This window comes from Planctomycetota bacterium (assembly GCA_016207825.1).
GTDB lineage: Bacteria > Planctomycetota > MHYJ01 > JACQXL01 > JACQZI01 > JACQZI01.
Map to the genome: position 1 here is coordinate 1 of JACQZI010000008.1, position 115,343 is coordinate 115,343.

Below are 115,343 nucleotides of genomic sequence, written 5' to 3' on the forward strand. Positions count from 1 at the left end.
CCATTCTGCCGAAGGTCCCTATTATCGGGTGTCCCCGAATCCCGCCTCAGCGGGAGGAGCGGGGCGGGAATGACATTTCATGTCACTTTGTCTTGAAGCCGGAGACCGCGGAAGATTATAGTTCGCTCAAGAATTTAACGATAAGAAGCGGGATTTGGATGCGCTTTACCGGTAAACCTCTTGATTTTTCGATGTTTCAAAGGAGAGCGGATGCGCCGCCTTTGAGCCGGATTATGGAGATGGATTTGGAGTGCTCGATGAATCCACCTGACTATATTTGACTTGCCGGTCACGCCCGCCTGACCGTCCGCCCGGACGAGCGCCCATTCGGACGGGGATGTCCAGTCGGGCAGGCCTGCCTGCCACGGCAGACAGGCCTTAACAAGAAAATTCACAGTAGCCCTAAATTTTGCTTGACTATTGTATACCCATTTGGTAGCATACCTCCCTTATTGAGTGATGCTTATTTGTGTTATTATAAAAGGAAATAAATATGAAATCTAAAGAACCAAAGAAAAAACAAGCGGGCAAAGAAGCCCCTCAAACTCCGTTTAATAACATGAACGAGGGTATGCAATCGTGGATGGAGATGTGGAAAAAATACGCCCAGGAGATGACCGGTATAGATTCCCCGACCGCGGCTTCTTCGTTTTATCCCGCCTGGCTCAAGACCTATGACGAATTCGCCAGGCATTTCATGTTTACGCCGATGAGCGGCGCCATGGGAGATATTTACCAGAAATTCGTTGATACCGCCAATATTTATACCTCGCTCTTCCATTCCTGGTCTGGTATCATGGAAAACACGGATAAGCAGATTACCTCGGAGCATCTTAAATCCTTCATGAATACCTGGCTGGAAAGCCAGAAGAATATTTTCAGCCGCATGTTCGGTTTGCCTCTGCCGGAGATGCCCGCGGATGTCACCGATATGAAGGAATGGGCCGAAGGGGTCAAACAATCCCTGGAAAACTGGCAGAAGATGTATAAGGAAAATTACCAGCCGATGATGGATAACTGGCGCAAGGCTTCCGAAGACGCCCTGGAAATGATGAAGCCCGGCGTGGCGCCCGCCAAAGCCAAGGAATTTTACAATGCCTGGATAAAGGGTTATGAATCCACTTTCGGCAAGTTCCTCAAAATGCCCATGATGGGCCCTTCCCGCAACGTTTCTGATAAGATGATGAAAAGCATGGATGCTTTTATCAAGTATTGCGGCTCGACGGCTGATTTTTACATGATGATGTATAGCCCGAGCACCAGCGCGATGGAAGAGCTTTCTAAAAAGGCATCAGAACTCCTTAAAGGCGACGTAACACCTGAAAAATACAAGGAGTTTTACGAGATGCTCGTGAAAACATTTGAGGATAAATTCTACGCGCTTTTCCGCACCCCGGCTTTTGCGGATATCATGAAAAGCACCCTGGATGCTTCCCTCAATTTCCGCCGCCATCATTTCGCCGTGATGGAGGAGATATTGAAAGGCACTCCTATTATTACCAGGAGTGAAATGGATGAAGTTTACCAGCAGCTTTATTCCTTGAAAAAACGTATTAATGAATTAGAAAAACATCTTAAGAATAAGAAGAAATAATTAAGAGGGAGTTAAACATGGTAGATAAAGAGGCGCAAACTAAAGAGCACAAACATGCCGCTTGGATGGAGGAAATGAGGAATATACAACAGCGGTTTATGCAGGGCATTGATATTTTAACCAAACCGCTGGATATCGAAGTGGGGATGACGCCGAAAGAATTGGTTTACCAGATAGATAAGGTAAAGCTTTATCACTATATCCCAGTTAAAGAGCATCTTTATTCGCCTCCAATTTTGATTTCTTACGCCCTGGTCAATAAGCAATATATGCTGGATTTACAACCCGACCGGAGCGTGATTAAATATCTCCTGAACCAGGGCCATGAGCTTTTTATCATTGATTGGGGCTATCCTTCCCCGGCTGATAAATACATTACCATGGAGGATTATATTGAGGAATATCTCGGCGGTTGTGTCGACAAGGTCTGTGAATTAACCGGCGTTTCCCAGGTGACCCTGATGGGCATTTGCCAGGGCGGGACTTTTTCCATCATCTACAGCGCGCTTCATCCGGAAAAAGTAAAAAACCTGGTCACTATCGTCACTCCATTTGATTTCCATACCGATACCGGCCTTCTTAATGTCTGGTCGAAGGATATGGATATTGATAAACTGGTGGATACGCTGGGCAATATACCGGGCGATTTCATGAATATCGGCTTTTTGATGCTTAATCCGTTCCGCCTGATGTTTGATAAGTATGTGGGTTTTGCCGAACATACGGACGATAAGGAGTTTGTCAATAACTTCATCCGGATGGAAAAATGGATATTCGATTCTCCCGACCAGGCAGGGGAGACCATCCGTAAGTTCGTCAAGGATTTATACCAGAAAAACCTCTTGAAGGAAAACAAGTTTACACTCGGTGATAATAAGGTTGATATAAAAAATATCACCATGCCGGTCTTGAATATCTTTGCAGAGTATGATAACCTCGTTCCCCCGGCCTGCTCCCGTACTTTCACGGATTATATCGGGAGCAAGGATAAGGAGATTGCCAGTTACCCGACTGGCCATATCGGCATATTCGTGAGTTCGCGTTCGCAGAAGGAAATATGCCCGCGCCTTAGCGATTGGCTGGTTAAGCACAGCACAAAGAGCAAATAATAAATTATGCGATAAGTTTAATTTTGCCCTTGACAAAAAGGGCGATGTTTGTATAATAATAAAAATATGAAATACGCAGACATAAAAATAGGGGACAAGGCTTCTTTTTCCAAGACCATTTCCGAAGCGGATATTTATACGTTTGCCGGGGTTTCAGGTGATTTTAACCCGGTGCATATTAACGAGGAGTTTGCCAAAAACAGCCTTTTTAAGACGCGTATCGCGCATGGCTTCCTGGTGGGGAGTTTCATTTCCACGGTTTTAGGCACCCAGCTGCCCGGCCCCAACACTATTTACCTGGCGCAGGACCTGAAATTCAAGGCGCCGGTAAAAATCGGGGAAACGCTGACCGCGGAATGCGAGGTCCTGGAAAAGAACGACGAAAAGAAGATTCTTAAGCTTAAAACAACCGTGCGGAACCAGTCCGGAGTTCCGGTTATCGAAGGAACTGCTACGGTGATGAAACCCGCCTGACCGGACGGGCAGGTACGAGAAGTAAATATCAAACGAGTTGTTTTACATTTTACACTTTAATGTGTAATGTAAAAATCGGAAGGGGGTGAAAAGGATGTTCGACCAACAGAAAGTTGCCCAGGAGGTTTTTAACCTGACTAAAAATTATTGGGCAACCACGATGGACATGATGTCCACGTTCCAGGAACAGAATGAGAAGATGTGGAATACTCTCCTGGACCAGGGATTAGTTGCGCAAAATGAAGGCAAAAAGATGCTTCAGGACTGGCTTAATCGGGCAAAACAAGCCCGGGAACAGTTCACCAAGACCATGGAAGATAACCTGAAAAAAGCCGAAAGCGCATTCGGTTCTTCTTCAAAGGCCAAGTAAGATTTAATATTAGGGGCGTCTCGGATTTACGTCGGGACGCCCTTTTCTTACTTACGCATTTCTTATAATACCCACCTGATAAGTATTCTATATTATTTGCAATAACGGGAAGTTTTGATTATACTGCTCCTGTTCTGTCTCTGTCATTCCCGCGAAAGCGGGAATCTATACATTCTAATATGGTCTGGATTCCCGTTGGAATTTATCCCGCACTCTGATGCGGGACGGAATGACGTTAAGTGAGGTGATAATAATTATGAAAGGAGTGCATCTATGTTAGGTTACGGCGGCAATATTTTAAGAATTAATCTCTCTAATGGTCAAATCACGAAATCTCCCACTCCTGAGAAATTGATAAAGGAATATATCGGCGGCCGGGGCTTTGCGGCAAAGATTCTTTATGACGAGCTAAAACCGGGGATAGATCCTTTCGGTCCTGATAATAAAGTTGTCATTGCTTCAGGTCCGCTTTCCGGCTTGTTCGTGCCGGGGGCAGGTAAAATCACTTTTGCCTCCAAATCTCCGGCAACTAATTCTTACGGCGATAGTAATATGGGCGGCCATCTTGCCGCTGAAATAAAATACGCCGGTTATGACGTAATTATCCTGGAAGGAACCGCTCCCAATCCTTCTTATATATACATAAATAATGATAAAGTTGAAATCCGCGATGCCGGCAAATACTGGGGCAAAGGCGCCATTACCGTGGAAAAGATGCTTAAGGATGATTTAGGCGAGGAATTCCAGATTGCTACCATCGGGCCGGCCGGTGAGAACAAGGTTAAGTTTGCATGCGTCTCGCACGATTTCGGCAGGCAAGCCGGCAGAACCGGCATCGGCGCGGTAATGGGGAACAAAAATATAAAAGCCGTGGCTATCAGAGGAAGCAAATCGCTTAAAGTAGCCGATCCCAAAGGATTGCAGGCGTTGACTAAAAAAGCAATCAGGGAATGCGCCGCGCATCCCGGATTCAAGACGTGGGTGGCCCAGGGAACCGCCTCGGTGACGGTCTGGTCCAATGAACAGGGTTCTTTCCCGACCCGTAATTTCCAGAGCGGTTGGTTTAAGGATTACCAGAAAATAAGCGGCGATGTCATGCTTAAGGAAACCATCATTACCAATAAAGCCTGCTTCGGTTGCCCGACTGCCTGCGGTAAATACGCTAAAGTAACTAAAAATGGCAAGCTTTATTACGTTGAAGGGCCTGAATACGAAACAGCCGCGCTTATCGGCGGCGATTGCGCCGTTGATAATATTACGGATTTGAGTTATGCCAACTGGCTCTGCGATGAATTGGGGCTCGATACCATCTCCGGCGGGAGCGTGGTTGCCTTTGCCATGGAATGTTACGAGAAAGGCATTATTACCAAGAAAGATACCGGCGGGGTGGAACTGAAATTCGGCGATATCAGGTCTTTTGATAAAATTATCAATATGATTGCCAAACGTGAAGGAATCGGCAATATCCTGGCTGGCGGCGTCCGTGAAGCCGCCCGTAAATTCGGCAAGGGCTCGGATAAATTCGCCATGCAGGTAAAAGGGCTTGAGATATCCGGTTACGAATCACGTAAAGCCCCGGCAATGTTGCTTGCTTATATGACCTGCGATATCGGCGCTCACCATAACCGCGCCTGGGCTATCACCCACGATATCGCCGCGGGCCGTGATAAAATAGAGGGCAAAGCGCCTAAGGTTATCGAACTCCAGCACCTGAGGCCTCTTTTCGATATGGTCGGTTGCTGCCGTTTGCAATGGATAGAAACCGGCATGTCCCCGGAATATTACCCTAAAATGCTGAAAGCCGCAACCGGCTTGGATTACACTCTTGAGCAATTGCTTAAATGTTCGGAACGCGTCTGGAACCTTAACAGGTTGTTCCTGATACGGGAAAATAAGGATTACGGGCGCCATTTTGATTATCCTCCCGCCAGGTTTTATGAGGAAAAAGTTCCCGACGGCCCGACACAGGGCAGTATCGTTAAAAAGGAAGATATCGAACGGCTTCTCGATGAATACTACGCCTTACGCGGTTGGGATAAAAACGGTAAGCCGACCCAGGCAAAGCTTAAAGAATTAGGCCTGGCGTAAGAGCCTGTTTCACAACCTTTTTTTTGTCATTTCTGCGGAAGCCCGCCTGACCGGACGGGCAGGCAGGAATCCAGGATCCCCCGTCTGGACTATAGTGACAGAAGGGGCGTTTATTGGTTATGAAATACGCTCTAAGTTTTCGTTTATGAGTATGTTACCCGTTGTGTCAATCGGGTTGCTTTTGCTCCTGGCCGGATATGTTTTTTACGGTCGGTTCCTCTCCCGCTATTTTCAGCTCGACCCAAAGGCACGCACTCCTGCCGTAGAATTAAATGATGGTGTTGATTACGTCCCGGCTGATAAATCATTGCTTTTGGGGCAGCATTTCTCGGCTATTTCCGCCGCCGGACCGGTTGTCGGGCCGATTATGGCCGGTTTGTTATTCGGATGGCTGCCGGCAATGATATGGATTATCGTCGGTTCCATATTTATCGGCGGGGTCCATGATTTTTCCACGCTTATAGCTTCGGTCCGCCATAAGGCGCTTTCCATCGGTGAAATTGTCAAGCAGCATATCAGCAAGACCGGTTTTTTATTGTTCCTTATTTTCATCTGGTTTACACTCATATATGTGATAATCGCGTTTGCCGATATTACGGCTAATACTTTTATGACAAAAGAAGCCGGTACGGCATACGGTCCGGCCGTAGCTATTTCATCTGTCGTATACCTGGTTTTGGGATTGGTCATGGGCGTATGTTTATACAAATTCAAGGTGCCGTTGTGGCTGGCGACCGTGATTTTTATTCCGCTGGTATTATTTTCCACCTGGGTTGGGCCAAGGCTGCCGGAAGGAATCTTTAATATATTTGCCGCACCTGGAGTAAAAGGCTGGAGTTTTATACTTTTAGTTTATTGCTTTATCGCCGCGGTTATCCCGATGTGGCTCTTGCTCCAGCCGCGCGGTTACCTGGGCGGATGCTTTTTATACGGCACTATTTTCGCCTGTTTAGTAGGGGTGTTTTTCGGTGATTTCAATATTACTTATCCGGCGTTTAACTTGAAAGGATTATCCAGCGCTTTTAACGAGACCAAATCAGTTTTTCCGGTGTTATTCATTACCGTTGCTTGCGGGGCGATTTCCGGCTTCCATGCGATTGTCGCATCCGGCACTACTTCCAAACAAATCAAATACGAAACGGATACCAAACCTGTCGGTTACGGCAGCATGATTCTGGAGGCGGTGGTTGCCATCTTTGCGCTTTCCACCATAATGTTTCTTATCCCTGACCCCGCCAACCTGAAAAAAGACCCGAGTAATATTTATGCCAATGGCGTGGCAAGCTACGCGGGACTTCTGGGAATAGATTTCAGTATCGCTTATCCTTTTGCGCTCCTTGCTTTTTCCACTTTCGTTTATGATACGCTGGATGTCTGCACCAGGTTAGGCAGGTATGTCTTCCAGGAATTGACCGGCTGGCGGGGTAAGATTGCCCCTTACGTAGCGACCTTAGCAACGCTCGTTATCCCGTTTGTTTTCCTTTCCGTTACCGGCGAAAAAGCCTATAAGGTTGCCTGGGATGTTTTCGGGACAAGCAATCAGCTTCTGGCCAGCCTGACTTTATTGGGAATTTCCGTCTGGCTCTGGCGCAAAGGGAAAAATCCTTTGGTGACATTAATCCCCATGCTTTTTATCATGGCAATGACTTTTTGGTCTTTGGCGCTTCTCATTATACCGCGCACCGGCTCCGTTTTTAGCGGGACAGGCCTTGATACGCAGGGCATGGTGATATTGGTTTCTTCTTTGATACTCTTTATCCTGGCCCTTTGCGTTATCGTGGTGACCGTTGCCGTAATTCTCCGAGGGAAAAAGTAATCGGCCTCTTGATTACTCCCCGACCTTGGTTGGCGTGGTTTTGTCCGTATAATCGTTCACTCCCAATTGCCCCGCGTCATTGAGTCCCCATGTCCAGATGGTTCCGTCATTTTTCAATGCAATATTATGCCGGCTTCCTGCGGATATCATTGACCAACCCGTTGAATTGCCTATTTTCGTCGGGATAAGTTTTTCCGTTCCCTCGCCGCTGTCGCCCAGTCCCAATTGCCCGTGATTATTGAATCCCCATGCCCATAATGTCCCGTCGTTCTTGGTGGCAATGGAATGATATTCACCGGCTGAAACCTTTGCCCAGTCGGAATCCATTCCCACGCGCGTCGGCGTGTTTCTGTTTGTGATGTCGTTCAATCCCAATTGACCGTCGTTATTAAGGCCCCAGGCCCATAATGTGCCGTCTGATTTTACGGCCAGGGTATGGTATTTGCCGCCGGCAATCATATTCCAGTTATTAGCGCTTCCGACCTGGTTTGGTGATGTTCTCTCTGTCCCGCTGCCGCTCGTGCCCAGGCCCAATTGCCCGTATTCATTATTGCCCCATGCCCATAATGTCCCGTTGGTTTTTATGGCAAGGGTGTGATAACGCCCGGCCGCTATTTTCAGCCAGTTGGTTTCACTGCCCATTTGCGCCAGAATTGTTCGCCTGGTATAATCTCCTAATCCGAGTTGTCCGTATCCGTTATAACCGCATGCCCAGATCGAGTTGTTGTTTTTCCTGATGATGGAATGCAGTTCTCCTGCCGCGATATCGAACCAATCCGTTGAAGAAGGATTCGTTATTTGTTCCGGAGATGTTTTTTCCGCTCCGCTTCCCCAGATAATAAGCCCTAACTGGCCGTCGCTGTTATATCCCCATGACCATAACGAGCCGCCTATTTTTACGGCCATGTTATGGTAGCTCGTGGCTAATATCGTATCCCAGTTATATAAAGTGCCGATACGTGTCGGCACACTTTTATTTGTTCCGGTCCCTTTGGTTCCTAGTCCCAGCTGGCCGTCATCGTTATCTCCCCACGACCAGATGCTGTTATTGCTGGCGATTGCCACACAGTGGGAGTATCCGGCAGAGACTTTCAGCCAACTGCCGTTTGTGGTATTGCTGGAAGTGTTGGAAGCAGCGCTGTCCCCGAATCCGTTATACGCCTTGACGAGATAATAATAGGTGGTCAACGGTGAAAGCCCGGTATTTGAATATGAAGTTACATTGGCGTCAAGCGTGGCGATTTGGGTGTAATTCCCGCTTGACCCGATTTTACGCCATATTTTAAACCCAAGTTCATTGGAAGAATTATCAAGCCATCCCAGGTTAATTTGCGAAAGCGATATTACCGTATTGCTCAAACTTGTCGGCGCGGCCGGAATCCCTGTTGCCGGTTCGGGCAAATCGCGGTCATCGGTGTCATCAAGTCCCAGTTGCCCCGAGTCGTTTTTACCCCAGCTTGATATGGTCTTGTTGGTTTTTAGAGCCACTGAATGATAATCTCCGGTCGTAACATCTGCCCAGTTTGTTTCCGAGCCGACTTTTGTCGGAGCGGTTCGGCTTATGGTATCGCCCAGTCCCAATTGCCCGTAGTCGTTTGCTCCCCAGGCCCATAATGAGCCGTCGGTTTTTATCGCCATCGTATATCCGCTGCTTATTGAGACGGTTGCCCAGTTCGTATCGGTTCCCACCCTGGTGGGGATGGTTCGGCTTATGGTATCGCCCAGTCCCAATTGCCCGTAGTCGTTTGCTCCCCAGGCCCAAAGCGAGCCGTCTGTTTTAACGGCAATCGTATATCCCTTGCCTGCGACGGCGCTTGCCCAATCCGTATCGGTTACTACTTTGGTTGGTTCGGTGCGGCTTAAGGTGTCGCCCAAGCCCAGCTGTCCCGAATCGTTTTTGCCCCATGCCCACAGGGTTTTATCCGTCTTTATGGCAACAGTGTAGCTTTCCCCGGCGGAAACTTTATCCCAGTCCATATCATTTCCTATTTTGGTGGGGGAGTCTTCGTCATCCGTATTTCCCTTTCCCAATTGCCCCCAATCATTTTTACCCCATGACCAGATGCTTTTGTCGTCTTTGACGGCAAGCGAGTGGAAATCGCCGGCGCTGATTATTTTCCAATCATTGTCAGTTCCAATTTGTGTCGGCTGTGTCTTTGTTAAAGTGTCGTTGGTTCCAAGTTGTCCAAAGTCGTTCCTGCCCCATGCCCATAAGGTGCCGAGTGTTGTCAGGGCGAGCGAATGGAAATCCCCGGCGGCTGTCTTTGACCAGTTTGAAGCACTCCCTATTTTCGTGGGACTCGTCCTGTTATTGGCATCGCCCAGCCCTAATTCGCTGTAGGAATTATTTCCCCATGCCCAGATAGTCCCGTTAGTGGAAATTGCTAGGGTGTGCCCTCCGCCGGCGGCTACTTCTAACCAGGCGTCGTAAGTGGTTGCGTTTGCCTCGTTGGAATAATTACTGTAGCCGTAAGGGTTATAACTCCTGATTTTGTAATAATAATCGGTTGAAGGCATGAGCCCGGTATCCGAATAAGATGTCACGTTCGGCCCGACCGCCGCAATCTGTGCGTAAGTTCCTCCGGGCCCGGTCTTGCGTTCTATCTTGAATCCTGTTTCATCCAAAGAGGCATCTGTCCAGGAAAGGTTAATCTGCGATGTATTGACGGCGTTTGCGGCCAGTAATAACGGTGTGTTAGGGCCCGTGAGGGCTCCACTGCTTCCGGAAGCGGTGGTATCGTCATTGTCGTTGCTTTTGTTCCAGCAGCCTTTGGCACCGGTAAAAAAGGCAAGGGCAAATGAAAGAAGGAGAGTGATTCCTATTAATACGCGGTTTTTCATACAACCGAATAACTTTGATTCCAGCTTCTGCCGCGGGGTATTCGGGATATCTATTCCGCCGGTTCTTCTTCAGCTTGCTGGCTGGTTACATATTGGTCGAGGATTGCTTTATCGTCGCTGGCAATATCCAGGTAATACGCGGCTACCGTATAACGGCCTGTCGCTTTTGATTCGCTTATCCGTACCACGCGCATCATGCAATCTATTTTCGTATGGTGTTCGGGAACTTCCACATTCAGTTTGAGGATGCTTCCGATAGCCAATAATTCCTTGGTATCAAAGGAAATGCCTCCCGCGCTGATATCCGTTGCGACCGATTTGACCGGCTTGGCGGTGAGTTCCTCAGCGCTGTCCATGGATTTTTTATATACGGTATATTCAATCGGAATCCTGGAGCGGATTCTTTGGTAAGTCCGGGGTTTTATCGCGGTTGGCTTGGATTGCGGAGCCGGTGTTGCGACCTCTTCCGGTTCAGGCTTAGTTGCCTCTTTGGGCTTTTCCTCAACTACTTCTTCAGCCGGGGTGACCCTCAAGACTTCCTCCGGCGTGGTTACGCCCTGGCTTACCTTTTCCCAGCCGTCCAGGCGCAGGGTTTTCATTCCGTATCTTAAAGCCACCCGGCGTATATCATCCGATGACGATTTGACGAGTATTAATTTCTTTATCGCTTCATTCAAAATCATTATTTCATAAAGGGCAGTCCGGCCGTGATAGCCGGTAAAATTGCATGTCTCGCACCCTTTGCCCCGGTAAACCGTTACCTGCTTTTTAGCCCTAAGCTCCCGCGTGATTTGGGCAACCACTTCCGGCAATACGGATTTATCTTCCTCGCGGCAGTCCGGGCAGATTACCCTGACCAGGCGCTGGGCGACAAAGGCTTCGACCGATGAGGCGATTAAATACGGCTCCACCCCCATATCAATCAAACGGGTAACACCTCCGGCCGCGTCGTTTGTGTGCAAGGTGGAAAAAACCAGGTGTCCGGTCAAAGCCAGGCGGATGGTGATTTCCGCCGTCTCAAAGTCGCGCACTTCGCCGACCATGATGACGTCCGGGTCGTGGCGCAGGATACTCCGCAGTCCCATTGCGAAAGTTAGCCCGATTTCCGGGTTTACCTGTATTTGCGTGATGCCTTCCATTTCGTATTCAACCGGGTCTTCTATGGTAATGATTTTCACTTCGTTAGTATTTAGTTTATTAAGGGAACTGTAAAGGGTGGTGGTTTTGCCGCTTCCGGTCGGTCCGGTGACAAAAATGATGCCGTGCGGTTTTTCAAGCAGGTTTTCTATTACTTTGGTGTCAACCGGATTTAAGCCCAGGTCGCTTAAGTTATGGAGGAGCGTCATGGGTAATAACCTGATGACGATGCTTTCCCCGTAGGGCGTCGGGATAATCGAGATTCTTAAATCCAGCGTTTCCTTATCCGTCTTGACGACACAGCGCCCGTCCTGGGGGAGCCGGCGTTCCACGATATTAAGGTTGGATATAATTTTTATGCGGGAGATTATCGCGGAGAAAAAGTTACGGATGGCCGGGGGAACATTGGCGTCAAAAAGCACGCCATCCACCCGGTAACGCAGGCGAATCTTACCACGGTATGGCTCTATATGGATATCCGTTGCGCGGCTCTTGTGCGCTTCCAGGATAATCTGGTTGACCAGTTTTATGACGGAGGCGTCTTCAGATGATTTTTCTATTTCTTCCACCTTGTCGCTGGTGATTTCCTGGGAGACCGGAATCGCCGTGCTCTGGGTCATTATTTTCTCGATTGTGTCTGCGGCCAGGCCGTAATACTTCTTTATGGCGTCCATTACCTCAAGGCGGCTTGCCAGGGAAAGGGCGATTTCATAGCCCAGGTTTAGGCGCATTTCGTCCTTGGTCCGCAAATCGTAGGGGATGGGGGAGGCGATGGTCAGGATATTACGTTCCAGTTTTATCGGGATAAAACGGTAATGGGCGACGAAACGGATGGGTATCTTTTTAATCAGGCTTTTATCAATGGTAAAATCACGCAGCTTGATTAACGGGATGGAATGCTGGGATGAGATTGTTTTAAGGACATCATCTTCCTTGACCGAACGCAGGCGGCTCAAGATTAAGACCAAGGGCTCCCCTGTCTGCTCGTGCTTTTTCATTGCCTCGTTAAGGATATCCTGGGAGATTACCCCCTGCTTTAAGAGTGTTTCGCCTAATGAAAGTTCTGAAGAATTTGCCATTATAATATTCCCTTTCGTAAGTAAGCTGATTTAGCAGATTGGGCTGATTTTTGGATATTATTTGGTTCCGCTTAATCCGCTCAATCCGCGTCCTAAAAGCATTTAATATAATTATCGGCTTTTGCGTCCATTATTATACATTAATCCCCAAAGTGGTCAAGTGTTTTTTTAGGCGGGCGTAATTAAGCTTGACTTCGCCCTGAATAATGATATTCTACCGTGAAAAGAAACAGGACAAGAGTCAACTGGTTAATTAGTTAATTGGTTGATTAGTTAATCAAAATGATATCCTTGGAATTAAACGATAATAAGGCAAAACATGAGCGATATGAGTTCTGAAATCAAATTGCATCCTTCCTGGCTTAGTCTGCTCAAAGATGAATTTGAGAAAGCCTATATGAAGGAATTAAAGCAATTCCTGGTGAAGGAAAAAGAGCGGAAGAAAGTGATATTCCCGCCGGGGAAACTGATTTTTAACGCGTTTAATTCAACGCCATTCGACTCGGTTAAAGTGGTTATTCTGGGGCAGGACCCTTATCACGGACCTAAGCAGGCACACGGATTGTGTTTCTCCGTCCTGCCGGACGTGCCTTTGCCTCCGTCGCTGGTGAATATATTCGAAGAGATTCACCAGGATTTGGGCGTTCCGATACCGGACCATGGGTATCTCCAATCCTGGGCAGGGCAGGGAGTATTATTGCTCAACGCGATATTGACGGTTGAACGGAACCGTGCCGGCTCCCATCAAGGGCATGGCTGGGAGCAGTTTACCGACCGGGCGATTCAATTGTTAAATGAACGGCGCGAGGGGCTGGCCTTTTTATTATGGGGCAGTTACGCGCAGAAGAAGGGTGAGTTTATTGACCGGCAGAAACATTTGGTATTGGAAGCGCCGCATCCCTCGCCGCTCTCGGCACACCGTGGTTTCTTCGGCAACCGGCATTTTTCCCAGGCGAACGATTATCTGGCTAAACAAGGGCAAACCCCGATTGATTGGCAACTGCCCCCGTTAAGCCAATTGCAGAATGCTGGTTAATAATCCTAATTCAGCTGATTTTTCTAGTCAAAATATTAGGGGAGTGGTTAATTTAAGTTGTTAGTTATCAGTTATTAGTTAACTCGGCGTCTCCGGAATTATATTGGTGTGAGATATGAAATATCTAGTTGTTTTATTGAATCATTTAGATTGGATTATCGAATTGTTTTGTGGGGTTTATCTTTTGCTTGTGATATATAGGGTTTTACCCAGAAAGCCGAAAGACCCGAAGGCAATAGATTTATGGCTTAAGAAATACGGAACATTAATGAAAATATTTGCTTTATTTCTGATAATACTTGGAATACTTCATTTTTTAAAGCAGTGTTTCGATATAAAGATAATTCCTTAAAAAAGAAGAAACTATGAAACAAACTTATTGTTGCGCTAATTTTCGGAAATACGTAAAAAAGAATAAGATAAAGCGGATTAAAAGCAAGCGTAGCTTTTCATTATGGGCTGTTCCCAAAGCATTTGAATTATATCACTGCCCGTTTTGTGGAAAGTATAACGGGAAAGGTGATATCCATATTGATTTCGTGGCATTGCCTGTAAAGCAAAGGGAAGATGCTTTAAAGAAACTAAAACCTTTCCTCAAGACTAAAAAAGGGAAATATTGCTGTGGTAGATTTAAGGATGCGGTAAAGGAAGAAGAATTTATCTCTGCATATAGGTATGGGAAAGGTATTGAGGAAACCTCATGGGTTATCCCGGGATTTTATCATTTATATTTCTGTCCGTTTTGCGGAACTTATATCAAAGGACGCGGTTATGGCGTCCCTCCCGAACCATACAAAAAGGCTGACAGAGAAAAGCTAATAACGTTTGTTTCGTAAAGGATGGCGGAACCGTCTCTGATTCCCTAAAGCATAATAAAAAGTTGCTGTGTCACTGGATATTAAGATATGGATGCTAAAAAAGAGGTTAAAATTACTGATATAGATAAATACTTCCAGGAGTGGTTAGAACAATATATCAAGTGTTACGCAATTGGGCTTACAAAAATACAAAGCAACAAGAATATATCTGATTCGGTTTTGCTAGGCTCCGGCACTTTAATTAAAACACAGAATACTTATGGCATTCTTACTGCTCAACACGTAGCGGCCACCCTTAAAGATTCTAATGAATTAGGCCTTATTATATCAGAAATTGAGCATCGTCATATTGTTTTTATAAAGGATATTCTTGAAGTTGCTAAACCACTTGATTTATCAGATTATTCCCAAGGGCCTGATTTAGCGGTTATAATTTTACCACCAGAGGCAATCGGTACATTAAAAGCAAAAAAATCATTCTTTGATATATCCTATAAACGAGAAAAAAGGCTAAAAGAAGCCGTAAATTATGAAGAAGGAGTATGGTTTATTTGTGGTTTTCCTGAGGAGTATACAAAAAAAGTATCTTCAACGCAGGGATATAATTATGCAAAAGAGTTTTATTGTATATGTGGCGAAACCCCTATACACCCAATACAAAAAGAACATATTAATGGTGATTATGATTTTGTAGAAGGCGGGGTTAATTATAATGTTGATAAAACATTACCTGGTAGTTGGTGTGGTATAAGCGGTGGTGGATTATGGCATTTGTTACTTAAAGAACAAGAAAACGGGTCTATTAATGTTGATGACACTATTTTGTCTGGCGTGATTTTCTATCAAACAGAAAAGAAAGAAAATAAGCGTTATATTAAGTGTCATGGTCACTATAGTATTTACGAAAAGGTCTATAAAGCAATAATACAAAAGTATTCCGATGGATAATGTCTACTACATCTCACTCTCTTATCCACTCCCTGCCATGGGGTAGGATAGTGGGTGCCGGACTCATAGATACAGAGTACTATCCGGTAGGATACGGGATACTCTGGGGATATTACAGCTATACAGACGGCGTATCCCTGCATCACCGGATACCTATCCCAAGATTACAGAGTATATATCCTATGATTAGTAATGCCATATCCGTAGATGGCTAATGGCGTATCCCAAGATTACTAAGTATGTATCTGTAGATGACTAATACCGTATCCTGATATTACAGGGTACATATCTATGGATTAGTGACGGCATATCCGTAGATAACAGGATACCTATCCCTATATTACTAATAGTGTATCCGTAGATAACCCATAGCCTATCCCAATACTACTAACGGGATATCCGTAGATTACAGAGTATATAGGGGTAGATATGGAGTAGGGTAGGAGTGGGGTATCCCCACCCCCAAAAAAGCCAACTGCACCAAAAAGGCAGTTTTAACGCAATATAACGAGGATTCAGCCTGTTTTTGGATTTATTCAGATTTTTCACTGCACCAAAAACTCACTTTTGTGTGCACTTAACTGCACCAAAAACCATGTTTTTTGGGTATTTTGTAAGCTGATTAAGCAGATTTAGCTGATTAACCCTTTGTCCTCTGATAAATCTGTGTAATCTGTGGCTTATATTGAGAATGGCATCAAATATACCTGCCTCGCCGGCAAGGCGGGTGCATTTTTATACCCATAGTTCCCTTTTTCAGTTGACAAAGTTCCCTTTTTGAGTTGACAAAGTATCGTGCTACAGTTGGCGCCCATTAGGAATAATGGTTATTTCCGTCCCCTTAAATTAGGCGTGGCGGTTGGAAGATATTATCTGCGTAGAGTAGAAAAGATTAGCCACAGAGGCACAGAGAACACAGAGGGGATTATTTGGTTTCTTCTAGGCCGAATTTAAAGAATTCGTAAATATCGTCTAAGGCATGTGACCATTGGAGATTAAAATAACCTCCGGAAGTTGTGAGTTTTTTAATATTTGAGCCGTCAGCATTCATCGTGTAAATATTACAAGCGATTCTTTCATTAGTCTCTTTGTTTATTACTTCTCTTGAAGAAGTGAAAGCTATTTTAGTCCCGTCCGGGCTCCATGTCGGTGAAGAATCGGTTCCACTATCCGTTAATTTCGTTATTTTTTTAGTGGCGACGTTTAATATATAAATATTTCCTTCTAGATGATGCCAGTCCGGAAAACCAGTAATGCCCGGCATAGCGGAAATATCTTTTTCTTTTCCGCAGACAAAGGCGATTTTGGAGCCGTCCGGATTCCAGGCAGGGTAAAATAGGCTTTTAAGTTCGTCGTTGCTTTCCAATAATAATTCCTCCTTACCCCAATTTAAGCCGGCTTTGTTTAGACGGAATTTATCCAGATTGCTGAAATATGAAACATAAACAAATTCATCACGGTTTCGGTTCCATGATAAAAAGTATTTTTCTGGTGTCATATCAGCGGAGGATAATATTTGTTCACGCATTATCTCCTCTTTTTCAGCTAAATCTAATTTTTGAATCTCTCGTTCCATAATAAATATAATATGGCTTTCTTCATGCGGAGACCAGGCAAGATAACTTATCTTTTCCATAAAACCTTTTTTCCTAATGACTTCTTTATTAGAACCATTTATATCCATACAAGAGATTTCATAATCATGTAAATCTTCTTTTTTCGTAACAAAGGCGATTTTAGTGGCTTTGCCGTTCCAGACCGGCGAGAAGTGTTCGTAACCGTCATCTGTCAGCTTTTTTTCGCTGCCATCAAGGTTTACCAGATAGATATCATTTTCCATGCCTGCGGTACATAGGATGCCCGGTGTGCCGATAAGTGGGTAGAAACTTTTTAATAGAAGCTTTAATCTGTTCTTGATTTCCGGATTATCCTTTTGTAAATATTGCTTGACGGTTAGCGCTAATGATTGCAATTCTTTTTTTATATCAGGTGAGTGATTAGAGCGATATTGCTTAATTAGGTTTTTCCCATAGGCTTGCAGGGCTTCCTGCGCCTTTTCCCGCGTTTCCCAATCGTCGCTTCCGAGCTGGGAGATTAGTAGTGAGTAGTCAGTAGTGAGGGGTGAGGATTTAATTTCTTCGCTATCTACTCGATGCTCGCTACTCGGTGCTGGTTCTGTCGTGCCGCATCCAATCACCCCGACCAGCATTAATAAAGCTGATATGATTTTTATTCCTGTTCCCATGGCTTCCTTATTATAATTTGTTATATTTTAATTTAAAATCCCTGTTAAGTCAAGCGGTTTTTGGGGTTATCGTTTGTCACGGTGGGGACCGGACAACTGATTACCCACGCACCACCATGGGGTGCGGGTTTTACTGCTTGAAGGTGATGGTTATTTCCCGCTCTTCTTCCCGCGCGATGCGGTTCACGAATTCGCGGAATTCCTTGTAGTCCTTTGCCGGGATGCGCCTGGTTTTAAGCGTTATCTTTTCCGTAAATACAATCCGCTCATTATCACCTTCGTTCGCGGCTGGCGTGATTTCATACGTAATCTTAAATGTCCCGAATTTGGTCGCCAGCTCCACTTTTCCCGGAAGCGATTTTACCTGGGCATCCAAAGGCAGGATGAATTCATTGCGGATGGAATCCTCATAAGGGAATTTGTTAATCGGCAATAATAAATCAAACTTCCTTTCCGATAGGGCAGTCAGCCCGTAAAGCCCCTGCGGAGCGATGGGTAAATCCCGCCCTGTTTTAGGAGGGAAGAGAACCGCTTTAAAAGATAAATCCTTGGTGCCTTCTTTTGCCCCATTCTGCCGAAGGTCCCCATTATCGGGTGTCCCCGAAGCAAAGCGGAGCGGGGCCTGGGCTAATTTCGGGATATTCGCATCAACCGTAACCGAAGGAGGGGTTTCCAGTTCACCCAGAGCAGATGTCTTTACCGAATTCACCGTGGTCCCGCCGTAAAGGTTGCCCAGCATTCTTTCCATTATCAGGCTGCTTTTAGCCGGGTTAAAGAAATAATACCTTATCTCGCCCCCTCGCTCGCCTTTAAAGAGCATCTTCATATTAAGCCGCGCATTGCCTTTTTTGTCAAGCCGGATGGTGTTAATTTCTCTGCGGCTGTTATCTTCCGGGGCTAACGGAGGTATTTCTTTTATCGCGCCGCCGGTTTCATTCAAGACCAGTACCTTGGAATCCGTATCCGCTGCCGGGACCGTGCCCATGGCGTTAAAGACGGCTGTTCCATCCAGCCAGAGTTCCTGCCCGTTTTCAAGCTGGACGTAAGAGATGCAGTGGTTAAAATGTTCCACCATGGGGAGTGTTAGGTCATCTTTGCCTTTCGATTCTTCGGCGTAAATCAAAACCGGGTAGGCGGTTATTCCCATATCGTTCAGAAAGACGTTAATCATGGTTGCTTTGTCTTTGCAATCGCCGAAGCGCCGGGCGAATATGGTAGAGGCGCGGTAGGGCTTCCAGCCGTGGATTCCGTATTCCCAGGCGACGTATCTTATTTCGCTTATGACATAGGTATAAACCACCCAGATTTTCGCCTCAATTGGTGCGTTCGGCTTGATATAGGGTTTAAGGGTATCGCGCATTTCATCCGTTATATCATACTGCCGTTTTATCAGGTTCCAATACCATTTGCCGAATTCTTTCCAGCCTTTTTCACCGGCCGGGTAAGAAGAAACCTCCAGGCGCGGCGCGGTTTCTTCCAATGGCGGCATCAAAGGCTCGGGTGTAAATCCGGAGAGGTTAGTAAGTTCCCATAGGTAGATGGTCTTGCCTTCTTCCTTAATGATTTTCGATTGATTTTCCGGCAGGGGTGAATTTTTCAAGTTAAAGTAAATGGGTTTATCCGGCGGGGCAATCAGTATGTAGCCTGCCTTATAAGCCGGGTTGGTTTTGGTGAAATAAAAAGAATCGCCGAAGTAATCTCCGAAAAACCCCACCTGGGTATCATCGCGGCGGTATTCCAAATCTATAAGGGCATTTTCTTCCAGCGGCGGCAAATCCATGGCGTATCCGCCCTGGTAGGTCGCATCAGCGCGCCGTCCATCCGGATAAATCACCCGTGCAGTGAGCATCTTGATTCTTTGCCGTTCGGGATTGTAGGAAAGCGTGACTTTCTGGAAATCCTTGATGCCTTTTTCGTTGAGTATCCGGATAATCTGGTGGATATATTTACGGCAGGTGCCGTCTTTGTTAATCTTGTTTACGGATTGGTTAAGGAGGAAATATGCGGAGCCTTCCAGATCCGTTGGTTTTTCTTTGGATTGTTCCCGCTCTTGGAGGATGGTTTCCAGCCCAATCTTATAAGGCGTTTCGAAAGATTCTGATGAGCTTTCCACCCATTCCATATAGCGTTGTAACCACAGGTAATTCGGGTTTACCAGGAGCGCCTTTGCCCAGGAAACCCTGGCTTCGTCAATATTGCCGAGCTGCCGGAGATATTGCCCCTCCAGCCCAAGCGCGAGGTAATTATCCGGGCAAAGCTCCAAGGCCTTCCTGGTTTCCTTGAGTGCTTTTTCATTATCATTCAAGCCTTCCATTATTTTGGCGCGCGCTATATAGGATTCAACCGGGGATAAGCCCAGCCAGATGGAAACATCGTGCAGTTGTAAAGCCTGTGCCAAGTGTCCCCTTTTTACCAGGATATCAATCATGCCGTTCCGGGCTATGAAATCGGTGTAATCCACGTTCCGTAGGATATGCTGGTAGATAAGGAAAGCCTCATCCAGACGGTTGGTATTTAAAAGCCAGAGGGCGTAATCGTATTGGAGCGGAAGGTAATCCGGATTTTTCACGGATAATGATTTCAGGTTGGAGAGCTTTTCGTTTTCAAATCTTTTCGCCTCGAACCATTTTATTTCCAGGTGCCTGGCTGGTGTAAAATCAGGATTTACCTTTACCGCGCGGTCGAGGTAATCGCGTGTCTTAGTGAGGTTCTTCATGGAGTAAAAATAATATTCGGCAAGGCCGGTAAGCGCCTGGAGGTGTTCTGGTGAGAGTCCCACGGTCATTTCCATGAGTTCCCGGTAGGCGTTTTCATCCTTTTCCGAGGGCGAAAGCGTTTCATCCTTAAGCGATTTCGCCAGGTAGTAATAATAATATGCCTGGTTTAAAGAAGCGCGGGCGGTATGGAGAAACGCTTCCCTTTCCGCCGGTTTGTGCCGGTCAGAATCCGAGCGCGCCTGGTGTATGATGCCGGCATAGAAAGAATAACCGGCCTTTTCCGGGTAGCGCCGGGAGATTTTTTCCAGGTATTCCAGGGCGCTTTCCGTTAAACGCGGTTTCTTGCGGGTGGGATTTTCCGGCAGTAGAATATCCTTTATTTCTTCCTCGCGCGAGGCGTATTTTAAGCCTGTTAACGGTGCTCCATCCGCAGAGGTTATCCTTAAGCGGAAACCGCGCCCGTAACCGGTGGAAGAGGCTTTTACCAGTATTTCATTCCATCCTTTTTCGAGTGTTCCCGCGGCAATATTCTGGTCAAGTGTGGCGCGTGCACGCTGGATATCATTGTAATACAATAAAGTTTCGTTAAGCCAGAGCTTGATTCCTTCCTCGCAGGCAATCCGGAAATTTACCGGCCTGGTTTCTTCGGAAAAGACGTAGGTGAGCGCATAGGCAATGTAATTATCGTTCGGGCTCAAATAATTTGAAAGGTTCATATAACCGCCTGAAATATCGTTTAGGGATATATGGCGCCAGGAGACGCTCTTTTTCCTGCCGTCGTAGCTTGCATTTAAGTCTATGGCGTTTTCCGGCTGGTAGGGTGTGTTGAAGCCGGAGCCGTTTTCGTTATCAAAGGGGCCGATAACCTGCCAACTGTTGACAAAGCCGAGTTCAGAGAATTTTTCCCTGCCTTGGGCGGTGTCGTTGGTTTTGCAGCATAAGATAGCGAGGTAATATTTTACCCAGGAGGAAAATTCCGGCAGGGTCTGGTATTTTTCAACTTTGGAGAGGAGTTTTACGGCGTCTTTGAACCGGTAATTTTCCGAATAAAGCCCGACCAGTTTATGGAGGTATGCCTCGCTTATTGCCGTATAGAGTTTCTTGTCGTCGCCTTTTACTATTTCCTGTTCCTTTAACAATTCCATCAATGCCTGGCTAAGGTAATCGATTGATTCCTCAAAATCGCCCCGGCTTTCGGCAGCCAGGATCTTTTCATCCGTTTTATTTAGGAAGGAAAGCGTGTTGTCGGATTGCGGCCAGGACGGCGAGAGACAGATTAAGAAGAGGAAGACAATCGCTAATTTGATGTTTTTAAGGCGCATGGTTATTTCCCCAATCCTTTAAACCTTCCCATGAGCTTGCCCATTTTCCCGGCGTTGCCCATGTCTTTCATCATTTTCTGCATTTCCCTGAATTGCTTGAGGAGGCTGTTGACCTGGGCGACCGAGGTGCCGGAGCCGCGGGCAATGCGCGCTCTCCGGGAGCCGCTGATGATTTCCGGGTTATTACGCTCTTCTTTAGTCATGGATTGGACAATCGCCTCGACCCGTTTCATCTCTTTATCGTCTATTTGGTTGACCGCGCCGCCCATTCCGGGAATCATTGCCAGGAGGTCTTTTAACGGTCCCATTTTCTTTATCTGCTGGAGCTGGTCGAGGAAATCCTGCAAGGTTAATTCCTGCTTCCGGATTTTTTCCTCAAGCTCCTTGGCGCGTTCCATATCCACGTTTGCCTGGGCTTTTTCAACCAGAGTGACGATATCGCCCATCCCGAGTATCCTGGAAGCCATGCGGTCCGGGTGGAATTCCTCAAAGTTATCCATTTTCTCTCCGATGCCGACGAATTTAATCGGCTTGCCGGTAACGGCCTTGACGGAAAGCGCCGCGCCGCCACGCGCATCACCATCCAGCTTGGTTAATATGATTCCGTTAAGTGAGAGCTGTTTATCGAATTCCGCCGCGCTTTTAACCGCGTCCTGGCCGGTCATGGCATCGGATACCAGGAAGATATTATTAGGCTTTATGCGGACGGCGATTTGCTTGAGTTCATCCATCAGTTCTTTATCTATATGGAGCCGGCCGGCGGTATCTACGATGACCGTATCGCGGTTGGTTTCCCTGGCGGTATTGACGGCTTTTTCACAGAGTTTCGGAGGGAAACCGCCGGGCTCGGAATAAACCGGCAACTTTAACTGGGCGCCGAGTGTTTTAATCTGTTCGATAGCGGCCGGGCGCTGGATATCCGCCGCGACGAGGAGCGGGGTCTTTCCTTTTTTTACCAGATACTGTGCGAGTTTCGCGCAGGTGGTGGTCTTGCCGGAGCCCTGTAGCCCCGCCATCATGATTATGGTCGGTCCCGCAGGATTAAAGTTTATGGAATAATCCGGAGGGCCCATGAGGCGCGCCATTTCATCATAGACTATTTTAACTATCTGCTGGCCTGGGGAAATGCTCTGGATGACTTCCTGCCCGACGGCACGTTTGGTTACGGCATCTATAAAATCCTTGGCTACCTTGTAATTGACATCGGCTTCCAGAAGCGCCATGCGCACTTCGCGCATACCATCCTGGATATTTTTTTCGGTTAGTTTTCCCCGGCCGGTGAGTTTGCGGAATGTTGCTTGGAGTTTTTCGGTAATTGATTCAAACATATAGGCAGCCGTCCCGATGATTCGGGATTAAATCACTTTTTGTTTTCTTGTTCCTGAGGTGCCGGAGGAGGCATCATGTTGTTTACCAGGGCTTTTATTTCCGCCCGCCATTTTTCGTTGAAGTCATCGCTTCGCTTGGTCATCCATTCGTTTTCCAGGGACGGCTTCTGGGTATCAAAATCTTCACCGGCCGGCGGGCGTTTGGCATTTACCTGGACCAGGTAATAAATGCCTTTGCTTTCTATAATCGTATAATCGCCTGTTTCCATCAGCAGGGCTTTATCCAGGAAGTATGCGTCTATTTCTTCGTGCTCCGGTACGACCTGGTCTCTTTTCACCCAGGAAGACTTGTTTGTCGGCGTGCCTTTGGCTTTTAAGATATCTTCAAAGAGCCGTATTTTGATTTCTGTTTCAATCTTCTTTTTTTCCTCGTCTGTTTTGCCTGTAATAGCTGAAGATTCTTCCGTAAAAGACGAGGTGATTTTAGTCTGCAGTTCCTTGCAATCGTTTTCCGCCGCCTGTTTTGATTTCATCTTTACAATGTCGCGGGTGACTTTTTCTTTGATGGCCATGGTAAAAGGCGGGTTGTAGGTGACTTTCTTTTCCAGCACTTTAAAGATAAGCTGTCCTTTGCCGCAATCTACCGGGTCGGAGATGATGTCTTTCTCGAAAGCGAAGACCTGCTCGGCAAAAGCCGGTGAACCGCCCATGGTTTCGGTGATTTCGTTAACGCGGTCCTGGCTGAAAAAGCCGGTCTTTTCGTAGGACAGGCCGAATTCCTTGGCGATAGCCTCCAGGTCAACCGGTTTTTGCTTGATTAAGAGGATATCGATACGCTGTTTGATTTCCGATATTTTATCTATAGCCGCCCCTTTGGCTTCGAGTTCTTTCCACTTGGATTTTATTTCATCCTGGACTTCTTCGAATTTTTTATGGGTTATGGTCGGAGTGATTGGGGTTGAATCGGTTATCTTGAATTCATCAAGGTTTTTATCGTAATAGTTTTTGATTTCTTCGGGCGTCGGTTCGCGGACGGTTTCTTTAAGCTTAGTATAATCGGCGATGACGTATTCCGCCTGGATTTTATCCGGCACGACGTAAGTGGGCATATTATCCCTGAAATACTTTTCCAGTTCCTCGGGTGATTCTATCTTGACTTTGGATTTGTAATCATCCGGGTCAAATGCCGCCCATTTAATTTTCGCCTCTTCGTTATTCAGGATATACTGGCTGAAAAGGTCCTGAAGCGAGGGGAATTCGCCTTCCTGGCGGAAGCCGGAGAGCTTCAAGGCTTTTATCCATTCTTCGATCGTCTTTTCGAAGCCGGCCTGGGTTAATTGTATTTCGCGGTCGACGGAAAAGCGGTAATAATCAATGCTGAACTGGTTGGTGTTCGGGTCGCGGAAAAACGGCAGCCCGGAAGATATAAAACCCTGTATTTCTTCATCAGAGACCTGGATGCCGAGCCTGTCCGCCGTTGCAGCCAGGACGGCGATTGTTTTGGCAAGGCTTTCAGAATATTTATTCGGTTTATCATTCCACCATTCTTCATAATCTGCAAGATTAAACGGCGCGATATTAAGCATGGTAAATGCTTTTTGAAAGTATGCTTCCTGCCAGCTTTTATATTGCCGTTTTATGCTTTCTTCTCCGTCTTTTTGCTCATCCCACCATTTTTGGAACCTGGTCTCGCTGAAATGGGGCGCTCTTGCAAACATGTAAGGGTTTCTGGAAATATAGCCGGAGATATATCTGTTAAGATTATACCACCGGATTTCAATGCTTTTAAGTTCGCTTTCGGATATTTCTCTGCCGTAGATGGTGCCGGGCGGATTTTCATCCTGTCCGGCCATGTTTATAAGCTGGGGCGAGATGCCGAATGCCAGGGCGGTTACGATTGCCAGGATAATAAACGCCTTGCGTTCGTGCTTCTGGAAGAACTTTCGGAAATCTCTTAACATAAGAAGAGCATAGTATCAGTTTTTTAGGCTATGTCAAGAAAATCATTACAGGATAACTTTAATGTGATTTTCAGTAGTGAGCATTAAAACTCACCGCAAGATTATTGACGTGCTAAAATGAGAAAGGAGCGTTCCCCCGGCTTTATGTCGGGGGAACGCTCCTTAAGTTGAATGGGTTTATACGACTCCCTGGGCGAGCATGGAATCCGCTACCTTGACGAAACCGGCGATATTGGCGCCTTTCACGTAATTGGTGAAGTCGTTTTCCTTGCCGTATTTCAGGCACTGTTCGTGAATGGCAATCATAATCCCGTGCAGTTTTTCGTCGACTTCCTCACGTGTCCAGCTCAAACGCAGGCTGTTTTGGGACATTTCCAGTCCGCTGGTTGCTACGCCGCCCGCATTGGCCGCTTTGCCCGGCCCATAAAGAATCTTTGCTTTGAGGTATACGTCAATCGCTTGCGGTGAAGAAGGCATATTGGCGCCTTCTGAAACGCAGATGCAGCCGTTTTTGACGAGTGTTTTGGCATCGTTGCCGTCCACTTCGTTTTGGGTGGCGCAGGGTAATGCCACATCGCACTTGATTCCCCATGGACGTTTTCCCGGCAGGAATTTGCAGCCGTATTTGGAAGCGTATTCTTTAATCCGGCCTCTTTTTTCGTTTTTAAGCTCCAATACATAGGCGAGTTTCTTTTCGTCAATGCCTTTCGGGTCGTAAACCGTGCCTTCGGAATCCGAAAGGGTGACAACCTTGGCGCCCATCTGGTTGGCTTTTTCCACGGCGTATTGGGCAACGTTGCCTGAACCGGAAATGGTCACCACTTTGCCTTCCATCGATTCATCGCGTGTCTTGAGCATTTCCTCGGCGAAATAGAGTGTGCCGTAACCGGTGGCTTCGGGTCTGATTAAACTGCCGCCCCAGCTCCTGCCTTTACCGGTCAGGACTCCGGTGAATTCGTTGCGCAGTTTCTTGTATTGCCCGAAGAGGAATCCGATTTCGCGTCCACCCACGCCGATATCACCTGCAGGGACATCCGTATCCGCACCGATATGGCGGAACAGTTCGCTCATAAACGACTGGCAGAACTTCATTACTTCATTATCTGATTTGCCTTTGGGGTCGAAATCAGAGCCGCCCTTGCCGCCGCCCATGGGGAGCGTGGTCAGGGAGTTTTTGAAGACCTGTTCGAATGCCAGGAATTTTAAGATGCCGAGGTTGACTGATGGATGAAACCGTAAGCCGCCTTTGTAAGGGCCGATAGCACTGTTCATCTCGATTCGGAAACCGCGGTTGACCTGTATTTCGCCTTTGTCATCAAGCCACGGCACGCGGAACATGAGCGTTCTTTCCGGTTCCGCAATCCTTTCCAGGATTTTCGCTTGTTTATATTTGGGGTTCTTTTCGATGAAGGGCATCAGGGAATGAGCCACTTCATACACCGCCTGGTGGAATTCCTTTTCCCCGGGGTTTTTGGCGATGATTTTGTCCATGAACTCCGCTACGCTGTTCTTGGCCATTGCTTTTCTCCTTTCTTTTAAAGCACATGATGTAAACTATTTAACTTGCCCTTTCCCCTCGCCCGGGTAAGAGCTTGCCTTTTAACGCACTGGTTTCGTTACATCTGTAACATACTATCAAAGAGCAACAAACCTATGATATAGGAATTTTTAATATAATTCGGGAATGGGTTAAGGTCAAGTAAAACAGGGAAAAATCGGGCTATGACCGCTGTAATGTGGCTAGATTTATGTATCAAACCTCTTTTAAGACGGTTTGTAAAAATGTTTTGTCTCCGGATTGCAAATTATTTTGTAAATACCAAATTTTATGGTATACTGTCAGCCAAACTTTAAAAATAAGCTATATGAAGATACTCTTGATTTCCCCGAGCATAGCGCCCGACATAAAAACACCCGGCGGTTTGATGATACCGCAGTTATCCTTACATATATTGGAGGGGCTTACGCCCCCGGAGTATAATGTAAAAATGCTGGAAGAAGAAACCACTGATATAAACCTTGATGAGGAATGCGACCTGGTGGGGATAAGCTGCATGACGGCAAATGCCCCCAGGGCATATAATCTTGCCCGGGAATTCAGGAAGCGTGGTAAAAAGGTGGTTTTGGGAGGCGTTCATCCGACGCTTTTGCCTGATGAGGCGCTTGGCTATGCCGATTCGGTTGTTATCGGTGAGGCAGAAGGCGTTTGGGAAGAGGTGCTGAAGGATTTCAAGAACGGCCGTTTGCAAAAGACATATCATCATCCAAAACCCACTCTGGAGCGATATATCCCGCTTAAGTACAGGAAAGAAACCAAGAAGCGATTGTTTAACGTCATTCCGGTAATGACCACACGGGGGTGTCCCTATAGTTGTGAGTTTTGCTGCGTTTCCGATATATTCGGGAAGGAAATCCGGCATGCGCCCGTAAAGAATGTCGTCCGCGATATCGAAGATTCCAAAGGCAAGATTTATATATTCCTTGATGATAATATCATAGGAAAGCCCAATTATGCCAAAGAACTTTTCAGGGCGATAAAGTCTTATAAAATCAAGTGGGTTGGACAGGCGTCTATTTCCTTTGTCCATGATACGGAGCTTATGAAACTGGCGGCGGAAAGCGGATGTGCCGCCTTGTTTTTTGGGTTGGAGAGCGTTTCTGAAACACAATTAAAATCGATGCGCAAATCAATCAAGGAAATAAAGGGGATAGAAAATGCCATAAAGACCATAAAAGGATTCGGCATCCATTTCCACGCGTCCATGGTATTCGGTTTTGACAGCGATACGAAAGCGATATTCCAGGAAACGCTTAACTTCCTGGAAAGGAATAAAATCGGGACGGCTTCTTTTAACGTCTTAACGCCTTACCCCGGAACGCGGACATATGAGAAACTGAAGAGCGAAGGGCGTTTACTTACTATGGACTGGAAATATTATGATCATTCCACCGTTGTTTTTAAGCCGAAGAATATGACTCCTTATGAGCTCCAGACCGGAGCAATGTGGGTTAAAAAAGAGTTTACAAGGACGTCTTCGGTATTAAGAAGGTTTTCGGGAAACCTGTCCCATCCCATTTTATATCTTGCCATGAATCTCGGCATCAGGAAAAACGTCAGGACGGATGCGGAAAGGCTGCCAGAGTTGGCATCGAAACTGTTCGGGGCTAAAATAGGGCTGTAGCTTTTCGTTGACATTTTAAGGGCTATTTATTAAAATAAAAGCACAAGTTCAGTAAGATTGTTTCACACATTGAGAATTGTAAATAAAAAAGGAGAAAAGTATATGAGGAAATTAACACTGCTGTTAATGGTAAGCATCGGGGCAGTTCTAATGTCCTTATCGGTAAAGACCGTTTATTTGCATTCTGAAGGTGCTGACGCGGATGACAAGAAATTGGCATGCGACATGAAGCCCAACGAGATGGTTGTTTATTGCGAGAAGTGCACCAAGTTTTTAAAGTGTTACAGTTGCGCGCAGTGTAAGAAACAATTCGATAAGGAACAGAAAGAAAAGAAAAGCGAAGTAAGCGGCAAGCCCAGCTATATGTTTTTTGAGGATGAAGTGACTTTCGGAAAATGTCCGACCTGCAGCGGTAAACTGACTGCTACAGAACTATTGGACAAAAACGGAAAATGTATTCTGTGCGGAGATAAGCCCAAGAAGCAAAAAACCTGCATAAAAAGTGTTTATGCCTGTCTGGATCATTCTGAACAGGAATTCCTTTCAGCGGGTAAATGTTCCGTTGAAGTCAAGGATAAAGACGACAAGCCTAAGAAATGCGGCAAGGGCTTTGTGGTAAAATATATTAGCCGGGCTAAAATTGTGATGGCTTATATGTGCATATGCGGTGATTCACAACCGGTGGCCCCTCAAGCAAATACCAAGTGTGCAAAGTGCGGGGCGGATAATGCCAGCCGCACCGGAACACTGGTGTGCGAAAAGTCCAAAGAATTTCCCCATGTGAATCCAAAGGAATGGGAGAAAAAGAATAAATAAACCCGATAAGATTGGTAAAAAACACCCCGCTTCGGATTAGTTATCCGGGCGGGGTTTTTTATTGTGTAGCGGTCAATATTTTATTTGCCTCTACGGGATGACTCCTTGATAAGTTCCAGGGCAACTATTTCACGCTGTATCTGGTTTGTGCCTTCGTATATCTGGGTGATCTTGGCGTCCCGCATCATCTTTTCCACAGGATATTCCTTCATATAGCCGTATCCGCCGAAGACCTGGACCGCATCGGTCGTGACTTTCATGGCGACATCGGAGGTGAAATATTTTGCCATGGCAGAAAGCGCGCTCATATTGGGATGTTTGGCATCCACCGCGCGTGCTGCGGCGTAAACGAGTTGTTTGGCTGCCTGCACCTGGGTTGCCATATCCGCTAAGAGGAACTGCAATCCCTGGAAAGAGATGATTGGCTGCCCGAACTGTTTGCGTTCGCGCGCGTATTTGACGGCTTCTTCAAGGGCACCTTCGGCAATACCCAAAGCTTGGGCGGCTACGCCCGGGCGGGTATTGTCAAACGTGCGCATGGTGACGAAGAACCCCTGCCCTTCCTTGCCGAGCATCTGTGATTTGTGGACTTTGCAGTTTTCGAATACGAGTTCGCGTGTGGCTGAAGCGCGGATGCCCATTTTATTTTCTTTCTTGCCGAAGTTGAATCCGGGCATGCCTTTTTCCAGGATGAATGCGGTGGCGCCCCTGGGCCCTTTGGTTTTATCAGTAATGGCAACGACCGAATATGTTTCCGCTTCGCCTCCGTTAGTTATCCATTGTTTGGTGCCGTTAAGTAGGTAATAATCTCCGTCTTTGGTTGCCGTGGTTTTTATCCCGCCCGCGTCGCTTCCGGCATTGGGTTCGGTCAGTCCGAATGCGGCGAGCTTTTTCCCCGCGGCGATATCAGGCAGGTATTTCTTTTTCTGCTCGTCATTGCCGTAAAGGATGATAGGAAATGTGCCCAAGGCTGTCCCGGCATAACCGAGCGCGATGCCTGAGCAGACTTTGCTCAACTCTTCGGTAATGATGCACATATCCATCACTTTTCCGCCGGTGCCGCCGTATTCCTCAGGGATGAAGGCGCCGAAAAGACCGGCTTCTGCCAGCACTTTCATGATGGGCCAGGGGAATTCGCCGGTTTCGTCATACTTGGCGCGGACAGGTTTCATCTTTTCTTCGGCTATTTCGCGCGCCAACTGGCGCATGGCGACTTGTTCTTCTGTCAGGAAATCGTTTGTTTCAAACATAGTAACCTCCGTTAATTAGTTGATTAGTTAATTAAAAGATGGAGGAGTAAAATACACGAAATACGTAAAGATGGCAAGTTTTTTTGTAATTTTATTCCCACTCAATAGTAGAAGGTGGTTTGGAGGTGGTATCAAAGACGACCCTGTTGATACCGCGTACCTCGCTGGTGATGCGCGATGAGATGGTGGTAATGAGTTCGTAGGGGAGCCTTGCCCAATCTGCGGTCATTCCGTCCGTGGATTCGACCGCCCTGATAACGGCCGTGTTTTCGTATGTGCGTTCGTCGCCCATCACGCCGACCGAGCTTATCGGCAAGAGCACGGCAAAGTATTGCCAGAGGCGCCTAATTGGGGATCCGCTGGATAGGCAGATGTCATTCCAACAACTCCGTTCGATTTCTTCCCGGACGATGGCATCGGCTTTTCTCAAGACTGCTAGTCTTTCCGCGGTGACCTCGCCGACAATCCTGACGCCTAGGCCGGGGCCGGGGAACGGTTGCCGGTTGATTATGCGTTTGGGGAAGCTTAAGACACGGGCGATTTCCCTGACTTCGTCTTTGAACAAGTATTTCAATGGTTCAATCAGTTTGAATGGCATGTTTTTCGGGAGGCCTCCGACATTGTGATGGCTTTTTATCTTGGCAGTCGGTCCTCCCCAGGCAGAGACGCTTTCTATTACGTCCGGATAAAGCGTGCCTTGGACGAGGTAATCGACTTTGCCGAGCTTTTTGGCCATCCGGTTGAATACGGAGATGAATTCATGCCCGATGATATGCCGCTTTTTCTCAGGGTCGGTCACGCCCTTAAGTTTCGTGACGAAGCTTTTAACCGCGTCAACCACGATAAGCTTAAGCTTAAAATGGCGGGCGATATTATTTTTGACTTCTTCTTTCTCATCCTGCCTTAGGAGGCCGTTATCCACAAAGATGCAGGTGAGGTTTTTGCCGATAGCTTTATTGATTAATACCGCGGCGACGGATGAGTCAATTCCTCCTGACAAACCGCAGACAACTTTCTTATTACCGACTTCTTTTCTAACTTTTGTAATCGTTTCCTTGGCATAGGATTCCATCCGCCAGTTGCCGGAGCATTTACATATATTATATAGGAAGTTCTTGAATACTTTTTTACCGAGCGGAGTATGGGTGACTTCCGGGTGGAACTGGACGCCCCAGAAGGGGAGTTTCCTATGGCAGGCGGCGGCATAAGGCGAATTGGCGGTGCGGGCTATGGTTTTAAAGTCCAAAGACATTTTGCTTACTTGGTCGCCGTGGCTCATCCAGACTGTCATTTCATTTGGCAATCCTTTTAAGAGGTCGGTTTTATCGGTTACCTTTAGATATGTTCTCCCGTATTCGCGCGATGGGGCGGATGACACTTTGCCGCCTAAGAGCAGCGCGCCAAGTTGCATTCCGTAGCAGATGCCTAAGACTGGCACGCCGGAAAAGAATATTTTCCTGTCTATCCGTGGAGCGCCCTTGGCATAGACGCTTGCCGGTCCTCCGGAAAGGATAATGCCTTTTAAGCCGGGGCACATTATTTTTTCAAGCGGGGCGTTAAAGGGGAGTATTTCGCAGTAGACATTATGCTCACGCACCCGCCGGGCAATCAGCTGGCTGTATTGCGCGCCGAAATCAAGGACAATTACTGTTTCCTGCATAAGAAGCCAATCTATTTTTCTTGAATAGTAGCAGGTTTTATATATAATTCCAACTATTATGTCAGTAAAAATCGGATTATTTTTCTTCCGCCACAGGCACCTGCTTTATGTGCCTTTCGTGCTGGTTATTTTCTTTTTTGATAAGCCGTATAATGCATTCATGAAACCGTATGAAGATCCGGCGGTAACATGGTCTGTCGGGGGCGGGCTGCTTTTGCTAGGCGTTATTTTGCGGTTTTTCGGAATCAGGTATTGCGGCAAGCGCACTGTTTATAAAAGGGAGGAAGGCAAATGGCTTACCCTGACCGGACCTTACAGCCATATGAGGAATCCGCTATATCACAGTAATTTATTAATCGGGTGCGGATTGATTGCAATCGGGAAACTTTTGTGGCTTATTCCTGTTTTTGTAGTGGTCGGTTATATTTATTACCACTTTGTGGTATTATACGAAGAATCACGTTTAAGCATGCAATTCGGCGAGAAATACGCCGATTTCTGTAAGAATGTCCCACGCTGGATTCCCCGCCTGACTGCTTACCGCGCCGGGGAAGGAGATGTAAAGCTCAATCCGTGGTCCGAGGTGTTCGGGGCGGAAAAATGGCGCTTCTTGGCGGTTGCCGTTATCGTTGGGCTGATTAGCTGCAAGGATTATTTTACTAAATAATGAATCTGAACCCCGATGTATTGTCGGTATAAAGCGGTTATAATAACATCTCCCTGTTTTGTATGGCGATGTCTAACAACCGCTAAAGGAGGATTATATGGCAGTTGCAAGAGTGACACAGATAGTGAGTTCATCCCCAAAAGGCATTAATGAGGCGATTGAAGAAGGCATGAAGAGGGCCTCCAAGACACTGCGCGGTATTACCGGATTGGAAGTAACCAAGATTAATGCCAAAGTGGAAAAAGGCAAAATCGTGGAATACCGTGTCCACATGAGCATTACATTTGTCCTGGAAGGATAAACCGGTTTAACTTGTTTATAATGGGGTAGCCTGCCGGTTAAGGCGGATAAAATCCATACTAAAATAACCTATGAAGATTCTTATCCTATCGGGAATGCTGGAGTACCGTGGTGTGGGGTTATATACCCTATACCTGGCGGAAGAACTGAAAAAGCGCGGGCATAATCTTCAAGTGGTCACTGCCGGCGGCAAGTTGGTGGATGAATTTAAATCACGTAAGATTCAGGTTAAAGAATACCCTTCTTTGCTTAAGACCGTTGACGGTTTGTTTTTCTGCGCGGAACTCGTTAAGGAGCTTAATAGTAACTATCCTGATATTATCCACATGCATTTTTCCCACAACCGTTTGGCCGGTTTAGCAGGTTCGCTGTCACAACGGATGAAACGGCCGTATCTGGTGACGGTTCCTAATATACAATTGCTTACCCGTAAGCTTAAGATAAACAAGAAGTGGATAAAAAATATAATTACAACCACGGAATCCGCACGGGAGCACCTGGTTAACGATTTGAAAACACCCAAAGAATTGATAGAGGTTATTTACGCCGGCATAGATTCCAGCCGGATTAAGTCGGTCGAGGTGCCGAAAGAGAAAAACGGGAAAAGGATTATCGGTATTATAGGTCCCCTGGAGAAATGGCGCGGGCACCAGTATTTCCTGGAAGCGGGTAAGTGGCTGGTGGAAAATAATTATGACGTCCAATTTTTAATTATCGGCGAGGGTTCGCTTGAAGACGAATTAAGGCGTATGGTTGTTAAGATGGGACTGCAGAAAAAAGCGGTATTTATCCCATCCATGGATTCATATTACCGGGTGTTGCCGATGGTGGATATCTTTGTTTTCCCGATACGCCGTATGGGTGTGGGTATAACCTTGCTGGAAGCCATGGCGCTGGAAAAACCGGTGATAGTTTCCGGCATAAGCGATATTTATACGCTGGTCAAAGACGGCGAGACCGGTTATTATATACCGCCGGATAACGCCGATGCCATAAAGGAAAAAATTATCCATATTTTCAATAACCAAGAAGAGGCTTTAAGGATAGGGCAGCAGGCGCGTATCTTTATTAAGGATAATTTTACCTCACAAAAGATGGCAGACCAGACAATAGAACTCTACGAAAAAGCATTGGAAAAGGTTAGCGTATAGGCTACGTCCGATTACTTTAGGTTAGTAACCCGCTCATAAAGTTTCCTGCAGATTTCATCCGGCGATTCATTCTCTCCCGGAATAATCGGCTTTCCGTAAATGACGCGGATGGGATAGCGCCGTTTCGGGAACTTGCTTGTCCTAGGCCAAGATTCAAACGCCCCCGTGATGCGCGCTGGTATAATCGGAACGCCGGCTTTGAGAGATATGGTGATTAAGCCCGGCTTAAACGGCCTGAGCGTTCCGTCAGAGGTGCGTGTGCCTTCCGGAAAGACGATAAACACTTTGCCTTCAGTGAGATAATCAATGGTTTTCCTGATGCCCTCCGAGTTAAACTTGCGCCGTTCCAAAGCCACGGCGTTAAGCGAACTGATTAAGGTTTTGAAAAACCAGTTGACTTCAAATAGTTCCTGCCGGGCAAGGAAATGAAGATGGCGCGGCGACCCGAAACCCAATATGGCCGGGTCCAGATAACTTTGGTGATTGGAGGCGATGATGGCGCCGCCTTTCTTCGGGATATTCCGGTTGCCGAAATATCTGGCGCCGTGGAAAATAAGCATCCAGCGCACGACAAAGATGCAGAACGTGTAAAATAAGTTATTCATTTGGGTCGCACGATTCTCGGGTTAGTTTTAATAATTTCGCCACCACCCCTTGGATTGAAAGCCTGGTCGTATCCACCCTAATGGCGCCTTTTGCCTTTCTTAACGGTGCGAGTTTCCTGGTCGTATCGCGCTTATCCCGCGCCTTTATTTCCTTCAATACTTTATCGTAGGAATCTTTTATCCCTTTTCCCTTTAGTTCTTTATAACGGCGCAGGGCACGCTCCTTTGCCGTGGCGTCAAGATAGAATTTAATCCGGGCATCCGGGAAAACTACGCTGCCCAAGTCCCTACCTTCGCCGACGATTGAATGGGTCTTTCCAATTCGGCGCTGTATCTTCAGCATGGCGCGCCTGACCAGAGGCAGTTCCGCAAATCGGTAAACATTATTGGTGATATGTGGTTTACGTATTTCCCTGGTCAGGTTTTTCCCATTAAGTAAAACCTCTTGGGAAGCTTTGCCTTCCTTAAACAATATGCGTATGGACTTTAAGAGCTTTGTCAGTCTTACAGCGTCATCGGCGGTGATTTTATTCTTTAACGCCCGGTAAGTTATGACGCGGTAAAGCGCGCCGGTATCAAGATAGTGGTAGCCTAATTTCTTTGCCAGTAATCTCGCCACCGTGCTTTTGCCTGTCCCTGCCGGGCCGTCTATGGTGATAATCATAGCCATATAGTATAATTAAAATTATTTCTAAGGCAAAATATTTGACAATATGTTATTAAAGCAAGTATATTAAATAACATGAGCGATATAGAAATCGTCCGCGGGTATATCGATAAGTTGAAAGCGTTAAAAACCGAAATCAGCAAGGTGATTGTAGGCAACCGCGAAGTGATTGACCAGGTTCTCGTTTCCGTTTTAGCCGGTGGCCACGTGCTTCTGGAAGGCGTGCCCGGAATCGGCAAGACGCTTCTCGTTAAAACTATAGCCAGATGCCTGAACCTCAAGTTCTCGCGGATACAGTTTACGCCCGACCTTATGCCGGCGGATATAACTGGTACGAACCTGGTGATTGAAAACGAAAAAGGGCAGAAGGTCTTCCAGTTCCAAAAAGGTCCGATATTCGGCAATATCATATTGGCGGATGAAATAAACCGCGCCACCCCGAAAACGCAATCCGCACTGCTTGAAGCGATGCAGGAAAACGCAGTGACCATTGCCGGCACGCGTTACCAGCTCGACCAGCCTTTCTTTGTGCTGGCGACCCAGAATCCGATAGAGATGGAAGGGACCTACCCTTTGCCGGAAGCACAGCTTGACCGCTTCTTCTTTAAGACGATTGTGGAAAACCCGCGCGTGGCGGATTTGGAAGAGATAATGACGCGCACGACCGGCGGGGCGGATATCGCCGTTCAAACGGTTTTTAAAGCAGAGGAAGTCTTGGCATTGAGGAAACTTATTCTCGAGGTGCCGGTGGCATCGCACCTCAAAAATTATATCGCCCGCCTGATTCAGTCAACGCATCCCGGCTCACCCGATGCCGTCGAATTGGTCAAGAAATATGTCCGTTACGGCTCAAGCCCGCGCGGGGCGCAGGCGATTGTCTTGGCCGGAAAAATCAATGCGCTAGTCGAAGGGCGTTACAACCTGGCAATGGACGATATCAAAAAAGTCGCCGTGCCGGCTTTACGGCACCGCCTGATACTTAATTTCGAAGGCGAAGCCAAAGCAGTGAAAACGGATAAGGTCATTATCGATTTGCTAGAACACACCAAGCCTTAAGTTATATGCGTCATTCCTGCTTACGCAGGAATCCAGCCTTCCGATATCCATCTTGTAATAGCCCCGATTTTGGCTGGGATGGATTCCCGCTTTCGTGGGAATGACAGGAAAATAATTCCAAGGTTTATAGATAATAGGAGTTAAGTAGCAGGAACTTCTTTTGCCGGCTTCCTGAAGAGATAAATAAGAAATGCTGTTGCGACAATAATCACGCCGAGGCTTATAAGCTGCGAGTCTGTCAAACCCAATAAAACACCGTCTTTATCGCCTCTCCAGAATTCAATGGTGAACCTGCCAGTGCTGTAGAGAAGCATTAATAAACCAAGGACTAATCCCTGACGGGGCTTCTTATTAAAAACTATTGCTAAGAAAGCAAAAAGCACGACGCAAAAGATAGCCTCAAATACCTGGGTCGGGTATACCGGCAGGCTGCAAAGCGCATCGGAAGAAATCAGGCGTTCGTTTAATTGATGGGCAAAAACTGGATTGTTTACCGGAAGTGAATCTGCCGTGGCGTTAAGGTTCGGAAAACAAATGCCCAATCTGCTCCCTTCTGCCAATTTGCCGAAACAGCAACCATTGAGGAGGCACCCGATTCTGCCGAAAGCGAGTCCCAAAGCAACGGATGGGGAAACGATATCAGCTATTTTCAGTATGCTTATCTTTTTCTTCCAGATATAGTACAAACTCGCAGGCGTTGCCAGTATCAGACCACCGTAAAAAACCAACCCGCCTTTCCAGATGGCGAAAAGTGAGAAGTCATAATCCGTGTGATTAAAAATGACCTGTATTATCCTGCCTAAAATGATTGCCGAGACGATTGAAAGCGGCAGTAACCAGGCAAAGCGGTTAAAAGTTATTTTCTTCTTTTTCCATATCATGATGGCAAAAGGGATGAACCAGCCGGTGATAACCCCGATAAGGCTTAAGTCACCGTCAAAGATGTTTAATATATTCCACGAGCCCTGATGAGTGAATTCAGAACTGAATATGATAATGTAGGCGATACGGGCGCCGATGATGCCGGCAATCATGGCGATGATGCCGAAATCGAAGATGATTTCCGGATTAAGCCCTTCCCTCTTGGCGCGCGCGCTTGCTACCCAGATGCCGGCCAGAAAACCGAGCATTATCATAAAGCCGTAGGAGTAGATGGGCAATCCTAAAATCGGTATTTTCCAAAGTTGTGGATACATAAATTATATAGTTACAGATTTCAGATTAGTTAACTTTAACTTATACCCTGTAACATCTCGGAGAGTATATCAAATCCCTATCTTAATGCAATAAAATAATTAGGATATTCCGCTTGACTTTTCCGTTTTACATGATAGTATATTATAAATCAGTAAAGCGTTAAAGGCACTATGGAAAATATTCTCATAACAATTTTTATAACAACAGCACTTATATGGAACATAGGGTATTTTTTCTTTATTTTTCCTGGAAGTGAAGAAGAAAGGAAAATTCAACTATTTCAATTGTCTCGTGTTTTGATAAGCTATAAAGCAAAAAGAAAGAGCAGTAGGTTTGATATGGCTATATATAGAATTTCTTTGGTAAATTTATATATTGCCGTATTATCTGGAGTTGCTTTAGTTATATTCTTGTGGTAATTTGAGTGATTTCATCCTCATTTTCCTAATCCCCTCCTCCCAAAAAAAATCCGCTCCCCGCCCGACAGGGCGAGGCTCGCCCTGATATATCGGGACGGCTGTGCTTCTGTGGTTATACCTAGTTATTACTTATCCAGCTCTTCCAGTTTCTTCAACTCCTCCGCCTTAATGGTGAATTCGTGTTCCTTTGCCGGGAACGCCTTGCTCCTGACTTCCTGCTTATAAGTCTTGAAGGCGTCCAGAAGGATGGGAGCGATATTGGCGTATTTTTTCACGAACTTAGGGGTGAAGCACTGGTATAAGCCGATGAGGTCGTGGACGATAATCAGCTGTCCATCGCATCCGGGGCCGCCGCCGATCCCGAAAACGAGGCAGGAGACATTCTTTTTTATGTGCATGGAGACCTTGGTCGGGACGCATTCCAGCAATATCCCCAAGACGCCGGCTTTTTCCAATGCCTTGGCGTCTTCCACCATTAGCCGCGCGGATTCGGCGCTTTTTCCCTGCACCTTGAATCCGCCCAGCATGGAGCTTGATTGCGGGGTCAGTCCGATATGCCCGATGACCGGGATTCCGGCATTGACAATTGCCTTGACTGTTTCTGCCACGCGCACGCCGCCTTCCAGTTTTATCGCGTCGCATCCGGCTTCTTTCATAAACCTGCCGGCGTTATAGACGGCTTCCTGCGGGCTGACCTGGTAAGAAAGGAAGGGCATATCGCCGATGAGGAAAGCCGTGGGCGCGCCGCGCCGCACTGCCTTGGTGTGCTCAATCTGGATATCCATAGTCGCCGGGAGCGTGCTGGAATGCCCGTAGACGACCATGCTGGCGGAATCGCCCACCAGAATCATTTCCATCCCGGCTTCTTCCATAAGCTGGGCGGTAGGGAAATCGTAACAGGTAAGCCAGGAAATAATCTCGCCTTTTTCGCGCATCTCGTAAAGGTGTGGGATGGTTATCTTTTGCCTTGTTTCTTCTGTCATATGTTTCTCCTTTTATTAAAACAACAGGATTTAGATGATTAATCTGATAAATCCGTTTAATCCCGTTGTAAAATTATCTGTCGAAGTATATACTTTTCCCCGTGGCGGAAATCGGGATGCCGATGACTAAATCCGCGTCAATCAGCTTCATCTGCCGCGCCAGGACGCCCACCCGGTATATTATGCGGTTATCGGCATTCAAGATTCCGGCGGTTTTAACGGCGCTTCCCAGGGCGATTCCCAAATCGAGCAAGCGGTAGGCGCAGTGGGGGCCTTTGAATTCCGGTCCCTCTTTAGCCGCGGTCAATTCCTTGCATTCCTTGAAACCGCAGGCGCCGCAATTTAAGCCGACTGTTTTAGCGTCCTTGAGCCCGACCAAGAGCACCGCGGCGGAATCACTGATGTTTTTGCCATCGCGGTCAAAGTTTTTCTTGCCGGTCTTGGCGCCGTAGGCAAGCATTGCATCGGCAAGCTTAGAGAGCTTGTCACCTTCCACGATTTCCAGCTTGACAAAATCCTGCCCGGCGGCTTTCGGGGCGGTCCGGGCGGCTACCGCCATGAGTTCCGCAATAGTTTTAAGATATTCTTTCATGATTTACTCCACTTTATAACCCCAGATTTCTTTTAAGGGGATTTCGATCGGCTCATTGGTTTCGATTGTCTGTATGATAATGCAATCGTTTTTTATTTCCTTCAAGGTGCCTGCCCAGTAAAGCGCCGATAGCATACGGGTAAAAGGCAATTCCTTTTTGAGGACGACGATATTTTTACCGACCACGGATTGTGGAATATAAAAGCGGCAATTGTTTATTTCATCCAGACATTTTTCTTTCTGGCTCAATTGGGCTTTTATGAGTGCCATTTCCTCTTTTATTTTGGAGCATTCATCGTCCGAGTGGCTTTTTGCAAGGGCTATTTCTTTTTCTAGTTTTCCAAGCTTGGATAGTTCTCCATTTGCTTTTTCGATTTCCTGGCTTAGCCGGGTGTTCTCTTTTTTTAGGTGGTCAACCAGAGGATTAGAGCCCAGGTAAGTGGTGCCCAGATAGGTGCCGGCGATGGCAAGGCCGGTTACTAAGATTAGGATGGACAGGTTTACGAACATCCTAATAGAATTTCTCTTTTCTTGTCTCTTACGTTCGCCGATGTTCTTGGCGATTCCGATAGTCCCGACAATATGGTTGCTATCGTCCCTGAGGTAGCTTAAGGTTGTACTGGCATGAAACATCTTGCCTTCTTTAGTTTTAAGCCTGATATTATAATCAACCAACGATCCTTTTTCTTTAAGCGCGGATTCTACCTGTTTGCGATCCGGCGGGTTGAAATAAAACATACTGATAGGTTTTCCCAGGACTTCGTCCCGCGAGTATCCCAAGAAGATTTCTGCGCCTTTATTAAATTCGATGGCTTTCCCGTGCTCATCCCCGACTACGATGATATCACGGGAATCATCCAGGATGCTTTCCAGAAGCTTCAACCTTTCTTCCAGATGTTGCGTTTGGTTTTTCGGTTCCATGGTTATTACCTCCTTTTTATAAGTAAGAAAACTCCCTCCTTAGACGCAACTTCTCAAGATGTTAAACGGGTTTCTTGCTTACGGATTATTTATTCTGAAATATCAGCAAATTTTACTTTATAGCCCAGTTCAAGGAGTCTTTTCATGTGCTCATCACATTTCAGGACTTTTTTATAGAGGACATCGCCCAGCACTTCTGCTTTTGATTCCCTGTCTTCCTTGGGCAGGAAATAAGCCATAATGGTGTCGTCCGAGCAGCATGAGCCGTCGCTTTCGTATTTAAAGGTCATGTCATATCCCTTGCTCAGGACTTTCACGGCATTATCAAACCAGTCGTAATCCTTGCGGCCTAAATCAGTATTGATGATAATATGTGCCGTCAGGGATATTCCCTTGATTTTGGATGCTTTTAATAGATTCTTGCAGACGATAAACTTTTCCGCATTAATAGCATTGCCGAGGTTTATTTCGCGTATTACGCAGGTGCCGTCTTTGCGCTGGTATTCTTTAAGCAGGTTTAGCAAGACACGGAATTGGATAAGGTTATGGAGTCCGAGAAAACATGATATCTTGAAGGAAATAGACGGGATATCCTGGCAATAATATGATGCGGCGGCAATGGTTGCCCAACTGGGGTTAAGGAAGAAATTGGAGCCGGTTTCCAAAGCGGTCCTGGTGATGCTATCGAGATATACCAGGTGGTTATCGTTGGCGACTTCCACGCCGCAGAGGTTTCCAAAGGGCGTTCCCATATTAGCCATGAGCAATTGTTTCACGCCGCTTCCGGCATCGATTGTTTCCAACTTGGCTCCGGTGACTTTTTGAATGCGGTTAAAGCGGTATTCCGGCAGAGGAGTGCCCAAGAGACTCGATGAGCAGAATTTGGCGCCCATTATGTTCTCGCACATGGCGAGCGTTGCCAGTAAATCGCCTCCGTAAACATAGTCATCCGTCAAGGGCATCACGGAAATCATTTCATTCGGCATAAAGACATCGCCTTTTTCCACGGCGCGTTTAAAGCAATTATGGGTAATCCGGCATCCCTGCCACGCCGAAACCTGGGAAGTGGCCACGGCTTTCTTGGTGACTTTAAGTTTGTGTTCTTTAAGATAGTCGCTTGCCTTGGGCATTTTACCGGCGAACCTTTCGGCGTCATTAAGATAATTCACAAAACCCTGCTTTTCCGCCATGGCTTTCCTGAATTTATAATCGCGTTTTTCTTCCATGGTCTTGGCTATTTTTTTGTCTCCGCCGTAGGATGCTTTTAGTTTGTCTATGGCTTTTATTTCCTGCTTTGTCAGGTACGGTATTTTCATGTGATATCTCCTTATTTAGCTTTGTTTTTATAATTAAGGATGATCTGGCTGAAAGAATCAGATTTTAAACTGGCGCTGCCAACCAGCGCTCCGTCCACATCAGGCTGGGCGGATATTTCTGCAATATTTTCCGCTTTCACACTGCCACCATACAAAATCCGGATGTTTTTGGCAACAATTTCATTAAATATTGAAGTGATAAATTTACGGATGAAAGAATGCATTTCCTGGGCTTGCTGAGGGGTGGCTGTTTTGCCCGTTCCGATTGCCCAGACCGGTTCATAAGCGATGATGACTTTCTGTATATTGTCTTGAATGATTCCGTCAAGTCCTTCTTCCAGTTGACGCCTGATAACGCTTTCTGTTTTTCCTTCCTGCCGTTCTTCTAAGAGTTCTCCGACGCAGAAGATAGCGGTTAAGCCGGTTTTAAGAGCGGCTTTGATTTTATTGTTAATCATGGTGTCTGTTTCGCCCATTTGATGGCGGCGTTCGGAATGGCCTATAATGATGTAGTCGCATCCGATATCTTTAAGCATGGCAGGGGATACTTCTCCGGTAAAAGCACCTTCGTCTTTCCAGTAGCAGTTCTGGGCGCCGAGCTTGATGTTCGTGCTGTCAATCATTGCTTTTACGGGAGCCAGGTAGGGAAAAGGCGGGCAGACGCCGATTTCTATATCAGTTATTTTGGAGAGGTTCGTTTTTAGGAAAGTAACCAGTTCGGTGGCTTGTTTTAGATTGGTAAACATTTTCCAGTTTCCGATAATGGCAGGTGTTCTCATAATTAAGCTCCTTCTATGTTACATGTTTCAAGTTAGAAGTTTCAAGTCATTAAATTTGTAACTTATAACTTTTAACCTGAAACTCAAAGAACGGAGAGGGTGGGATTCGAACCCACGGTGGAGTTGCCCCCACACATGCTCTCCAGGCATGCCCGTTCAACCGCTCCGGCACCTCTCCAAAATTTAAAGTTACAAGTTTCAGGTTAGAGGTTTCAGGTTATTAAACTTGTAACTTATAACGTTTAACCTGAAACTTTAGTCATCGGAGAGGGTGGGATTCGAACCCACGCGCCCCGATTACCGGGGCAACCCGCTTTCGAGGCGGGCCCGTTATGACCACTTCGGTACCTCTCCCGAAGAAAAGTTCAAATGTTCCATGGTTCAAGGGTTTAAGAGATAATCATTTAAACTTTTGAACCGTTAAACTCTTAAACTTTAATAAAACGCGCCCGGTGTGATTCGAACACACAGCCTTCTGATTCGTAGTCAGGCACTCTATCCAGTTGAGCTACGGGCGCTTTTAATATAAGTTAATTAGAGGTTGTTGATAAAGTTAATTCACTAATTCACTGATCCCTTTATTCGCTTCTTTCGAAAGAACTCTTTTAAAATATCCTGGCATTCTTCCTTAAGGATGTTGGAAATCACTTCAATCCGGTGATTTAACCTCTTATCCGAAACAATGTTAAATATCGAGCCGCATCCTCCGGCTTTGGGGTCGTCCGTCCCGTAAATAATTCTTTTTACACGGGCCTGAACCAGGGCGGCCGCGCACATTAAACATGGTTCCATGGTTACATATATATCGGCTCCCTCCAGCCGCCAGTTATCCAAGAAGCTTGCCGCCTGGGTAACCGCAATCATTTCTGCATGAGCCGTTGGATCTTTAAGTGTTTCCTTCTGGTTATAAGCCCTTCCGATAATTCTCCCTTTATGGACGATTACCGCGCCGACCGGCACCTCATCTTTTTCCAGCGCTTTCTGCGCCTCTTTCAGGCATTCCTTTATATAGTATTCGTGATTGGGTTCTTTCATTTAAAGGGCTATTATAATTTTAAAGTGACTCTTCTGTCAAAATAATCTTGATTAAACGATTTCTGGTATATATAATAAACTATTTGCGATAAGCATAATTTTGAAAGGCTGTTATAGAATGGAAGAAACTAAAATAACAAATATCACCATGTCGGTGGAAGGGATGCATTGCCCGTCTTGCGCGGCTAATATCGAGCGGTCAATCGAGCATCTGTCCGGCGTGGTTAAAGCCTCTGTTAACTTTGCCAGTTCGGAGGTAGCCGTCCAGTATGACCCGCAACGGGTGGATATGGACCAGATAAAAAAGGCGGTTGCCAAGCCGGGCTATAAGGTAAGGGAATCCGTTTGGGCTAAAAGCAAGACTTTCTGGCAGGAACGAAAGTTCTTTATTCAAATGGTTGTTACCGGGCTTTTGGTTATTGCTTCCTGGGCATTTATGCATAGCAACCCTTTGGCTTCTAAAATCACGGCGATGGTTGCTGTCATTGCCGGCGGATATTCGGTTTTTATAGAAGCGGTGCGGGTATTATTAATACCGGATTTAGGCGTGAGCGTCCTTATCAGCATTGCTTCGATTGCGGCCGTCGCGGTAGGTGCTTACACGGAAGCCGCCATGGTAATTCTTATCATGTTAGTCGGGGAAACCTTAGAACATGTTGCCGTCAGGAAGACGCATCAGGCAATCGCCAAGTTGATGCAACTGGCGCCGAGTAATGCCCTGGTCAAGCGCGGAGACAAAGAAGAAGAAGTCGCCGTGGAAGATGTTCATATAGATGATATCGTGATCATAAAACCGGGTGGCCGCATTCCGGTTGACGGGATTATTGCACAGGGAGAAGGGCTGGTTAATCAGTCGATGCTTACCGGGGAAGCGATTCCCGCCTCCAAAGCAGTGGGCGATAAAGTCTACGCGGGAACCCTTAATGAAGGCAATGCTTTTGAGATAAAGGTGAGCCAGGTCGGAGAAGGAACTAAGCTGGCGCATATAAAGAGATTGGTTTTGCAGGCGGAGATGGAGAAATCACCGATACAGAGATTAGCCGACCGGTTTGCCCGTTATTTTATACCGGTGGTGTTTTTAATCGCGCTGGTTATTTTTTTGATGAGCGACCCGTCCGAAAGGATTTTTAAAGTGATAACCGTTTTTGTGGCGGCCTGCCCGTGCGCAATGGTCCTGGCCGCGCCGACCGCGGTTGTCGCCGGATTAGGGAATGCCGCCAAGAAGGGCATCCTGATTAAAGGCGGGCAATATCTGGAAACATTCGGCCATCTTCACACGCTTTTAATGGATAAGACCGGAACCCTGACCGAAGGCAAGATTAAAGTGACCGATATAAAGACGTTGAATAATCATTCCGAAAAAGATATAATTTACCATGCCGCAATCGCCGAGAAACGTTCCGAGCATCCGATTGCAAAAGCGGTGCTTAATTACGCGAATGAGAAAAAAATGGATATCCCCGACCCGGTTATGTTCGAAGTCCACAAAGGCATGGGCGTAACGGCTAAGATGTCCGACGAGGTCGCGGTGGGCAACCGGGCTTTGATGAAATCCAGGAATATTTCCGTCAGTCCTGAAACAGAGAAAATGATGGAAGCACTGGAAAAAACAGGGAAAACTGTTTTAATGGTATCGATAAAAGGCGTCTTGGCCGGGTTGGTTGCCGTGGCCGATACATTGAGGAGCGACGCCGAAGCGATTATAAAAAATATCCGGAAGGCCGGCGTCAAGCGGATTGCGCTCCTGACCGGCGATAACGCGCGCACCGCGGAATACATTGCCAAACAGGCAGGGATTGATGAATGGTACAGCGATTTGATGCCTGAGGATAAAATCGCCAAGCTAAAAGAGATAAAACAATCCGGCGTGAAAACTGGAATGATCGGCGATGGGATAAACGATGCGCCGTCTTTGGCGGCGGCTGATGTCGGGATTGCCATGGGGACAATCGGCTCGGAAGTGGCGATTGAAGCGGCGGATGTCAGCCTGATGAGAGATGATTTATCCATGGTGCCGGTGGCCATAAAATTGAGCCGCCGCGTTTGGAATACGATAATACAGAATTTCGTGTTTTCCATCGCGTATAATATCGGGATGATAACATTAATCGGGTTTGCCGTGCACGACCATTCAGGGATAACACTAGGCGCGGTTTTACACCAGCTGAGTTGTTTGCTAGTAGTAGCCAGTTCCCTGCGCCTGTTGCGGGGATAGAGTTAGTTCTTTATTGTTATAGAAATTGGCCGCGCTAAGCGGGGCGTTAGCGGTGCCCTGTACCTGCAATCCGCTGCAGCAGGGCTGAATACTCTTTTGCGGTTTGCATTGCGGGTAATTCTTTATTCGTAAGTGGCGATGAAGGCCGGGTCCTATGCAATAGGACGGACACTAACCCCGCCAGATCCGGAAGGAAGCAACGGTAACTGTTTTGTCCCATGTGCCGTAGGTTCACCTGACTGGAGCTAACTGCGCTTAAAGGTTATCCGTGATCGAAACAAAAAAGGGTTGCGCGGCCATTTTTAATTAAGTTATAGGTTGATTCTATGAGTTATACAGTTATTGCAAGACGTTATCGCCCTCAGACTTTTGAAGAAGTGGTCGGGCAGTCCGCAGTGGCCACTACTTTACAGAATGCGATAAAGGAAAACAAGGTTTCTCATGCCTACATCTTCGCCGGCGAGCGCGGGGTCGGCAAGACTTCGATGGCGAGAATCTTGGCTAAGGCACTTAATTGCAAAGCCGGGCCGGCCATTAACCCTTGCAATAAATGCGCTTCTTGTAAGGATATTTCCGAAGGCAATGACCCTGATGTTATTGAAATTGATGCGGCTTCCCAAACCAAGATTGACGATGTTCGTGTTTTGCAGGAAGGGGTCGGTTATGTCCCATTAAGGGGCAGGTATAAGATCTATATTATGGACGAGGCTCATCAGCTTTCCAAAAGCGCTTTTAATGCCCTTCTTAAAACCATAGAAGAACCTCCTCCTCATGTCAAGTTTATTTTCGCCACGACCGAACCGCATAAACTTCCGGAAACGATTATTTCGCGTTGTCAGAGATTTAATTTCCGGCGTATCGCCCCGAAGGATATCTATGAACATCTGGGAAAAATATGCCTTAAGGAAAAAGCTCCTTGTGACAAAAACTCGCTGGTGATGATTGCCCAAATGGCTAACGGTTCGATGCGCGATGCCGAAAGCGTTCTTGACCAGTTGATTTCGTTCGGCGGAGGAAAAGTTTCCGCTGGCGATATGGAGTCACTTCTCGGTACGGTTTCGCTTGGCGAGATGCTCGATATCTTTAACGCAATCTATGAAAAAGACCTTAATAAGATAATCACAATCGTGGATAATACGTTTAGCCAGGGCAAGGACATGTCGGTTTTTATCAATCAAATAGTGGAACATCTTTGGAAGCTCGTCCTTGTCAAAGTCAACCCGAAAGATTCTTCTTTGGTTGAGCATGAAATCATCAAGGATAAGGAATTATACGAGAAACAAGCCGTCCTTTTCAGCGTGGCGACACTTTTGGATTATATACAGGCTTTATCCGATATCAGATGGCGTTTGAGGGAGACATCCAACGTGAGGGTTATGATAGAATTTACGCTTTTAAAAATGTCTCATCAGGGAATACATACCGAGCAATCATGCAACCTTACCGTAGTTCCCGAGAATGTTAAACCGGCGCATCAGTCTGCCGATAGAATTGCGCCAAAGGCTAATCCAGTGCAAAAACCGGATGCGGATAAACATAAAATTGACGAAGTTTCCAATGCGGTTTTAAAAGAAGATCCAAAACAGGATGCCCATGCCGTCAATCCGGATGAAATTAGCGGGTTGTGGGGTAATGTTATGGAGGAAATAAAAAAGGCAAACCTGAAGGTGCACGCTTATTTGAAAGTCGCCCGGTTTATCAAAGCGGATAATCAGGAAATAGTCATCGGTTTCCCTCCGCAGTGCAGTTTCCATCGCCAGATGTTTGATAAAACGGAAAATAAAAAAGTGGTTGGTGAATATTTTAATAAAGTTACCGGTCTTAACCTGCCCGTGACCATGATAATGTTGAAGGAAGACCAGGTTAACCAGTTAAAAGAGTTGGATACTCCTGTGGTGCCGCCCGAGGAGAATGCTATTTTAAATGAGAACGAAAAGACATCATCAGACCAGGCGAATCAGACACTGGCGAATGATTTGCTGAATAATCCGATTATCCGGAAGATACAGGAAGAATTCAGCGCGCGGGTTATTAAAACTGAATAATGATTTTGGCTTGATAAAAGATAGGAGGGGAAAATGATACCTGGAATGGGAGGAATGAATTTAGGGAAAATGATGAAACAGGCACAGGAAATGCAAAAGCAGATGGGAAAAATCCAGGAGGAGCTTAAAGAACGCGTGGTCGAAGCTTCTTCCGGCGGCGGAATGGTCACGGTTAATGTGAACGGGCAGCAGGAACTCTTAGCGATTAAAATAAACCCGGAAGTGGTAAATAAAGATGATGTCAGTATGCTGGAGGATCTTATTACCGCGGCCGTTAATGAAGGCATGGTTAAAGCAAAGGAGCTGGCTAACGAGGAAATGAAAAAGGTCACGGGCGGAATGGGTTTGCCGCCGGGGTTGTTTTAAGCCCCAAATCCCCTCCCTGCCCGCCACTTCGTTCCAAGCCCGACAGGCACGGGCTGGCGGGTGGCAGGCGGGTACGAAGAGGGGTAGCCGCCGTAGGCGAGGACCCACATGGGCACAGTGTTGCCTCGCCTTTGGCGGGGGTGTGTAAATCAAACCCTGCCTTTTAGGCAGGCGCAATATGATGAGAAATTAAAAATTAATTAAATGAGATTGCGGACAAAAAGGGCAGGGTAGGACTTCCCGAAAACAAATATAATGAACCTATTATGCAATGTAATGAAGAATCAGCAAAACAGGGGGGAGGATACCTCTGCGGGCGCTACCCCTCGCGAATTCGGGTATGACCCCAAACGGACTAAGATACTACCTCAAATGGATGGAGATGCGGTCTCTAACGGATAGAGATATGGAGTTTAATGGATAGAGATATGACCCTGAACGGACGAAGATACGGGTTGCAATGGACTAAATTGGGGGGTGTTAAGAATGCAGATATGGGGTCAAACTAACCCGGATATGGGTCTGAAAGGATGGAGATATAGCCCTGATAGGATGAAGATACGGATTTGAAGGGCTGGCGATATGGTCTTGGTGCGATTAAATCAGGGGGTTCCTGGACAAACTCTATCCTGTCTTGAGGCGGAGATAAAAAAGGCTATCAGGATAAGAGGTTATCGTTACCGGCTCAGGCTACAGACGATATTTTATTCGCTTAAAGGCTGGACGGTCGAAAGGATTTCCGGACATTTTGATATCCCGGAACGAACAGTCTATAAATGGCGTAAGATTTATAAAGAGAAAGGATTAGAGGGATTGCGCGGTAAATACTTTTCGCGCAGGTTATGATTCACCGCAAAGGCGCAAAGAATGCAGAGAAAAATACTAAATAAGATGTTTTCAGAGTCAGAATGATAATATTATGAGAGAAGATGATTTTAAACCGAAAGTTAAGAAATTTCTAAAGGGCTTAGGAATAGATGTGCGGGATATTCCGTCACAAGGAAATGGCAAAACACCTGATTTCAGTGCTAAAAGCAATAATGATTCATATACTATAGAATTGAAAATAAAAGGTGATGATGTTGAAGAAACAGGTAGAGAAAAAGAAGTATTAGAGAGAGGAGAAATACTTGAAAAATCTATTCCAATAGAGCCAAGAAATACATTGTCCGGTATTGTTGATGATGGTGTTAAGCAGATGAAATTCCACGACCGCGATAATAAAACCTATCATATCTTATGGATCCATTCTGCGGGGCAAGACCCGAAGTTACATTACGAGCGGTTTAAATCAACATTATTTGGAACAGGGACTTTTTTTAGCACTGGTAAAGAAACAATGATTTGTTACTACTTTAATGAAAGTGCTTTTTATAAGCACAGAAATTCGTTAGATGGCGTTATTCTTTCAGTCAGTGACCAGTGTCAACTTTGTGTGAATACTTTATCTTCTCGGAAAGACAAGTTTAGACAGTCAGATTTATATAAGAATTTGTCTAATGCTCTTCTTGATCCGGATGCAGAGGAAGACACAGAGGAAGGTATTATGATAGCTGATTGTGATATCGATAGAAAACATCAGGGAGATGTTGTTAAATATCTGCAAAAGAAATATAACTTGTCTTCTTTGGTACCTGCGGTACTGGAGCAATATTCTTGTGTAAGTGCTATTCCTAATAGATCTGTGTAATCTGTGGCTGGCATTATGAAAAAGAAAGTTAATTTTATATTCTGTTTGCACAATCACCAGCCGGTTGGTAATTTTGATGATGTCTTTGAGGCTAATTACCGCCAGGCATACGAGCCGTTTATCAAGCTGGTTCAGCAATACCCTGAAATAAAACTGTCGCTCCATTACAGCGGTTCTCTTTTAGAGTGGATAGATAATACGCACCCAAAATTCATCACGGATATCAAATCTATGGTTAAATCCGGGCAGGTGGAGATAATGGGCGGCGGGGCATGCGACCCAATTCTAACTATGCTTCCCGATGAGGATAAAACCGGGCAGATAACTTATTTTTCCGATTACCTTAAAGAGTTATTCGGCACCAGACCGCAAGGGATGTGGCTTGCGGAAAGGGTTTGGGAACAGTACCTGGCGAAATATATTGCCGGTGCCGGATTAAAGTATACGGTTGTGGATGATTTCCATTTCCGTTCTGCAGGGATTAACCAGCATAAGCTTGACGGATTTTTCCTTACCGAAGAGGCGGGCAGTCTCGTCAATATTTTCCCCGGTTCGGAGAAGTTGCGTTATGTCATTCCTTTCGGCGATCCCTCGGCCACGATTGAAATCCTTAAACAGTCCGCTTCGGAAGAAGGCGATAAAATAGTGGTTTACGCGGATGACGGCGAGAAATTCGGTTCCTGGCCCACGACCTATGAGCATTGTTACCAGAATAAATGGCTGGAACGGTTTTTCCGGGAGCTAAAGGAAAATGCCGACTGGATAAATTTCATCACCTTCAGTGATGCCATAGAGAAAATCAAGCCGCGGGGAAAAGTGTATCTCCCGGATTGTTCTTACCGGGAAATGACCGAATGGGCTTTGCCTGCGGAAACACTGGTCGGTTACGATGATTTGATGGAGAAAATAAAACAATGCGGCTTATACGATAAATCATTCGGTTTTATCAAGGGCGGTTTCTGGCGCAATTTCAAAGTCAAATATCCGGAAATAAACCTGATGCATTCTAAAATGTACGAGGTGAGCGAAGAAGTAAGAGAATTGGATAAGAAATCACCGGATTACAGGAAAGCGCGCGAAGCGCTTTACCACGGGCAGTGTAATTGCCCTTACTGGCATGGCGTCTTCGGCGGATTTTACCTGCCGCATCTGAGGCATAGCATTTATAAATATCTTATCAAAGCCGAGAAGTATGTTAATAACAAGCAACTAACAACTAATAACTTACAATTGAAAGAGGCAGACTTTGACTGTGACGGTTATCCGGAAATCAAGATGTTTAATAAGGATTTATGCTGTTATTTCAAGCCTCATCAGGGAGGGGCGATGTACGAATTTGATATCGTGGAAAAGGAATTTAATCCTCTGGCCACCGTGACCAGGCGTCAGGAGGCGTATCATTACAAGATTATGAAGGCCCAGAGCATAAAGGCGGTTAGCCAGACGACAACCATTCATGACCTGGTTATTTCCAAGGAAAAAGGGCTGGAAAATCTGCTTTATTACGATGCCTACCCGCGGATGAGCTTGCTGGACCATTTCTTCAGCCTTGATTGCAAGCTGGAGGATGTTTCCAAGTCGCATTATTGCGAGGAAGGCAATTTTATAAATGCCGATTACTCCGCAAAAACGCCGTCCGGCCCCATTCTGCCGAAGGTCTCTACCCCCATACGGGAACTCCCTATTATTCGGGGTGCCCCCGAACCCCGCCCCGGCGGGGGGAGCGGGGTTATCGGGTGTCCTCGAATTCCGCCTCAGCGGGAGGAGCGGGGCAAAGAGAAACAGCTCACTTTTTCCTGCCAGGGAAAATTGAATAGAGCGGACAAGGAATACCCGGTAAAATTGGTTAAATTAATCAGCCTTCTTAATCCGCCCAAAATAGGGCTTGATATTGCCTATCAAATAACCAATAGCGGCGAGGAAGATATTGAGGTTGTATTCGGGGTGGAATTCAATCTTTCAATGCTTGCCGGCAATGCCCATGATAGGTTTTACTATTCGGCTGAAAAAGATGATATTGGCCGTCTGGTTTCGATTGGGGAGTTAGCCAGGCAGAAACTCTTTGGCATTAAGGATTGGTACCAGAAAATAGATATTGGGTTTAGCTTTGATAAACCGGCAGACATCTGGTATTTCCCGGTGCAGAGCGTTTCGCAATCCGAAGGCGGATTTGAATTGATTTACCAGAATTCCGTCATTATCCCGCACTGGAAGGTTAAATTAATGTCTGGCCGGTCATGGTCCGTAAAACTGCTTAAAACGGTCTCGTTTCTATAGACGCGCTTTTAACCCGTTGCCTTTAAACAGCATATCTATCTTACCCTATAAAAGCCTTGACACAGGTGGTAATCTAAGATAAAATACCCGTCAATAATTATTTGAGGATGATTTGATATATGAACGGTGAATTATTGAGATTAGTTGATAGCATTCATCGTGATAAAGGCATTGACAAAGAAGTGCTTTTTCAAGGGATAGAGTCTGCCTTGTTGTCCGCGGCGCGTAAATATTGCCGCAAGTCCAAAGAATTGGAAGTAACAATAGACCGGAAAAAAGGCAATATTGTTGCTAAGGACGAGAACGGTCCGATTGATCCTGCTTTTCTCGGTAGGGTAGCCGCACAGGCTGCCAAGCAGGTTATTATCCAGAAAATAAAAGAAGCAGAAAGCGATATTATATTTACGGAAATGGCTGATAAGCAGGGAAATATCATTACCGGGACCGTTCAGAGGATTGAGCATAACAATATAATCGTGACTTTCGGCAAGGTTGAAGGCGTTCTTATGAAGAACGATCAAATCCCGGGCGAAAATTACCGGGCGGGTGACCGGGTTAAGGCGCTCGTCTTGAATATCAAGAAAGACGGTTCAAAAGTTTATCTTGTCCTGACCAGAAGCCATCCTGATTTTATCAGGCGCCTTTTTGAGTTGGAAGTCCCGGAGATTTCTGACAAAACCGTTGAAATAAAAGGCATCGTCCGTGAAGCCGGTTTCCGCACGAAACTGGCGGTTAGTTCGTCCAATCCAAAGGTTGATGCCGTCGGCGCCTGTGTCGGAGTGCGCGGCCGCCGGATTAAAAATATCCTGGAAGAAGTCTACGGGGAAAAAATAGATATCATTAAGTGGGAAGAAAGCCCTGAACTTATGATTAAAAACGCCATGAAGCCGGCCGAGGTGGAAGCGGTCGAGGTTGTACCGCAAACCAGGAAGGCGAGCGTTTTTGTGAGACCCGACCAGCTTTCCCTGGCTATCGGCAAGAAAGGGCAGAATATCCGGCTCGTCTGCAAACTTGCCAGATGGGATATTGATGTCGTGGGTATTGGCGATACTTCCGCAACCGAGGTTCCGGCGGAAGCCTCTTGCGAAAAACCAGAAGGAGAAGCAGAAGCTGTTCCTGAAGGACCAGCCGCGGCGGAAGCCAAACCAGAAGAACCCGTTCCTGAAGCACCCGTTCAAAGCGATGATTCCCCTAAAGGGATTGAAGAAACAAAGGAAAAGCCCGTGGAAGAGAAAGAAGGCTAAAAAATAAATGAAAGTTTCCGAATTGGCAAAAGAATTGGGTTTGAGCTCCAAGGATTTGATTGCCCAGGCTAAGGAAAATAATATAAAAATAAAGAGCGCCGTTTCCGCGGTCGATGATGAAACGGCGGCAAAGCTGCGCACCGTGTTGGGTAAAAAAACAGCTTCGGCTAAACCGGTCGAGAAGACAGCCCATCTTAAAAAAGAAAAGAAACCCAGGGCGAAACCCAAAACCAAAGCAAAAACAACCGAAGCGCCGGCTCCGGTCGTAAAAAACGAAATAGCGGCAAAACAAGAAATAGAAGAAGCAAAAAAGACCGTTGTTTCTTTGATTGATAAGCCGGCTCATACGGAAAAAGAAGTCCGGGCGTTAAGGCCTCATGAGCTCGAGGAAAAAGAGATCGAGGAAACCGGCAAAGAAAAACGGCGGCTGAAACTTTTCACCAAATCATCCACTTTTAAGCAGGCGATACTGGAAGGCAAAACAACCGTTTTCCAGTCCGGCTCCGCTCTTCCTTCAATCAAAAAACCAGTTGTGCCGGTCAAGAAAACTCCGGAAAGAAAGATAGTCGTATCCTTGCCCGTTACGGTCCGGGAGATTTCGGAGAAAATAGGCGTCAAGGCTAACCAGCTTATCGGGAAATTGATGAACCATAAAATAATGCTGAATGTCAACGATTCGCTTAGCGAAGACGCGCTTATTTTAATCGGGCTGGAATTAAATTACGAAATAGAAATAAGGAAAGAAAAAGACGTCTTTAAGGATGTCGTCAAGATAGAGGATGAAAAAGCGGAAAATCTGGTTGCGCGTCCTCCGGTGGTCGTTATTATGGGGCACGTTGATCACGGCAAAACCACGTTGCTTGATAAAATCAGGTCGGCTGATGTGGCTGCGCACGAAGCCGGAGAAATCACCCAGCATCTGGGCGCTTACCAGACCACGGTCAATAACCGCAAGATAACTTTTCTTGATACGCCGGGACATGAGGCGTTTACCAATATGCGCGCCCGCGGCGCGAATGTTACGGATATCGCGGTCCTGGTTGTGGCGGCCGATGACGGCGTCATGCCCCAGACCGAAGAGGCGATAAGCCATCTTAAAGCCGCCAAGGTGCCCGTGATTGTCGCCATAAATAAAATAGATAAAAAAGAAGCAAACCTGATTAAGGTGAAACAGCAGCTTGCCTCGGCCGAGCTCATTTCAGAAGAATGGGGCGGCAAGACCATTTTTGCCGAGGTTTCCGCCGTGACCGGGCAGGGCGTTAAAGAGCTTTTGGAAATGTTGTTGCTCCAGGCGGATATGCTCGAATTAAAAGCGAATCCCAAAAGGAAAGCGGTCGGCACGGTTTTGGAATCCAGATTAACCGAAAACTACGGTCCCTGGGCAACCGTGCTTATTCAGAACGGCACGCTTCATAAAGGCGATGCCGTGCTTTGCGGCGCCACTTACGGGAAAATACGCTCGCTTTATGATGATAAGCTTAACCAGATATCCGAAGCGTCTCCGGCCACGCCGGTCGGAATAACCGGACTGGAAGCTTTGCCGGAGGTCGGCGACAAGCTCTATGCGATGGAAGATGTTAAAACAGCCAAGGAAAAAGCCGAAGAAATACAGGAAGAGCGAAAGCTTTCCAAAGCGGTTCCTGCCAAACACCTGACTATGGAAAACCTTTTCAGCCAGCTGGAAGCCGGTAAGACAAAGGAATTTCGTATTATCCTTAAAACGGATGTGAAAGGTTCTTTGGAAGTCCTGAACAATCTTCTTTCGACTCTTTCAAATGATGAAGTCAAAATAAGCGTCATCCATAGCGGGGTGGGCGGAATCACGGAATCGGATATCCTGCTGGCGGATGCTTCGGATGCAATTGTCGTCGGGTTTAATATAATAGCCGATGATAAAAATAAAGCCCTGGCGCAGGACCGGGGAGTCCAGCTTAAATCCTACGATATAATATATCATCTTATAGAGGATATGAAACTTGCTTTGGAAGGCATGTTGAAGCCGGAAAAGGTCGAGGTCGTGACCGCACATCTAACAGTCAGGAGCCTTTTTAAAATATCCCGTTTCGGGACGATTGCCGGCTGCATGGTGGCGGATGGTAAAATAGAACGTTCCAATCTGGTGCGGCTCAAAAGGGGAGGGCAAATCCTTTTTGAGGGTAAAATCGATTCCCTTAAACGCTTTAAGGATGATGTCCGCGAAGTCGCCCAGGGTTATGAATGCGGTGTAAAACTTGCCGGTTTTGATGATATTCAAGTCGGCGATGTCATAGAATCTTACCGCATCGAGGAAAAATCCCGTAAGCTCTGATTAACCCCGGCTGAAAACCGCCTTTAGGTTCAATATGATGACAGGAACAGTATCCTTCAGGTTTTTTCCCAATTAACTAAAGAGTATACTTACTATGCTTACCAGGAGATTAGAAAGAGCTGCAAAAGAATTCCAGAGGGAAATAAGCCTGATTATCCTTAAAGAACTGGCTGATCCGCGGGTCGGGTTTGTCACCGTTACCAGGGTGGTTCCGGCTTCCGACCTTAAATCCGCAAAGGTTTATGTCTCGGTGATAGGAGATGCCGCTAAAAGGAAAGAATCGATTGACTGCCTTAACCACGCGCGCGGTTATATCCAGAATTTTATAGGGAATTCCATGAAACTGAAAGATATCCCCAAGCTGTTATTTTTATACGACGAGGACCTTGAAAAACAGCTCGAATTAAACAAAATAATCGAGGAGCTCGAAGAAAAGGAGAAAAAAACATGAAAAACTGCCTGATATTGTCGACGATGGCTGCCTTGGTTTTATTGGTTGCCGGCTGTTCCGAATCAAAACTGGAGAAAATAGAAAAAGACATACGCGATTTGGGGAGCACCGTTACCACCGGCACGCGGGATGCGGTCATGAAAAAAATAGTCAAGGAATACAAAGACGATGAAGACGCCATTAACGCCCTTTTCAAGCATATGAAAAACAATAAGGATTCCTGCACTAGGCGCAATTGCGCGCTGACATTGGCGAAAATGGGCGTTGAGGACGCGGAAAAGCCGATTCGCGAGATGATGTTCAATGACAAAAGCGATAAGAACCGCGCCTTTGCCGTGGAAGCGATGGCAATCCTTAAAAAAGAAAATGCCATCCCCGATCTGATAAAGGTTTTGAAGGATGATAAAGATACCGCGCCGCGCGATAAGGCAAAAGAACTTTTGGGCAGTAAAAAACTCGCTCCGGCCGCCTGCGAACAGCTTATCCCTTACCTGACTGACCCGGATATCAATATGCGCCAGCAGGCACAGTCGGCATTGGTTGCCATGGAAAAAACAGCCATTCCTCCGTTATTAAAAGTCCTTAATTCCACTGATAACAAAGACCTTATTTTGAATATCTTCCAGATGTTCGCTAAAATCGGCGATACCTCGGTCGTAGCAGATATGAAAGTGGTTATGGGGAAATTCCCTGCCTGGGAAGATGCCGACCAGCGTAAAAAGAGTGATTTTTATAAACAGCTGGAATTATATTACAACAAGCTTTATACGATGAAATAACCCGGAAAAGAAAGGAATTTAATGCGTTTAGATAACAGGAAGTTCGACGAATTAAGGCCCCTTAAAATAACCCGTAATTTTATCTCATCCGCCGCGGGCTCGGCTTTCATAGAGTTCGGCAATACCAAGGTCTTGTGCACCGCTTCGGTCGATTTAAAAGTGCCTGATTTCCTAAAAGATTCCGGCAAGGGCTGGGTCACCGCCGAATACGGGATGCTCCCGGCTTCCACTCCCCAGCGCAAGGCGCGTGAAGCGAGGCTCGGAAGGGTGGACGGCAGAACCCACGAAATCCAGCGGCTTATCGGCCGGGCAATGCGCGCGGTCATAGATTTGGAATTGCTTGTCGATAAAACAGTCTGGATAGATTGCGATGTCATCCAGGCGGATGGGGGCACGCGCACCGCCGGCATTACCGGCGCCTTTATCGCGGTTCATGACGCGCTCCAAAGCTTGGTCAAGCAAAGGCTCCTGGTAAAAAATCCCATTAAGGCATACCTCGCGGCAATCAGCGTCGGCAAGGTCAAAGGCGAATTACTCCTGGATTTATGCTACGAGGAAGACAGCCGCGCCGAGGTCGATATGAACGTGGTCATGACGGAAAAAGGCGGGCTCGTGGAAATACAAGGAACAGCAGAGCAAAAGCCGTTCAGCGACAATGAACTTACCGAACTGCTTACCCTGGCGAAAAAAGGATTGAATAATATCTTCGCTATACAGCATAAAATGCTGGAGGCTTGATAGTTACAAAGATAATATAACGTGATGCTGTTCTTAAGTCCCCTCTAATAAGAGGGCGCCCCCGACGTTGTCGGGGGACTCCCTATCGTCCCGCAGAGCGAAGCGGAGCGGGGGATTTAGGGGTGTGTTTACCCATTGATTTTGGTTTGACACACCCCCTGCCCCCTCTTGATAGAGGGGAGTCATAAATAAGATGCGTATATTAGGAATTGACCCGGGCACACGCGTAGTCGGCTATGGTCTGGTGGAAAGAAACGGCAATAAAGCTACTGTTATAGATTACGGCATCATTAAGGTCTCCGGGACTCTCGCGCTTCCCAAACGCTTGAATGAAATCTACGACAGCCTGCAGGCCTTGTATAAGCAATTGAAGCCCGATGCGGTCGTGGTGGAGAATATCTTTTACGCGCGCGATGTCAGGGCGACCATAAAAATGGGGGAGGCGCGCGGAGTGATTCTTTTATCCGCCGCTAAGCAAGGGCTGGCGATTTACGAATATACCCCGGCTGAAATCAAGAAATCCGTTACCGGAAACGGCCGGGCGGATAAAAGCCAGGTCCAGCGCATGGTCCAGCATTTATTCTGCCTGAAAACCCCTCCCAAGCCATTGGATGCCTCGGATGCATTGGCAATCGCTTTGTGCTATATCTACCGGTCTTGAAGAATACTTTGCCACAGAGGCACAGAGTTCACGGAGAATGAATTTATATAAAACTTGAAGAGATAGAATTAATTTCCTCAGTGTTCTCTGTGTCTCTGTGGTGAATTTAATCCCTCGGGATGGTGAGTTCCTTCTCGCATTTATAGCACGGGAATTTTACCCCGCCGTTAAAAAGAATCATATTGTATCTGGTCTCGCATTGGGGACAGGTGATTAATCGTTTTTCCTGGTAGGTAATTACCTCGGCCAATTGTGTTTTATTTAAGTAGCCTTTTTTTATCATTATTTCGCCAAGCCGCAGGAAATAATCTTTGGCAAGTTCCAGTTGGACTCTTAAGCATTCTTCCACCTGGGGGAGTGTCACATAGCCGAGCTTTATCGCAATCCGACCGAAGATATTATCCTCTCCCATCTGCCGCCGCTGGATGGACATTGCCTCCATGTTGCGTTTCTGTATTTTGAGGATATCTGAAACCTCATCTTCCGTTAAATAGCCCTGTTCCATAATGACCACGCCCAGTGGCTTCCAGTTGGGAAGCCCATGCTGTATTTCTATGCATTTATCCAGTGTTTCCTGGCTGACCTTTCCGGTTTTCAGGGCGATTTCGCCGAATGCCAAATCTACTTTTTCAGCCATAACATCAATCCTATAATGGTTTTAGCGTCAACTATTTTACCCTTTTTGAGTAAATTCTCTATTTGGGCGCGGGAAAATATCCCGGTTTTTATATTCTCGTCTTCATCCGGCACGGCATAGGTTGGGGAGAGCTTTTTCGCCAGGTAAAGATGGAGTATTTCGGAAGAATATCCCGGGCAGGGATAAAAGCGGGATAATTTACGGAAGGATTCGGCTTTAAATCCGGTTTCCTCGGCAAGCTCCCTTTTGGCGCAGTCAAGCGGCTTTTCTCCCTTGCCGAGCGTCCCGGCGGGCAGTTCCCAAAGTTCCTGGCGGGCGGAATAGCGGAACTGCTTTACCAGGATGATTTTGCCGTCGTTGGTTTGGGTGATAATGACCACCGCGCCCGGATGGACCACGTTCTCTCTCTTAAAAGATTTGCCGTTATAAGAGATTACTGCTTGGCGGAGGGAGAAGAGGCTTCCTTTGTAAATATCCCGCTCGGTCTTTATTGCATACTTCATGCGGAATATATTAAACATAAAGAGGCGGGGGATTGTCAATATATTTAGAAAACTGTTACGTAATAGGGGGAGTGGGTTAATGAAATGAAAAGGGGCGATACCTTTCGGAATCGCCCCCCAAAACTCATCGCTTTTACACCCGCCTCTACTTGTTGCCATCATTCAGGCGTCCCTGCCGAAATGCAGGGATGGCTTACACCTGTGATACCTTTACTTCCAAGAACAACTGCGGAACGTCCTTGTAAAAGGGCCCGTTATCCTTGCGTAGTAGAACGGAGTCCCGATTCTCGGGGACGAAGTCCAAGTGAGAAGCACCGCCCGGAGTAAAGCGATTCAGTTTTAGCCCTATCAATATGAATCTAATAAACTTTGGAACGGCTAAAGACTTCGCACCCTCCCAGACAGATGAAAATACCCCCCGCTACCCATCCCCCCTAGCCTACCCCTATCCGGGGTATGCCGAGCGCGAAAAGGGAGTATATAGAATTTCTATTTAAGGGGAACAAAAATAGTTATGCCCTCCTTACAGGGTATCACCACCCCCTCTACCCACCTCCCCTATACCCCCCTCCCTACCCCCATTCGGGGTGAGTAGAAAAACCGGAATAGGGGGTGCGACGGTAAAACGAATCCCCGTCTTTGCGCTTGGGTGGCTAAAGCTCGTATATTGATTTCTACTTCAATATAATTAAGTTTATCAGGCAGGTGCCGCGGAAAGAGTCAATGATTTACCTCTCCAGTAATTCCCTCGGCCGGTTAATGGTCTTGCAGAATTCTTCCTCGCCGGCAAAATACGCCCCAGTCGCATCCGGCTTGGCATCCAGGAATAAAATAAAATCAAGCTCTTTTGCCGGGGTGTCTTTCTCCGTTACATACTTCCGCGCAATCTCCACTGCCGGCATGGTGTTCCTGCCCATCACCCGCTTGGTCTTGAAATCAATTATTCCTTCATAGGATAACCAAACCACCTGAGTGCACACCAGCTTGGTGCGGTCATCGAAATCAAAGTTAAAGTCATAGGGTTTCCCCAGGTTTTCAAAGGCCCTGGTAATGGCTAACCCGATTTCCTCTTTAGTCGCTTTGGGCCTTAATACCGCCACATAATCCGCATGCATGGAGTGCTCCAAGGTATTCAAAACCACGCCTTCGCTCAGAGCCTCTATGATCGTATAAGTATGCCCGTCAGCGGATTTTTTAAGGTATGCCTCCAGGTGCTTTTGGATAGCCGGGTTTTCCGTTCCGCCCAAAGGCTTGAGGTCGTCTATCGTTCCGATATATAATGCCGCGTGCGGCCAGAAACCGGGCAGGAACGGATTGGATAAAAACCAGTTGCGCCTTTCCAGCAAAATATCTCCGGGCTTTAATTTTGTCTTCAGCTCAGCGATTTGTTCCATGGAGATAAAAGGTTCACGGTCGGTGAGCTTGGTGTCTCCCAAGAAAGTGGCGATAACGGATTGCCCGTCGTAAATATCGCTTGATAATGCGTCATTGGTGTTTTGGACTGTTTGCTTAATCAGGTTATCAAGATGGGTATCGGTTTCTCTTGGAATGGTTCTGCCGATATAAAATCCGGCAAGGAGCACGATAAAATGGGTCATGAACATCCCGGCGACCATGGCGCGCTTGGAGATTTTCTCGCTGCCCACCCGGTTTAACATCCAGTGGAATAATAAATAAGAGCTTCCGATGACCGTGCCGGTTGCCGGGATTAAGGCGATGCTTAAGAATATGGTATTTAGCTCGGCAAAGACGTCGCGCCTGAATCCAAGAGAAAGTATCATAATCCCCGCCCAGATGACGGATAACGAAGTGAGCTTTTCTATAATGCCCGGCTTTTCCTTTGAGTAGGAAGCAATCAGGATAAGATGGGTGGTAAAAACCGAAGGCACCATCGTAATCCACCAGATACGCCAGACGATTGTATGCACCATCCAGTTTGTCCAGACGAGCATGAAGAAGCTTACCTGCGAAGCGAGAATGGCGAGTATCCCGATAGTAAGCAGGAAAGAACGCCTTTTGGAGATGCTGACCTGGATTCCGGCCAGGAACGCCCCGGCGACAAACCCGATAAAGGTCATGACAAGGCGTGTAAGCAAGCGGTCTATGGACTGTCTTAATATCGCTTCCAGGAGCAGTATCACGCAGGCGATAAGCGATATCCATAAAATCTTTACCAGAAATCCCGGGAATCTTGGCTTTTTAGTTAATTCTATATTCATGTTTCTAACCACAGATTACACAGATTTCACGAATTATTTTTTTCATTATCTGTGTAATCCGTGGCTATATATTAACTTTCACAGCGTTCCGGACGGCATCGTCTTCCACTTCAAAGAAATCTTCTGCTTTGAATCCGAACATACCGGCAATGATGCTGGAAGGGAACATCTGGACTTTATTATTATAATCGCGGATATTCCCGTTAAAGAAACGCCTCGCCGCGGCAATTTTATCCTCGGTATCCACCAGCTCCTGCTGGAGTTTCAGGAAGTTTTCATTCGCCTTGAGCTCTGGGTATCTTTCGGAGACGGCAAAGAGCGTTTTGAGGGTCCCGATCATGGCATTCTCATCCACGGACTGGCTGGAGTAACGGCCGTTGTTGGCGAACGCCTTGTTACGAGCCTCGGTCACTTTTTCAAAGACTTCTTTCTCGTGAGCAGCATAGCCCTTGACGGTTTCGACCAGGTTTGGGATAAGGTCGTAGCGCCGCTTCATCTGGACATCGATATCCGCCCATGATTCCTTGATGTGGTTTTTGAGGGAGACCAGGCTGTTGTAGATGGCAATCAGGATAATTAGTAAAACCAGGAAAACACCGCCTAGGGCAATGATAGGTATGGGCATAATTCAGCTCCTTTTACAGTTTTTAGTTGTTAGTGGTCAGTTGTTAGATTTTTGTAACGAGTTAATAAGTCCTTGAAGCAATTTGCCTATTTCGTCGATTTCATGCTCAAGTATTTCGATTTCGTTATCATTAAAATAATCGAGTTTATGAGATAGTTTTATTATAGTAACAACCTCGTATTGCGAGCGCAGAGCGATATAGAGAAACTGGATAAATTCTTTCCTGGTTTTACATCCGGAGCCTTCCGCTATATTGAGCGGGATTGATGTTGCCGCGCGTCTTAACTGGGATGTAATTCCATAGATTTCCTCTTTCGGGAAGTTCTTGGTTTTATCATAAATCTTTACGCAAAATTCCATTGACTTTTGCCAGACTATTAATTTCTCGAATCTGTAACCCATTTTATTCTCCCTAAAACTAACAACTAATGTCTATATACTAACGACTATTTCCCTTCTTCCAATACATAGTGCGGTGTTTTCTTGTAAAACTCCATGGCAAAATCGTAAAGCTTTCTGTATTCAGCTGGTTTTATGGTTTTGTGCATATAAAAAGCCAGGTGGCTGTTCTTTATTTCTATGGCCGGGGTTTTGCCGTAGTTCATTAAGAATTCCATCATCTGCGGATGGATGATATCATAGGCGAATTTCTTATCGCTGGATTTGACGTAAAACCGGCTGCTGAATTCCCTACTCTCGAAATCTATATCGTCAAATCCGATAGCCCCGGCAAACTTATCCAGGAAGTTTTCCGTCCGGATAAAAAGATAATCAAACTTTTCCTTTATGGTAAGCACGCAGACGGAATTGCTGTGCGTGGTCCGGTTTTTCCCCGAACCGGTGATATATTTATAATAGAAGATATCCACATAGCAATTTTCCTTGTTACCGGAGATAATATGATTGGCTCTTCTGGAGTCTCCAATAGTGAATAGGCTGATATCTCCGTATGTCCCGTCTTTTCCGTATGTTGATTGCATGTAAGTCAGCCCGAGTTCTTCGGCTAACGACATCATTTCCTTGCGGCGTTTGGCTTCAAAGTAGAATACCAGGATAGTAATCCCGATAGCACCTACGATGAGAAAGATAATAAAAAATCCTTCCATATTGAGAGTGATTTTAAGCGATAAACAGAGCTAAGGCAAGAAAATCATTACATGATATCTTTCCGCCATAGGCGGATCCGCCTTCGGCGGAAATCCTGTTGTTTAGGTATTGCAGAGGGCTGGGCGTTCGAATACTTTTCTGCCTGAGGAGCACAGTTCCTCTATGATATCAAGCACCTCTTTAGGGGTTTTGGCTTCGAATATTCTTACCCTTAACGGCTGGACATTGCGGATTGCCTTGGTATACCAGTGGAAGAATTTACGGAAGACATAGACGCTGGATTCTTCACCGTGCTCTTTGATGCACAGCTCAAAGTGTTTTATCATTAGAGTAGTGATTTCTTCAAGGCAAGGGCGTTGCGGGACGGTGCCGTCACGGAGGTAGTCGTCGATTTCCTTGAATATCCAGGGATTGCCGAAAGAGCCGCGGGCAATCAGGAGACCGTCGCAACCGGTTTCATCCAGCATCTTTTTTGCGAGTGTCGCGGAAAGGACATCTCCGCTCGCAATGACTGGAATCTTAAGAGTTTGTTTTACTTTCCTGATGATATCGTAATCCACCCTTCCGGCGTATTGCTGTTCCCTGGTGCGCCCGTGGATAAAGAGCGCCTTGATTCCGGAATCCTCTGCCTGGCGCGCGATATCAAGGGCGTTTATCGAGTCGCTGAATCCGGTGCGTATCTTTACGGTGACCGGTTTCTTGGTGCTTTCTACGATAATTTTCAATATGCTTTTTAGCTTTTTAGGGTCGTTAAGGAGCGTGGCGCCTTCTCCGCGCCGGACGGCTTTCCGGGCGGGGCAGGCGGCGTTTAGGTCTATGATATCAAACGGGTATTTTAATATCTTTTCGAGGGCTATTTTTATGTATTCCGGCTCGAAGCCCAGTATCTGGACACCCAGGGGAGAATCTTCCGGCAGGCTGGAAAGCATTTTGTGGGTGGTGCGGTTATTATAAGCCAAGGCGCGTGCGCTGACCATTCCCAGAAAGGCGAATTTGCATCCGAAGGAGCGGCAAATCAGTCGGAAAGACGTATCGCTTACGCCTGATATCGGTGCAAGGATGTGTTTTGAAGGGATGGTTACAGAGCCTATTTTTAACATGGGAGGATTATAGCTTAAGATTGCAGAAAAGACAAGGTTTTATTTCACCGCTGAGGTATCCCAAACCTGCCGGTGGGGACTCCCTATTAATCCCGATTGCATCGGGAAATAAAGCGGAGCAGGGCAGAGAACACAGAAGGGAAAATGGTCGGGGCGGTCCCGATTGGAATCGGGATGACCTTCCCGAAGTCACATCGGGACGCTCTCGTCAAACTGCAAGTTAAATAATTTTTTAGATAAATGGTCGGGGCGGCTGGATTCGAACCAGTGACCTCTTGGTCCCAAACCAAGCGCTCTAGCCAAACTGAGCTACGCCCCGTTAGAGATATTAAATTTAACTTAAAGAGACTATTATTCCCTATTAGAGATAATATCGTGAAACCAGATAGGAAAGTTGATGCTTATATCTCTAACGGGGCAAGCCCCTAATCTATCTTTGGCATTTTGGGCAGAAGTAAGCGCTGCGCTGGCCTATTTTTATCCTGATTATTTTCGCCCGGCACCTTGAACATGGCGCGCCTTCCCGGGAATAGGCTTTCAGGTATTTATGGTATTCGCCCGGTTTCCCGTCCGCCCCGACATATAATTCCACCGAAGAACCGCGCTTGCGGATTGCTTCGGGGAGAATCTTTTTTATCTCCCGGAATATACCTTTTATTTCCGGCTCTTTCAAGGAATTTACGCGCCTTAAAGGATGGACCCGGGCGCAATAAAGTATTTCATCTGCGTAAAGATTGCCGATTCCGGCGATGAATCCCTGGTCCATGAGGAGCGGCTTGATTCTGGTGTGAGGACGTGTCTTTAATAGTTCCGTGAACTTATTAATTGTAAACGATTTTTCCAGCGGTTCCGGGCCAAGTAGGTCAAGCTTTAAGCCTTCGCTTATTTTACCCGTAGGAAATAGCCGCACATATCCGAATTGCCTTAAATCCCAGTATCTTAAGTCAAATCCGTTGTCAAGATTCATAATCACGTGTGTATGCTTTTCGATGGTGGAGTTGCCTTTGGTGTAAACCAGACGACCGGACATTTTAAGGTGGACGCCGAGCGAATATCCGTTCGAAAGATGAATCATTATTATCTTGGCGCGGCGTTCGGTGCAGAGAATGCGGGAGTTTAAGAGCCGCTTCCTGAAAAGAGCCGGATTTAAGTTTATTATTTTAGGAAGAGATACTTTAACGCCGGTAATGCGCCTGCCGCGGGCGAATTTATTCAATCCGCGGACAACAGTTTCTACCTCTGGTAATTCGGGCATAATTAGTAAGTAATCAAGGCCTATTTATTGGTTAATGATGTAATCCCCGGTAGATCCTTGCCTTCCAGGAATTCCAGTGACGCTCCGCCTCCTGTGGAAATATGGGACATCTTGGAGGCAAGGCCGAATTTTTCCACTGCCGCGGACGTATCGCCTCCGCCGACCACGGTGGTGGCTTTGAGGTTTGTCATTGCTACGGCAATTGAACGGGAGCCTTCGGCGAATTTATCTATCTCAAAAACCCCGAGCGGCCCGTTCCAGCATACGGTTTTTGCCGTGCTTAAAGCATCGGTGAAAAGCTTGATTGTTTTAGGGCCGATATCCACCCCGATCCATCCATCCGGGATTTCTCCGGAAGTCAGTTTGATGTGGGCATGCTGGTCGACTTTATCCACAATCAAGTGGTCAACCGGCAGGAGTATATTGATTTTCCTGTCGCGCGCTTTCTTGAGTATATCCGTTGCGACGCTTATTTTATCTTTTTCCAGCTTGGATGAACCTATTTTCTTGCCTTCGGCGGCAAGGAAAGTATAAGCCATTCCGCCGCCGATGATAATCGTATCTACCAGCTCCATCAGATTATTGATTACCCCTATTTTATCGGAGACTTTGGCTCCGCCCAAAATAAGGACAAACGGCTTTTCGGCGGAAGAGACTACCTTGGTCAGGTATTCTATTTCCTTGGCAAGCAGGTATCCGGCGCCTGATTTCAGGTATTTGGTCACGCCGGCGATTGAAGCATGGGCGCGGTGCGAGCAGGCAAAGGCGTCGTTTATGTAAAGATCGCCCAGGAATGCCAGCTTCTTGGAGAAATTATCGTCATTCGCTTCTTCTTCCGGGTAAAACCTCAGGTTTTCCAAAAGAACCACATCGCCTTCGGCCATTTTTGAGACCGTCTTTTCTATATTCGCGCCGATAGTATCATCAAGCTTTTTAACGGGCCGGTTAATCAGTTGCGATAAGCGTTGGGCAACCGAATCCAGCTTGAATTTAGCTTCTTTATCTTTTGGCCTGCCCAGGTGGCTCATCAGGACCAGTTTCCCTTTATTACTAAGAATATGGTTTATAGTAGGGAGCACCGCTTTAATCCTGGTGTCATCCGTGATGTTTCCTTTTGCATCTTGGGGGACATTAAAATCAGCCCGGAGCAATATTCTCTTTCCGGTGATTTTCATATCATTTATGGTAAGCTTGTTTAACATAAATGTAAATCTCCTGTTAATAAGAACTATCAGGCATTTTTATGGGCATAAGCAATAATATCCGCCACCCGGTTGGAATAACCCCATTCATTATCGTACCAGCCGAATACCTTTACCTGGGTTTTATCAATGACCATGGTGGAAAGCGCGTCAAAGATGCAGGAATGGGTGTTTTCAATAATATCGCTGGAGACAATCGGGTCCTCGGTATATTCCAGGTAATCTTTCATCTTGCCGTTGGCGGCTTCCTTGAACGCCGCGTTGATATCGGCGACATTGGCTTCTTTTTTGAGGTCCACCACCAAATCGACAAGCGAGCCGGTCGGAACCGGAACACGGACGGCAACCCCATTTAGTTTTCCGGCGATTTCCGGGATAACTTCCCCGATGGCTTTGGCTGCGCCGGTAGAGGTGGGAATAATATTCATGGCGGCGGCGCGTGAACGGCGTAAATCTTTATGGATGAAATCCAGTACGGTTTGGTCGTTTGTATAAGCATGGATGGTGGTCATAAAACCCCTGAGAATGCCGTATTTATCGTTTAATATTTTAGCCAGCGGCGCCAAGGCGTTGGTGGTGCAGGAGGCGTTGGAAATAAGTTTGTGTGCCGGTTTAAGGGAGCTTTCATTTACCCCCATGACGATTACCGCATCGACCGGGTCTTTTGCCGGGGCTGTTAACAATACCCTTTTGGCGCCGGCTTTAAGGTGGCTTTCCATCTGGGCGCGTTTGGTGAATACGCCGGTGGATTCCACGACAAAATCTATTCCATAATCCTTCCAAGGTAATTTTGTTGGGTCTTTTTCCGCGATAATGGCTATCTTTTTCCCGTTAATGATAAAGGCGTTTTCTTTTACTTCAACCGTTCCGGGAAATTTCCTGTAAACGGTATCGTATTTAATCAGGTGCGCCAGAGTTTTGGCGTCTGAAAGGTCATTGACGATGGCAACCTCAAATTCAGGCCGTTTCATCATTATTTTGCAGACGTGCCTCCCGATTCTTCCAAAGCCGTTGATTGCTATCTTTATCGCCATACAATTGCTCCTTTCTATTAAATAAAATGCAACATATATAATAGGTATTAAATTAGTAACAAAGGATAATGTCAAGTTTTAGATGTAATTCTAATTCCGTTCTTAAGCCAGTCAAGATATGGTTTATTGCCGGCGGTGATTGGGAGCGCGATTATTTCTGGGGTTTCGTAAGGATGGAGCGATGTGATGTGTTTTACCAGCCTGTCAAATGATTTTTTATTTGTTTTTATTATTAACAATACTTCGTTATCGTCACATAACTTATTTTTCCATGTATAAAAAGAGCGTATTTTGGGGATTATATTGACGCAGGCAGCGAGTTTTTCTTGGATAAGGCTATGGCTGATTTTAACGGCGGTTTTTTCCGATGGGGCGGTTACGAAAACGACGATATACTGGGTCATCAATAAAATAATTAAGCTATTGGCCTAAAGGCAGCCATATGACCTTGGGGATTACCCTTTCCTGGTGTTCTCCTCCGCTGGCTACGACGATGATGGTTACGCGCAAACCGCTGTGTAATACCTCGCCTTCGGGGTCTTTATCACCGATGGGCCATTTGAATTTATCCTTAGGCTCGCTTGAGTCGCTGATCTGGCGGAATTTTTTGGACGCCGTATCATAATATTCTATATTTAAGGAAAGGACATAGTGGCAAAGGTCTAATTTAGATAATAGCGTATCTGTGCCCAATTCATAAACCTCGCGCCGCAATACATACAAAGGCCTTTTTGTTCGGACGGTTTCATTGACCGGTTTGCCGTCCTGTGATAGGAGGCTTAAGTCCGTATCCGGTTCAAGGCGGTAGGCGACGGAGCCGGTTCGGCTTTCTCCGTTAAGAGGAACGGTTGCAACAAAAGAGATTTTATCCTTGGCTTCTTCAGTGTCGGCGCCGCTTTTATCTTCGGATAGGCTGAAAACCTGCTTTCCTTCTTCTATGGGTAGGCATCCTTTCAGGTCGGTATCCAATGTGTTTAAGGCAAAAGATGCCGAATCGTAAATCAACAGCCGTTCCTGGGTATCCCGGTATGTGGACGAGCCCTGGCTGAAAATCATGGCGACAATACCCATGATTAACATCATTAAGCCGACCGCAACCAATAGTTCTATTAAGGTGAATCCGTTTGAAGCGCTCAATTCGTTTCTCATAATTTATCGTCCAGCTAACCTGAAAACAAATGCTTTTACCAGGCGAGGTTCGGCTTCATCCGATAAATACTCGCTTTTGGACAAGACCGGGACGCGGTAGACATTTATTTTAATATCATAAAGGCTGCGGGGCTTGAATTTTGGGCCCGTTTCGCTTGCCGGCCTGATATCATCAACCCGGTTAACGGTAAAAATATATCCCCATTGCTGGTAAGGGTCTGTCGGGTCATTGCCTTTTACGACACTGTCATACAGGGATTTTATGAACGTATCGCTTGCCAGCTTGAAAATCTTTTTCGGTTTATATGTTCGTTCTGCGTCCGGAGTGAGTTCTTTCGTGCCTTCGGGCGTGTAAACAAAGTATCTTAAAACCGCGGGGTCGGATGGCAGCGGCAAAGTAAATTCAAATGGTGACGATTTTTCTTCCAATCCGTCATGAGTGAATTTAAGCTTTGCCGGTTTGTTGTTTACCGTGTCTTCAGGATTTGAAGAACGCGCCGCGATGTTCAGCGCTTCTTTGACGGAATCGGCAACAAATGCGGCCATTCTTTCTTCGACAGATTCGTTGGTGCTGCGAATGCCTGCCGGGAACAATGAAAGTATGCCGACCAACCCGAGCAAGAGTATAACAACGGCCATCAATATTTCAAGGAGTGTCAAACCTTTATTGCCAGTTAAAATACACATTTTTCTCATTCCGGTTTATATATAATTTTTCGAATAATCCCGCTTGCTTCGATATCTAAAAAAACCTTACCCGGCCTTTTTTTGCTGTCAACCAGTATGATATCCGTATTGGTGTCGTTTGGATTTGGGTCAAGGGGTAAATCTTCGACCCCATTTGGGAATATGATTGACCCATCGTTTCTGAATGCCACGTAAGGGTCTTTTATTTTGAATAGCGGTGGACATTCATTCTCTGATAGAAAAATTACATCCTTGCTTAATTTAATCGGCGGAGCGACCTGGGTATCCGTATCACGATTGAATTTTTTATCATCATCGGTATCTTCGTAAAGCAGCATGGTTCCTTTATCGGGCATAAAATAAATAAAATGCATCAGTCTTTCGCTGGCCGCTAACTGGCGTGCCTGCGAAAATGCGTTTTTGATCAGGTATCCGCTTTGTTTTAATCCCTGTCCTTTTAACATGGTTGGCAGCATTATTACGGTCATTGACGTAATCATTATGATGATGGAAATAACCATCAAGAGTTCGATTAACGTAAATCCGTTTCTTTTCATACGATTACGGTCGTTTGGGTAAATTAATCTTTCATGTCCCAATTGGTGATATCGTCATATTTCTCCGATTCAGGGTCTTTGTCTTCTTCGCCGTTCGGCCCCCAGGAAGCAATATCAAAAGAAGTTTTATTGTTGAGCCCGTTCGGCAAATGGTCATCACCGGGGCATTTATAATACAAGCGGTTTCCCCATGAGTCCAGTATGTATTTTTCGCTGTCCAATTCCTGCTTTTTATAATATTCAATCGGGCCGTAAGGCTCGATTTGTTCTTCTCCGGTTTCCTGGTTCTTGTAGACAACGACTTCTATCTTTTCCCCGAGGAAATAATAAAGGTTTTGGGAACCTTCCCATGTGCCGGTGGTTTTGGGATATTCCTGGAATTTTTCGTAATATCTTTGCAGGGATGATTTAAGCCGTTCTATTAATGCTTTGGTGTTATCTAGCATGGCGCGTTCTTTATAGTTGGAAAACCCTGTGGCGACGATTGTGCCTAAAATCATGATTATCGCGCAGACCACGAGCATTTCCAGCAATGTAAAACCTTTAATCTTATTCATAACGCCTCTATAATAAAATATACATGATATTGCTTGCCGAGTCAACTTTTGTTGTTAATTTATAGGATATTTTATGGAGGTAATCCCGGCGTATCGTCGGGATGGCCTCCCTAGTCTTAAAGCATATGGAGGTGAGGGGATTCGAACCCCTGGCCTGCTGATTGCGAACCAGCCGCTCTCCCAGCTGAGCTACACCCCCGTTTTAGTTTAATAGATACCCACGCCTTTACAGGCGTGGTTCTTATTGCTTCAGGCTTCGCCTGTCCAGCAACTTCGTTGCTGGAAACGGCTTTCACCCCCGCCTTCACAGGCGGGGAACTCCCGCTGTTATTAGAAAATCAAATTAGCAGAATATCAGCAAATTGTCAAACCAAAATAGATTGATTTTCCTGAAGATAATAGTAAACTATGACTTATGTTTGAAGCAAGTTATTATGAAGTTATAAAACCGGATGATAGTGTAGCGGCCAATAAAGTCCGCTGCCACATATGCCCGCATAATTGCCTTATCGCTCCGGATAAAACAGGTATCTGCCGGCAGAGGAAAAATATTAGCGGCAGGCTGTATCTCATTAATTACGGAAAAGTTACTTCGGTTAATCTCGACCCAATAGAGAAAAAACCGCTGTATCACTTTCATCCGGCTAGCCAGATTATTTCTTTCGGCACTAATGGATGCAATTTAAGCTGTATGTTCTGCCAGAACTGGTCTATTTCACAGGAAGATGCAGGGACAGAAGATATTTCACCTCGTGACGCGATTAAAATCGCCCAACAGCATAAATCAAATGGAATTGCTTATACATATAATGAGCCTTTGATGTGGTATGAATTCGTCCGCGACTGCGCCAAATTAGCGCGTGAAGCCAATCTCAAAAATGTCTTGGTAACCAACGGATTTATCAATCCGGAGCCTTTTGCCGAATTACTGCCTTATATTGACGCGCTGAATATTGATATCAAAAGCATCCACCCTGAATTCTACAAGAAATTATGCAAAGCGCGCCTTGAACCGGTATTGGAAACGGCTAAAACGGCAAAGAAGAAGGCTCATGTCGAAATTACCAACCTGATAATCCCCGAGGAAAATGATACGGAGGATGACTTCCGCAAGATTTCCGAATGGGTTGCCGAAAACCTGGGCAAGGATACGCCGTTGCATTTTTCCGCTTATTATCCGACTTATAAATTAAATAATCCGCCCACTCCGCCAAGCACGCTTCAGAAGGCATACGAAATCGGCAGGAAATACTTGGATTATGTCTATTTGGGGAATGTTAGTGTGGAAAAAGGCAGGGATACGTTTTGTGTCAAATGCCGGACAAAACTTATCCAGAGAATCGGGTATAACGTAAAGATTCTCAGGCTTGCTAAAGATAGTAGCAATGTATCTCCGAAAGGGGGCGGCAGATGCGGTAATTGCGGAGCGGAGAATAATATTATTCTGTAAAGCAGGCTGATAGTATTACCACATTTCGATTTCGGGTTCCAATGATATATTGAACTTGGTTTTGACAACGTTTTGGATGTGGTTAATCAGGTTGGTGATATCTTCTGACTTTGCGTTGCCTGTATTTATGATATAATTGGCGTGTTTTTCGGAGACTTTGGCTCCGCCGATAGCATAGCCTTTCAATCCTGTTTGGTCAATAAGTTTTCCTGCCCCGACGCTTTCGGTCGGGACGTTCCCGAAATTATCGGGACTTCCGCTGGTCGCGCTTCGCGCCGGATTCTTGAATACGCATCCGGCGCTTTTATCCGCCAGCGGTTGTAATAGGTTCTTTTCCTCAAGTATTTTCTGGAAGCGGTTTTTTAATTCATCAGGAGTTGCCCCATTCAACCGGAAATTGGCGGACAAGATGACATTCTTGCCTTTTAAGGAAGATGTGCGATAGCCGAATGTCAGCTTGGATTTATCAATGAGCGATTCTTCACCGAAACGGTTTAATATGATGACCGAAGCCAGATAATCGCTGATATTACCGTATTTGCCTCCGGCATTCATTGCCACCGCGCCGCCGATAGAGCCCGGGATGCCGGCTAATACTTCAAATCCCTGCAATCCGGCGCTGATACATTTGTTTATCAGGTGCGATAGTCCATATCCTGCTTCCACTTCAATATTTTTGCCGCTGATATTGAGCCCGGTAAGGTTTGTTTTTATAACGATTCCCTTAACGCCTTTATCAGAGACAAGCAGGTTAGTTCCATTGCCGAGTATGTGAACGGGTAATTTATTTTCCCGGCACAAAGCGTATATTTCTTTTAGCTGGTCTATATCGGTAGGGGAGATAAAAACTTCGGCAGGACCGCCGATTCCAAACGAGGTATGCTTGGACAGCGGTTCATTAAACCGAGTGATTTTTCCGTAAGGCTTAAATAATTCTTTTAAATCGGTCATTTTGTTAGTTCAACCGCTATTTTCCAAACATCTCCTGCCCCCATAGTAATCACTGCATCGTGTTTAGTCAAGTGATTTCGGAGATGTTTTATTATTTCCGGAAACTTAGGGATATAATAAGCATTGCCCCCTTTTTGGTTTATTTTCTCAGAGAGCAGTTTGGAAGAGACGCGTTTCTTTTCTGCTTCGCTGTCACGGGCGAAATAGATATCAGGTAAAATGACTTTATCAGCTTTGGAGAGAACATCAGTGAATTCATTAATTAAGCATCTTGTCCGGTGCGCCTGATGAGGTTGGAAAACCAGGCATATTTGCTTATCAGGATACAAGCCCCGCGCGGCATTTAATGTGGCCTTTATTTCGGTGGGGTGGTGCCCGTAGTCGTCTATGACCAGAGCGCCGTTAAAAGCTCCGTGGTATTGGAAACGCCTCCCAACCCCGCTGAATTTATCCAGCGCTTGCCTGACTCTGTTTTTATTTAGTTTGAGATGATGGGTAACTGCCAAGACGGCCAAGGCATTATAGATATTATGTATTCCCTGGATGTGGAGTGAGAAACGGCTGTAGGGTTTCTTATGATATAATGCCTTAAAATACCATTTCCCATTCTTTAGTTTGATATCAGTTGCGCGCCAGTCGCATTTTTCGCTTAAGCCGAAGCTGATGATTTTACGTTTGAGGCCGGCGATTGCCTTTCCGGTATTCTTGTCATCGCCGTTTGCGATGATTATTCCGTCATTCGGAACACGTCCGGCAAAAAACCTGAATGATTTAATGATGTTGGATAAATTCTTATAATAATCCAGGTGATCCGCTTCGATATTAGTGATAACGGCGATTTTATAAAATAAGCTGTGGAATGAACGGTCGTATTCGCAGGCTTCGCTGACAAAGAAATCGCCTTTATCCACATGCGCGCTTGCTTTTAAATCAGTCACATACCCTCCGATGACGAATGACGGTTTTTCACCGGCATGGCTTAAGGTATATGCCAATAAGGAACTGGTGGTGGTTTTTCCATGGCATCCGGCGACGGCAATTCCGTATTTTTCGCGCATGAGAAGCCCAACCATTTGTGCGTATTTCAGTATAGGTATGTTAAACTCTTTTGCCCTGATTATTTCCGGGTTGGTATTAGTTATGGCGGCTGATTTGACCACGAGGCAACAGCGCCGGTTAATATTTTTTGATGCATGTCCGATATGCACTTTTATCCCTTTAGCTTTAAGCGCTTGAAGAGCAGGAGATGCTTGCATATCAGAGCCGGTAACTTTGTAGCCGCGCTGGATTAAACAGCCTGCCAGTCCACACATCCCGGTTCCGCCTATGCCGATAAGGTGGATAAGGCCGTTTCTTTCAAGATTTAAAGTCGACGAATCTTTTAACCGTTTCATTAAACTTCTGCCAGATTCTTGAAATCCCTGTCGTTCCAGTAAGGCTTAAATATATTGTCATTGAGCGCTTCGTCTTTAAGCTCGCTGTCTATGACAAAGGCCTTTTTTAAATACTCAAGCATATCGGATTTTTTGTGGAGCAGGGCATAGGCAGTTGCCAGATTATAAAGGATGATGGGGTTGTCCGGCGCAAGCTGGAGCGACTTTTTGTAAGATTCCACCGCTTCATCATAACGTTCCAGGTTTCTTAACGCGGTTCCGTGGTTATTCCAAGCGTGGTAATAGCCCGGATTAAGGTCCAAAACTTTCTTAAAGTATTTAAGCGCATCCTTATTGCGTCCGTTCAGGAGATAAAAAGAGCCGCCGATGAATGTGGTGTAAGCCTCGGCTTCATTTGAAAACTTTTTCTTATTTTCCTCTAATTCCTTATCAAGCCGTTCACGCTGGTCGGAGAGGAGTTTTTTTATTTCCCTTTCCATGTCCTGTTTGGTTTGCGCGACGGTTGCCTTGAGTTCGTTTTCCGCTTTTTCCCTCAAGCTCATGCTGCCTTCGCGTATACGGTGTTCCAGGTTTTGCTGAAGGAGATCTGAAAACCTTTCTATTTCAACCGAATTTTCTTCTTTTAGCTTATGGAAAAATTCGGTGGATTCAGCGCGTCTTTTTTCTATTTCGTTCATGAGGTTATCAAACCGCTGGGTTACTCCGTCCGCCTCCGAGACATAGCGTTCCACTTTCTTGATGATTTCCTTGGTTTCCTTTATCTTGGAGCCTCCGATAAAGCTGAAAACCATGATGAAAAGGAAAAGGATAAGCAGTGAAATAATAATGACAATAAAGCTCACATTTAAGTAAGTGCGCGTTTCGGCGAGCTCTCGTTCGGTCAGGCTGGTTTCCCTGAATTCCTTGCTGCCGGCTTCATCCCACCATTTTATCCAGGCGTCGTATTCCGTGCCGAGTTGTTTTTGCCCGGTGATGGTTGCCAGCGCATTATGGAGTGCGTTTTTGACTTCTTCCTTGTCTTCGGATTCCAGGGCGTCAATCAGTGATTTCACCGCGGTTCGGGAATTCATGGTGGCCAGGATATTTGCGGCATCGCGCCGGGCAGTCCATTTTTTATCCCTCAGGTAGCTTATGATTTCCGCTTCATCAGCACGCAGGGATAAAGTTGCCATTAACATTAATAATGCAACCAGGCAGGGCTTTAATAATTGTTTCATAGTCAAACTCCTTGTTAATTATGTTCCGCAAATACAGGGATAGTTTTATGGATTACCTCTATATTAATCGGCAAATAGCCGCAGAAGTCTCCATCAACCTGGACGGGAACCTTATCCGGGCTGGATATCCGTATTTTCCTGCCGTGATGGTAAGATGAATTCATATTTTTGGTCACATCCCCCCAAAAGGCATCCAAATAATACCTGATTATTTCACGCCCGCTTTGGGCTTTGAACCATACGATATCCAGAAGTCCGTCATCTGTCTTAGCTTTTTGGGCGAATACCAGGGGACCGCCATAGCTCCTTGAATTTGCCACTTGTATAAACGCGGCTTTTTCCGTAATCAGCTTGCCGTCTATTTTCAGTGTTAGCTTGGGGAGTTTATAATACATCGCCGTTTTTAATGCTATCGGCACGTAACTGGTCGTATGGGGATGGAAATCCGCGCCTTTACGTCTTTTATGATGCTGGTCGGCGACTTCGGCGTCAAAGCCGACACCTGCCATTGAGATGAATAATCTCGGCTTTTCCTTATCGGAACCGAAATTAATTTTCCCTATATCAAGCATCATTGTTTTCCCGGAGTTTAATAGACAGACGAATTCTTTAACGTTTGATGTTATTTTTAGTTCCTTGGCGATTACGTTTCCAGAGCCTACCGGTATAATTCCTAAAGGAACGCTGAATTTTATATCGCTTAGCCCGTTGATAACTTCATTAATGGTGCCGTCTCCGCCGATGCAGACCAGAGCGTCAAATTCGTTTCCTCTTGAAGCGGTTTTACATCCGTCCCCGGCTTTGGATGTTTCCTTTACGAACGGTTCATAATCAGAGCGTTTTAACTCGGTAAGGAGCCGTTTCAAGAGGAGTTTACCGCGCCCGGCGCCGGCAATGGGATTTACGATAATGCCCAGTTTTTTCATAGATGATTCGTAATCTATCATATTTGGTAAGAGATTTCAACAAAAATCCTTGACACTCGGCGTGATTCGTGTAGAATTGATGCTTCACAGATATAAGAACGCGGGGTGGAGCAGTCTGGCAGCTCGCAAGGCTCATAACCTTGAGGTCGCCGGTTCAAATCCGGCCCCCGCTATTTTACCTTTCCTAGCTTTGTGATATCTCTTTAAAGGCTTTATTCGGAATATAGTAAACTTATATGAGGTTATATGCCGATAGAAATAAAAGAATTTGTCTTGACAATTATCCAGGAGTTGATATTATTCCTATAAGTATAGCAGGAGGTAAAGTATGAAAAACAAATGGGTTTTAGTATTACTTGGTATCCTAATCGTATCAGCTGGTTGTTCATGGTTTAAAAGGGCTCCGTCTAAAATAACCAATGCCGTTACATACCAGGCCGAATCAGGTTCGCTGGACCAGCCGAGTGATATTCCTATCCCGGCTAATTTTGCCTATCAGAAATTTGATTCTATTTATTTGGTGGATGGTAATATCCGGACCGGCACGCTTAAATATATAGCTACCGAATTTGTTTCGACTTTGGATGTCCTGAAGTTTTACGAGGAAAGAATGCCCAAGTATAAATGGGAAGAAGTCGCCACCGCTACGGCTAACGGCAAGAAAATAAAGGTTTACAAGCAAGTCTCCGGGGAAGACACCTGCAAAATTTCTATTTATCGCAACGATTACGACAAGTTGGAACTCTTGGTGGAAGTCGGACGCAAATAGGGTTTGTTTATTCCTTAAGCTTTTTCTGCAAATTAGCGGCGCGTTCGTTATCCTGGTCTTTTCTTAAAGCAAGTGCGACATAAGTCCCGGCTTTTTCCTTATCACCGGATTCAAAGTATATTTCCGCCATGTGCGCATAAAATACCGAGCATTTCTGGTTTACAGAATAATTTTCCTCCAGCTGTTTTATCAGGAATATTGCGACTTGGTATTCACGTAATGCTTTAGCATAATCTTTTTTCTCCCAATAAGCCAGACCGAGCCTGGCGTGGAGCGCGATGTCTTTCGGGTCCAGATAAACCGTATTTTCCAGGACCTTGATTAATTCGTCGAATTTGTTTTCTTTCCAGTAAATATCTGTCACTTTCATCTGGGTGGCGAAATCCTCATAGGCGATTTTTACATAATCTTCCAGCTCTTTTGCCATCTTTGCCGCCTCACCTGCGTTTTCGTAAATCGTCGCCAGGTAATAATAAGGATTATCCTCGTATTTGATGTATGAGGGGAAGCACCGTTTGGCTTCGTTAAATTCCTTGATTGCTTTTTCCGCCTGGTCGGATTTCATGTAGGATATCCCAAGTTTAAAATGCGTGCCGAAATCATCCGCGCCGGAAGCTAGGGCTTTGTTGTAATATTCTATGGCAGTTGAATAGCGGCGTTTTGACTGATGGTAAAATATATCACCCATGGTAATCAGTGCTTCCGTATTCTTGGGATTTATTGCCAATGCCTTATCCGCCAGTTCCTGTGCTTCAAGCAGGCTTTCCTTGACCAGGGCAATCCTTGCCAGGGCGGATAACGCTTCTTCGTCTCCCGTATTCTTTGCCAGGCGTTCATTCAATGTCTTTTCTTCTTTTAACCGGGGTTGTTTCCTTATCTTAATCCTTTTAATCCAGTCGTTTTCGAAATACTGGAAGAATTCTTTGTCAAAATCGCTTAAACTTTTACCGAGGCATTCCTGGAAAACGACATCCTGTTTTTTACGTTCTCCGAACCCCTTGAGCATGGCAATTATTTTATCCATCCCGTATTTATTATAAATATATTCTATAACAATCGAGCTTAAAAGGTAAGTATGGAGGAGGTCGAATCCCTTTTTCTGTGTGAAGCTTTCCATGTGTTGAAGTTTGCCGGATTCATACGCCTGGTAAATTGGGGTTTCCAGCGTGCGCGCCCAGTTGGGGTTGATGAGTTTTTCAGACCAGACCGAACATCCCTCGGTAAACCAGCGGGGGACTCGGAACTTGCTTAATTGCAGGGTGATGATGTGCTTGAATTCGTGAACAGTTACCGTGCCCCAATGGAAACGCTTGCGCAGTTTTTCCTGGACTTCCGGAGAATATACCAGGAATGTCTTGGCAAAGCACACGCCCAGCGCGAAATCGACTCCCGGCAACCCCGTCATCCTTACGGAGAAATCATTCATGCTTGGGAAGACCTCACAAAGAAGAGGCGGTTCCGGTTTGAATTTATATAAATCCGTGAATTTCTTATACGCTTTTTCCAGTAGTTCGGTCATATACGGGGCTAACATCTCCGCTTCGGACTTGTTCAATTTAATAGTAAAGTGTTCGGTTTTGATTTCAACGAACTCCGCTTTTATTGCGTCGAGCAGTTTCAATGTGTTTTTTACCGTCGGATGGAACGGGTCGCGGTTGTGAGCTTCTTCCAAAAGTTTTATCGCTTCTTCTTCTGCCTCTGGTCCGCATTTCAATCCGTTAAGGCCCAGTGCAATATAACCCGCCCATAATTGCGGGTCAAGCTCAACCGCTTTCTTATAAAACGGCTGGGCATCCAGGTATAACATGCGGAACATGCTCGCGCAGTTGTTACCGAGAATGTAATAAAACAGCGCCGGTTTGGGGTTTATTTTAATGATTTCAGCACAGGCCTTGTCGAATTCCTTGATGTCGTTATTAAGGTAATAAATGCTCGCCTTGGTGGCGTTAAAAGAAATAGAATTCGGATTGATTGCCAACGCTTTATCGATTGACTTTAATGCCTCATCGGGTTGCTCTTCCGCAAGGTTAGCGAGCGCCAAAAGCTCTAATGCCTCCGGGTAATTCGGGTTGATGGCTAACAGCTTTTCCAGGATGGCTTTGGTCGTTTCCGGGCTTTCCATGAACTGGCAGTAAGCCATGCCGAGGATTGCTTGCGGGTATTCGGGATTTATTTTCAGGGCGGATTGGAAACAATTAATCGCTTCCGGGATATCGTCTTTATCCAGGTAGCAGGTTCCCCAGAATGTGTAGAGGCGCGGATTTGCTTTATCAAGCTCTTCCACCGAAGGCAGGACAAAGTTATTGACGAAATGGAAGGTGTTCAAATCACCATTGCGGGTCGCAAACATCCACAAGCCTTCTGCCAGCGTGATAAGGTCATCCGCCGAAGTGAGTTTCTGGATATCTTGTTCCGTAAGCTTGGTAAATACTTCCGCTTCCTTTTCCGTTTCGGCATATTTGCCGGTTTCCATGTAAAGCTTGCATCGCAACAAGCGCGCCTTTAGGTTATTCGGGTCAGTTTTCATAATCGCGTCCAGCAGGGTTTCTGCTCCTTTATAATCTCCGCGGATAAAAAGCACTTCTGCCTTGCCGCTTTGCGCTTTGATATTGGCGGGCTCTTTTACCAGGAGCTCGTCATAGAGTTTCAGGCATTCGTCATATTTGCCTTTAATAAGGAGTTCCGTTGCCGGGTCCGCGTTTGGGGCGGGGCTCTGCGGCTGCTCCGCTTTTTCTGGTTCCGGTAGGGGTGTTTCATTCACCGCATCCTGCGCGGTAACGGTTATGGAAACGAGTAAAACTAAAATACAAGCTTTTAAGATTAATCCGGAAGCTTTAATCATAATCAATTCTCCTGATAGTTAATGTTATATTATTAAACAATCAAGTGACAAATAAGTCTAATAAAAAATTACGTATTGTTACTTTGTATTGGGCTCGACGATAGATTTGATGGTTTCTTTCATGATAGGCAGGGTGATTTTGGCGGTGGTGCCCTGGTTGCGCTTGCTTTCCAGCGTGATTTTGCCTCCGTGGTTTTCGATGATATTAAAGGCAACCGATAATCCCAGCCCGGTTCCTTTACCTGGCTCTTTGCTGGTATAAAAAAGGTCGAATGCCTGCTTGATTTCATTTTCGGACATGCCTATGCCGTCATCCTTGACCGAGATGGTCAGGGCGCGGGCGTTTACCTCGTGGAAGATCTCTATCTTGCCCCTGTTCGCATCGGGTTTCTGCTGCCTGACGGTAAGAATGGCGTCTATCGCGTTCATCATCAGGTTCAAAAATACCTGCTGTAGTTCATTACCTTCTCCGAAAATACTGGGCAGACTGAGCGGGACGGAATTTTCCACTGTGATATTATTGCTTTCAAGCCGGTGCTGGACCAGCAAGATGGCGCGGTCAATGACCGGTTTCAAATCCACCGCCTGCGGAGCCAGTTTCCTCGGGAAGAACTGCAATATTTTCTTTACCGTTTCCGCAATCCGGTCAAGCCCGTCTATGATTAAATCCAGGTATTCATCGGCTTTTTCCTTATCCAGTTTGCCGCCTTTCAGGGATTCCGCAGCGTTAATGATTCCTCCCAGAGGATTGTTTATTTCGTGGGCGATTCCGGCGGCAAGAGTGCCCGTTGCCGATAGGCGCTGGGCGATAATAAGCTGTTCCTCAGTGGTTTTTATCTTTACCTGTGCTTCTTCAATCTTCGTTTCCATGTGCCCGCGGTGTTCCTTGATTTCATTGAGCATCAGGTTGAAAGTGTTGATGAGGTTGGTTACCTCGTCATTGCCGCTGACAGGCTTGATTTCAACATTATAATCTCCCTTGGCGATATGGCTGCTTGTCTTTGAAAGTGTTTCGATTGGCTTAATGACCAATCTTGTCAGCAAGAAATAAATGCTCAGGATAAGGAGAATCGTTCCTAAGGGCATTATGAGGAGGATGATTACAATGGAATCCCACGGGTCAAATTTGGAAAGGGTAAGGTATTGCATATCCATCTTAACGCCGACCGATTTGCCGTCTTTGGGCATAATCAGCCAGGTGGAAACGTTGCTTCCATTGATAAAGACGTGAGAATCAATCCTCATCGCCATCATAAGGTCGTTATCCTGCTTATAGGCGGTGCGTTCTTGGCTTGATAGCGGTGCGCTTGATGAAAGCACTTCAAAATCGCTGTCTACAATCACCCATTTGGAAAAAAGACCGGTTGAATTGAGCCTTCCCTGGAGAATTTTCCAGTCGTTGATATTAGCCAGCCAGTCCTGGACGATTTTAAGGTTAAGCTGGGCGATTTCGTTCTGGGTGGCCTTGATACGCGTTTCGGTATCGACATAGAGGCTTAAAGTAAGAAGCCCCAGTATCAAGACCATTACACTGATAATGGCGATAAGTATTTTATAGCGCAGAGACATGGCAGTATTCTAGCTAATTTATAGTTTCCGGATTAAGTAAATCCGGTAATTACTTGCCGCCGCCGATATTCTGCATCAAGGAGACTAGCGGCATAAATAGCGCCACGACGATAAAGCCGACCGCGCCTCCCAAAAAGATAATAATCATCGGTTCAAGGATACTGGTTAGCGAGCCGACCAGGATATCCACTTCTGATTCATAAGTATCGGCTATTTTCATCAGCATCTTATCGAGTTCGCCGGTTTCCTCGCCGACTTCTATCATATCTATGACCATATCCTCAAAAACACCGCTTTGCCCTAGGGGACCAGCGATGCTTTCGCCTTCGCGGATACTGTCGTGTGTTTTCTGGATGGCCGCGGCAATGACTTCGTTGCCGATGGCGTTGCGGACGATAGTTAAGGCTTCCAGGATAGGCACGCCGCTGGCCAGGAGTGTTCCGAACGTCCGGCAAAAACGGGCGATAGCAGCTTTGCGGACGATTATTCCCAAAAGGGGCATTCTTAACCGCATCATATCAAGCGTGAATCTTCCCTTTTCCGAACGGCTCATCGCGACGAAAATCAGGTAAAACCCCAAGGGAATTCCCGGGATGAGGTACCAGAAATTCTGCACGGTTGTCGCAACGTTAAGCACTATCTGGGTCATCATCGGCAAGCCTTCCTTGCCGGCCAGTTCCTTAAAGACTTTCTCGAACTGCGGGATGACCTGTGTCATGATTACCGCCAGGATTATGACCGCCACGATAATGACTACCGCCGGATAAGCCATAGCGCCGATGACTTTTCTTTTTAATGCCTGTGATTTTTCCATGAATGTAGCCAGCCTGTTTAAGATGGTATCCAAAACGCCGCCGATTTCTCCGGCTTTAACCATGTTGACATATAGTTTGTCAAACGCCTTGGGATGTTTTGACATGGCGTCGGATAGGGTGCTGCCGCCTTCGACATCATCCGCGACATCCTGGACCATATATTTTAAAGGAGAAGGTTTTATCTGGTTAGAGAGAATTTTAAGGCTTCTTAATAATGGAAGTCCGGCATTTTGTAAAACGGCCAGCTGAGTGGTGAATTGGCTCAATTGTTTGTTGCTTACCCCGCCGAAGCGGCTTAAGTTGAATCCGCCGGATTTCTTTCCCGGGACGACTCCGACCGGACCGCCTTTTTGGCCGGCAGAGGGCGAAGCGCTTTTGGCGCCGGCTTTTTCCTTGACCGCAGTCGGGAAATAGCCCATCTTGCGGATTTTATCCGCAGCTTCCTGTCCGTTAGCCGCATCGATTTCTGATTTAAATTTCTTGCCTGAACGGTCTACTGCTTCGTATGAAAATACTGCCATAAATCGCTCCTTTATATAAAGGTTACGTGCGAATTATAATAGATTAAATCACTTTAATAGTCAAGTGATTTTAGTGTTTTAGTGTTAATTTGCGGAAACCGGCTGTCCGGCGATAATCACCTGAACAGTTTTGCCTTTTACTTTCCACCCGGCAAACGGGCAGTTGCGGCTCTTGGATTTGAATTCTTCCGGATTAATCGTCCATTCCTTATTAAGGTTTATGATGGTAATATCCGCGTCCGCACCCGGTGATAGGGTGCCCTTGGGGATTCCAAGTATCCGCGCCGGATTGACGGTTACTTTGGCAATCGCTTCGGAAAGCGAGAGTATTTTCTTGTGGACCAGTTCGGTCAGCATAATCGGCAGGACGGTTTCCAGCCCTATTACTCCGAAGGGCGCTACGCTGAATTCGACATCCTTCTTTTCCGGAGAATGGGGCGCGTGGTCGGAGGCGATTACGTCTATCGTTCCGTTCTTTAATCCGTCTAATAATGCTTGCCGGTCTTCTTCTGTCCGTAACGGCGGATTCATCTTGAAGTTTGTATTAAATCCGTCGCCGCCGAAACGGGGTGTTTTAATGGCGTCATCGGTTAAAGTGAAGTGGTGGGGTGTAACCTCGGCAGTAACTTTCAGACCTTCCTTCTTGGCATTGGCGACCAGATTGACCGCCTCAGCCGTTGAAATATGGGCGATATGCAGTTTGCCGCCGGTTAAGCGCGCCAGGGCGATATCGCGATAGACCATGATTTCTTCCGCCACCGCGGGGATCCCGGGCAGTCCTAAAAGTGTGGAAATATAGCCTTCGTTCATTACGCCTTCTTTGATAAGCGTTTTATTCTCGCAATGGGCGATGATGGCTTTATTGAACATAGACGAATATTCCAGCCCGCGCCGCATTACCTCGGCGGAAGCGACCGGGTCGCCGTCATCGGAAAATGCCACGGCGCCGCCTCGGGCGAGCTGTCCGATTTCCGCCAGTTCCTCGCCTTTCCGTCCCTTAGTCACCGCGCCGATAGGGAAGACATTCGCCTTCCCGCTTCGCTTTGCCTGTATATAAACGAATTCCGCGGACGCTTCGTTATCAACCGGAGGGTCGGTATTGGGCATGCAGGCAACAGAGGTAAACCCGCCGTTTATCGCCGCGGCAGAACCTGAAGCGATGGTTTCTTCATCTTCTTTGCCCGGTTCGCGCAAATGGACGTGCATATCAATCAAGCCCGGCGTTACGACCAATCCCTTGGCGTTGATTGTCTTATCAGCTTTTGGAGCTTTGGTGCCGACTGAGACAATTTTACCGTCTTTGATAAATACATTGGCGGTTTTATTAATCTTATTCGCCGGGTCTATCACCAAGCCGTTTTTTATAAGTAAGGTTGTCATTTCTTTTCCTCTTCCGCAAACAGGGCGGAAAGTTCTGGTAAGAATATCGGACTCCAGTCGGGAGAACTGTCGCTTTTAGGATTATTTGTCAATCTTGTCTGGTTTTTGCCGTCGGCATCCATCACATAAATTTCACTATTACCATCCCGCTCTGATACAAAGGCAATCTTCTTGCCATCCGGGCTCCAACGAGGAGATATATCGTTTTTAGGGCTGTCCGTCAATCTGGTCTGATTCTTGCCATCTGCGTCCATCGTATAAATATCAGAATTGCCATCCCGATTTGAGTCAAAGGCAATCTTTGGATGGCAGAGAGAATAAAGGGACTGGCGTATTCTATTAGCACGCATATTTAATTCCGGGTTTTTATCGGTTGAGGCTTCTTTAATAAGCTTGGAGAATTTTTCTATCTCTGATTTTATCTTGTCCCGGAGTTTAGAATCCGCTTTCCAATACTTTTCAATCATCTTATCACCGATTTGGGTCAATTCATTTTGCGCTTTATCCCGTGCCTCAAAATCATCATCGCCAAGCTGCTTAATCAACTCCTTGACACGGTCAGTAGGGGCTTTCCCCTCATCTGCTGAGTAAACAAAGTGGAAACATAAAACGCAAAGCAGACAAAGTATTAATAACCCTTTCATAATAGATTCATTTCTGCGTTTATCTGTGGTTAATATTTATTCTTCCGTCGGGGTTTTTATCCCCATCATTTTATCCCTAAAAGATGAAACCAGATACAGGACCGCCATCCTGACCGCCAATCCGTTGGTTACCTGACGGAGGATTACCGAATGCGCTCCATCCGCCACTTCCGGGGTTATTTCCACCCCGCGGTTAATCGGGCCCGGATGCATAATCAGGACATCCTTCTTGGCGTGTTTCATGCGCTCGGAATTTATCCCGAAAAGCCGGGAGTATTCGCGGATGGACGGGAAGAGGTTGGATTTCTGCCGTTCCATCTGGATTCTTAAAATATTTATCACATCCAGTTCATCAATGATTTCATCGATATCATAGCATATCTTTACGCCCAGCTTGGTCAGTTCCTTGGGAATTAAGGTTGCTGGCCCGACCGCGATAACCTCGGCGCCCAGTTTGGTCAGTCCCCAGATATTGGAGCGCGCCACCCGGCTGTGCTGGATATCGCCGACTACGGCGACCTTCAATCCTTTAATCTGTTTCTTTTTCTCACGCATCGTGAAGATGTCAAGCAAGCCTTGTGTCGGGTGTTCGTGCGCGCCGTCTCCGGCATTGACGATGCTGGCGTCTATGATGCGCGAAAGAAGATGCGGCGTTCCCGGCGCCGTATGGCGTATAATTACGATATCCACTCCCATGGCTTCTATGTTCTTGGCGGTGTCCTTGAGCGTCTCGCCTTTGGAAAGGCTGCTGGTGGATGGGGAGAAATCCACGATATCCGCGCTCAGGCGCTTGGCGGCAAGCGAGAAGGAGATTTTAGTCCGCGTGCTCGCCTCGACAAACATATTGACCACGACCTTGCCGCGCAATGCCGGAACTTTCTTGATATTGCGGGTGGAAACTTCCTTGAAAGAGGCGGCGGTATCGAGTATGTAAGTAATCTCTTCCGCGGTCAGGTGTTCTAAGCCCAGAAGATGCTTGTGCTTCCATTCAAAACCCTGCTTTTCTTTATGGGCTTTTGTCATTTCAGCCTCACCTCGTCAAATCCGTCGGTTTCTTCGAATCTGACTTCTACGATTTCGTTGTCTTTGGTCGCTATTGTCTTGCCGGCATAATCCGCGGCAATCGGGAGTTCCCTGTGCCCGCGGTCAATCAAAACGGCTAATCGGATGCATTTCGGGCGTCCGAAATCCGAAAGCTCATTTAAAGCCGCGCGGACGGTCCGGCCGGTATATAAAACGTCGTCAACCAGGATGACGACTTTATCGGTAAGGTTGAAATTGATATCGGTTGCCTTGACGATAGGGGCGGGGCCGACGGTTGCCAGGTCGTCGCGGTAAAGGGTGATATCCAAGGCGCCTAGCGGGGTTTTCTTTTTGGTGGATGATTCAAGCTCTTCCTGAAGGCGTTTGGCTAAGGTAAGCCCTCGCGTATAAATACCGATAAGGGCGAGCGATTTCAAATCCGACTTGTTGGCGGCAATACTCTTGGCGAGTTCTTTAATGGCCTTGGTGACTTCATTGGCCGTGAAAACCAATTTAGCCTTTTTCATATTGAGTGTGTTTTTTACCATAAGAGGGGCAATAAGTCAAATAATTTAGAGTATCTAACAGTATATGCCACTAAGGCAGTGCGAGTTTAACGAGCCTCCCTTTAGGGACAAAGACACAAAGAATACAAGGGCTTTTAATCCTTTGAACTATTGAGCGGTTGTCCGCCAAAGGCGGATCCGCCTCAGGCGGAAACAGTTGAACTCTCCGGTATAATTGGCTTGACTTAATAGGAAAGGATTATATAATAACGAAATCATATGACATTATATACACATAAAAGACTTATCCAGGTTTGTGGATTATTGCTGTTAATATGGGCGGGGATACTCGTTGTGGAGTTTATTGAACTGATTGGTGGGCTTAATGCGCTGAATAGGTGGATATCTGAAGCAAAATACGAAGAGCTTATCTCGAAATTGGAAAAAAAACGTCTTGAGCAATATATTTCTCTTATTTTTACCGTGCTTTTAATTGTCCCAAGCATAGTCACGGCATTAGGTCTTTGGTTTTATAAAAATTGGGCAAGGATATCAGCGGTTGTAATAAGCAGTATTTCTGCTTTGTTTGTTTTCTATGTGGGCATCAAGGCTTTTATAGCAGATTATAAGTTGCATAAATTGATTGAAGAGTCGGAGGGCAGTATTATGTGTATACTGCATGCTGATCCTCCTGTTATTTGGTATTTGATGATAATAGCATGTGCTGTCTTTATTACAGTAGTTATGCTCAACAAAAACACCAAGCTCCTGTTCGAACGCAAAGGCAAGCTGGAATAATAATTATCTTTTAGCTGTATTAACTCTGCGCTCTCCCGCCCCGACGTAATGTCGGGGACGAGGCTCCCGCCTATAATGGCGTCGCCCTTCGGGACGAACCTCGCCCGTATGGGCGGGATGTCCGCCTGTGGGCGACGCCCCGATACATCGGGGCGGCTGTGGCTAATCGTTCAGGGTAATAGGGGATAGGGCTGTTAACCCATCCTTTATCCGAATAGGCGGTCAGGAGTATTCTTTAACCCATATCTCTTTAATCATACCATGGCTGGTCGTAATGATTAATAGGGGTGGGGTAGGTTAACCATCCGGCTATTCCGTATCATTCCGCTATCCTAATCCATTCATCCATCCGGCCAGTATATTTCCTTTAACCAGCCCGGACTATTCTTTAGAGTGGGGTAGAGTTATTGCCCCACTAGGTGGTCATGTAGATATAGTCAATAGGTCATAGTATTATTGTTCATTTTAGATAGTTATATCTCAGGCATGGGGTAGTTATATAGCTTATAGCGCATATAAATACAGACGGATGGATATATAGATAGTGCCGTAATGGCATAATTATACATTCTATAGGACAAATAATATATGCGGTTTTGGCAATATATATAAGCATACATGGCATAAATATGGTGAGCAGGGGGCATAATGGCATAGAGGGGGGGAGAGGGGGGCCATGCCCCCCTATGGTAGTATATATAGTAGCCTGGTTTTAGGCGTTATACTACCTATTGTGGTCGTAAGAATGGATATCCGGCGGGAAATGGAGGCGGGAGAGGTGGAAGACAGAGGCGCATCTCGCGTCCCTATGGGACCCCGGGTTGAGGGTAAGGAGAAGGTTAAGCAGGGATATTCTATAGGGGATTAATTATTATGGATAGAGTGAATAAGTGGCAGAGAAGGTGGCCGATAAGGAAATAGGATGGGGTGGTAGATGGCAGGGGAGAGTGATTAAACGACTAAGGGTTTAATGGTTTAAGTGCTAATATCTTTATATGGTTAATTTATTATCCGATAATAGTTGCAGGAGGTATTGGGAGAGATTAAAATACAGCCACAGATTCACTGATTAATAAAACATGAAACTAATTGTTCATTGCTCATTGCCGCCCATATGGGCGAACCTCGCCTTTGGCGGGTTCATTGCATCAATATTGGTGTTTGCCGGCTGTGAGGGGGCGAGCCGGGAAGAAGTTATTGCCGGGGGAAGCGGCACTCCCAAGCCGCCTTCCAACCTCAGAACCACTGCCATTCTTCCCACCCAGATAAGCCTTGCCTGGGATGATAATTCCACCAATGAAACCGGATTCAAATTAGAGCGTAAAAAGTCGACAGAAGAAGCGTATTCCCTGATTAAAACCCTTCCGGAAAATACGCTTGCCGGTTCTGATACAGGGCTTTTACCTGCGGCTTTGTATTCTTACCGCGTTAAAGCGTATAATAGCGCTGGAGACAGTGCTGCTTCCGCTGAAATACCGGTGCTTACACCGTGGCAGATTGATTCGATTGATACGGTTAATTCCACAGGCAGATACAGTTCTATCGCGCTTGATTCTGTTAATGACATACATATTAGTTATTTTAACGAGACGTTAGGCGACTTGAAATACGCCACTAATTCAAGCGGTGTCTGGAGTGCTATTACGCTTGAAGGGATTAATACGGTCGGTTCATTTACCTCCATCGCGGTCGATGAGAATAATAAGACGCATATCAGCTACCGCAATGCCGATGCCGGAACCCTTAAATACGCCACCAATGCCACTAACGCATGGATTACTTCGGTAATTGATAACAGCGCGGATGTGGGTGAATATACCTCTATCGCTACGGATGCCAACAGCAAGGTGTATATAAGTTATTACGATATTACCCATACCTCGCTTATGTATGCGACCAACGTTTCCGGCACATGGGTAACCGCCACCATTGATAATAGCGGCGATGTCGGCAAATACACTTCTATCGCGGTTGATTCGGTTTTCGGAGTTCACATCAGCTATTTTGATGAGACCAATACCGCGCTCAAGTATGCCTATAACGTAACAGGCACATGGAATACGGTTTTTGTAACGGACGCCGCTGAACCGGTTAACGAGGGCAGCTATACTTCCATAGGCGTAACTTCTGCCGGTAAGATTTTTATCAGTTATTTTGATGATACCAATAATTCACTCAAGTGCGCCACCAATAAGTTAGGCAATTGGGATGTTTTTACCATCGATTCAAACGTTGATGCGGGTGGATATAATTCGCTAAAGTTAAGTGAAGATGGTATTGCTTATATTGCCTATTATGATATGACAAATCTTGATTTGCGCTATGCTACTTTTTATATCACTTCAGAATTTGTCAACATCACCACGTATCCTGCGGTGGATAGCTCCGGGGATGTCGGGCAGTATTGTTCCATAGCGATAGACTCGGATAAAGGGATTTATATCAGCTATTACGACCTGACCAATGGCGACCTCAAATGCGCCATCGGGAGATAACCTCAAAGGCGAATGCTAACACGAATCCCACGAATGGAACGAATCTCACAAATAATTCGTTTTATTCGCCATATTCGTGTTATTCGTGTTCTCTTCTTTGCGACTCTGTGGCAAATTAAGGTGTCAATCCTTCAGCAATAGTTTCACCACTTCATCCTGGAACTTCCGCGCATTGGAGAGGTCGGAGAAGTTGTTTATTATTATGGAGAAGGCATAGTTTTTGTGGTTAGTGATATAACCTGAAAGGGCGGAGACTCCGCTGATATAACCGGTTTTTGCCCAGACGGTTTTGGCCAGCCCTTTGCCGTTAATGCGGTTTTTCAGGCTTCCGTCATCCCCGTTGGCGGGGAGTGTTTCTATGAAATCTTTACCGTATTTCTGGCTGGCAATATAGCGCAGGAGTTTTACCATCGCGTCCGGCGTGATTTTATTGCCTCTTGATAATCCGGAACCGTCCACCTGTTCGTAGGTTTTCGTGCTTGTTACGATTTTCTGCCCCAGAAGGAATTTTTCTATCTGTGCCGCGCCGCCTTTAAATGAGCCGGAGCTTCTGAAATAAGAGCCGAGTGTTTTCAGTATCTGTTCGGCGTAAAAATTTTGGCTGTTTTTATTGGTGACCGTTATGGTGGTTAATAAATCCGTCTTGGATGATGCCAACTCTGTCAGGTGATCTGATTTCCGGTTATAGGTTTTATCCGTTAACTTGATTTCGCCAAGGACAGGGATGGATTTTTTACGGGAAAAAGTTTCCTTTAAGACCGTCCCGAAATAAAGCGGCGGGTTTTCTATGGTGATTGATTCCTTATACGGCTCGGCATGGATATAAAATCTACCGCTGATAACGATGGTGTTTGTACTTTCTTTCCGGCGCAGACTGACTGCGTGGTTGGAACTGCGCGTCGTTGAACTACAGTCATTAATTATTGTTACATAATCGGTATTTGGCTCAAGGCGGTAGGATACCTCATCTTTTTTATCATTATAATAAACCGTGATATCGATGCAGTTGTCGTTAAAGGAAACCCCGCCAACCGGTGCGCAATACCAGGCGGAAAGCTGGTTTTCCGGCCAGGAGCATACCAGGTATTCGCGGTCAAAGGCAGTGTCGTCAATGATGATATTTCCTTCTACCCGGTTGATTCCCAGTTTTTTCAGTATCTTTACCCATTCCTCAAAGACCGCCGTGGAATTGCCGTTATAGAACCTGCCGGAAATATTCGGGTTGCCGTTGCTTTTGACTATCAAGTTCCCTTTGAGCGCACCGTCTATAACCGGCCCCTGGCGGTAAAGGGTGGTTTCGTATTTAAAATCAGGACCTAAAAGGCATAAAGCCGCGCCGGTGGTAAACACCTTAAGGTTAGAGGCCGGCATGAGTGGGGTGCCGGAGTTTTTATCACAGATTACCTTATTATCATTAAGCGAAACCGCCTTGATTCCTATTTTTGCCTTGGAGAGGTGGTATTTACTTACAAGGCGTGAAATCTTTTCCCCCATTTCGCGGCAGGCGGCGGCATCGATTGTTTCTTCAGGGTACGGAACGGGTTTTAATTCAGGAGGGAGGTAATTATGGCTGTTTTGTATGCTGATGGGGTTAGCGGCAGAACTAGTATTGTTATCCCTTGCGGAAACCGTGATGAATACCAAAAGAGTGCATAGTAAGACCAGGAGAGGAATTATTTTTAGGATTGATGCCTGTCTGCCAAAGAGACTGGGTAAGGCCTTTTTTATTTCAGGAGCTTGGGTGATTTGGTTATACATAAGTCCTCGGTCTCGCTTTTCGCACGGCGTCCCATTAAATCGCGAACGGCCTGTTTCGGGTCTTTACGGCGGAACAGGATATTATAGACTTCCTTTGTTATCGGCATTTCTATTTTGTATTGATTAGACAATTTTATCGCGGCCTTTGTCGTCCAGACGCCTTCCGCAACCATCTCCATGGAAGCCATGATTTGCCTGAGTGTTTTGCCCTGCCCGAGTTGCATTCCGACCGCGCGGTTCCTGCCGTGGGGTGAGACACAGGTGGTGATGAGGTCGCCCAGCCCGGAAAGGCCGAAGAATGTGTTTTGATGCGCGCCCATGGCTTTGCCAAGCCGTGCGATTTCAGCCAGCCCGCGGGTTAAAAGAGCTGATTTGGTGTTGTCGCCCAGCTTCAGCCCGTCGCAGATGCCGGCGGCAATGGCGATGATATTCTTTATAGCGCCGCCCAGTTCCACTCCCGTAATATCCGAATGGGTATAAGGGCGGAAATGGCTGTTCATAAATGCGGATTGCGCCATTTTTGCCAGTTCCATATTCTTAGAGGCAATGACCACGCTTGCCGGGAGGCCGCGGCTGACTTCTTCCGCGTGGCTGGGGCCGGAAAGGACAGCAATTTTATCCGTTCCCAATACTTCCGTTATTATCTCACTTGGGCGTTTAAGCGTTCCCATTTCCAACCCTTTGGCTACGGAGACGATGGGGATGGTAGATTTTAGATTGTAGATTTTAGTTTTTAGTTTGGATAAAACCGAGCGCGAGTATTGGGTGGGAATAGCCATGACCACCAGGTTACAGGTTATAAGTTGTAAGTTAGAGGTTATTTTGATAGAAGAGGGGAGTTTGATGCCGGGGAGGAATTTCGTGTTTTCCCGTTTCTTTGCCATAAGGCGGGCGTAATCAGGGAAATTGCTCCAGAGCGTTACGTTATGCCCGTTCTTATCCAGGAGCAGAGCTATCGCCGTTCCCCAGCCGCCGTCGCCTAAAACTAATATGTTCATAACAATAGTTCAATGGTTCAAATGTTCAACAGTTCAATAGTTTCCGCCTTTGGCGGACAATAGGTTAAGGGTTTAATGTTTTATCGTCTTTTCGCCGTCTAAAGTTGACCTTAGGTTCTGTTCCAGCCATTAATCGTTTTATGTTAGGGATATGTTTGATAATAATCAATGCGACAATAAAACTTGTCGCATATAAAATCGGAATATAATTATATCGGACTAAAGGAAGTCCGAGTATCGGTTGTTGAATTATTGTTTCTCCGAAAGTAAATAATAACCATAAATTAATAAGCAGAAGAAAAGATGATAATATTGATGCCAAGGAAATATATCTAAAAATGATAACCAATAATAGCCAAATACATAATGAAATTATTGTTAGAAATGGCATAATAATGATGAAAAAGCCAAATGACGTTGCGATGCCTTTTCCTCCTTTGAATTTAAACCAGACAGGAAAGATATGCCCAAAAACAGATAAGAATCCGCACTGTATGGAGACTTCAAATGATATTACGCCTTCAAAAAGAGAATACCTATCTCCGGCTAAGTGAAACATAATGAGAAATGCTAAAACAAAAGCACCTACTCCCTTAAAAGCATCTAATAGGAATGCTAAAATTCCGATTGGCCATCCCATAACACGAGCCACATTCGTTGCACCGATATTGCCGCTGCCGATGGTGCGGATATCAATTCCCTTAGCAAGCTTTACGATAATATAGCCGAACGGAATAGAGCCAATAAGATATCCGGCAAGAGCGCAAATTATGTGGTAGGTTTCCATTAGAATGATGCTTCAATTAACCCGCAAATCACGTGCCCGACTGTGATATGGCATTCCTGTATGCGGGCAGTGGTGTTTGACGGTGCGCAGAAGGCGAAGTCAACTATGTCTTTTAGTTTTCCCCCGTCTTGGCCGGTAAGCCCGATTGTTTTTACATGGAGCTTTTTGCATAATTTGACCGCTTCCAGCACGTTGGGGGAGTTCCCGCTGGTCGAGATGGCAATCGCGACGTCGCCTTTTTTTGCCAGCGCCTGTATCTGCCAGCTGAAAACAGAATCAAACCCGTAATCGTTGGCGATAGCGGTAATCAAGGAGGTGTTGGTGGTCAAGGCGATAGCCGGCAGGGGATGCCGCTTATCCTTAGTGAAGCGCCCGATTAATTCCGCGGCAATATGCTGTGAATCGGCGGCGCTACCGCCGTTACCGAATAGTATTATTTTATTCCCCCTTTTTAAGGCAGTAATTGTCAGTTCGGCAAGGCGAGTGATAAACGGCGCGCAATCTACCAGCATGTAATTTGACTGGCAAGCTTCCAGCAGACTTTCCTTGGTAAGAGAGAGCAGATTATTTTTTCTCATCTTTTAACGCTTTCTCTAAATCGTCTTTTAGTTTTTTGGCTTTAATCATTGCCTGGATAAGCTGTTTTTCCTCTTCTTCAGGCAGGTTTTTGGGCCGGGTTTGGTAGGCCTTAATCAGGTTGTCTATGATTTTCTGGGCATTTTGCTGGATAATGCGGGCAATATCCTCTTTTGAAGGCACACGGCTTTTAAGGCGGACGCGCGGGCCCGAATAGTAATCTAATGATTCCATTTCCTCTGTTTCTTCCGGGTCGTTTTCCCACGGGGCTTCCTTGAATTGCTGCACGACCAGCCGCCCATCGTTTTTTACTAATTCAGTAAATTCTTCAAGAGTTGGCATATTCGGAGTGTTTTCGTCCCGCAGTGTTTCCCAGAGCTTCTTTACCGGGACAAAGAAATCCACGGCGGTTTCCAAATCAGCAATAATCATATCAACGATAGTATGTTTCATGATAATTTTTGTATTATTTTTGTCGTAGAAATGCCCTTTTCCAGTGGAGCAAAGACGATTTTGCCGCCGGTTGATTTTATTATGTCTTCTCCGACTACCTTTTTCCCTTTCCAGTCAATCCCTTTGACCAGGATATTCGGCTTGATGTTGCTTATAAGCTTGTATGGGGTGGGTTCGTCAAAGATTACGATATAATCAACCGATTCTAGGGAGGCGATTGAATGGCTCCTGAGTTCCTGGTTAAAAATAGGTCTGCCTTTGCCTTTAATCAAACGGACGGATTTATCGGAATTCAGCCCGACGACAAGAATATCACCCTGCGCGCGTGCGAAATTGAGCGATTTTATATGTCCTGGATGCAGAATATCGAAACATCCATTGGTGAAAACAATGTGTTTATCTGGAAAAGCTTTGCGCATATTTATTATTTCATCCAAGGTTTTTATCTTTATTGCCGGCGGGGTGAATGTATGTTTTGAATAGTGTTCGATTATTTCATCCTTGGAAACGGTTGCCGTGCCCAATTTGCCGACAACCACTCCGGCCGCCAGGTTAGCCAAATGGATGGATTGGGCATAATTTAATCCTGAAACGAGGCTGATACACAGTGTTGCCAGCACCGTATCGCCTGCGCCGGTAACGTCGTAAACGGATAATGATTTTGTACGGCCTTCAATTTCCTGCCCTTTCCTCGAAAGCAAATAGATGCCGTGTTCACCGCGGGTGATTACCACGAATTCCAGATTCAGTGTGGTGATTAACTTTTTAGCCGCTTCTTTTAATGATTTAGCATCCTTTATTTCTATCCCGCTTGCCATTTCCGCTTCCAAGCGGTTGGGTGTAATCGCAGTGGAGCCTTTATATTTACTATAGTCTTTTCCCTTCGGTCCGATAAGCAGTTTTTTGTGGTGTTGTCTGCATAGCCTGCAGAGGAATTTCATCAGGGAATCGGTCAAAACTCCCTTACAGTAATCAGATGCAACGACCAAATCGGCGTTTTTAATATTAGCGCGGAGATGTTTAATAATTATTTGCTCGGTAGTTTTGGAAATAGGCTCGGCTTTTTCCGTATCGACCCTTAGCACCTGCCTTTTATGGGTTGAATCGACAAAACGGTTTTTAACCGTGGTGACGCGGTGTTTTTCGGTAATGACGAGCCTCGTATTAATACCAATTGCTTTCAGCTTATTTTTAAAAAGTTTCCCATTTTCATCATCGCCTACCGCTCCGAGGCAGATGACTTTTGCGCCAAGTGTGATGAGGTTATGGGCAACATTGGCCGCTCCGCCGACATGCAGCTTTTCTGCTTGGAAATCCAGTATTTGAAAAGGGGCTTCGGGCGATATACGGCCGGCTTTGCCCCATGTATAGCGGTCAAGGATAAGGTCTCCGACCACTAAAACATAAGGACGCTTAAACCTGTTGATGACATCAATTAAAGTGTCCACAGGAAATCACCTTAAACTGCTTTTTTATCAGAATCAATGTTTAAGATGGATTCTGAATCGGATTTCTGTAGTTCAATATCCAGATTTTTCCTGAATCCGGTTCCGCAGGGAACAATATGTCCCAGTATGACGTTTTCCTTCAAACCGCGCAATAAATCTTTCCTGCCGCCCAAAGCCGCTTCGGTCAGGACACGCGTCGTTTCCTGGAACGATGCGGCCGCGATGAAGCTGTCTGATTGCAAACTGGCTTTGGTTATGCCCAAAAGCAGCGGCTTGGCTGACGCCGGTTTTTTGCTCTTCTTGATTCCCGCCTGGTTTTCTTCCGCAAACTTGAATTTATCCACTATCTCTCCGGTGATAAATTCAGTATCTCCTCCGGTTGAAATGCGGACTTTGCGGAGCATCTGGGCGACAATCAGTTCAATGTGCTTGTCGTTTATTGTAACGTTCTGTGAACGGTATACGTTCTGGACTTCCCGGAGCATATATTCCTGCAAAGCTTCAAGCCCGTTAATTCTTAAGATGTCCTGCAAGACTCTCGGCCCTTCAACCAGCGGGTCTCCTGCGCGGACGCGGTCGCCGCTGTGGACTATCAGGTGTTTGCCGGGCGGAACAAGGTGTTCTTTTTCCATTGCGGTTTCCGGGTCCTTGACGACGATTGTCCTTTTTCCGCCTTTCCTCTGTCCGAGTTCGATCAGCCCGTCTATTTCAGCCACAATGGCCGGTTCTTTGGGGCGGCGTGCTTCAAAGAGTTCTGTAATGCGAGGAAGGCCTCCTGTGATATCCTGTGTGCCGCCCAATCCTCTGGGTGTTTTTGCCAGCAAAGTGCCGGTTTCTATTTTCTCGCCTTCATCCACTTCCAGATGGGCTTTTTCCGGGATGGCGTAAACTCCCAGAATGTTTCCTTTTTCGTCCTCAATGATTATCTGCGGGTGTAATTCCCCTTTGTGCTCGATAATAACCTTGCTTTTGACATTACTTTTTACGTCAACTTCCTCTTTCATAGTGACGTTTTTGACGACATCTTCATACCGCACCGAGCCGCCTTTTTCCGCGATAATCGGGACATTGTGCGGGTCCCAGTTTGCGAGCACCATCTGTGCTTTTATTTTCTGGTTTTCTTTTACATTCAAAACCGCACCGGGCGGGATAATATATCTTTCAAGCTCGCGCTCTTTGTTATCCACAAGGATTATTTCTCCGTTCCTGTTTACGACGACCATTTCGTTTTTCAGGTTAGTCGCTATTTTGACGTTGTTGAATCTTACGTTCCCTTCATTTTTGGAAATAATCTGGGATTCTTCAATCGTTCGCGAAGCCGTTCCGCCGATATGGAAGGTTCTCATGGTTAATTGCGTACCCGGTTCACCGATCGATTGCGCCGCTACGATTCCGACGGCCAGCCCTTCTTCCACTAATTTGCCAGTGGAAAGGTCCATTCCGTAACACTTGGCGCACATGCCAAGCGGAGCTTCGCAGACAAGCGGGGAGCGGACTTGTATTTTAGGCAGCCCCAATTCTTCAATACGCGCCACAATGTGCTCGGTGATAAGTTCATTTTCCTCCACAACCACTTCGTCCGTGATAACATCAACAATGTTATGCCTTGAGACTCGTCCCATGATGCTTTGGCTTAAGGGCACCTCTATTTTTTCGCCTTTATAAATGACGCTTTTGGGAACCCCTTTAAGCGTTCCGCAGTCTTTCATTGTGACGACTACATTTTGAGACACATCAACGAGTTTCCTGGTGAGGTATCCCGCATTAGCCGTTTTAAGGGCTGTATCAGCCAAACCTTTTCGTGCGCCGTGGGTAGAGCTGAAATATTCAAGAACGCTTAATCCTTCACGAAAGTTTGATTTAATAGGGGTTTCTATGATTTCACCTGATGGTTTTGCCATCAAACCGCGCATACCGGCCAATTGACGCACCTGGTCAATGCTTCCCCTTGCCCCGGAGAACACCATGAGATAAAGCGGGTTGAAGTATTTCTTGCCGAAACGCGTGTCATCTTTTAAGCCCTTTATCATGGCATCCGCAACTCTTTCCCTGGCGAATGTCCAACAGTCGATTATCTGGTTATAACGTTCGCCGGTTGTGATAATACCGTTGCGGTAGTTCTGCTCGATTTTATCGATGGTTTTTTCCGCGTCCTGGATAATCTTTCCTTTTTCCTCCGGTACTTTCAGGTCATCTTTGCATATGGATAATCCGCCGATAGTGGCATAATGGAAACCTAATTCCTTTATGCCGTCCAGTATTTTGAGCGTTTCCATCTTGCCTAGTTTTTTGTGGCATCTGTTAACAATCTGGCTGACGCCTTTTTTATCAAGCGAATAATTATAGAAAGGCATTTCTTTCGGCAGCACGCTATTGAAAATAATTCTGCCAAGGGTTGTTCGGTACCTGCCGAATTTTGACTGGGTCGTTCCTGATTTTGTTACCACTTCTTTATTCCCCGGAAGCTTGACTTCGATCAATGCGTGCAAGCTTATAATATTCCTGTCATAAGCCAGCGAGACTTCGTCCGGCGAGCCGAAAACTTTTCCTTCCCCCGGTTCTTCATGGCGTTCCGTGGTCAAGTAGTGAACGCCCATGATTATATCCTGTGTCGGGGTAATGATGGGGTTGCCGTGGGCAGGGGAGAAAATATTCTGTGTTGAATGAATCAACAGTTGCGTTTCTAAAATCGCCTCAACAGAAAGCGGAAGATGCACGGCCATTTGGTCGCCGTCAAAGTCAGCGTTAAATCCGCCGCAAACGAGCGGATGGAGCCTGATGGAATTTCCTTCAACCAGGACCGGATCAAACGCCTGGATTCCCATCCTGTGGAGGGTTGGTGCGCGGTTGAGCATTACAGGATGGTTTTTTATGACCTGTTCCAAAACATCCCATATTTCATCGGCGCGCTGTTCAACCATCTTTTTAGCGCTCTTGATTGTATCGGCTACGCCCAGTTCTTTTAAGCGCCTGATGATAAACGGTTGGTATAATTCCAAGGCGATTCTTTTGGGAAGACCGCATTGGTTCAGCTTTAATTCCGGCCCGACCACGATGACAGAGCGTGCGGAATAATCCACGCGTTTGCCGAGCAGATTTCCGCGGAAACGGCCCTGTTTGCCTTTAATCATATCGGTAAGTGATTTTAAGGGGCGTCCGTTGCTGTCTAGGACCTGTCGGCGGCTGCGCTCATTGTCAAAAAGCGCGTCAACCGATTGCTGGAGCATTCTTTTTTCGTTGCGGATAATAACTTCCGGGGCATTCAGTTCCATAAGCCTTTTCAGGCGGTTGTTTCGGTTAATCAGCCTGCGGTAAAGGTCGTTCAGGTCTGAAGTGGCAAAGTTACCGCTTTCCAGCTGGACTAAAGGCCGTAAATCCGGAGGAATTACCGGAATTACTTCCAGAACCATCCAATCCGGTTTATTATTGGAAGATAAAAACATTTCAACCAATTTGAGGCGCTTCGTAATTTCATTGGATTTCTGCCAGGAAGATGTTTTCTTAAGCTGTTTTTCCAACTCATTTTTGACTTCATTTAGATCCATATTATGCAATAATGCTTTTATGGCTTTGGCTCCTATATCAACCGTAAAGCCGTCCGGGAACCGTTCTTTATATTCATTAACCTGGTCTTCAGTCAGCAATTGCCCCACTTTTAAGGGGCAGTTTTTGGTTTTAATGGTTGTTACCACGAAATCCTGGTAATAAATCACTCTTTCCAATTCGGATGTTTTCATATCCAGAAGGGTTCCCATGGGGGAGGGCATAATTTTGAAAAACCAGATATGGGCAACCGGCGTGGCTAATTTAATATGCCCCATCCTTTTGCGGCGCACGCGAGATTCGGTTATTTCGACTCCGCAACGGTCGCAGATGACGCCTTTGTATTTGATGCCTTTATATTTGCCGCAAAAGCATTCCCAATCCTTTTCCGGCCCGAAAATACGTTCGCAGAAAAGCCCATCACGTTCCGGACGATAAGTCCGATAGTTAATGGTTTCAGGCTTTTTTATTTCCCCATAAGACCATGTTTTTATTTCTTCAGGGGAAGCCAGCCTGATTGTTGCCGTGGTAAACTCGTTGATTTTATCATAATTAACGTCCATTTTGGTTGCTCCTTAAGAATTAATTATAAAATACTTTTCTTTTTATCTTTTTCCAGTTTCAAACTCAGGCATAACCCTCTTATTTCATTCGTCAACACTTCAAATGATGTTGGTACGTTAGGTTCCAGGGTGTTTTCTCCCTTGATAATAGATTCGTATATTTTTGTTCTGCCATCGACATCATCACTTTTTACCGTAAGCATTTCTTGGAGTGTATGTGCGGCTCCGTATGCTTCCAGCGCCCACACTTCCATTTCGCCGAATCGCTGGCCGCCGTAACGGGCTTTGCCGCCGAGCGGTTGCTGGGTGATAAGCGAATAAGGTCCGATTGCCCTGGCATGAATCTTATCATCAACAAGGTGGTTCAGTTTCATGATATAAGCATAACCGATCATGACTTTTTCCTTGAAAGGCAGTCCTGTCCTGCCGTCATACAAGGATATTTTTCCGTCAGTCGGCAACTTCATTTCATTCAAGGAGTCATTAATTTTTTGTTCGGTTGGCCCGTCAAACACCGGTGTTTGAATCCGGATATTCATGTTTTTCGCGTATAAACCGAGGTGCGTTTCCAGTATTTGCCCGACGTTCATTCTTGACGGGACGCCCAGTGGGTTAAGTATAATATCCACGGGAGTGCCATCTTCCATGTAAGGCATGTCTTCTTCGGGCACTATTTTAGATACGACACCTTTATTCCCGTGCCTTCCGGCAAGTTTATCTCCCACGGAAAGGTTACGCTTAATTGAGATTTTTACCCTGACCATTTCTTGGACTCCGGTGGGTAAATCATCACCGCGCATCAGGGTGTTTACTTTGTTGTCTTTGTCGTTTTCTATTTTCTCGCATTTGTTAATCAGTCTTTGAATTCTTGATTCAACCTGGTCTTTTTCGCTGCGGTTGGAAAATTCAATACCTTTTTCATTCAAGTTAAGTTTTACTTTAAGGTCACTGATATCTTTTATTGTTCCGCGCGAACCGTAAGTAACCGGCCTGGGCAATAATCGTTTGCCTGTAATTTTTTCTATCGGTTTGATATTTTCAGCTAATTCAAGCTCTATTTTATTGTAAAAATCACGTTCGATTCTTTTGACTTTTCTTTCCACTTCCGTTTTTTCTTTTTCGCTAACATATAAACGTCGTGCGAAGTGCTTGGTATCTATGACCACTCCTTCTACTCCAGGCGGCACTTCCAGTGACTCGTTTTTCACGTCTTCACCGGCCTTGCCGAAGATGGCATGCAAAAGTTTTTCTTCCGGAGTCAACTCACTTTTACTTTTTGGTGCGATTTTGCCTACCAGGATGTCGCCCGGCTTAACTTTTGTCCCTACGCGGATAATCCCTTTTTCATCCAGGTTTTTCAAGGCTTTTTCGGAAATATTCGGAATATCGCGTGTGAATTCTTCGCGTCCAAGCTTGGTTTCCCTAAGCTCGGCTTCGAACTCTTCTATGTGAATTGACGTTAAAGTGTTTTCCTTAACCAGGTGTTCACTGACAACAATCGCGTCTTCAAAGTTGTAACCTTCCCATGGCATAAAAGCGATCAGTATGTTTTTCCCGAGTGATAATTCGGCGTTGCATATTCCCGGTCCATCGGCGATTACTTGCCCTTTCTTGATTTCATCGCCTTCGCGCACGATTGCTTTTTGGTTGATGCAGGTCCTTTCTGTCGAACCGGCGTATTTGCGAAGCTTGTATATTTCCACATCCGTATTGCCTTCTTCTTCGCTGCGGATGGCAATTTCATCTCCGGTTACTTTGATTACGGTTCCTTCCCTGGTAGCACGGACGACCATCGCCGAGTTTTTAGCGGCATATTTTTCTATTCCGGTTGAAACTAAAGGTTGTTCAAGGTTCATGAGAGGAACGGCCTGGCGCTGCATATTCGCGCCCATCAACGCACGGTTTGCGTCGTCATGTTCCAAAAACGGAATCAAACTGGCGGTAAGCCCGATAATTTGCTGAGGGGAAACATCAATATACTCGATTTTATCAACCGGAGTAGAATGGAATTCCCCGTTAATACGCGCAATTATTTTAGTTCCGATAAGCCTGTTATACTGGTCAATCGGAGTATCAGCCGATGCGATGGCTTTGTCTTTTTCTTCATCAGCGCGTAAATAATGGATATCATCAGATATTTTACCTTTTTCCACTTTGCGGTAAGGGGTGACTAAAAATCCGTATTTGTCAACCGAGGCGTATATTCCAAGCGAAGTGATTAATCCGATGTTTGCGCCTTCCGGTGTTTCGATAGGGCAGATGCGCCCGTAATGTGAAATATGGACGTCACGCACTTCAAATCCGGCGCGCTTGCGGTTCAATCCTCCCGGGCCCAATGCGCTCAATCGTCTTTCATGCGTCAGTTGGGCAATCGGGTTAGTCTGGTCGACGACCTGGGAAAGTTCGCTTCTTTCGAAGAAATATTCAAGGAATGAAGAAACCATTTTAGAGTTAATTAAGCCTCTTGGCGTAATTTCCGGATCTAACTGATGGCTTAATCTTTCCGTAATGGCACGTTTCATGCGTAAAAATCCCTTGCGCATTTCATCCGTAGCAAGTTCATCAATGGTACGGACACGCCTATTGCCTAAATCATCAATATCATCCGGGGTTCCTTCGCCACGTAACACTTTAATTAAATATTTAGTGGATTCGATAATATCGTCTTTCTGCACGGTATTTTGGGTTTCCGGTATGTTCAATCCGAATTTGCGGTTTATCCTGAAACGCCCGACCTTGCCGAGTTGATAACGGTTTTCATCAAAGAACCGTTCGTGGAATACGGTTTTTGCCCTATCTAATTGGATTGGCATTCCCGGACGCAAACGCTGGTAAATTTTTTGTAAGGCTTCTTCATGAGATTTGGTTGCGTCTTCGGCCAGAGTGTTAATAATCATCAGATTATGCTCGGAGTCGGCTATTATTTTAAGGGATTTTATCTTTGATTCGGAAAGGAAACGGACTGTGCTTTCCGTGATTTTTTCACCTGCTTTTAAGACGGTTTTGTTGTTTTCCGAATCAATGACATCCTCGGCCGCATACTTATCCTGAGCAGCTAAGACGTCTTTTTCCAGATTGATTTTTTCCACTTTGTAGAAAGCGTTGATAATCTGTGCATTGGTGGATAAAGATTCATCCATTGCCCTTAAGAATGTGGTCACAGGTAATTTACCACCCTGGTCAATCCTGAGGAAAACAATTTCTTTCTTGCCGATAGTTATTTCAATCCAGCTGCCGCGTTGTGGGATAATCCAGGCGGAGTAGTCTTTCTTTTCCCCTGTTTTTTCCACCCGGAAATCAACTCCCGGTGAACGGTGTAACTGGCTTACGACGATTCTTTCCACGCCGTTAATGACGAATTCCCCTCCGCCTATCATAAGCGGGATTTCTCCAAGATAGACAGTTTCCTCGATAGGTTCCGGTTTATTTAAACGTAACCTGGCTTTTAACGGTGCGCCGTAAGTCCTTTTTAAATCGCGGCATTCATCGGGTGTGTAACGCGGGGGAGTTATTTCATAATAAAGGTATTCCAGTGATACGCTGCCGTCATAAGATTTAATGGGGAATGTTTCGCTGAAAAGCAATTCCAGGCCGATTCTTTTCCTGCGTCCAGGTAATAATTCTTTCTGGACGAAGCGTTCATAGGCTTCTAATTGAAGTGAATCCGAGGAAGGTGCCATATATTTTGTTTGGGATCTCTGGTAGCTTACTTGTTGCATAGTTTTCTCCGTTTATTTATATATATCGCGCTGCCGATGTATGGCAGATTAGATTTAAGGCATTAAAGCCGCCTGGTAGTTAGGGTTTTTTCGCTTTAGTTAAAGAAACCGCGAATTGAACTATCAGAATTTTGTTTCGGTTCACGATAACTTCTTCAATTTGTTACAACTAAACCCGTTTGTTGAACCAATTTAAAAGTTTCCACGGAAAGCAGTACAACGCCTTTGCTGACTGCTGGATGTGAGTATTCGAAAAAGGCGCTATTTAATTTCTACTTTTGCACCGGCCGCTTCGAATTCTTTCTTTATCTTTTCTGCTTCTTCTTTAGGTATGCCTGTTTTAACCGGCTTCGGCGCGCCGTCGACTAAATCTTTTGATTCCTTTAATCCGAGGCTGGTTACGGTCCGGACTACTTTGATGACCTGGATTTTATTGGCGCCGGCTTCCTTGAGAATCAGGTCGAAGGTCGTTTTTTCTTCGGCTTTTTCGGCGGCTGGGGCTGCTCCGGCGGCTGCGCCGCCCATTGCCATTGCGGGCATTGCGGCCGTCACGCCGAATTTCTCTTCGAATGTCTTAACAAAATTATTCAGCCATAATACGCTGGAATTGCTTATTACTTCCAATAACAGCTGGCTTTTTTCCTCGTCTTTTAACCCTTTTGTGGATTCGATTATCTCATTAACTCCTGGCATACACTCCTCCTTTTATAAATAGATGATTAAAACGATATAGTTTAAACAAATATAAAAACAAAGTCAAGAAAAAATATATTATTTATAAAAATAAATTTTACGGTGAAGCGGGGCGGGGCGATAGTTTGCTCGAGGTTACAAGAAGTTACGGAGCAACCATTGCAACTTTCCGTAACTTTAATGTAACCTCATTAAGTAACCTTCTGTGTAACCTCCCAGCCCGAACGACCGAATGGTCGGGCAGGTTTATTCAATCACTATCTGCAAGCCTTTGCTCCAGGAACCGGAATTTTCCGGGTTGGTCAGGTTGACCCATCTGAAGAATCCCCAGAAAGTCTCCCCGGTATTGCCCGGCCCGCAATAGATGATAACGCTCGCCTTTTTGGAGTTCAGGGTGTTTTTGCAATCAGCCGGCTCTCCCGGAGGCATCTCGCCTTTGGGCACGATGGTGTACCGGCATTCAATCCCGTCGGCGATTGCGAGCATGCTCACCCGGGTGGCGTCTTTTTCGGTTTGTGACCGGACTTCAATGACGCCGCTGGCGGCGGGCTTGAGGTTGACATAGGGGGTGAGCTCAATCTTACAGCTTGGAGTCGGCTCAGTATCCAGCAGGTCACCGCCTAAAAGCAGTTTTTCCTGGGCCGGCATATCGCCGTCTTCAATCCATTTATTCCAAAACAGGCGTAACTTTTTCAGATATTGCTCCGCGGCAAGTTTGTGCGCGGCAACATCGGCCCTGGTTCTGGAATTCATATTCTGGCATTTATGGTAGAGCGGCTCGTATATGGCGCGTTCCGCGACCAGCGCGGCCACATCCGCAGGTGGGATGCCCCAGGCCACGGCATTAGCCACCACGACATTGACAAAATTACCCTGGATGTTAAAAAGGTTATCGTGGGTTACCTTCCCCTTGCCCAACGGACTTGTTGTGTCTTTCATAATACATCTTCCTTTCTTATTGAGCCGGACACGGCTCGTTTTGAGCAGAACACTGCGCGCCTTGAGCAGAGCACTGCGCGTCTTGAGCAGAATACTGCGCGGTTTGAGCAGAACACTGCCCGGTTAAAGAGAAACATTCCTGGTTTTAAGACCTTGGGTTATGATTTTGAGAGGTGATTTTCGATATGCCCTCCCCGACATTATGTCGGGGCCGAGGCTCGCCCATGCGGGCGGCCGAAACATCGCCTAAGATGTCCCTGCCGACGGCGGGAACAAACAACCTGTATTTAGCCGGTTTTTTTATTGCCTGCCCCCCAGCCCGACAGAGTCGTTCTGGCGGGGTTCCGCAGGCGGGTTAGCGCAGGCACGGGGTTTTCGGGGGCACCTTACTCATCTCGATTATCAATAGCACTTCTTACATCAGTGTAAACAGGGTTATAGAAAAATTGGCATATTCCTGTCAAGCAAAAATTAAGCCACAGGCTAAGCCGCAAGCTTTACCTTTTCATTCTAATTATATTGACAGTTCCCTTTTCTTCATGGTATAGGAAATTGCAAACACGAAATCACGAGACTAAAACACGGAAACGCGAAAGATTACCATTTCGTGATTTCGTAGCATTCAGCGCTTTCGTGTTAAAAGGAGATTAAAATATATGACATCATATGAATATAAGCCGGTCAAAGCCCCGCGCGGAACAAAACTCACCTGTAAATCATGGCAGACCGAAGCGCCCATGCGCATGCTGATGAATAATCTCGACCCCGATGTTGCCGAAGACCCGAAAAACCTGGTCGTCTACGGCGGTTCGGGCCGCGCCGCCCGCAGTTGGGAAGCTTTTCACAATATTGTCAGCACCCTTAAGAAGCTGGAAATGGATGAGACTCTGCTGATTCAATCCGGAAAGCCGGTGGCGGTTTTTCCGACCCATGAATTCGCTCCCAGGGTGATTATTGCCAACAGCCTTCTTGTGCCTGCCTGGGCGAATTGGGATTATTTCCGTAAACTCGAAGCGATGGGATTAATAATGTATGGGCAGATGACCGCCGGCAGTTGGATTTATATTGGCACACAGGGAATCCTTCAGGGAACTTACGAAACCTTTGCCGCGGCCGCACAGAAGCATTTTAAGAGTGATTTAACCGGCAGGCTTGTGGTTTCAGCCGGATTAGGCGGAATGGGCGGCGCTCAGCCATTGTCCGTAACCATGAATAACGGTGTTTTTATCGGAGTGGAAGTTGACCGAAGCAGGATTGAGCGCCGCATTAAAACAGGGTATTGCGATGTCATGCTGGAAAACCTTGACAGCGCTTTGAAGATGGCTGCCGAAGCGCAAAAAGCCAAAAAGCCGCTTTCCATAGGATTGGTCGGGAATGCCGCCGATATTATTCCAGAACTCGCCCGTCGCAATATCGTTCCGGATATCCTGACAGACCAGACCAGCGCGCATGATACGCTTAACGGGTATGTTCCGAATAAGATGTCGTTGGAAGAAGCAAAGCGATTAAGGAAATCAAACCCAAAAGAATATGTAAAGCGTTCTGTCGCGGCGATAGTCGAGCATGTCAAAGGGATGCTGGCATTGCAGAAAAAAGGAAGCGTAACATTTGATTACGGCAATAACCTGCGCCAGGAGGCAAAGATGGGCGGAGTGGAAAACGCCTTTGATTATCCCGGATTTGTTCCGGCATATATCAGGGATTTATTCTGCCAGGGAAAAGGCCCTTTCAGGTGGGTGGCGCTTTCCGGTGACCCGAAAGATATTCATACCACGGACGAAGTGATCAAGAAAGAATTTAAGGATAACCATGCCCTTGTTCATTGGATAAATATGGCGCAGCAAAAAGTCAAGTTCCAGGGGTTGCCTGCCCGCATATGCTGGCTTGGGCAGGGTGACCGGGCCAAATTCGGCGCCGTTATTAACAAGCTGGTTGCCAGCGGTAAAATATCCGCCCCGATAGCCATCGGACGCGACCATCTTGATACCGGTTCGGTTGCTTCGCCTAACCGCGAGACCGAAAGCATGAAAGATGGTAGCGATGCCATTGCCGATTGGCCGGTATTAAACGCGCTTCTTAACGCCTCAGGCGGGGCGACTTGGGTTTCCGTCCATCACGGCGGGGGAGTGGGCATCGGTTATTCTATCCATGCCGGCATGGTCATTGTAGCAGACGGGACTAAGCTGGCTGAAAAGAAACTATCATTGGTTTTGAACAACGACCCGGGAATCGGGGTTGCCCGCCATGCTGATGCCGGATATGAAATTGCAATTAATACCGCCAGGAAACACAAAATAAAACTCCCTTCGATAAAATAGGAAGTGGGGTAAAGCAGCTTCGATATTTTGTCTAGAAGGGTGCAATCTCTGTGCGTTAATCCAAGTAAATATTTCAGTTGAAACATTCATCTTGACAACAATCCCATTTTAAATTACAAATGAGGGTATTGTGAAACGCAAGAAGTTATCTGAATATCTCACCCAAATCAAAGTAGCTTTGGGTAAAAAAGATGATTTTAAAGTAAAACGATATGGTGAGATTGCCCTAAAAAAAATATCCGGCCTTTCTTTTTCCCCTGTTGAGGAATATGAGTTTTATGATGTTTTGGGGTCTGTTTACTATAATCTGTCTGAATTTTCCAAGTCACTGGATATGTTTTACAAGGCGCATTTAGCGGCACTGAAGCATCGTTTTAAACCGGCTGAAATCTGTTATCCTTTACTTAGGATGGCCCATAATTTCCTGGTTATCGGAAACATCAAAGAGGCTTTTGAGCAATTCCAAAAGGCGGAAAAATATTATCAAAAATATGGTGATGGTGTTTTCCCTATGACCAGAGTGAGATATTTTACCGTTCTTCTTGGGTTGGGATATTGCTATTTGCATAAGGGAGAGCTTGAAAAAGCGAATGAAATAGTGGATACAAAAATTCCGGAAATTTTACAATCTTTAGACTACAAATTCGCGCCAATGGATTATAACCACCTTAAAGGCGAGTATTTAATGGCTGTAAAAGAATATCATAAAGCCAAAGATGCGTTTAATGAATGCGTTAAAGTCGGCGACCAATTTAATTTTCCACGCGGGTCTCTTGAAGCTAAAACCCACCTCGCCGCAATTGAAGTAATGGAAAATAATATCGATTCGGCATCCCGCATTCTGCAGAGGATTATTAATGAGTCGAAACGTTTGAAATTAAATGATCTTGTTTGTGAAGCATCACTTATGCTCAGTAAGATTTACTTTATTAAAAATATCCCTGAAAAAGCCATGTTGGTGGAAAAAAGAATCAAGCCGGTTTTAGCCAAGCTTGATATGATTTGGCTTTACGAAAAAACAAGAGAATTTGATAGGCTGTATCGCCAGTTAGATATTAAAAATGATAAAAATTATTCTATGGCAAAAACCCCGGAAGTTCTGATTGATGTCTTAAAACAGCGCCAGGGTTTATTGCCATATCGAAAGGTTGTTATAGGGAATTCGGTGGTTATGCAGGATGTTTATAATTTAATAGAAAAGATTGCGCCGACAGATTTACCGGTTTTGATACAGGGTGAAACAGGGACAGGTAAAGAGCTTGTGGCTAATATTATTCATCAGAACAGCTTGCGCGCGAATGCGCATTGCCTGGCTTTTAACAGTGGGGCTTTACCGGAAACCTTGATAGAAAGCCACCTTTTTGGTTATACTAAAGGTGCTTTTACCGGAGCTGCCGGTGATAGCAAAGGATATATAGAACTCGCCTCAGGCGGAACGCTTTTTGTGGATGAGATTGCTAATATGCCGCCATCCATGCAGCAGAAACTATTGCGCATCTTGGAGGAAAAACTTTTGTGGCAGCTAGGAGCACAGAAGCCGATTCAGATAAATACACGTTTTATCTTTGCCAGCAATCAGAATATTGAACAAATGGTCCGGCAAAAACTATTCCGGGAAGATTTGTTTTATAGAATAAATACTATAGTTATTAATCTTCCGCATTTACGCAACCGCAAGGAGGATATTCCTATTCTGGTCCAACACTTTCTCTCGAAACATTCTTCTGCTAAAATCAGTAACCTGCCTGTAATTTCCCCTTCGGCAATGCAACTTTTGATTGCCTATCCCTGGCCAGGTAATGTTCGTGAATTGGAAAATGAAATAAAGAGGATATATGTTTTATATCCGGGGAATGGGGAAATCAATGAGTCTATGCTTTCCGAACCCATACGTCGTTACAAAAATGGTATTGGGTCATCTAATGCGAAAACCCTCAAGGAGTTGACAGAATTATACCAGAAGAATATCATTACCGAGGCTTTACAAAGTTTTGGAGGCAGTGTCAGCCAGGCAGCGCGGGCTCTTGGATATGATAGGGTTAATCTTTACCGGAAGATGAAGCAATTAAAAATGATTTCATCTAAAATGTTACCAAAATGAAACAACTATAGTCGTTTTGACTACAGACTGCATATAAGTTGCATTTACCTTTATACCCCCTCGCATTCTAACGCCTTGTTTTTCAACACGTTATAATATCGTATTCAATGCTTGGTTTTGGCTTATATTGGCACGAAATTTGCTATAATGATTATATATTATGTAAATGGAAATTTATGTAAATAAGGAGATTTATGAGTAAAAGTGTTGCAGGGACTCTTAATGTAGAAACCAAGAACCCCGTTTGCCCCCCGTTAACAACTGGGGATATTGTCACTCTTCGAGGTAAGCCAATGGTTAAAATAATAAAACCCGGTAACAAGAACGCTGGGAGAGAATTACGCCTGACACAAAAGGAAGAATGGGTTTATTTGTCCATCCAGGATAATTCCAACGAACATTACTTCTTTGATGGGGAGCATCTTGTCGGTTGGAAGAAAACTAAAAGATGAACTTTTAAAAGGAGGAAAATATATGGGGGAAAGCATTTGTTTTATTGATCGTCGTAAATTGATTAAATCCTTTAAAATTTTTAGTGTCAACCTTGCCATTCTTTTAATAGTGTACTCTTTATCTTTTGCAGATAACTGGTCAGAGACTACCTTTACAGAAGGCGTTTTTACCTCAACCATGGCGGCTAATGATAATAATAACCTTACGCTATACTCAAGCGGTATTCGAAAAGTTAATACGGGAAGGACAGGCGACGCTGACATTATGCTGAATTCCGGCGGAACCAGGCATTTAACACGCGATTCTAACAATGTCCTTCATATTGTCTGGGAAACGGGCGGTTATGTTTATTATTCTTCCTCAAGTAATGAAGGCACGACCTGGGCGGCGGCGACCACCGTTTGGAATACCAATACTAATATTATATGTTCTGATATTATTGTGGACGGTAATAATAATATCCATTGTGTTTTTGCATATAATGCCAGTGATGATAACAGGATGTATCACAGGAGAAAAACTGCCGCAGGCGCATGGGATGCGACCCGTACAGTAAATGCCGGGCATGCTTCTTCGGACGAGGCAATATATATGCCCCAGTCTGTTGTAGATTCCGCGAATACGCTTTATATAATTTATGACCGCGCCCACTATAGAGGTTACGGGATGAAATCGTTTGATGGCGCTAACTGGAGCGCCGTAACGGCAATATATGACCAGGGTAGTAATGATGCTTATTACCAGGCGGCTCAAGCAATAGGCACCAATTTGTATCATATCTCCCGTATGTCTAGCGATCAATATTATTATTTTATCAGGCGGACCGGCGGCGCTTGGGTTACTCCTCATGTGGCAATAACTAATTTTAAGGCGCTCTATCCTTCTATGATTGTGGATAAAGACGATAATATCTGGGTTTTTCTGAATGATATTACATCCAGTCCATATCCTTTAAAAGCCCGAAAATATACGGTATCTACCAATACATGGGATGCTGCCTGGACAACCATAGATTCCGGGGCGTCTTCTTGCGCCTATCCTTCGGCTACGGTGAATTCAGCGGGTGATATCTATGTTTTTTATAATATAGGAGCTAATATATATTATAAAGTGAGGAATTATTCCACAGGCGTTTGGGGAGCAAGGACTCAGTTGACAGACAGTGCTACAGACGGTGCTTGTTACTTTCCAAATGTAAAATACCAGCGATATAACCATCATCTGCCGGACAAAATTGAATTAACATGCCGTCAAGGGGCAGGAGCTCCTTATAACATATATTATATAGCTATTGACAATTCTTATGTCGCTACAGGCACCTATATTTCATCGGCGATTACTGCCGCGGATGTTTCTTACTGGGGATTTTTGAATTATACCATTGTCTCTCCTGCCAATACGGCTTTAACCGTAGATGTATTAAATTCATCTGATAATTCGTTGTTGGTGGCGAGTGTTCCTTCCGGCACTAATTTACAAGAGGCATATCCCGCGACATTTAACGGAATTAGCGGTATAAAACTCAGGGCGAATTTATCAACATCTGACCAAGAGTGCACGCCGACCTTATCAGATTGGAGGATAGATTATTACTCCGGGACAGTGGTTACCACTACCAACTGGGTGGATTTAATTAACGGCGCTCCCATACGGATGGGGCAATCGGTTGCCATGGTGAAATTCGATATGAAAACCGTTTCCGGAGCGTCTTACTGGAAAAAGATAAGGATAGATAAAGGGTTAAAAACATATACCAATATTGCCTGCCCTGATAGCAAAATAGAAATTCAAATATGGTGTGAAAATAACGGTAACGGTTTTTGGGATATCGGCGATATGTTTATTGCAAAGGATTCATTCGGAAGCGGTGTTGCCTGGATTAATACGAAACGATGGCTGGTGACGACTACTTCCAAGACTTACTATATTGTTTACAAGCTGTCAAGCGATATCGGCGGGGGACAAAGGGCTGGAGTAAAAATATTAGATAGCAGTTATCTTGAATTTGAGAATGCGACATGCGTAGGCGTTCCTTAATATGAAAAATAATCGCCGGAATCCCGACCGAAGCGTCGGGTTATCGGTGTGCCATAAATCAAGGAGCTTTATGAGAAACTGGAATTTAATAATTGTGAAGCGAAGCGCCCCCTACGGCCGAAGGTCCCTATTATCTGGTGCCCTGTTCGGCCGAGCGCTCACGACGAAGACCGTAATGAAATGGAGCGGGGGAGTCCCGATTCTCATCGGGGGGATTTGTTTGGTAATTGTGTTTTGGTCATTGAAATTTGCGCCGCCTCTGGCGGCGGATTCCTGGTCACAGACGACCTTTACCGATGGAACATTTTCCGATACGGTGACATCTACCGGAGCGGCTGACGTTAAGTTGAAAAATGATATGGATATCAGCACCATCGGCAATGGTTCTGATGGTGCAATAACGATAGCCGCTTCCAAAAATATTAATACAGATATTATTGCCTCTGAACGGACGGCCGCCGATGGCGTTAACTGGCAAATTTCAAATGATGTTGCTTCAGGGCAGGCTACGATTTCATCAGGAGTTGCAAGACCGAACGGATTTGCCATCGGAGATGAAATCATGATAATTAATCTTAAAGGCACATCGGGCAATTATGCCGGTGTGGGATTATATGAGTTTAAAAGAATTACCGCGCTTCCTGATGGCACTTCTATTACGGTCAATTCTAATCTGACTAATTCCTATGACGGAACTACCCAGAAGATAATGGTCCAGCGCGTGCCGAATTATACTGATGTAACTATTAATGGCGGTATTTCGCTTACCTGCAGTTCCTGGAATGGAATAACCGGAGGGGTTGTTGCATTTAGGTCTAATGGCATAGTCAGTATCAATGCTACCGGTTATATTGACGCGTCAGGAAAAGGATTTAGGGGCGGCACAGGGGTGGCATATAATGTAAACGCCCCGGCCGGGGAAACACATTTTGGGGGATTGTATAATTCAGGTGGGGTTCATGGCGCTAACGCTGTGGCTACTGCGAATCCGGGAGGCGGAGGAGGTGGCGGCGGTGCTTCAAGTTTTACGGGTGCGTCAGGAACTTCCGGGTCTGCAGGGGGTGGCGGTGGTGGAGCATATTATATGGGTTGGTTTCCCAATGGCGGTGGTGGCGGTGGTGGTGGATATGGTTCTATCGGCGTAAACGGCGCAGGGTTTACTATGGGAGCTTCGGCCTCAGGGGTTACTGGTGGAACTGGAGGTAATGGAGGTAGCGGTGCTTCGTATGCTTATGCAGGCGGTGGAGGCGGAGGCGGAACATATGGGGATTCTCAAACATTAAATAGCCATGCGTATTTAGGCGCAGGCGGCGGCGCAGGAGGAGGAGCTTTTAGTTGGGCTTCTGATGGCGGTCCCGGTGGTAATGGAGGAACCGGCGGCGGTATTGTTTTTATCGGAGCTAACCAGATTATTTGCGGTAATATTCTGGCAGACGGCGTCCCAGGAAGCGCAGGGTTAAAGGTTGACCGTGCGGCTCGTGGTGGTGGCGGTGGCGGAGCCGGCGGCTCAATAATAATCATGGCGTATGACATACAAAATAATAATTTAATCAGGGCGAATGGTGGAGCAGGCGGAACTTCATCTACTTATGCAGGCGGCGCAGGCGGCGGCGGAAGGACCTATGCCATATATAATTATTTGAACGGTAACGCACCGACTCCAAATTATGCGGTTGGGGCATATTGCGTTGCTCCCGGCACATATATTTCACCCCCAATTACGAGCACCGTTTTCTATTGGGGCGTCTTGACCTATGCTAAGACCACTCCGGTTGGCACTAATTTGACCGTGGATATATTAAACGCCTCGGATAATTCACTCTTGGTTGCCAATGTTTTATCAGGGACTGCTTTGTGGGATACCTACCCCTCTACTTTTAACGGTATGACAAGCATTAAATTGAGATGTAATTTTTCTCCTTCAGGTGATGGGCAAACACCGACCCTCTCCGATTGGGGAATACATTATACAGGCGGTAATACAACGGTTACCACGTCTAACTGGGCGGATTTGTTGAATGGCAATCCTGTTAAAATGGGACAATTAATTGCATACGTCAAATTTGATATGCAATCGGCAGGCGGAGCCGCTATCTGGAAACGTTTCCGCGTTGATAAAGGGGTGAAAACATACGGCAACATTGCCTGCCCGGATAATAAAATAGAGGTGCAAGTCTGGTGCGAAAATACGGGTAACGGTTTATGGGATGCAGGTGATACATTTATCGCCAAAGGAAATTTCACCAATGGCGCCTGCTGGCTTAACATGAAGCGCTGGAAAGTAACGATGGCTTCCAGGACATATTATATTGTCTATGAGCTGTCAAATGACATTGGCGGTGGCCAGAGGGCGGGAGTAAAAATATTAGATAGTAGTTATCTTGAATTTGAAAATGCTTCGTGTGTAGGGGTTCCTTAAGACGAATTGTATCCCGAAAATATTTTAGGGCATATTCGCCCGGTATTTTTATGGTGAAAAAGAGAAATTTATGATGAAAGTGAAAAAATGTATTATCATATGGTTAATTCTGGTAATAAGCACTATTACTATCTGCGCCGAAGGCAAAGGCTGTTGGGGGCAGGAGCTTAGCGAAAGGGTGGACACAGTAAGCGGAAGCAGTGGCGCAGGCGGCGGGAGCAGTGGAGGTGGCGGAGGAGGAAGCGGTTCAAGCGGAGGAGGTAATCCTGTTGTCCTGGTGCTTCCGGATAAACCGATGAATCCTCAACCGTTAAACGGTGCCTTGGGAATAAGCCGTCAGCTTGCCGCGACAA

General features: G+C 45.9%; 92 protein-coding genes, 6 tRNA genes and 1 other RNA gene (1 of these 99 running past the window's edge). 39 read left to right on the plus strand and 60 right to left on the minus strand.

What is annotated here, in order from left to right:
• Window positions 1-134: 134 nt before the first annotated feature.
• Window positions 135-395 (minus strand): hypothetical protein, encoded by a 261-nt coding sequence (locus tag HY811_03280; GenBank protein MBI4833831.1) that lies wholly within the window; start codon window positions 393-395, stop codon window positions 135-137.
• Window positions 396-493: 98 nt separating this feature from the next.
• Here HY811_03280 and HY811_03285 point away from each other — a divergent pair, with 98 nt between their 5' ends.
• From HY811_03285 to HY811_03310, 6 genes are all read left to right on the plus strand, one after another.
• Window positions 494-1,594: a hypothetical protein gene (locus tag HY811_03285; GenBank protein MBI4833832.1), complete on the plus strand. Its 1,101-nt coding sequence runs from the start codon at window positions 494-496 to the stop codon at window positions 1,592-1,594.
• Between the two features lie 65 nt (window positions 1,595-1,659).
• Window positions 1,660-2,703, plus strand: a complete 1,044-nt coding sequence (phaC, locus tag HY811_03290) for a class III poly(R)-hydroxyalkanoic acid synthase subunit PhaC (GenBank protein ID MBI4833833.1) — start codon at window positions 1,660-1,662, stop codon at window positions 2,701-2,703.
• Between the two features lie 66 nt (window positions 2,704-2,769).
• Complete coding sequence (locus HY811_03295) at window positions 2,770-3,177, plus strand: MaoC family dehydratase (GenBank protein MBI4833834.1); 408 nt, start codon at window positions 2,770-2,772, stop codon at window positions 3,175-3,177.
• A 94-nt stretch (window positions 3,178-3,271) separates the two neighbouring features.
• Complete coding sequence (locus HY811_03300) at window positions 3,272-3,547, plus strand: hypothetical protein (GenBank protein MBI4833835.1); 276 nt, start codon at window positions 3,272-3,274, stop codon at window positions 3,545-3,547.
• Window positions 3,548-3,820: 273 nt separating this feature from the next.
• The gene (locus HY811_03305; GenBank protein MBI4833836.1) at window positions 3,821-5,635 is read left to right on the plus strand and encodes an aldehyde ferredoxin oxidoreductase family protein; all 1,815 of its coding nucleotides are present in this window, start codon (window positions 3,821-3,823) and stop codon (window positions 5,633-5,635) included.
• Window positions 5,636-5,780: 145 nt separating this feature from the next.
• Window positions 5,781-7,451 carry a carbon starvation protein A gene (locus tag HY811_03310; GenBank protein MBI4833837.1) on the plus strand — a complete coding sequence of 557 codons (1,671 nt, stop codon included), beginning with the start codon at window positions 5,781-5,783 and terminating at the stop codon, window positions 7,449-7,451.
• Window positions 7,452-7,463: 12 nt separating this feature from the next.
• Here HY811_03310 and HY811_03315 read toward each other — a convergent pair whose 3' ends face one another.
• Window positions 7,464-10,292, minus strand: coding sequence for a chromosome condensation regulator RCC1 (locus HY811_03315; GenBank protein MBI4833838.1), 2,829 nt, complete (start codon window positions 10,290-10,292; stop codon window positions 7,464-7,466).
• 50 nt (window positions 10,293-10,342) lie between these two features.
• On the minus strand, window positions 10,343-12,508 hold the full coding sequence (gene tadA, locus HY811_03320) for a Flp pilus assembly complex ATPase component TadA (protein MBI4833839.1): 2,166 nt from the start codon (window positions 12,506-12,508) through the stop codon (window positions 10,343-10,345).
• A 328-nt stretch (window positions 12,509-12,836) separates the two neighbouring features.
• On the opposite strand from tadA, the gene ung reads away from it, so the two are divergent.
• The 3 genes from ung to HY811_03335 all read left to right on the plus strand — a co-directional run bounded on the left by ung (window position 12,837) and on the right by HY811_03335 (window position 15,310).
• Window positions 12,837-13,544, plus strand: coding sequence for a uracil-DNA glycosylase (gene ung, locus HY811_03325; protein MBI4833840.1), 708 nt, complete (start codon window positions 12,837-12,839; stop codon window positions 13,542-13,544).
• Between the two features lie 365 nt (window positions 13,545-13,909).
• Window positions 13,910-14,380, plus strand: coding sequence for a hypothetical protein (locus HY811_03330; GenBank protein MBI4833841.1), 471 nt, complete (start codon window positions 13,910-13,912; stop codon window positions 14,378-14,380).
• A 69-nt stretch (window positions 14,381-14,449) separates the two neighbouring features.
• The gene (locus HY811_03335) at window positions 14,450-15,310 is read left to right on the plus strand and encodes a hypothetical protein (GenBank protein MBI4833842.1); all 861 of its coding nucleotides are present in this window, start codon (window positions 14,450-14,452) and stop codon (window positions 15,308-15,310) included.
• Between the two features lie 925 nt (window positions 15,311-16,235).
• On the opposite strand, the gene HY811_03340 is transcribed toward HY811_03335, so the two are convergent.
• From HY811_03340 to gdhA, 5 genes are all read right to left on the minus strand, one after another.
• Window positions 16,236-17,555 carry a PD40 domain-containing protein gene (locus HY811_03340; GenBank protein MBI4833843.1) on the minus strand — a complete coding sequence of 440 codons (1,320 nt, stop codon included), beginning with the start codon at window positions 17,553-17,555 and terminating at the stop codon, window positions 16,236-16,238.
• A gap of 130 nt (window positions 17,556-17,685) precedes the next feature.
• Entirely contained in the window at window positions 17,686-21,594 is a 3,909-nt protein-coding gene (locus HY811_03345; GenBank protein MBI4833844.1) for a DUF3857 domain-containing protein, read from the minus strand.
• A gap of 2 nt (window positions 21,595-21,596) precedes the next feature.
• Window positions 21,597-22,922 carry a signal recognition particle protein gene (gene ffh / locus HY811_03350; GenBank protein ID MBI4833845.1) on the minus strand — a complete coding sequence of 442 codons (1,326 nt, stop codon included), beginning with the start codon at window positions 22,920-22,922 and terminating at the stop codon, window positions 21,597-21,599.
• Window positions 22,923-22,954: 32 nt separating this feature from the next.
• Window positions 22,955-24,883: a peptidyl-prolyl cis-trans isomerase gene (locus tag HY811_03355; protein MBI4833846.1), complete on the minus strand. Its 1,929-nt coding sequence runs from the start codon at window positions 24,881-24,883 to the stop codon at window positions 22,955-22,957.
• 177 nt (window positions 24,884-25,060) lie between these two features.
• Window positions 25,061-26,401: an NADP-specific glutamate dehydrogenase gene (gene gdhA / locus HY811_03360; protein ID MBI4833847.1), complete on the minus strand. Its 1,341-nt coding sequence runs from the start codon at window positions 26,399-26,401 to the stop codon at window positions 25,061-25,063.
• Window positions 26,402-26,748: 347 nt separating this feature from the next.
• Between gdhA and HY811_03365 the strand changes: the two genes are divergently transcribed.
• Window positions 26,749-28,065 (plus strand): B12-binding domain-containing radical SAM protein, encoded by a 1,317-nt coding sequence (locus HY811_03365; GenBank protein ID MBI4833848.1) that lies wholly within the window; start codon window positions 26,749-26,751, stop codon window positions 28,063-28,065.
• Between the two features lie 102 nt (window positions 28,066-28,167).
• Entirely contained in the window at window positions 28,168-28,881 is a 714-nt protein-coding gene (locus HY811_03370) for a hypothetical protein (GenBank protein MBI4833849.1), read from the plus strand.
• Window positions 28,882-28,961: 80 nt separating this feature from the next.
• Here HY811_03370 and HY811_03375 read toward each other — a convergent pair whose 3' ends face one another.
• Both HY811_03375 and guaA read right to left on the minus strand, forming a co-directional pair.
• Window positions 28,962-30,131 carry an acyl-CoA dehydrogenase family protein gene (locus HY811_03375; GenBank protein MBI4833850.1) on the minus strand — a complete coding sequence of 390 codons (1,170 nt, stop codon included), beginning with the start codon at window positions 30,129-30,131 and terminating at the stop codon, window positions 28,962-28,964.
• Window positions 30,132-30,222: 91 nt separating this feature from the next.
• Entirely contained in the window at window positions 30,223-31,791 is a 1,569-nt protein-coding gene (guaA, locus tag HY811_03380; protein MBI4833851.1) for a glutamine-hydrolyzing GMP synthase, read from the minus strand.
• Window positions 31,792-31,849: 58 nt separating this feature from the next.
• Between guaA and HY811_03385 the strand changes: the two genes are divergently transcribed.
• The 3 genes from HY811_03385 to HY811_03395 all read left to right on the plus strand — a co-directional run bounded on the left by HY811_03385 (window position 31,850) and on the right by HY811_03395 (window position 33,909).
• Entirely contained in the window at window positions 31,850-32,458 is a 609-nt protein-coding gene (locus HY811_03385; protein ID MBI4833852.1) for an isoprenylcysteine carboxylmethyltransferase family protein, read from the plus strand.
• 97 nt (window positions 32,459-32,555) lie between these two features.
• Entirely contained in the window at window positions 32,556-32,759 is a 204-nt protein-coding gene (locus HY811_03390; protein ID MBI4833853.1) for a dodecin domain-containing protein, read from the plus strand.
• A gap of 70 nt (window positions 32,760-32,829) precedes the next feature.
• On the plus strand, window positions 32,830-33,909 hold the full coding sequence (locus HY811_03395; GenBank protein ID MBI4833854.1) for a glycosyltransferase family 4 protein: 1,080 nt from the start codon (window positions 32,830-32,832) through the stop codon (window positions 33,907-33,909).
• A gap of 11 nt (window positions 33,910-33,920) precedes the next feature.
• Here the strand turns inward: HY811_03395 and HY811_03400 are convergent, their stop codons facing one another.
• Complete coding sequence (locus tag HY811_03400) at window positions 33,921-34,514, minus strand: 1-acyl-sn-glycerol-3-phosphate acyltransferase (GenBank protein MBI4833855.1); 594 nt, start codon at window positions 34,512-34,514, stop codon at window positions 33,921-33,923.
• Complete coding sequence (locus tag HY811_03405; GenBank protein ID MBI4833856.1) at window positions 34,507-35,184, minus strand: (d)CMP kinase; 678 nt, start codon at window positions 35,182-35,184, stop codon at window positions 34,507-34,509. The genes HY811_03400 and HY811_03405 overlap by 8 nt, the downstream gene beginning before the upstream one ends.
• Before the next feature lie 72 nt (window positions 35,185-35,256).
• Here HY811_03405 and HY811_03410 point away from each other — a divergent pair, with 72 nt between their 5' ends.
• Window positions 35,257-36,237, plus strand: a complete 981-nt coding sequence (locus tag HY811_03410; GenBank protein MBI4833857.1) for a MoxR family ATPase — start codon at window positions 35,257-35,259, stop codon at window positions 36,235-36,237.
• A 140-nt stretch (window positions 36,238-36,377) separates the two neighbouring features.
• Here the strand turns inward: HY811_03410 and lgt are convergent, their stop codons facing one another.
• The 10 genes from lgt to HY811_03460 all read right to left on the minus strand — a co-directional run bounded on the left by lgt (window position 36,378) and on the right by HY811_03460 (window position 43,479).
• Window positions 36,378-37,433, minus strand: coding sequence for a prolipoprotein diacylglyceryl transferase (gene lgt / locus HY811_03415; protein ID MBI4833858.1), 1,056 nt, complete (start codon window positions 37,431-37,433; stop codon window positions 36,378-36,380).
• A gap of 545 nt (window positions 37,434-37,978) precedes the next feature.
• Window positions 37,979-38,836, minus strand: coding sequence for a 3-methyl-2-oxobutanoate hydroxymethyltransferase (gene panB / locus HY811_03420; protein ID MBI4833859.1), 858 nt, complete (start codon window positions 38,834-38,836; stop codon window positions 37,979-37,981).
• A 73-nt stretch (window positions 38,837-38,909) separates the two neighbouring features.
• Window positions 38,910-39,428 carry a hypothetical protein gene (locus HY811_03425; GenBank protein ID MBI4833860.1) on the minus strand — a complete coding sequence of 173 codons (519 nt, stop codon included), beginning with the start codon at window positions 39,426-39,428 and terminating at the stop codon, window positions 38,910-38,912.
• A gap of 3 nt (window positions 39,429-39,431) precedes the next feature.
• Window positions 39,432-40,349 (minus strand): PAS domain S-box protein, encoded by a 918-nt coding sequence (locus HY811_03430; protein MBI4833861.1) that lies wholly within the window; start codon window positions 40,347-40,349, stop codon window positions 39,432-39,434.
• Between the two features lie 89 nt (window positions 40,350-40,438).
• On the minus strand, window positions 40,439-41,665 hold the full coding sequence (locus HY811_03435) for a hypothetical protein (GenBank protein MBI4833862.1): 1,227 nt from the start codon (window positions 41,663-41,665) through the stop codon (window positions 40,439-40,441).
• A gap of 11 nt (window positions 41,666-41,676) precedes the next feature.
• Entirely contained in the window at window positions 41,677-42,444 is a 768-nt protein-coding gene (locus HY811_03440) for a triose-phosphate isomerase (GenBank protein ID MBI4833863.1), read from the minus strand.
• 91 nt (window positions 42,445-42,535) lie between these two features.
• Window positions 42,536-42,622 (minus strand) — tRNA-Ser (locus HY811_03445).
• A gap of 85 nt (window positions 42,623-42,707) precedes the next feature.
• Window positions 42,708-42,798: transfer RNA gene (locus HY811_03450), tRNA-Ser, on the minus strand.
• A gap of 90 nt (window positions 42,799-42,888) precedes the next feature.
• Window positions 42,889-42,962, minus strand: a tRNA-Arg gene (locus HY811_03455).
• A gap of 43 nt (window positions 42,963-43,005) precedes the next feature.
• Complete coding sequence (locus HY811_03460) at window positions 43,006-43,479, minus strand: nucleoside deaminase (protein MBI4833864.1); 474 nt, start codon at window positions 43,477-43,479, stop codon at window positions 43,006-43,008.
• A 118-nt stretch (window positions 43,480-43,597) separates the two neighbouring features.
• On the opposite strand from HY811_03460, the gene HY811_03465 reads away from it, so the two are divergent.
• From HY811_03465 to ruvC, 13 genes are all read left to right on the plus strand, one after another.
• Window positions 43,598-45,694: a cation-translocating P-type ATPase gene (locus HY811_03465; GenBank protein ID MBI4833865.1), complete on the plus strand. Its 2,097-nt coding sequence runs from the start codon at window positions 43,598-43,600 to the stop codon at window positions 45,692-45,694.
• Between the two features lie 29 nt (window positions 45,695-45,723).
• Window positions 45,724-45,990, plus strand: an RNA gene (gene ffs, locus HY811_03470) — signal recognition particle sRNA large type.
• Between the two features lie 30 nt (window positions 45,991-46,020).
• A complete protein-coding gene (gene dnaX / locus HY811_03475; protein MBI4833866.1) occupies window positions 46,021-47,739 on the plus strand; it encodes a DNA polymerase III subunit gamma/tau in 1,719 nt (572 codons plus the stop codon).
• A gap of 45 nt (window positions 47,740-47,784) precedes the next feature.
• Window positions 47,785-48,105 carry a YbaB/EbfC family nucleoid-associated protein gene (locus HY811_03480; GenBank protein MBI4833867.1) on the plus strand — a complete coding sequence of 107 codons (321 nt, stop codon included), beginning with the start codon at window positions 47,785-47,787 and terminating at the stop codon, window positions 48,103-48,105.
• Between the two features lie 582 nt (window positions 48,106-48,687).
• The gene (locus HY811_03485) at window positions 48,688-48,951 is read left to right on the plus strand and encodes a helix-turn-helix domain-containing protein (GenBank protein ID MBI4833868.1); all 264 of its coding nucleotides are present in this window, start codon (window positions 48,688-48,690) and stop codon (window positions 48,949-48,951) included.
• 73 nt (window positions 48,952-49,024) lie between these two features.
• Window positions 49,025-49,795, plus strand: coding sequence for a hypothetical protein (locus tag HY811_03490; GenBank protein ID MBI4833869.1), 771 nt, complete (start codon window positions 49,025-49,027; stop codon window positions 49,793-49,795).
• A gap of 15 nt (window positions 49,796-49,810) precedes the next feature.
• On the plus strand, window positions 49,811-52,072 hold the full coding sequence (locus HY811_03495; GenBank protein MBI4833870.1) for a DUF1926 domain-containing protein: 2,262 nt from the start codon (window positions 49,811-49,813) through the stop codon (window positions 52,070-52,072).
• Window positions 52,073-52,191: 119 nt separating this feature from the next.
• Window positions 52,192-53,316 carry a transcription termination factor NusA gene (gene nusA / locus HY811_03500; protein MBI4833871.1) on the plus strand — a complete coding sequence of 375 codons (1,125 nt, stop codon included), beginning with the start codon at window positions 52,192-52,194 and terminating at the stop codon, window positions 53,314-53,316.
• Window positions 53,317-53,323: 7 nt separating this feature from the next.
• Entirely contained in the window at window positions 53,324-55,624 is a 2,301-nt protein-coding gene (gene infB / locus HY811_03505; GenBank protein MBI4833872.1) for a translation initiation factor IF-2, read from the plus strand.
• A 94-nt stretch (window positions 55,625-55,718) separates the two neighbouring features.
• Window positions 55,719-56,075 carry a 30S ribosome-binding factor RbfA gene (gene rbfA / locus HY811_03510; GenBank protein ID MBI4833873.1) on the plus strand — a complete coding sequence of 119 codons (357 nt, stop codon included), beginning with the start codon at window positions 55,719-55,721 and terminating at the stop codon, window positions 56,073-56,075.
• Window positions 56,072-56,854: a HEAT repeat domain-containing protein gene (locus HY811_03515; protein ID MBI4833874.1), complete on the plus strand. Its 783-nt coding sequence runs from the start codon at window positions 56,072-56,074 to the stop codon at window positions 56,852-56,854. Before rbfA ends, HY811_03515 begins: the two co-directional genes overlap by 4 nt.
• 21 nt (window positions 56,855-56,875) lie before the next feature.
• Window positions 56,876-57,592, plus strand: a complete 717-nt coding sequence (gene rph, locus HY811_03520; protein MBI4833875.1) for a ribonuclease PH — start codon at window positions 56,876-56,878, stop codon at window positions 57,590-57,592.
• 193 nt (window positions 57,593-57,785) lie between these two features.
• Window positions 57,786-58,253: a crossover junction endodeoxyribonuclease RuvC gene (ruvC, locus tag HY811_03525; GenBank protein MBI4833876.1), complete on the plus strand. Its 468-nt coding sequence runs from the start codon at window positions 57,786-57,788 to the stop codon at window positions 58,251-58,253.
• 106 nt (window positions 58,254-58,359) lie between these two features.
• Here the strand turns inward: ruvC and HY811_03530 are convergent, their stop codons facing one another.
• The 17 genes from HY811_03530 to HY811_03610 form a co-directional block, all read right to left on the minus strand.
• The gene (locus tag HY811_03530) at window positions 58,360-58,890 is read right to left on the minus strand and encodes a hypothetical protein (GenBank protein MBI4833877.1); all 531 of its coding nucleotides are present in this window, start codon (window positions 58,888-58,890) and stop codon (window positions 58,360-58,362) included.
• Window positions 58,875-59,393: an NUDIX hydrolase gene (locus HY811_03535; GenBank protein ID MBI4833878.1), complete on the minus strand. Its 519-nt coding sequence runs from the start codon at window positions 59,391-59,393 to the stop codon at window positions 58,875-58,877. Before HY811_03535 ends, HY811_03530 begins: the two co-directional genes overlap by 16 nt.
• A gap of 728 nt (window positions 59,394-60,121) precedes the next feature.
• Window positions 60,122-61,612 (minus strand): hypothetical protein, encoded by a 1,491-nt coding sequence (locus HY811_03540; protein ID MBI4833879.1) that lies wholly within the window; start codon window positions 61,610-61,612, stop codon window positions 60,122-60,124.
• Between the two features lie 64 nt (window positions 61,613-61,676).
• On the minus strand, window positions 61,677-62,237 hold the full coding sequence (locus tag HY811_03545; protein MBI4833880.1) for a LemA family protein: 561 nt from the start codon (window positions 62,235-62,237) through the stop codon (window positions 61,677-61,679).
• Between the two features lie 36 nt (window positions 62,238-62,273).
• Window positions 62,274-62,639: a four helix bundle protein gene (locus HY811_03550; protein ID MBI4833881.1), complete on the minus strand. Its 366-nt coding sequence runs from the start codon at window positions 62,637-62,639 to the stop codon at window positions 62,274-62,276.
• 44 nt (window positions 62,640-62,683) lie between these two features.
• Window positions 62,684-63,343 (minus strand): hypothetical protein, encoded by a 660-nt coding sequence (locus HY811_03555; protein MBI4833882.1) that lies wholly within the window; start codon window positions 63,341-63,343, stop codon window positions 62,684-62,686.
• Between the two features lie 102 nt (window positions 63,344-63,445).
• On the minus strand, window positions 63,446-64,444 hold the full coding sequence (gene dusB / locus HY811_03560) for a tRNA dihydrouridine synthase DusB (protein ID MBI4833883.1): 999 nt from the start codon (window positions 64,442-64,444) through the stop codon (window positions 63,446-63,448).
• A 241-nt stretch (window positions 64,445-64,685) separates the two neighbouring features.
• A tRNA-Pro gene (locus HY811_03565) sits at window positions 64,686-64,763 on the minus strand.
• A 111-nt stretch (window positions 64,764-64,874) separates the two neighbouring features.
• Window positions 64,875-65,699, minus strand: coding sequence for a DNA-formamidopyrimidine glycosylase (mutM, locus tag HY811_03570; protein ID MBI4833884.1), 825 nt, complete (start codon window positions 65,697-65,699; stop codon window positions 64,875-64,877).
• 20 nt (window positions 65,700-65,719) lie between these two features.
• Window positions 65,720-66,901, minus strand: coding sequence for a phosphoglycerate kinase (locus HY811_03575; protein ID MBI4833885.1), 1,182 nt, complete (start codon window positions 66,899-66,901; stop codon window positions 65,720-65,722).
• Window positions 66,902-66,930: 29 nt separating this feature from the next.
• Window positions 66,931-67,935, minus strand: coding sequence for a type I glyceraldehyde-3-phosphate dehydrogenase (gap, locus tag HY811_03580; protein MBI4833886.1), 1,005 nt, complete (start codon window positions 67,933-67,935; stop codon window positions 66,931-66,933).
• 71 nt (window positions 67,936-68,006) lie between these two features.
• The gene (locus tag HY811_03585) at window positions 68,007-68,339 is read right to left on the minus strand and encodes a divalent-cation tolerance protein CutA (protein ID MBI4833887.1); all 333 of its coding nucleotides are present in this window, start codon (window positions 68,337-68,339) and stop codon (window positions 68,007-68,009) included.
• A 16-nt stretch (window positions 68,340-68,355) separates the two neighbouring features.
• On the minus strand, window positions 68,356-69,084 hold the full coding sequence (locus HY811_03590) for a prepilin-type N-terminal cleavage/methylation domain-containing protein (GenBank protein ID MBI4833888.1): 729 nt from the start codon (window positions 69,082-69,084) through the stop codon (window positions 68,356-68,358).
• Between the two features lie 3 nt (window positions 69,085-69,087).
• A complete protein-coding gene (locus HY811_03595; GenBank protein MBI4833889.1) occupies window positions 69,088-69,771 on the minus strand; it encodes a prepilin-type N-terminal cleavage/methylation domain-containing protein in 684 nt (227 codons plus the stop codon).
• A 5-nt stretch (window positions 69,772-69,776) separates the two neighbouring features.
• Complete coding sequence (locus tag HY811_03600) at window positions 69,777-70,328, minus strand: prepilin-type N-terminal cleavage/methylation domain-containing protein (protein MBI4833890.1); 552 nt, start codon at window positions 70,326-70,328, stop codon at window positions 69,777-69,779.
• A 23-nt stretch (window positions 70,329-70,351) separates the two neighbouring features.
• Window positions 70,352-70,885 carry a prepilin-type N-terminal cleavage/methylation domain-containing protein gene (locus HY811_03605; protein MBI4833891.1) on the minus strand — a complete coding sequence of 178 codons (534 nt, stop codon included), beginning with the start codon at window positions 70,883-70,885 and terminating at the stop codon, window positions 70,352-70,354.
• A 126-nt stretch (window positions 70,886-71,011) separates the two neighbouring features.
• A tRNA-Ala gene (locus HY811_03610) sits at window positions 71,012-71,084 on the minus strand.
• Window positions 71,085-71,300: 216 nt separating this feature from the next.
• Between HY811_03610 and amrS the strand changes: the two genes are divergently transcribed.
• Window positions 71,301-72,335 (plus strand): AmmeMemoRadiSam system radical SAM enzyme, encoded by a 1,035-nt coding sequence (amrS, locus tag HY811_03615; GenBank protein MBI4833892.1) that lies wholly within the window; start codon window positions 71,301-71,303, stop codon window positions 72,333-72,335.
• Between the two features lie 15 nt (window positions 72,336-72,350).
• Here amrS and murB read toward each other — a convergent pair whose 3' ends face one another.
• Genes murB through HY811_03635 form a run of 4 tightly spaced genes read right to left on the minus strand, consistent with a single transcriptional unit; the run spans window position 72,351 to window position 76,823 of the window.
• On the minus strand, window positions 72,351-73,286 hold the full coding sequence (gene murB, locus HY811_03620; protein MBI4833893.1) for a UDP-N-acetylmuramate dehydrogenase: 936 nt from the start codon (window positions 73,284-73,286) through the stop codon (window positions 72,351-72,353).
• Window positions 73,283-74,680 (minus strand): UDP-N-acetylmuramate--L-alanine ligase, encoded by a 1,398-nt coding sequence (locus HY811_03625; GenBank protein ID MBI4833894.1) that lies wholly within the window; start codon window positions 74,678-74,680, stop codon window positions 73,283-73,285. The genes murB and HY811_03625 overlap by 4 nt, the downstream gene beginning before the upstream one ends.
• Window positions 74,680-75,897, minus strand: coding sequence for a tetratricopeptide repeat protein (locus HY811_03630; GenBank protein MBI4833895.1), 1,218 nt, complete (start codon window positions 75,895-75,897; stop codon window positions 74,680-74,682). The genes HY811_03625 and HY811_03630 overlap by 1 nt, the downstream gene beginning before the upstream one ends.
• A gap of 14 nt (window positions 75,898-75,911) precedes the next feature.
• Entirely contained in the window at window positions 75,912-76,823 is a 912-nt protein-coding gene (locus tag HY811_03635; protein MBI4833896.1) for a diacylglycerol kinase family lipid kinase, read from the minus strand.
• A gap of 99 nt (window positions 76,824-76,922) precedes the next feature.
• Between HY811_03635 and HY811_03640 the strand changes: the two genes are divergently transcribed.
• Together HY811_03640 and HY811_03645 are read left to right on the plus strand one after the other, a co-directional pair.
• A tRNA-Met gene (locus HY811_03640) sits at window positions 76,923-76,996 on the plus strand.
• A gap of 155 nt (window positions 76,997-77,151) precedes the next feature.
• Window positions 77,152-77,592 carry a hypothetical protein gene (locus HY811_03645; protein MBI4833897.1) on the plus strand — a complete coding sequence of 147 codons (441 nt, stop codon included), beginning with the start codon at window positions 77,152-77,154 and terminating at the stop codon, window positions 77,590-77,592.
• A 7-nt stretch (window positions 77,593-77,599) separates the two neighbouring features.
• Here the strand turns inward: HY811_03645 and HY811_03650 are convergent, their stop codons facing one another.
• The 7 genes from HY811_03650 to pyrR form a co-directional block, all read right to left on the minus strand.
• Window positions 77,600-80,434, minus strand: a complete 2,835-nt coding sequence (locus HY811_03650) for a tetratricopeptide repeat protein (GenBank protein MBI4833898.1) — start codon at window positions 80,432-80,434, stop codon at window positions 77,600-77,602.
• A gap of 78 nt (window positions 80,435-80,512) precedes the next feature.
• Window positions 80,513-82,003 (minus strand): HAMP domain-containing histidine kinase, encoded by a 1,491-nt coding sequence (locus HY811_03655; protein MBI4833899.1) that lies wholly within the window; start codon window positions 82,001-82,003, stop codon window positions 80,513-80,515.
• A gap of 49 nt (window positions 82,004-82,052) precedes the next feature.
• The gene (locus HY811_03660; protein MBI4833900.1) at window positions 82,053-83,339 is read right to left on the minus strand and encodes a type II secretion system F family protein; all 1,287 of its coding nucleotides are present in this window, start codon (window positions 83,337-83,339) and stop codon (window positions 82,053-82,055) included.
• 84 nt (window positions 83,340-83,423) lie between these two features.
• A complete protein-coding gene (locus HY811_03665; GenBank protein MBI4833901.1) occupies window positions 83,424-84,719 on the minus strand; it encodes a dihydroorotase in 1,296 nt (431 codons plus the stop codon).
• A complete protein-coding gene (locus tag HY811_03670) occupies window positions 84,716-85,186 on the minus strand; it encodes a PD40 domain-containing protein (GenBank protein MBI4833902.1) in 471 nt (156 codons plus the stop codon). Before HY811_03670 ends, HY811_03665 begins: the two co-directional genes overlap by 4 nt.
• Before the next feature lie 213 nt (window positions 85,187-85,399).
• Window positions 85,400-86,386: an aspartate carbamoyltransferase catalytic subunit gene (locus tag HY811_03675; GenBank protein ID MBI4833903.1), complete on the minus strand. Its 987-nt coding sequence runs from the start codon at window positions 86,384-86,386 to the stop codon at window positions 85,400-85,402.
• Window positions 86,383-86,913, minus strand: a complete 531-nt coding sequence (gene pyrR / locus HY811_03680; GenBank protein ID MBI4833904.1) for a bifunctional pyr operon transcriptional regulator/uracil phosphoribosyltransferase PyrR — start codon at window positions 86,911-86,913, stop codon at window positions 86,383-86,385. Before pyrR ends, HY811_03675 begins: the two co-directional genes overlap by 4 nt.
• Before the next feature lie 258 nt (window positions 86,914-87,171).
• On the opposite strand from pyrR, the gene HY811_03685 reads away from it, so the two are divergent.
• Window positions 87,172-87,690 (plus strand): hypothetical protein, encoded by a 519-nt coding sequence (locus tag HY811_03685; GenBank protein MBI4833905.1) that lies wholly within the window; start codon window positions 87,172-87,174, stop codon window positions 87,688-87,690.
• 1,079 nt (window positions 87,691-88,769) lie between these two features.
• Complete coding sequence (locus tag HY811_03690) at window positions 88,770-90,185, plus strand: fibronectin type III domain-containing protein (protein ID MBI4833906.1); 1,416 nt, start codon at window positions 88,770-88,772, stop codon at window positions 90,183-90,185.
• Between the two features lie 123 nt (window positions 90,186-90,308).
• Here the strand turns inward: HY811_03690 and dacB are convergent, their stop codons facing one another.
• From dacB to HY811_03740, 10 genes are all read right to left on the minus strand, one after another.
• Window positions 90,309-91,943, minus strand: a complete 1,635-nt coding sequence (gene dacB, locus HY811_03695; GenBank protein ID MBI4833907.1) for a D-alanyl-D-alanine carboxypeptidase/D-alanyl-D-alanine-endopeptidase — start codon at window positions 91,941-91,943, stop codon at window positions 90,309-90,311.
• A complete protein-coding gene (locus HY811_03700; GenBank protein ID MBI4833908.1) occupies window positions 91,910-92,941 on the minus strand; it encodes an NAD(P)-dependent glycerol-3-phosphate dehydrogenase in 1,032 nt (343 codons plus the stop codon). Before HY811_03700 ends, dacB begins: the two co-directional genes overlap by 34 nt.
• Before the next feature lie 64 nt (window positions 92,942-93,005).
• On the minus strand, window positions 93,006-93,728 hold the full coding sequence (gene plsY, locus HY811_03705) for a glycerol-3-phosphate 1-O-acyltransferase PlsY (GenBank protein ID MBI4833909.1): 723 nt from the start codon (window positions 93,726-93,728) through the stop codon (window positions 93,006-93,008).
• A complete protein-coding gene (locus HY811_03710) occupies window positions 93,728-94,306 on the minus strand; it encodes a D-sedoheptulose 7-phosphate isomerase (protein ID MBI4833910.1) in 579 nt (192 codons plus the stop codon). The genes plsY and HY811_03710 overlap by 1 nt, the downstream gene beginning before the upstream one ends.
• Window positions 94,293-94,757 (minus strand): hypothetical protein, encoded by a 465-nt coding sequence (locus HY811_03715; protein MBI4833911.1) that lies wholly within the window; start codon window positions 94,755-94,757, stop codon window positions 94,293-94,295. The genes HY811_03710 and HY811_03715 overlap by 14 nt, the downstream gene beginning before the upstream one ends.
• Complete coding sequence (rfaE1, locus tag HY811_03720) at window positions 94,754-96,205, minus strand: D-glycero-beta-D-manno-heptose-7-phosphate kinase (GenBank protein ID MBI4833912.1); 1,452 nt, start codon at window positions 96,203-96,205, stop codon at window positions 94,754-94,756. Before rfaE1 ends, HY811_03715 begins: the two co-directional genes overlap by 4 nt.
• Window positions 96,206-96,216: 11 nt before the next feature.
• Window positions 96,217-100,311, minus strand: coding sequence for a DNA-directed RNA polymerase subunit beta' (gene rpoC, locus HY811_03725; protein ID MBI4833913.1), 4,095 nt, complete (start codon window positions 100,309-100,311; stop codon window positions 96,217-96,219).
• A gap of 23 nt (window positions 100,312-100,334) precedes the next feature.
• Window positions 100,335-104,030, minus strand: coding sequence for a DNA-directed RNA polymerase subunit beta (gene rpoB / locus HY811_03730; GenBank protein ID MBI4833914.1), 3,696 nt, complete (start codon window positions 104,028-104,030; stop codon window positions 100,335-100,337).
• Between the two features lie 261 nt (window positions 104,031-104,291).
• Window positions 104,292-104,723, minus strand: a complete 432-nt coding sequence (gene rplL, locus HY811_03735) for a 50S ribosomal protein L7/L12 (GenBank protein MBI4833915.1) — start codon at window positions 104,721-104,723, stop codon at window positions 104,292-104,294.
• 246 nt (window positions 104,724-104,969) lie between these two features.
• A complete protein-coding gene (locus HY811_03740; GenBank protein MBI4833916.1) occupies window positions 104,970-105,662 on the minus strand; it encodes a hypothetical protein in 693 nt (230 codons plus the stop codon).
• Between the two features lie 656 nt (window positions 105,663-106,318).
• Here HY811_03740 and hutU point away from each other — a divergent pair.
• The 6 genes from hutU to HY811_03770 all read left to right on the plus strand — a co-directional run.
• Complete coding sequence (hutU, locus tag HY811_03745) at window positions 106,319-107,980, plus strand: urocanate hydratase (protein ID MBI4833917.1); 1,662 nt, start codon at window positions 106,319-106,321, stop codon at window positions 107,978-107,980.
• A 130-nt stretch (window positions 107,981-108,110) separates the two neighbouring features.
• Window positions 108,111-110,081 carry a sigma 54-interacting transcriptional regulator gene (locus HY811_03750; protein MBI4833918.1) on the plus strand — a complete coding sequence of 657 codons (1,971 nt, stop codon included), beginning with the start codon at window positions 108,111-108,113 and terminating at the stop codon, window positions 110,079-110,081.
• Between the two features lie 194 nt (window positions 110,082-110,275).
• Entirely contained in the window at window positions 110,276-110,533 is a 258-nt protein-coding gene (locus tag HY811_03755) for a hypothetical protein (GenBank protein ID MBI4833919.1), read from the plus strand.
• A 22-nt stretch (window positions 110,534-110,555) separates the two neighbouring features.
• A complete protein-coding gene (locus HY811_03760) occupies window positions 110,556-112,571 on the plus strand; it encodes a hypothetical protein (protein ID MBI4833920.1) in 2,016 nt (671 codons plus the stop codon).
• Window positions 112,572-112,746: 175 nt separating this feature from the next.
• Window positions 112,747-114,990 carry a hypothetical protein gene (locus HY811_03765; protein ID MBI4833921.1) on the plus strand — a complete coding sequence of 748 codons (2,244 nt, stop codon included), beginning with the start codon at window positions 112,747-112,749 and terminating at the stop codon, window positions 114,988-114,990.
• 70 nt (window positions 114,991-115,060) lie between these two features.
• Window positions 115,061-115,343, plus strand: partial view of a hypothetical protein gene (locus tag HY811_03770; protein MBI4833922.1) — the 5' portion only. It continues 266 nt past the right edge of the window; 283 of the gene's 549 nt are visible here — the first part of the coding sequence; its start codon is at window positions 115,061-115,063; its stop codon lies off the right edge, out of view.

Excerpts from the sequence above, each read along its gene's own strand:
- HY811_03285 (MBI4833832.1), top strand. The coding sequence starts at position 494 with ATGAAATCTAAAGAACCAAAGAAAAAACAAGCGGGCAAAGAAGCCCCT.
- phaC (MBI4833833.1), top strand. The coding sequence starts at position 1,660 with ATGGAGGAAATGAGGAATATACAACAGCGGTTTATGCAGGGCATTGAT.
- HY811_03295 (MBI4833834.1), top strand. The coding sequence starts at position 2,770 with ATGAAATACGCAGACATAAAAATAGGGGACAAGGCTTCTTTTTCCAAG.
- HY811_03300 (MBI4833835.1), top strand. The coding sequence starts at position 3,272 with ATGTTCGACCAACAGAAAGTTGCCCAGGAGGTTTTTAACCTGACTAAA.
- HY811_03305 (MBI4833836.1), top strand. The coding sequence starts at position 3,821 with ATGTTAGGTTACGGCGGCAATATTTTAAGAATTAATCTCTCTAATGGT.
- HY811_03310 (MBI4833837.1), top strand. The coding sequence starts at position 5,781 with ATGAGTATGTTACCCGTTGTGTCAATCGGGTTGCTTTTGCTCCTGGCC.
- HY811_03315 (MBI4833838.1), bottom strand. The coding sequence starts at position 10,292 with ATGAAAAACCGCGTATTAATAGGAATCACTCTCCTTCTTTCATTTGCC.
- tadA (MBI4833839.1), bottom strand. The coding sequence starts at position 12,508 with ATGGCAAATTCTTCAGAACTTTCATTAGGCGAAACACTCTTAAAGCAG.
- ung (MBI4833840.1), top strand. The coding sequence starts at position 12,837 with ATGAGTTCTGAAATCAAATTGCATCCTTCCTGGCTTAGTCTGCTCAAA.
- HY811_03330 (MBI4833841.1), top strand. The coding sequence starts at position 13,910 with ATGAAACAAACTTATTGTTGCGCTAATTTTCGGAAATACGTAAAAAAG.
- HY811_03335 (MBI4833842.1), top strand. The coding sequence starts at position 14,450 with ATGGATGCTAAAAAAGAGGTTAAAATTACTGATATAGATAAATACTTC.
- HY811_03340 (MBI4833843.1), bottom strand. The coding sequence starts at position 17,555 with ATGGGAACAGGAATAAAAATCATATCAGCTTTATTAATGCTGGTCGGG.
- HY811_03345 (MBI4833844.1), bottom strand. The coding sequence starts at position 21,594 with ATGCGCCTTAAAAACATCAAATTAGCGATTGTCTTCCTCTTCTTAATC.
- ffh (MBI4833845.1), bottom strand. The coding sequence starts at position 22,922 with ATGTTTGAATCAATTACCGAAAAACTCCAAGCAACATTCCGCAAACTC.
- HY811_03355 (MBI4833846.1), bottom strand. The coding sequence starts at position 24,883 with ATGTTAAGAGATTTCCGAAAGTTCTTCCAGAAGCACGAACGCAAGGCG.
- gdhA (MBI4833847.1), bottom strand. The coding sequence starts at position 26,401 with ATGGCCAAGAACAGCGTAGCGGAGTTCATGGACAAAATCATCGCCAAA.
- HY811_03365 (MBI4833848.1), top strand. The coding sequence starts at position 26,749 with ATGAAGATACTCTTGATTTCCCCGAGCATAGCGCCCGACATAAAAACA.
- HY811_03370 (MBI4833849.1), top strand. The coding sequence starts at position 28,168 with ATGAGGAAATTAACACTGCTGTTAATGGTAAGCATCGGGGCAGTTCTA.
- HY811_03375 (MBI4833850.1), bottom strand. The coding sequence starts at position 30,131 with ATGTTTGAAACAAACGATTTCCTGACAGAAGAACAAGTCGCCATGCGC.
- guaA (MBI4833851.1), bottom strand. The coding sequence starts at position 31,791 with ATGCAGGAAACAGTAATTGTCCTTGATTTCGGCGCGCAATACAGCCAG.
- HY811_03385 (MBI4833852.1), top strand. The coding sequence starts at position 31,850 with ATGTCAGTAAAAATCGGATTATTTTTCTTCCGCCACAGGCACCTGCTT.
- HY811_03390 (MBI4833853.1), top strand. The coding sequence starts at position 32,556 with ATGGCAGTTGCAAGAGTGACACAGATAGTGAGTTCATCCCCAAAAGGC.
- HY811_03395 (MBI4833854.1), top strand. The coding sequence starts at position 32,830 with ATGAAGATTCTTATCCTATCGGGAATGCTGGAGTACCGTGGTGTGGGG.
- HY811_03400 (MBI4833855.1), bottom strand. The coding sequence starts at position 34,514 with ATGAATAACTTATTTTACACGTTCTGCATCTTTGTCGTGCGCTGGATG.
- HY811_03405 (MBI4833856.1), bottom strand. The coding sequence starts at position 35,184 with ATGGCTATGATTATCACCATAGACGGCCCGGCAGGGACAGGCAAAAGC.
- HY811_03410 (MBI4833857.1), top strand. The coding sequence starts at position 35,257 with ATGAGCGATATAGAAATCGTCCGCGGGTATATCGATAAGTTGAAAGCG.
- lgt (MBI4833858.1), bottom strand. The coding sequence starts at position 37,433 with ATGTATCCACAACTTTGGAAAATACCGATTTTAGGATTGCCCATCTAC.
- panB (MBI4833859.1), bottom strand. The coding sequence starts at position 38,836 with ATGACAGAAGAAACAAGGCAAAAGATAACCATCCCACACCTTTACGAG.
- HY811_03425 (MBI4833860.1), bottom strand. The coding sequence starts at position 39,428 with ATGAAAGAATATCTTAAAACTATTGCGGAACTCATGGCGGTAGCCGCC.
- HY811_03430 (MBI4833861.1), bottom strand. The coding sequence starts at position 40,349 with ATGGAACCGAAAAACCAAACGCAACATCTGGAAGAAAGGTTGAAGCTT.
- HY811_03435 (MBI4833862.1), bottom strand. The coding sequence starts at position 41,665 with ATGAAAATACCGTACCTGACAAAGCAGGAAATAAAAGCCATAGACAAA.
- HY811_03440 (MBI4833863.1), bottom strand. The coding sequence starts at position 42,444 with ATGAGAACACCTGCCATTATCGGAAACTGGAAAATGTTTACCAATCTA.
- HY811_03460 (MBI4833864.1), bottom strand. The coding sequence starts at position 43,479 with ATGAAAGAACCCAATCACGAATACTATATAAAGGAATGCCTGAAAGAG.
- HY811_03465 (MBI4833865.1), top strand. The coding sequence starts at position 43,598 with ATGGAAGAAACTAAAATAACAAATATCACCATGTCGGTGGAAGGGATG.
- dnaX (MBI4833866.1), top strand. The coding sequence starts at position 46,021 with ATGAGTTATACAGTTATTGCAAGACGTTATCGCCCTCAGACTTTTGAA.
- HY811_03480 (MBI4833867.1), top strand. The coding sequence starts at position 47,785 with ATGGGAGGAATGAATTTAGGGAAAATGATGAAACAGGCACAGGAAATG.
- HY811_03485 (MBI4833868.1), top strand. The coding sequence starts at position 48,688 with ATGGTCTTGGTGCGATTAAATCAGGGGGTTCCTGGACAAACTCTATCC.
- HY811_03490 (MBI4833869.1), top strand. The coding sequence starts at position 49,025 with ATGAGAGAAGATGATTTTAAACCGAAAGTTAAGAAATTTCTAAAGGGC.
- HY811_03495 (MBI4833870.1), top strand. The coding sequence starts at position 49,811 with ATGAAAAAGAAAGTTAATTTTATATTCTGTTTGCACAATCACCAGCCG.
- nusA (MBI4833871.1), top strand. The coding sequence starts at position 52,192 with ATGAACGGTGAATTATTGAGATTAGTTGATAGCATTCATCGTGATAAA.
- infB (MBI4833872.1), top strand. The coding sequence starts at position 53,324 with ATGAAAGTTTCCGAATTGGCAAAAGAATTGGGTTTGAGCTCCAAGGAT.
- rbfA (MBI4833873.1), top strand. The coding sequence starts at position 55,719 with ATGCTTACCAGGAGATTAGAAAGAGCTGCAAAAGAATTCCAGAGGGAA.
- HY811_03515 (MBI4833874.1), top strand. The coding sequence starts at position 56,072 with ATGAAAAACTGCCTGATATTGTCGACGATGGCTGCCTTGGTTTTATTG.
- rph (MBI4833875.1), top strand. The coding sequence starts at position 56,876 with ATGCGTTTAGATAACAGGAAGTTCGACGAATTAAGGCCCCTTAAAATA.
- ruvC (MBI4833876.1), top strand. The coding sequence starts at position 57,786 with ATGCGTATATTAGGAATTGACCCGGGCACACGCGTAGTCGGCTATGGT.
- HY811_03530 (MBI4833877.1), bottom strand. The coding sequence starts at position 58,890 with ATGGCTGAAAAAGTAGATTTGGCATTCGGCGAAATCGCCCTGAAAACC.
- HY811_03535 (MBI4833878.1), bottom strand. The coding sequence starts at position 59,393 with ATGAAGTATGCAATAAAGACCGAGCGGGATATTTACAAAGGAAGCCTC.
- HY811_03540 (MBI4833879.1), bottom strand. The coding sequence starts at position 61,612 with ATGAATATAGAATTAACTAAAAAGCCAAGATTCCCGGGATTTCTGGTA.
- HY811_03545 (MBI4833880.1), bottom strand. The coding sequence starts at position 62,237 with ATGCCCATACCTATCATTGCCCTAGGCGGTGTTTTCCTGGTTTTACTA.
- HY811_03550 (MBI4833881.1), bottom strand. The coding sequence starts at position 62,639 with ATGGGTTACAGATTCGAGAAATTAATAGTCTGGCAAAAGTCAATGGAA.
- HY811_03555 (MBI4833882.1), bottom strand. The coding sequence starts at position 63,343 with ATGGAAGGATTTTTTATTATCTTTCTCATCGTAGGTGCTATCGGGATT.
- dusB (MBI4833883.1), bottom strand. The coding sequence starts at position 64,444 with ATGTTAAAAATAGGCTCTGTAACCATCCCTTCAAAACACATCCTTGCA.
- mutM (MBI4833884.1), bottom strand. The coding sequence starts at position 65,699 with ATGCCCGAATTACCAGAGGTAGAAACTGTTGTCCGCGGATTGAATAAA.
- HY811_03575 (MBI4833885.1), bottom strand. The coding sequence starts at position 66,901 with ATGTTAAACAAGCTTACCATAAATGATATGAAAATCACCGGAAAGAGA.
- gap (MBI4833886.1), bottom strand. The coding sequence starts at position 67,935 with ATGGCGATAAAGATAGCAATCAACGGCTTTGGAAGAATCGGGAGGCAC.
- HY811_03585 (MBI4833887.1), bottom strand. The coding sequence starts at position 68,339 with ATGACCCAGTATATCGTCGTTTTCGTAACCGCCCCATCGGAAAAAACC.
- HY811_03590 (MBI4833888.1), bottom strand. The coding sequence starts at position 69,084 with ATGAGAAACGAATTGAGCGCTTCAAACGGATTCACCTTAATAGAACTA.
- HY811_03595 (MBI4833889.1), bottom strand. The coding sequence starts at position 69,771 with ATGTGTATTTTAACTGGCAATAAAGGTTTGACACTCCTTGAAATATTG.
- HY811_03600 (MBI4833890.1), bottom strand. The coding sequence starts at position 70,328 with ATGAAAAGAAACGGATTTACGTTAATCGAACTCTTGATGGTTATTTCC.
- HY811_03605 (MBI4833891.1), bottom strand. The coding sequence starts at position 70,885 with ATGAATAAGATTAAAGGTTTTACATTGCTGGAAATGCTCGTGGTCTGC.
- amrS (MBI4833892.1), top strand. The coding sequence starts at position 71,301 with ATGTTTGAAGCAAGTTATTATGAAGTTATAAAACCGGATGATAGTGTA.
- murB (MBI4833893.1), bottom strand. The coding sequence starts at position 73,286 with ATGACCGATTTAAAAGAATTATTTAAGCCTTACGGAAAAATCACTCGG.
- HY811_03625 (MBI4833894.1), bottom strand. The coding sequence starts at position 74,680 with ATGAAACGGTTAAAAGATTCGTCGACTTTAAATCTTGAAAGAAACGGC.
- HY811_03630 (MBI4833895.1), bottom strand. The coding sequence starts at position 75,897 with ATGAAACAATTATTAAAGCCCTGCCTGGTTGCATTATTAATGTTAATG.
- HY811_03635 (MBI4833896.1), bottom strand. The coding sequence starts at position 76,823 with ATGAAAAAACTGGGCATTATCGTAAATCCCATTGCCGGCGCCGGGCGC.
- HY811_03645 (MBI4833897.1), top strand. The coding sequence starts at position 77,152 with ATGAAAAACAAATGGGTTTTAGTATTACTTGGTATCCTAATCGTATCA.
- HY811_03650 (MBI4833898.1), bottom strand. The coding sequence starts at position 80,434 with ATGATTAAAGCTTCCGGATTAATCTTAAAAGCTTGTATTTTAGTTTTA.
- HY811_03655 (MBI4833899.1), bottom strand. The coding sequence starts at position 82,003 with ATGTCTCTGCGCTATAAAATACTTATCGCCATTATCAGTGTAATGGTC.
- HY811_03660 (MBI4833900.1), bottom strand. The coding sequence starts at position 83,339 with ATGGCAGTATTTTCATACGAAGCAGTAGACCGTTCAGGCAAGAAATTT.
- HY811_03665 (MBI4833901.1), bottom strand. The coding sequence starts at position 84,719 with ATGACAACCTTACTTATAAAAAACGGCTTGGTGATAGACCCGGCGAAT.
- HY811_03670 (MBI4833902.1), bottom strand. The coding sequence starts at position 85,186 with ATGATTGAAAAGTATTGGAAAGCGGATTCTAAACTCCGGGACAAGATA.
- HY811_03675 (MBI4833903.1), bottom strand. The coding sequence starts at position 86,386 with ATGACAAAAGCCCATAAAGAAAAGCAGGGTTTTGAATGGAAGCACAAG.
- pyrR (MBI4833904.1), bottom strand. The coding sequence starts at position 86,913 with ATGAAAAAGGCTAAATTGGTTTTCACGGCCAATGAAGTCACCAAGGCC.
- HY811_03685 (MBI4833905.1), top strand. The coding sequence starts at position 87,172 with ATGACATTATATACACATAAAAGACTTATCCAGGTTTGTGGATTATTG.
- HY811_03690 (MBI4833906.1), top strand. The coding sequence starts at position 88,770 with ATGAAACTAATTGTTCATTGCTCATTGCCGCCCATATGGGCGAACCTC.
- dacB (MBI4833907.1), bottom strand. The coding sequence starts at position 91,943 with ATGTATAACCAAATCACCCAAGCTCCTGAAATAAAAAAGGCCTTACCC.
- HY811_03700 (MBI4833908.1), bottom strand. The coding sequence starts at position 92,941 with ATGAACATATTAGTTTTAGGCGACGGCGGCTGGGGAACGGCGATAGCT.
- plsY (MBI4833909.1), bottom strand. The coding sequence starts at position 93,728 with ATGGAAACCTACCACATAATTTGCGCTCTTGCCGGATATCTTATTGGC.
- HY811_03710 (MBI4833910.1), bottom strand. The coding sequence starts at position 94,306 with ATGAGAAAAAATAATCTGCTCTCTCTTACCAAGGAAAGTCTGCTGGAA.
- HY811_03715 (MBI4833911.1), bottom strand. The coding sequence starts at position 94,757 with ATGAAACATACTATCGTTGATATGATTATTGCTGATTTGGAAACCGCC.
- rpoC (MBI4833913.1), bottom strand. The coding sequence starts at position 100,311 with ATGGACGTTAATTATGATAAAATCAACGAGTTTACCACGGCAACAATC.
- rpoB (MBI4833914.1), bottom strand. The coding sequence starts at position 104,030 with ATGCAACAAGTAAGCTACCAGAGATCCCAAACAAAATATATGGCACCT.
- rplL (MBI4833915.1), bottom strand. The coding sequence starts at position 104,723 with ATGCCAGGAGTTAATGAGATAATCGAATCCACAAAAGGGTTAAAAGAC.
- HY811_03740 (MBI4833916.1), bottom strand. The coding sequence starts at position 105,662 with ATGAAAGACACAACAAGTCCGTTGGGCAAGGGGAAGGTAACCCACGAT.
- hutU (MBI4833917.1), top strand. The coding sequence starts at position 106,319 with ATGACATCATATGAATATAAGCCGGTCAAAGCCCCGCGCGGAACAAAA.
- HY811_03755 (MBI4833919.1), top strand. The coding sequence starts at position 110,276 with ATGAGTAAAAGTGTTGCAGGGACTCTTAATGTAGAAACCAAGAACCCC.
- HY811_03760 (MBI4833920.1), top strand. The coding sequence starts at position 110,556 with ATGGGGGAAAGCATTTGTTTTATTGATCGTCGTAAATTGATTAAATCC.
- HY811_03765 (MBI4833921.1), top strand. The coding sequence starts at position 112,747 with ATGAAATGGAGCGGGGGAGTCCCGATTCTCATCGGGGGGATTTGTTTG.